The organism is Bacillus cereus group sp. MG16 (genome assembly GCF_040459875.1).
Lineage (GTDB): Bacteria > Bacillota > Bacilli > Bacillales > Bacillaceae_G > Bacillus_A > Bacillus_A paranthracis.
This window is the reverse complement of record NZ_JARVHE010000002.1, coordinates 1-115,343: the sequence shown is the minus strand read 5'-3', so window position 1 is coordinate 115,343 and position 115,343 is coordinate 1. Positions and strand designations below refer to the sequence as shown.

Genomic DNA, 115,343 nt, shown 5'->3' with positions numbered 1-115,343 from the left:
TCTAATTCAGTTTGTAGCCAAGCCCGACTTCGTCCAATCGTGGCTAGTGGTTCATCCATTATTGTACCATCCATAATAATGGTCTGAGGCTCCTTGATTGAAGCAACCTTCAAGTTTATATCCTTTGCTGTTAAAAAGGTTGATTTTCTTTCTTTAGCATCGCAGATAAATCACCTGTTGCCTCTAAAACAGCAAATTCTACATCAGAGACTTGAAAGACATCCTTCCTGCGAAGGAGATCTAACAGTTCATCTGTCGTATATCTTTCCTTTTTTAAATTATCTTCCATAATCTTCCCATCTTTGATAAATACAGTTGCTTTTCCTTCTATAAAATTGCGAAAACGTTTACTTTTTAATGAAATTAAACCAGCGAAAAAGGGAATAGCCGCAAAAATGACAATTCCAATAATTCCGTGAAAAATGTTCCGTTCAAGTCCTATAGCCACTTCTGCACCAATATTCCCAATAGAAATACCGGTGACATATTCAAAGAAAGTTAGTTCGGAAATTTGCTTTTTCCCTAACCATTTTGTAATGAAAAATAAAACAGCAACAAATAATGCTGAGCGTACAGCTATATCTAACCATTCAGGCACTGCTTACACCTCCTGTAAATATAGTTTTTCTAGAAACCTTTGTACTGAAGTTCCTCTCCTTCTAGTTCTCCTACTCTTTTTTTTAAATCTTTTGTTACTTCGTATACTACCATCATAGCCTCATGCAAAGTTCGCTTCGATTCATCATCAAGAGTCCGTAATGCTAAACTTGAGAGACTTGCTTCTACCCCTCTTAGACTGGCAAAACACTGTTTAACATCTGATCCTACTGTCATCCTAATTCTCCTTATCCTTTTGGCTTAAAAATTAAAGCTCCTATCATGCCGAAAACAATGGCAGCTGAAATACCAGAACTAGTTACTTCAAACATTCCTGTCAGTACACCAACTAACCCATGTTTTTCAGCTTCCTGCATCGCACCATGAACAAGCGAATTCCCAAAACTTGTAATCAGAACGGTAGCCCCTGCCCCAGCAAAATCAATCAAAGGCTCGTATAGTCCAAATCCATCTAAAAGCACCCCAATCACTACAAGGGGTACCGCCAGCATTTCGGAAAAAAACCACGCTAAGAGAATTTATCTAAAAAAGAGCCGAAATTTACCCCGTTAAGAGTAAATTGGCTCTTTAATATGTAGAGGGTGCATAGAAAACTTAGAGGGTTATTAATTCTGTGTTTATTCGAGTTTTCGTTGATTAATTGCTCGATAAAGAGAACCTTGTGATACACCAGTTCCTTCTACAATTTCTTTAATAGGGGTCCCGTCACATGCCCATCAACTTAAGAATTTTCACTACCCCCAAGTGACAAAAAACGTTATTCTTTCTAAAAAGCTAGCTAGAAAGGGTGACATTTTTTATGAATCTTTCGATTCAAGATGAATTACAACTATTTTCTGAAGAACTGTATCGTCATTTAACCCCTTCTCTTTTGGAAGAACTCGCAAAAGAATTAGGTTTTGTAAAAAGAAAACGAAAGTTTTCTGGAAATGAATTAGCTACCATATGTATTTGGGTAAGTCAACGTACAGCGAGTGACTCGCTTGTTCGACTATGCAGTCAATTACATGCGGCCACAGGCACTCTTATGAGTCCAGAAGGACTCAATAAACGCTTTGATAAAAAAGCGGTTGAATTTTTGAAATATATTTTTTCGGCATTATGGAAAAGTAAAATCTGTGAAACATCGGCCATTTCAAGCGCGGCGCTCATGTATTTTCAACGAATTCGTATTTTAGATGCGACGATTTTCCAAGTACCAAAACATTTAGCCCATGTATATCCTGGATCAGGTGGTTGTGCACAAACAGCGGGTATCAAGATTCAATTAGAATATGACTTACATAGCGGACAGTTTCTAAACTTTCAGATAGGTCCAGGAAAAAATAATGATAAGACCTTTGGAACAGAATGCTTAGACACATTACGTCCAAGCGATTTATGTATCCGTGATTTAGGTTATTTTTCATTAGAAGACTTAGATCAAATGGATCAACGAGGTGCTTATTATATATCCAGATTAAAATTAAACCATACCGTGTATGTAAAAAATCCGTTTCCAGAATACTTTCGAAACGGAACCGTAAAAAAGCAATCACAGTATATCCAAGTTGATTTAGAACATATTATGAACAATTTAAAACCCGGTCAAACATACGAAATAAAAGAAGCTTACATTGGAAAGAATCAAAAACTATTCACACGTGTAATTATCTATCGTTTAACAGACAAACAGATACAGGAACGTAGAAAAAAACAAAGTTACACTGAAAGTAAAAAGGGTATTACATTTTCAGAAAAGAGTAAACGATTAACGGGTATCAACATATATGTCTCAAATACGCCTGAAGGAGTTGTTCCGATGGAACAAATACATGACTTTTACTCCCTTCGCTGGCAAATAGAAATTATTTTTAAAACGTGGAAATCCTTATTTCAAATTCATCATTGGCAAACTATCAAAAAAGAGCGATTAGAATGTCATGTGTATGGAAGACTTATTGCCATCTTTATCTGTTCTTCTACGATGTTTAAGATGCGTAAACTTCTTTTGCAAAAGAACAAAAGAGAATTAAGTGAATATAAAGCCATTGGGATGATTCAAGATCATGTATCGCTGTTATATCAAGCGATACAGAGAAACACCCAAAATCTAACAAAGATTTTAATCCGTTTGTTCGACCTCCTACAGAAGAATGGACGGAAATCTCATCGATATGAGAAGAAAACTATCTTTGATATTATGGGTGTTGTCTATGAGTATAATGGGTTTGGAAAACAAAAGAAAGCTGCATAATTTTTAAAATGAAACTCGTTAGAGTTTATTTGGTGTGTGTACTTTTCAATACCAAAAGTACATTACGTGTTTTTTAGTTTGTTTGAACGAAAGTTCATTTTGTTTTCGTTCTTAAGTTGATGGGCATGTGACGGGACCCCTATAAGTTCTTTTTTAATAGTAATAATGCAATAAGGAGAAAATTAACTTTCTTCTTATTGCATTATTGCTGGCTAAGTAGTTTAGAGTTTCTTGTCCTAAGTACAAAAAGTTTAGACTTTCATGTCCCGTTATTAAGACAAGAAAGTACCTACAAAGTTTATGATAAGGACTATTTTCCAACGATTGTTCATGAGATTTTAGTTTAGAGATTCATGTCTTTGTACATTACAGAAGCAAATCCATGTGATCTTATGGGTACGTGTAGGTTTAAATGTAGGTTACTTTTCTACTCTGTAACAAGTTTAAATATATAGTATATAAAAAATAAACAAGATAGATATGCTAGTCTATAGCTACTAGTGATTGGGTGTGTAGTAGGTATATATAAAGAACCCGACATTTGTGCCAGGCTCTTTTGGGTTATATTTGAGATTAGAGTTTGTTAAATTTAGTCTTTATTTCTTCTTTTTCTTTTCGCTCATCTTTTGGTGTACGCGTGAAGCATACGGAAATATTCTTTGTACCAATAAGCTTATGAGCATCGGGTAAAAGTTTTTCCGTTTTCGCTTTATTTTCTAAACTCCGTTTTTTTCCATTTAAATCATTATTAAGGAAACTGCGAAAATATATTTTGTCTTGTTCATTATCTTTACTGGTAGGAAATGAATATGAACAAGCCAATCTATCCTTAAGCAGAATATTAGCTTTTGTTGGAATAGCGTTATGTAGAGCCTTGAAAAAATATAGTGGTTTAAAAGGACCGTTTTTATTATAATCAATTTCCAGGAACTCACAAAGTTTTTTGTATAAAATCTTATTCAGATCTGCTAATGGTAAGTGAAACGATTTGTAATTTTCTTCATTTTTGTATATTAACGGTAATTCCAAAAATTCGTTAGTGCCTCTTTTAAATAAGCCCAATGTGTATACTTTATTTGCTGTATCATCATAACTTTTTTTATCATCTATATCCCTTCCAGCGGCGTATTAGTGTTGATGGGGCATTTTCTTTTACAGGTTCATTATGACATATTTTAGTTATTGATATCATTAGAATAAAGAGATTATTTTTTAATGAATTAACAAATAAAAACCCTCCATTATCAGGAGGGTTTTGCTTTCTAAATAATTTACTTTTAAATTGTAGTCCTAATATTTTATTGTAACGGTCCTAATAACCCCATAATTTCTTTGGCTTTTTGGTTTTCAATGCTATAGTAAATTTCTAATCCTTGACGATTACCTCTTATAACCTTCCCTTTCATTTTAGATAAATGTTGGGAAACTGTTGATTGTGGAATGTTTAAAATTTCGGTCATTTGGGTTACATTTAGTGTTTTATGTTTAGAAAGCTCACTGATCAGTTTTAAGCGCATTGGGTGTGCCATAACCTTTAAAAGCTCTACATCCTCTTCTAAAATCGTATTTTCTACGTGTTGATTCGCAAAACTTGTCATAGTATCTTCTCCCCTTATTTGTTCTCTTCTCTTCTAATGTCATATAACTTCTGTAATACCTAATATCATTATATTTGAATGTTCTTTGTGAATTATAATAACTAAATTATACAATATCAATTTGTGTTAGTAGTGTAGTTAATGTGTGGTTTGTATGAAGTTTTAATTTGTAATGGTCTGAATGTAGCCTATTTATTAGACGGGACAAAATAATAAAGTATTATTAGGTAATAATATTTAAGTCATTAAGTATACAGGTAAGATTAGATTAGACTTGAATTAATACTTTACATAAACCATAACTAATTAAGTTGCCAAGCTCCTTTGCTTATTGCAAACTTTATGTTGTTTTCCGTTTATTACTAATTTTAGAATTACGTAGATATTATAAATTTCCGAATCTATATTTAACTATTTTAATGTTTATATATTAAAAAGTTTAAGGATATGTGTTATTATTTATATTGCAGGAATCATAGCTACCCTGCTTTTTTTAGTTACTAAGGAGGAGTGCAATGATGAGAGTTTTAATCGAGTTTTTGTTATTTATGTGTTGCCTTGCTTCTATTTTTCAGCTTGCATTGGTAATTAGACGTTATATGGCCATAAAAAAAGATTGGTTATTATGTAAAACAAAAGTCTTTAGTCAATCATGTGTGACTGGTTGTTATATTCTAGCTTTTTTTGTATTGAGATTCTATTAAGAACCTTTTATATAAGAATGGATACTAATGAATTTTAATTACCTTAGAACAAAAAAAGAACTTAGAAACCATAATACATAAAGGTTATAAGTTCTTTTTTGCTATTGAAACATTAAGTTACTGGCAGGTTTATTATCCATTTTACGAGAGTTTACAATTTCCGTATTACTCCCTCATTAATTCCAGTCATATAATCTCCATACATATTCCTTGCGAAAAGCTCGTTTTGTACTCCTAATTCCCATTTTTCGTTTGTAGCAGCTGCAAGATAAATAAACATATCTTTAACATGTAATTCAGTCTTCTTTTTATCATAATTGTCATAATTACTAAAGGAACTTATATACCTACAATACATCTCAAACAAGTGAGTTTCATCAAAATAAGTATCTCCTATGACACTGTAAACATGATCATTTCCAAAAAGGAACTCTGTCATTTTCGATATTAGGTCAAATTGATGCTCCTTTAGTACAAACCATTCTGCACCAAGGTGCTTAGTTTTTTCTGGTTCTGATTTATCATAACGAACTGCAGATGCAAGTTTAGAAATGTAGCTTCCTGTTATCACCACTAGCATATCTGCTAATTGTAATCCAACAAATTCTTTAGAATCCTTCTCTTCCATTATATTGCCAAACCCAATATTCTCAAATGGCTTAGAAGGTATTCCCTGATCAAGAATTAGTGTAGATTGCTCAGGTTCCCATATACCGTGTAACTTATTCTCACTTAACCATAAATCAACATCAGAGCTTACCTTTTCCCAGTCAAATGATACTTTTTCAAATACCACATCATTAGCTAATTTCTTCCCATTCCCAATGTCCTTTATCATTTTTTTGTAATATGCTATTTGGTTCCTCATTCTAGCAATATTCTTATGTTTTGCCACAAATTCTTTCAAATCTTTTTGAATAGAGTATAGTATTTCATTGATTGTTTTTTCTGGATCAAAAAGATTTCTAATAACCTCTTCAGATGCTTCTAATTCACAATATTTTGTGAGACTGTATTTAAACAAAATAGCAGAGTCGATAAATCTTTTTGCTTCCAGTTGGAGAATCCACTGTGTAAGTCTAGCATCAATAACCATCGACATTTTATTTACTGAAAATAGTAAGTTAGAGACATTTGCATCTAGTAGCATGTTAAATAAATTTAAATAAAAACTACTATTTACTTCTTTCATACTTGCAACGCCGAAATTGAAATTGCCTTTTAGAATATCAATTCCTTTTAGCTCTTTCTCAACTTTATTTTTTTGTCCGCTTCTATAGTTTTCAACCAGTTCCAGGTATTTTTTGTTAACATTTTCTAGGGAATCTTCTGGAATATAAAGTACATCGGCTACATAAGAACGCATTAAATCATCACCTAGATTTATTCTTCTATCGTCACGGTATGTATTTGGAATTCTGATTGTTTCTTGTGGTCCTTTTTCATCAATAAACACTTGTCCCATTGTTAATCATCCTCTCTTCTACTTAAGTCATTTAATTTTTACTACAATGTAAATGGATAAATAGTACACGCTAAAATTACATTTAACGTTTTTTCTTAATGTTAGTATCTACAAATATATTATATATACGATATATGTGTTTTGTATGGATTTACTGTAAATTTTTTGGTAAGTTTTCACAAAAGTAATCTATATAAAGAAAGCCTTAACTCTAATTTTTATGAATATGCGTATAGTTCAAAAAAGATAAAAGCCCTCCTGTGAATGGGAGAGCTTTTATCTTTCATATAAGTGAATCCGATTTTATGATTTTAAAAATGAATGTCGTCTGTTATACCCCTATAACGCTGACTTCATTATTATACTAATGTATATAACGGAAATCAATATTATAGTAATAGGTAGATTCCCCTGCTGCTCATCTTTTTAATAATAATAGTAACATCATAAAAATTATATTTAAATATATATAGTTTTACGGTTTTAATTATTATATACTTATACAAGTGATTTAGCTCTTTATAAGAGTTGAAATTACGTTATATATAAGGAGTGGTTTGAATGAAAAACAAATTTGTGCGTATGATCATGTTAACGCTGGTAATGATAGTATCAATTTCAGCACTTGCAGCATGTGGAAATAATCGTAACCCTGAAGAAGTTGCTACAGCGTATTTCGAAGATGCAAAAGAAGGAAATGTCAAAGATTTTGGCGAGTTATTCACTCCTGAAGCGAAGAAAATCGTTGCTTTTGTGGGCGGAAATGCAGACCTAATGAAATCAGTTAGCAAGGATCTTAAAAGCTATAAAATCCGAAAAGTTGAAGAGAAAAATGAAATTGCTACAGTAACTGTTGATGCTGTATATAAAGATAATCCTAAAAAAGTAATCGTAATTGAACTAGAGAAAACGGATGATGGTTGGAAAATTAGTAAATCATAAAAAAACGGTCTATAAGAATTCTAGACCGTTTTTTTATTCCCTCAATCTTCTTCTTCAAAATCACGTAAACTAGCAAGTAATTCTGTAAATGTTGAGCAAATAGGATATATTGCTTCCTTTATGTCTTCTTCCTCATGATCCCAGAATACGATTGATGGTGAATCACTCGTATTTCGGTAATCGAAGCATAAAAGATTACCGAATGGATCTCTAGCAAAAGGATAAATTTTATGAGGTAATCTATCTTTCGTATTATTATATGTTTCTAGAATGGAGTATTTTTTATTAGAATCTAGGGTTAAAAGATTATTGAGTGAATTTTCATCTTGATTTGGAATATTAAAGGTATCTGGCGTAGGATATCCACCATCATACTTTTGTACACACTCTATAAAATCATTAGGAAATTTAATATTAAAGTATTGTTCTAATTGTTTAATTTGGTCATTTGTTATTTTGTTCTCATTTGTATTGATCCATGTAATGTGATTCATGACTAAGTACCTCCCTATTTATCGCTATCTTTCCCCCAAATTTTATATCCACCTGTATGACCGGTATCATGATGAGTCTGATAATCTACAAGTTGCATTCTCCCAGCATCTTGATGATGATGCCATGTATAATGCTCTGGCGTTTTCCCTATTTTAAATAATTGAATTTCTTCCTCTGTGAATTTTAAGGCTAATTCAGGATTTTCCATTATTTGTTCATATAATGCTTTACTACACTTTCTAGACTGTGTTGTTCTAGACTTTTTGAAATCTGCCTCTTTTAATAGTACCTCCCCTTTTGATTCAAAAATAGGAAATCCGTCAGCATCGTATGGAATTCCTGTAACTGGGTGCTTGTCTCCTGCTAAGTCTCCTTTTCGCAAACGAATTGTTTTTGGACCATTCGCGCCTTCATAAGTATACGTAGCTGCTTTCTGTAAATATTGTTGTGTACTACCGACACCTGCATATGAGAGATGATTACCACCCTTAAATTCATAATTATTTAATATATGTAATGCATTTCTGTATGCCGGGGAATTAGTTATAAGAGATTTCCCTTTAGTCAGCCCTGTAATAGCAGCTACCTTCCCAACTTGTCCTGCTTTACTAAGACCTTTATCACCCAGAAGCCCGAGTCCTAACGTTGCTATACCATAAGCCAGATAATGCTCTCTACTTTCCAGATCCCCATTCCAAAATTTATTCATAAATGTATCTGATACAGTGTTCCATGCAGCAGGAATAGTCTCCCTATAGTTTACAATTGCGTCTCGCATATTCAACCAGGTTTCTTTATCACCTAAGGATATCAGTCCTTCCCACGCATCCACTGCACCATCTACAAACCCAGTAGAAATACCAGTCCACGCAGCATTTAAATCTTTTTCATTGAAAAATGACTCTTCTGATTTTGGAGGGAGTTTTCCACACATGGCTCCTTCTTGAATATCAGAGTCAACTAAATTTCCTCCATACAATTCATCCGCTTTTCGGAATTTAACAGCTGCACGTTCTAATTCTACTGCGATTTTATCTAATTCTTGCAAGATGTTAAACATCATTGGCTTTGCTTCATTAAACATCTGATAAAAACGTTGACTGCTTGCTCCGCTCCACTGAGAAGCTATATATTCAGTTTGAGAGTATAAATCTTTATGTATATATTCTAATGATGATCTCGTATTTCTTACTGTTTTAGCAGCTTGTTCTAATTGTTCCGGTGTTACCTTTATTTGCGTGCTCATTCCATCCCTTCTTTTCTTATATATTAAGAAAATTATACCATATCATTATTTCATTAATGGTTATCATTTGAAAATATCCATTCCTAAAAGTGAAACGATATCCCATCATAAAAACAACCCTAATTCCTAATGAGAAATTTGGGCTGTTTCTGTTATAAATATGCTTTGTTTTATATTTTGTTTAGACTTATTTCTTTCATTACTGTCAAAGAATCTTAGTTATCTCAAAATTTCTAAATAAAAAAAACGGCATAAACCCCTAAAATAATCGATTTTTCTAAACTAGCACTATATTAAAATTGTTAGTAAAATATTCCATTTATCTAATAATTTGTTATAATCGTATTTAACAAGAATCATTGTTAGTATTTTACAAATTTATGATGTATTCTCCTATCCAGAAAATGAAACATAATGCTACAAAGCCAACAAGATTTATCATTACTTCCTTTTTTGTAGGTCTGTCTCTAAATATAAAAGCAGATAAAAATAACAAAAACACCATTCCATACAACCACCAAACTGTACGAGATATGCTAAACAACCCTATAGACAGTGCAACTACAAAAATCACATAAATACGTTCATTTTTTGAAGTAATCTTACTAAACATATTGACTCCTACCTCCTATTTTTAGAAAATAATTACTTTTCAGATAATGACTGTATAATATATTGTATAAAATTTTTTATGCAAATGAAAGGGGATTATTATGAAAAAAACATTATTGGCTGGAAGTTCATTGGTTTTATTACTAAGCTCAGGGTTTGCATTTAGTTCAACAACGCAAGCAGCAGAGAACAAGGAAGGAAATTCACCTACAGTTTCTTACAACCAGGATGTATCAAAAGAAAATAGAGCAATTGATATTAGTTCATTACCTCAACAAGATTTAGACTCTTTATTCCTAAATGGACAAGCTCCATTGAATCCAATAACACCTAAAGATTCAGATCAAATTCAATATGTTCACCCAACAGCTGGTACATTCAACTGGAAATATGTAACGACAACTTATGGAAACAATGTATTTTATAATGCCTCATATCGTTTTATGGTTAACGCAGCTATAGCAGGTTTAGGTGCTGGAGTTATAGCGAAAATTGGCAATGCTTTTGCTTCTGGTGTAGCAGGGTATGTAGTAGGCGGTCTTTCTCTTCCTAAGGGTAAAAACTATTGGTGGACTGTACAAAAATGGCAGGATCAAGATGCATACAATGTTTATGTTAAATACAATATTAAGGTTTATTCTGATTCTGGACGTACTAAATTAGTTGATTCCTATAGCGAGCAATTTGCACAAAGATATCGATAAATTGTTTGCTGTAAAATATATAAAAGACTATCTATCAAGAGGGTTTGCTTGTTTTGAAAACAAGCAAACCCTTCACTATAAAACTACTTTTATTCTTTATATCATTTACATTAGGAATCACTGTATAAACCTCTAAATTTAGCCCCTCATATTTCCAAACGTTGACCAAAAAATAAAAATATGGTATGTTTACTTTAGATTAGTTATATATTGAATGCATATTCAGTATATATAAAGTATAGTACTTAACTGAATTGCATAAACTAAAAAAGACGAGATGCTGTCAACATCCCGTCTCATAACTGCTACTGTCAAGGTGGCCGTTATTATGCATTATCTTTTTCTTTTAGACCCTCGCTTGTACTTTGGTCGGTGAAGCGCGGGTTTTTTGTTGTCTTTTTTTTCGAATTGCTTTTTCAGTGCGTATGCTGAAACTTCACGCACAACTGCTCTTGCAATTTCTTTTAAAAGTTCAAACAAAAATTCCATGTTATATCACCCCCTTTCCTTCCAAATGGAAAGAAGGGATAATAACAAGCCCACCTTCACACGATATACAGTTATACTTCTATTTTACCATACTTCAACACTCTAAAATAGAAAATCTGTCCAATTTTAGTCTGTATATAATCTTTGAGTTAATGAGTTTTACAAGAAATTAGTTTACTATAATTTAAATATGTATACTGTATTTCTTTGATTTTTCATAATTGTCCTTAGTTTTATATGCTATTTTTTGAGAATATAAATTTCAAATAAAAGTTGTATATTTTTTTGATGTGTTCCGCAATGTATCTCTGCCTAATCCTCTAACTTACTCATTTGCCTACTAAGTTTCAGATGAAATCTTTATATTTATAATCCTGGTATCATTATCTCTTATATCTCACATCTTTCTTTTCACACATTTCTCATTTTAAATAAAGCGCACTTGTAATTATTCATTGTCTCTTCCTCTATTTTCTAATTTATATATATTAACCCTTTTTTTTGTAATTGTAGTGATTTTTTCAGTGATGTCCCCGAAAAACGACCTCTCAAAATCATCTGTAATCATTTTTAAAACTTCAGATAATGCAATTACACTTGAAAGATAAAAAACTTCTTAGAAACAAAAATAGATCCCTTATAACGTTTTTTCGTTTTTTAGGGATCTATTCTCTCTGGGATTTCTATTCTTCTATGTCTTCTTTTACTTCTGCAGATAAAATGTCTTCAGCAAACTTCTTGTAGCCATTATACCCTTTCTTCGCAGCCTTTTTCTTTATTGCTTCTACTACCTTTTCATCAAGATAGAGACTTAAATGCTGCTTTTTTTCTTTCGATTCCTTTTTTGATCGGTTTTCAATTTTTCCTTTGAAAACTTCCAAATCCTTTTTTAAGTACAATCGTTCAGTAGATTTCCCTTTAGCAATCTCTTTAAAGGGCAATATCCCATCTTTAGCGGCATTATGAACGTAAGTCTTAGACTTATTTAGAAATTCAGCTGCTTCTTTTAATGTTAAAGAGTCTTTGTATAATTCCTCTAACTTTTTTACATCTTTTTTCTCAAAGCGATATCCGCCATCTGCTTTCCAGGTAGCCAGATTGATAGGTTCGATCTGTTTATATTTAATTAAATAGCCTAATTGATTTTTTGTTAAACCTACCCTATCGCATACCTCTTCTAAAGATAAATAGTCCATTTCTCACCTCGTCCGAAACTTTCATTCTAGCTGTTGTTTAAATTTTCTTAGTTGATACTTTGTTAAACCTGTTTCTTTTACTACATCTGTAATTGAGTACTCCTTATACTGCAGATACTTAAATGGATTCTCCATATAACGTTCTCGTACTTTATTAAATGTACTCTTTTTCGATAAAGAATTCAATTGCTCTCCTTTCTCTCGGATGGAATCGAAAATGGGACAACCTTTACAATGTTTGTAGTTTCTCTGTTTTGCCTGTTCTTGCTCATCTGTACAATTCACTGATAGGTTGTTCAGAGGGCAAATTGAACAATGGGTATCTTCTAAATTATGGATTTCTTGTAAAATTTTCAGACGAAGACTAGTCAAAAAAAATCTCCTCCTACCGCATTTGGATTGAAATGTACAAAAAAAATCAATTAAACATTTCTATTATACATTACCTAGACAGAAACGTTAAATTTTAATTCGAAAATATTTATTTAAACATTTCATTTTATACCACAATAAATAATGCATTTATTGTGGTATAATTAGAACTATAAAATTTTATATAAAAATATTTGTTTAATATTTCATTCTATAAAAGGTTGTGTTTAAATTTGAATATTATAAATTACGAACATAATAACCAAATTGTAAAATCAAAATCAGATTTTTTTGATAGCAGTCATTTTGAAAAAATTATGGGTTTGGGTATCCGTAATATTGACTACTCCCAATTAAGTGAAGAATCATTAGTTTATTTATTTTTACACGATGAGCCTTCTTTAACGAAAAATAGAAGTGAGCGAACAAAACAACAGTATCTGCACGATCTTTCTCATTTTCTTCGCTACATAAAAGAAGCAATCGGAACCATCCAGGAGTTATCCCATAATGACATGGAAATCTACTTCTATGAATTAAGTAAGAAATATGCTGCCACTACATTACGTAAAAAGAAAACAGTAGTTCAGCAGTTTTTAAAATATGTGTATGATAATAACGGACTCTCAGACAACTTTAGTAGTCGCCTTAAAAAAGTATCCGTAAAAAAAGAAGAGCTAGTCAATCGTGACCTTTATCCAGAAGAAGTTACCCAGATATTAGATGAACTGAAAAAATCCAACTATTTTGTTTACACTGCATTTTTCCTGTTAACTACAACAGGACTACGAATCGAAGAAATCGCAACTGCTAAATGGGCAAATTTGGTCTTTCATTCATCTTTAAATGCCTATCTACTTCGTGTAGTTGGTAAAGGGAATAAAAGTAGGGAAGTTCGTATCTTTGAAGATACATTGGATGCTTTATGCCATGTTCGAAGTTTACGTAAACAAACAACAAAACTAGATGCATCGAATACCTCCGCTTTTCTCCCTAAAGCTGATGGATCAAATTATAGAGCAGACTATCTATCTTCTCTTGTGGCAAAAAAAATTGAAGAAACAAATTTAACTTTTCTGCGCTATCGACAGGATAGAATTACTCCTCACACTTGTAGGCACTTCATGGCTAATTACTTAATGGAAAAGGGTATTGAATTAAAAAAAATTAGGGACTATTTAGGACATGAGTCTATTATGACGACGGAACGTTATTTAAGAGAACGTACAAGACGTCAAAACTTGGCCACAATAGATATCGGAAATTCATTATTTTAGTAAGTATATATAATAGGAAGATTCTCGATTCGATGTGTCGATTTTAGGAGTTAAAATTTCAATTCAATTCGGTTCTCGTTTTCAGTTTGTGAATTCTTCACATACATTTCACGAATTTCAAAATCGATATTTAGGAAATATCCCTAAAAACAACAAATGCGATTGCCTCTACTGAGACAATCGCATTCGAATTATTTAAGGCTCAACCCATTCCACTTCCAGGATCAGCCATTCTAGCTAATAATTGTTCTGAATCTTTTTTCACTAATTTGTTTGGTTGCTCTTTACTACCAGCAGCGGTGTAAACAATTCCTGCCGCTAAAACGATACTTGTTAATATAAATAATATTTTCTTCATATAGCACCACCTTCGTACATTATACCATTTCCATTAAATTCTACCACTATTTTTTTAGGGAATCTACAATAGAAGCGATTCCCAGCGCACTCTAGTAGCATAATTGACTTTTCAATTAAAGAAATATCATTCTTTGCTATCCCTAAATAGCAATATTGCATCGGTGTGAGCATACCATTTTTCTTTTCTAAATCACTCAGGATTTCAACTGCTTTCTTGTGATTCCCTCTAATAATTTCTAAAAAAGATTTTTCTGCAGAATGATATATATCAATATTCTCCAATTCTTGCTTATTCACTAACTTAATAAAAGCATAGGTGTTAAGAATTGATTGCTTTCTTTGTTTTTCCCTTTCAAAATTACATGGTCCTAACTGCTTTAGTGCCTTCTTCATATACCAAGATGCACTATCATAACAATCAAAGGTATATGATTCTGCTATATAAGCAAGTGCTGATGCTCTTAAAAGGTGGAAACAATTTTTAGGATCATCTATCGCTAAAATTTCCTTACATAATTTCCTAGACATTTCAAGGTTATCTTGTACTAAATAGGCATACGCTAATCCTTCTTTAATCCTACCTAAATAAGATGACTTAATAAAACTATCGGTAATTGCATTAATATCTGGAAGCAACATCTCGGCATACTCGAACAGAGAATTCTATTTTTCTAAATCATACATAGTGTAGTAAGTTAATATACCACATAAGACCTTCATCTCGATTGTCTTAATTATCTTACTCCCCTTATGGTCTTCAAGCCTGGATAACAATTCCTGCTTTTTAATCGTCCCGTTACTTCTAAGTAATACCATTTCATATACATAAGCCCACTCTCTATTCATTGCGAGTGAAGATTTTCTCTCTCGATCTACCAATAACTTGAGAAGTGATAAGTCACCTTTTGCATTCGCATATTCCATGGCAATCCTCAAGTTTTTCTTACTTGTTGTGACAGAACAGAAAGTGTGTAACATCTTTCTCTGTTTATGAAAATCACTCGGATATAATATATTAAGTAACTTGATTAAATTCCAAAATCCAAATTGGTTTTTTCCAGTTAAATTTTTAGAAAGAGTTCCAGGAGAAATACCAACTATTTTAGCAATATCTTCTTGATTTTTTCTTTGGAAATCAATTTCATCAATAATTCTACTCAAGAATTTCTTTAATGTTTGTCCCAAAGTCTTATCTTCTTTCTTAAGCATTTCGTTCATATTATTTCCCCTTCTAAATCTAAAAAAGAATACTGCAATATCTCTTATTATATTATTTCACCCTAATGTTAGCATATGGTATTTTACCATAAGCATATCAAAAAATATGTTATTTGTAGTCGTTATAATATTATAACTGTATATGCAATTGTGCATAAGTGTATCAAACGACAAATTAAAAGGAGTCGAAGATGTTCGACTCCTTTTTTACTTATTTTTTAATTTCAGCAAACTTATAGTTAAATTCTCCACCAAAGTCATTCGTTACAATTCCGTTAATAGAAGAACGCTGTAAGTATGATCTGCCTGATTGATAAAATGGTGCGACTGCTCCATCTTCTAATAATATTTTTTCTGCTTGTTTCATTGCCTCCCAACGAGCAGTTTCATTACCAGCTAAATCTGTTTTCACTTGATGAATTATTTCATCATATGCCTGATTTGAATACTTATCAAAGTTATAGCTACTATCTGTCGTGAATATATCTAAAAATGTGATTGGATCAGGAATATCGGGAGCCCATACATCAATACCTAAATCATAATCCCTATTCAGCAGCAATTGAATTTGCTGTTTGCGTGGCTGCGGTTTAACATGCACCGTTAACCCCTCTAAGTTCTTTTCTAGTTCACCTTTTAAATACTCCGCATTTTTCTTGGCTATTGCATTATCACTTGTTAGCAACTCTAGTGTTACTTGTTCTTTCCCAAGTTCTTGTTTTGCCTTCTTCCAGTTCCCTTTTGCTGTCTTCACATCATCTTTGACCAATGCTCCATTCTCTTTTCGGAAGTCTTTTCCGTCCGGTCCTTTAGCAAAATCAGCTGGTATAAAACCAACCGCAGGAAGAGAACCATTGTTCAACACAGTATCTACAAAGGCTTTCTTGTTCATTGACTGACTGATTGCCAAGCGAGCATTTTTGTTTTTTAACACATCATTATTTTGATTCATACGTAAAAACTGTACAGTCACTTCCGAACGTTCCTTGAAATCAGGATTCTTTCTATATTTATCTACAAATTCCCCTGTTAGCCCTACACGGTCAAGCTGTCCTGATTCATATAGATTTATTTCTGTTGATTTATCTTTTACAATATCAAAGTTAATCTCATCTAATTTCACTGTTTTAGCATCCCAATAATTCGAATTCTTTTTCAGTTGAAAACCTTGTTCATGCTTCCAATTATCTAACGTAAACGCTCCGTTATAAATTAATTGCTCTGCTTCTAAACCATACTGCTTCCCTTTTGAGTTAAAATATTTCTCGTTAATAGGTAAAAATGTCGCGAACGTTGTCAAGTCTATGAAATAAGGAACAGGCTGCTCTAATTGCACCTCTAATGTTTTATCATCTATTGCTTTTACCCCTAGCTGTTCTATAGGTAGCTCTTTACTATTAATTCTCTTTGCATTCTTTATATCAAAGAATAGAAACGCATATTCTGCCGCTGTATTAGGATTCACAGCACGTTTCCAAGAAAACACGAAGTCTGCAGCTGTTACAGGCGTTCCGTTTGACCATTTCGATTCTCTCAAATGAAACGTGTACGTTTTTTTATCGTCACTTACGTCATAAGATTTTGCCACACCAGGAATTAATTTATTATCTTCTCCTAGTGTATACAGACCTTCAAACACATTACGCATTACATTCATTGATTCACTATCAGTTGCCTTTGTTACATCCATTGTTGGGATCTCCGCTATATACGGTAAATTAATGGATTGTTTTGTTTCATTCTTGTCAGTTGCCTTCGCTGTGTTTTTAGTCTCTTTCTCTCCACTACAAGCAGTTAATAGAAAACTAGTACATAAAACAGAAGCAACAACCGATGTAACCTTTTTAAACATCTTACTTTCTTCCTCTCTACATGTATGGTTTATATAATTAAATTATCTGTATATGGAATTTTATAGAATACCAGAAGAGAGTTTTTCATTCTCTAAACGTATTTCAGCTTCTATTCTCATATATGTAGCATCTAAATAATAAACCCCTTATTGCTTTAATACTAAAAACGTAGCACTCTGGAGATTATTGTGTCAATCACTAAAGTATAATTTAAATATGACATATAAAATTATATTGATAAAACAGACGGAATTATTCCCAGCAAACTCAAATACCCCAGTTATATAAAACTACACATTAAGTATTATATTTGAATGCCCGAATTTAATTCTTATTTATTGTTACTTATTTGTAGTTTCTTTAATTTAGGTGTTTCAGACCAAATTACCTTATGTGACATGAATACTACGAAGGAAAAATAAACTACATATCCAAAAGAGAAAATCATGTAATTTAAAAATGTTCCTCCAATATCATCTCGGAAAATATTTAAAAGAAATCTAAAAGGAACATTATTAGGGTTAAGTATTTCAGGGAAGAAATATAGCCATAAACCTATTGTAGTGATTACTTTTAATAACAAAACAGCTTTATTCATCTCAATTTTCCATCCTTTCTCGCCTCTTTTTATTAAATAAGATATTTAGTTTCCTCTAATTTACCTACTAAATTTCCCTTTTTTCTCTTTCTTAGCACGTAACAGGGTACTTTCACTGATCCCTGTCATTTCCGATACCTGTTTATAAAAATTATCTTTTAATAAGTTAAGTGCATGGTCTATCTATTTCTTTGTATACTTTTTTGGTCGTTCTTCTTTAAAATCAGGTTTCAATTTAGCGTCACCTACTTTCTCTCTTAAATAAAAGAGAGGATAGTAACTCGACCGCCCTCATAATATACAATTACTTATTTAAAGTTTACCATGTTTATACCCTTTATTATATAAACAGCTCTCCTATAATAAGAACCTAGTGAATTATATCTTCTACTTTACTTACTTCCCCTCCTAAGGTTGTGTTGCAAAGTTTGAAAAAAGCATAAACGAGTGGACAAATAAGGGAAACTATTTATGCAGTGGCCATTAATTGTTGTAATTCATTGTACACTGAGAAGGCGAAATCTGTTTGAAGATTTCGCCTTTGTTTATATATAGCCTGAATCGTTTCGATTCCTTTAATGGTACGAGAAGCATGACGAAGAGTTTGAAATCCAGCTGATTTTACAAACCGGCGTTTGACATGTCGATGATCTTGTTCAATGAGATTATTACGATGTTTAATGGTACAGTGTTTTGTATGTGTATAATAATCAGCTTTCTGTAATTTTTTGAATGCACAAAGTAAAAACGGGGCCTTGTCTGTCGTAAGAACCAATGGTTCTCCAAAATGTTTTACCAGTCTTTTCATAAAGGCATAAGCAGCTTGATGATTACGTGTTTTTCGAAGTTGAAAGTCCAGTGTATGTCCATCACTATCAATGGCACGATATAAGTAACACCATTCTCCTTTGATTTTGATATACGTCTCATCCAAATGCCAAGCATGGAGTGCCGATTTGTTTTTCTTCTTCCACATTTGATAGATTAGATTTCCATATTCATGAACCCAACGCATGATAGTTGTTGGATGAACTGACACACCACGTTCCTTGAGAATCTCAGATACATCACGATAGCTTAAAGAAAAACGACAGTAATAGCCAACGGCTACTAAAATAATGTCTTTTTTGAACTGTTTTCCTTTAAAATATCTCATCTATCATTCTCCTCAACACATTTTCCCTACAGTTTAGCTTCATTTAAAAAACTTTGCAACGGAACCCGATAGCGACTTCCTTTCGCATATAGCTTCATTTGACGCATTAGTTTTCCTACTCTTTTTCGATTTACTTTGATGCCTTTTTTCTCAAGTACCTTTGTAATTCTTAACGATCCATACCGTCCCTTATGTTCTTTAAATATTTGTTGTATTTCTTCGCTTAACACTTCATTCTCTAAAACTCTTTTAGAAGGTTTTCTCTGTAAATATTCATAATAACCTGACCGTGAGATATTTAGTGTTTGACAAGCCTTCTTGATGTTATATTTGTGCTTATTTTCTTTTAAATATTGAAATCTTACACATTCTTTTTCTTCAAGAAGACCTGGAACTTTTTTAGCAAATCAAGCTCTTTTCTCAGTTCTTCATTCTCACGCTTGAGTTTTTTCATTTCATACTGAGAATGATAAAGTGCGCTTCCACGACCTGGAAACGCACTTTCCCCATTCTTCATACTCACTTATCCAATGATATAAGGTGTTAGAATGAATCGATAATTCTTTAGCAACCTCTTTTACAAACGTATCCTCTTCCAGTACCAGCTGAACTGCAGCCATTTTAAATTGACGATCATAAACTCTTCTACTCATAAACCGAATCACCTTTTTCTCTTAACTTAGTGTCCTGTTTAGTGTACCATCTCCACTCCAATTATTAGATCTGTGTCTAACAATTAGGGTGCAACTCATTAATCCGTAGAGTATAATTTTTTGCATGAAATCAGATACTTGTTTTGGATTTCTTGTGAAATATAGTTATTTTGTGTTAATTTGGCTTCAATTTGATTAAATATTTTATTGGCTACATAAGAGCTTGCGTTACTCCCTGTTGATTCTATTTCTATTGAACTAAAAGAAGCTTTTTTGAAATTTTTTTCAGTAAAATCTAATTCCCCATACATTATAAGAGAATCAGTTTTTATATCACTAATATCGTAAGCAGTAACCTCATCAAATATTATATGAATCATGTCAGAGGCTTTTAAATCATATCCTTCTGTAAAAAGTCCGTTCTCTTCATAAGGAAGTGGTCTAACCACATACCGTTCTCTATTTTGAAAAACAACTAATCTAGGATTCAAATCCTTACTATTATTGGTTAAAATATAATTTTGTATAGCAATGCTTGTCTTATTATTAGTTCCCAGAATACCATTTTTTAAAAGTTCTTTATTTTTAATCATACTTCTTATTTTTGTTCTATCATAAGTAATTGGATTGTTATTTTCCAAACTTGGTGTTTTTAAACAACTAATCCACCCATCTAATTTTTGTTGTTTTCTTAATCTAAAAGATGCTCCTGTATTAAAAAGTAAGTTATTAGATGTATCGTAATAGATATCTGTAATAATTTTGTTAGGTGTTCTAATTAATTTAAAATCTTCTTTCGTAATAATATTTCTCACAATGTTCAATAATCTTTCTTTATCTACTGTATTTTTGATTTTTAATTCTTTTTCTAAGTAGCTTCCACGCTCAATTAATTCGCCACTTTTTTTTGTTTTTTTTATTGTTGAATATTTATTTTGCTCATAATTTTCTTTTACTATTCTAATTATCTTTGATAGCTCATTTTCTTTTAATTGATATTCTATAATTCCTGTGCTTTTCTCGCATTCTCTAACCTTATTATGACTTTGAAACTTGACATCAGAAGTGTATTGAATCACATGTTTGTTAAAGAAATCTGATTCAACGAAATATTGTAAAGTTGAATTAGAATTAGATTCTAATTCCAAATGACAATACGGGGTATATATACCCTTTAAATTTTTGGGATCGATTGGATAACATATATCCAATTTTAAATCAATTTTTTTCTTATCAATAAAATTTACTAATTCATATTTCAAGGTGTTTTTAAACATAATTGCACTAAGTTTTCCCGATTCCTTAACGAATTGATAAACTTCACTTTCAAATTTAGTTTTAATTTTATTTTCATAGCGTTTACCATCTTCAAATTTTTTTGTATCCAACGAATAAGAAATATTTTTATCTATATCTACTCAAATTCTTTTTCTTAGGCCATTATTGGTTCGAGTTGCTTCGAAATTGTCAGAAAATATAAAATGTAACTTGCTTTTTGACTTTACTTTATTCAAATTAAAGTCAAAATAGCCACTATTAAGATTTTCATCAAGGTTTTTTATTATTGTTGAGATGTTCTGTTCTTCTATAATGTAAGTATATTCTTTTTCTTCGACAAATTTCATGTTTTTCATTAAATAATCCTCCTGATAACTAATATTTTTCGATATTTGTCTTGATTAAGAGAAATAATATCAACAATTTTCAAATTATTCACACTTAAAATATGCCGTATTTCCTCTATTTTTAATATATTCAAAAAGTTATAGTATTCCTTCGTCTTTTTGCTATCAATTTCACAAATAAAATGTCTATGTCCGTAGAAATGATTATTTACTACTCCTTGTTCGATTATCTCCATATATCTATTCTCAGAAAATAAACCATTTTCTCTATAGAAAAAATTAATATCATAATCGCTAAATTCTGATTTTACTTTCACTTCCATTATTAAATAACCATCTTTTCCCAAAAGTGCAGATACCATTGATATTAATTCATTCATTTTTTCTAAAGAAAAGAAATTAAAAAAATCATACATCATTAAAATCAGATTGAAATTTTTACGCCTAAAATCATATTCAAATATATCATTCAATATAAAATTTGCATTGCTTATATTATATGTATTTAACGCATAGTTAATTAAGGCTGGTCCTTTGTCAATACCTATATACTCAAAATCATTATGATTAAGTTGATTTATTAAGCCTTCCAAATACAAGCCAGGTCCACAACCTATATCTAAAATAGTTAAATCATTAGGTATAGTTATTTTTTGTAAAATATAATATAATTGATTTTGTATCAATACCTTTCTTCTCGACCCTGTATCGTTTTCCTGACTTAGATGAATTTCTAAGCACTTCTCAGAAAAGTCAAACTCTATAAACGGGAATTCTTTATTCATTCCAGAATTAAATGCTTTAATTTCTGAGAAGATACAATATTTATCTTTGGTTAACATTTCTTTTCTATTCAATTTAATAGCACCTTTCTAATTTACTATAGGAGGATTCTAGTATGCAAAAAAACACTAAAGAAAAAGTATTAGGGTACATTGTAAGAAATATAAATCAAAAATGGGAGCTTTTATTGTTTAATCAAACAGGTGCACCTGAAGCAGGATACCAAATTCCTGGTGGAACTGTTGAATCTTCAGATACACAAATCACAGATGCTCTTCTAAGAGAAATTAAAGAAGAATCTGGCCTCAAAGACTTAACTATAGTAAATAAAATTATTTATGAATTATATTTTCATCCAGTAAAACAAGAATTTCAAGAAAGACACTTTTTTTTAGTGTACACTGATATCGAAACAAATTATTGGACCCATTCTGTTAAATCTTCAGGTGAAGATCAAGGCTTAGAGTTTAATTATTTTTGGGTAGACATTGAAAAAGAATTAACGTTAGCTGGAGATCAACATATAGGGATAAAACATATTAGAAATTACTTAATTCATATTTCAATGTAATTATAATAAACTAAACTATAAGCTACCTCATTTTGTAGTCCTTTGAGGTAGCTTAATAAACTTATTCATTCTTTTATAAAATAACACATTGAAAGGTCACTTTCTCCTATTAAAACTGTCGGTGATTCTGGTACATTTTTAAAGAACTGGTCACATGCTTTTTTTACACCAGGTAAGCCTTCCCAACATTTAGGAGCTCTTTCTTTATCACCATAATCATCTATTATTACAATTGCCCCTTTGGATAGTTTTGGGTAAATAGCCTCTAAGCTTATTAAAATAGGATCATAGAAATCACTATCTAAGTAAGCAAAAGATATTTTTTCAGGCAATTCATGCGGAAGTGTTTCAAAAAACCAACCTGGATGTATCTCAGGGTTCTCCAAATTCCATTTTAAAAAGTTATTGTATACTTCATCTATTGAAGCTTTACAATCACCTTCGTTTAAATATTGATCATGAATTCCCTGCTTAGGTAACCCTTGAAATGAATCATATAAATGTAACTTCTTAGATGAATTATATTTGTCTAAAAGCATCTTAAAAAAAACACTTGTTTTCCCTTGATTACATCCTAATTCAACGATGTCTCCTTCAATATTCATATAAAGTACTTGCGATAGAAGATGATACATATTAACTAATCTATCGACAGTAGACATTCCACTATTTTCTTCTGCTAATTGATAAATCACTTTGTTATCCATAAATGACCACCCTAAATAGTTTTTACTTTAAAAACCCTACAATTTTCTTAACTCGTCCATTTTTTACTGAGTTTGTTCCATGAATCATTTGTGTCCCATAAAAAATAGCGGTACCTTTTTGTTGACTAACAGTCCATTTTGTTTTTTTCATTTCTTCAAACCAGGGTGAACTATTATTAGCCTTATTTTTGACTGTGAAATCTTCAGTACTATCCCAAATATCTAAAGATCCTGTAGTTTGAACGTAAAATTCTGCTCCTTCAAATTCTGAATTTAGTAAAATATTAATTCCAGTTATTTTTGGATTTTCTGGTCTTTCTAAATTATGAGCATAATCAATATGAGGAGTAATATATTGACCTTCGCCATATTCTAGGTATATCCAACAGTCTGGACTTTTAACTGATGGATATGAAATATTTATATTATCAATATTTCGAATGAAAGCTTTATTTAATAATTCTACTACTGAATTGGGCAATTCAGTAATTTCAATTCTTCCTTTCGGCTCATAAACTGCAACTGTATCCTTAACGGAATAACCATCTATTGTATGTACAGAACGATTTCCTTTACCAGCTTCGTAATAACCATTATTATACCCTTCCAATTGATTTATTTCTTTAAGGATAATTTCCATTTCCTCTTCCGTTAAGAAGCTTTCAACACTGTGAATCATTAACGTTTCTTTACTATAACCCATTTTTCAGCACCTCTAATTTAATTAGTTACTGTTAATAAATCCTCATATATATAATCAATTATTTGAATTCTATGTTGACAATATTCTTCATAAAAAGGTGTGTCCTGGTACCTCACTCTAGTTGCTAGACAACCACCACCACATTGATTTTTATATGTACATGTATTACATTTCTCTAGAACCTTATTTAAATCATTTCTTAATAACTTATTAGACTGCATGTGAAGTAGGTCATGGATATTTTCTACAGTATTTATATGTCCTACAACACTTTCTGGCATTGATAGTTCATCACAGCTACCAATTCTTCCATCTGGGTATAGTGTTAATACATATGAACATTTCATTTCTGTAAAATGACAAAGTTTAGTATGATTACCATAATACTTGTTTATTACACTTTGGATTGGTTCTAATAAAAAATTATTATAATAACCTTTTGTTTTCCATGTATCATATAAATCATTTACAAAATTAGCGTATTCGAGTGGGGTAGTTGCCCAGGCAGGAATTCCTTGATTAGTAGGATTTAGTTCTTTAATCTTTTTATTAAATTTATTATTATCTGCCGTCACATTATAGTCTAAACAAGGAACAAATCTAATAAATTTAATAGACTTAAATTGTGAATAATAATCTAGAAGTTCTTGAGATCTTCCTAAGGAATTTCTAGTTACAACTCCAATAATACCAATTTCTATTTCGTAATCTTCTAATAACTTTAATGTTTTTTCAACTTTATCAGTTATAAAATTTTCTTGATAATCTATTCTAAAGGAATTGGCTTTCATATCTCCATCAAGGCTAATTCCAATACTAATTTCTGGCCATTCCTTAATAAAGAATTCAATCCATTGTTTATTCAAAAGAGTTCCATTCGTTTGAATATTGATATTAACTTTTTCATCATGAGTTTTCAAAACATTAAGAATTTCTAGCATCTTTTCCATACCTATTATTAATGGTTCTCCACCATGCAATTCAATATTTATAATTCTGCCTTTTGAAATTTCTAATAATCTTTTAATATAATCAGGTTTAATAATTAGAGCTTTCTCATATGGTTTTCTCTTTTCAAAACAGTATGTACAGTTAATATTACATGTATCTCCTGCAAGCTTTAATATGATGGAAATAGGTTCATTTTTATTAGGTAATCTTAACATAAAAAAACTCCTTGGATTATATAGCAATTGAAACCTAAGCAGACCCCAATTGCTATATTATTATTGAATAACTTATTTTTTTAGTGCTTCCTGTACTTCTTTCCATTCTTTAACATCTACTGCCGAAGTATGACATGTAGATTTAGCAAGATTATCTTTGCTTAATCCTGTAGCTTTCACAGCTTCTAGAAATGCTTCATAATTCATTTTCGTCACCTCCTCGTATGATAAAGTTAGGTTTTTGGGATACGGGATATACCTATAAACCCAAGAGTATTTGAATATATGAGATACTCTTATTTGTAGAATGATTGTTGCCGTCCGCCTCTTTGTATTAGGTTATAAATTTGTTACCTCTGTCTAATAAGTCTTTTACGAATGAGTTGGATGTTGATAACCTTTGGTTATTCTTCGTACCTCTTAGGAGATAGTAGCTTTTATTATTACAACAATATCTATAAATAATCGGAATAAGGGTGTAAGATATAATCTATTTAGGTATTGATGTAGCAAAGTACAAACATTATGCATTCATGACCTATCACACTGGAAAGATAATGAGCAAGCTATTTGCGTTTCAAAATTATAAACAAGGTAGACAATGCCTATTGACATAGAGATAAAAACATATTAATTCTCCTGCATAATTAATATTTGGAGTAGGTGCTACAGGTCATTACTAGCTGTCTGTTGGCGATTTGACACAAATCATGGAGGATACTAGTCATTCCTGACTTAGAAAGGAAAAAGCCATGCTAATCATGGAAATAGCGTCAAATTCATTCAGTGTCACCTTCTGTAAAGAGACATTTTTATTTCAATTAAAAATGTTAATAAAACAAATTCGATTCATTGAAGGTCAATTCACCACATGCGAAGCACAATGGCCTTAACTTTTAATCAGCTTATCCACCCTAATTATTACCATTCTAGAGATCAATCCCATTTTAGGGGCTACAAGCGTGAGTGAAATTAGGAATATCATCCTCTTTGACAAACTTCCTAATTTTGTTACTCACACTAGTATTTATTAGCTTTTTAAATGAAGAGCAATACGAATTCACTAGTATATTCATTTAAAAGTACAACTCTTCTCATCTATACAATGTATTATTTCAAGCGAAAATTACTGCTGATCCTGTTTTACGAACTTTTTATGATAAGAAACGTAATCAAGGATATTGTATAGGAGCAGCGGCAAAAAAGATGTATCCTATTATCTATGCCACTTTGAAGAGGAATACACCGTATCAAATTCCTTTACTTAACGCCTAGAGATAAATCGTTTATTTTTTTATTCACATTAAGGTGTATTGGATTTACCCATTTTAGAGAAAGTTTCACTTATTTGCACCTATGTTTCACTCTTGACTTTTCATAGTTACTCTTTAACTTAAAGCACGGTCTAATTCAAGTTTTAATAAACTTTTTAAAGTATTATTTTCAATAAGTTCTAAACATGCATTAATAGCATCTTTAGCATCAGTTAGTCTTTTTCTTTCTAAACCAATTTTAGCTTTTGCATACTGCTTTGCTCTTTCAGAAGAATAAGGTGATTCATAAATGTTCTTAAAGTATTGAAGTAATATAGTAAATGCAGCTGTTGCATGTAAGATACCAAAGGCTGGTCTCATTTCATCTTTCCACGGAGAGTAATAAAAATTTTCAGAATAAATAATTCTTTCGTTGTAGCAACTTAGGGCAGTATTTAACCAATTATGAGTAGATTCATGAAGTATCGCTTCAGCTAACCTAAATTCATCTTCAGTCCAATCCGAAAAAACAGTTCCAGGAAAACTTGTTATAGTATAACTTCTTGTTGATGCAGTAACTTCTTTTTTATCTAATATTACAAGAATTGATAAATTGTTTTCTGTATAATAAGAAAGTTTACTAATATCCAAATATTTTTTTACCTCAGAAAAATTTATTTGTTTCGATGAATTTTCTTTAGCAATTAAATCCGGTACAAATAGATACGCATCATCTAAAAATTTATTATTATTGATTTTTTTTGTACTATTCTTGTCCAATATTAATGCGTTTAAATGATCGTTATAATTTATAGCCAATATTCCATTCTTGTAATCTTTCCAAAAATTAAGATACTTATCAGCTAAATCATATTTCTTTTCACTTATTAACTCTTCTAATATATGTATCGTTTGAAATAATAATGAACTATAAATATTATTAGTATAGTCTATATTTAAATCATGCCAATCAGAAACTAAAGGTAACATAACAGATTCGATTTTATTAATATTCTCTTGTTGATATTTGTTTATAGCATCGTCAATTTCTACTCTCAATAAATCAATTTTTGATTTAACATTGTTAACCATAAATTCCTCTCCATATCCGTATTTTTATATAATATTGGGGTACGGCAACGATTCCTTCTTTTTGGAGCCACTTACAAAACTAAAATAAGAATCTGCAGCTAAAAGATTTTTTTTATGATCTTTTAGGTACAGATTCTTATGTAGAAATATTAGTTTTTATTATTAATATAAAATGAACATACAAAAATCAATATAAAAGCACCTAAAGACATTTGAGGGATCGTTAAAAATCCCATATATACGGTCTGAATCGTTGAGCAATCATTACTTGTAAAACTACAAAAAGTACTTTTTATAGCGAAATACTGTATGATACATTGATACAAAGCAATTATCATACCACAGAACGATAAAACACGAATATAATACTTGATATTATCATCCTTTTTTATCATTGCAATAATAATTAAAAATATTAATGGATACATGAATATTCTTTGATACCAACATAGGTTACAAGGAGTAAAACCCAAAATTTCACTGAAGTAAAGACTTCCACAAGTAGCAATAAGAGAAATAAACAAACATAATCTAAGTATTTGAATAACCTCCCTTATATTTTTTTGTTGATATGAGTAGTTATTGTTTTGACTGTACGTAAAAATTTATTTCTAGCCTCTGTTGATTGAAGTTCATCAAATAACGTAAATGCACCTTCCCAATCATCTATAGAACAATATAACTCTATTAACAATGCCTTAATGTGATCTTTTGATGAATCAATAAAACTATATTTGTTATTTTCGAGTTCACTCAATTTTAGCGCATCTAACAATTTTCCCGTTTTTAATCGAATATCATAAAATAAAATAAGTGACCTATAGTAATTCACATCAGAACAAAGCGGCTGTAGTTCTTCTAATAAATCAAGATATTCATTTAAATTTCGGATTTGTCTCTTTTGAAATAAAATATTACATAATAATAATATTGCTTCAGCTTGATATCTCTTATATGTACTTTGCTTATATAAATCAATTGCTTTTATTAAATTTGTTTCAATTATATGCATGTCTTCATTCGCATAGTGTAATTCTTTAGCATAAAAATATAACCATTTTGGATTAGAGGGTTCATCTTCCATCATTTGTCTTGTTAGTTTTATATTTCTATCATTTTTTTCGGACAGATTAATCACTTCAGGATCATACCCATCATGGCGAATCATGATATCCACTGTAATATTTTGTGGAATACTACCATCAGCATTTATAGGCTCTTCATGAACTTTTCCTTTGAATTGAATCCCTTTTTTTACAGAAAACATTTTTCTATTGTCAGTATATACATGGCCAATATGTTCTTTTATCATCGGACTAATTATACAATCTATAGAAAGAAATTGAATCAATTTGGCTACTCTTTTAAATTTATTCGTACTATCGACGCAATAGTTATCAGCATCTATATAATAAATCCACTCTGAACTTGTTAAACTTATAAGTTTATTTCTGTGAAAGGAAAAATCATCAATCCAAGGCTCATATACAACTTTAACCATTGGAAAATATCGGTTAATGATCTTTGTAGTATTATCTGTTGAATGAGAATCCAATACAAGAATTTCATCAAATTGATTTCCAAGGCTATCTAAACATCTTTTAATACATCTCTCTTCATTATAAGTAAGTATTCCACAAGTAATTGAAGGATACGGTGCCTTTTCATATTGAAAAACTAGTTCATTTAAATTTTGACTGTTGCTTAAACCTACCCAATTAATGTAGTTATATTGTTCATTTCCTTGTATTAAACTTAAATCTTTTAATAAAGAAGAATGTGGGTGCGAATGCTCTAATCTAGCTACTAAGTCGTTTAATGTTTCCACTATATAACCCCTTTTAAATTATTTCATATATTTTTGTACAAATGTATTCAGTTCCTCTGTGGAATGGAAGCCCTCCAAGCGATCTAGCTCTTTTCCATCTTTGTAGTATAATAAGGTAGGCGATTTATTAAGTTTATTCTGTTCAAAAAAATCTCCATCCAAATTACTTGGTTCTTCAGCATTCAAAGCAAAAATCTCTGCCTTTTCCTGTTTGATTACTTTATTCATTGATGGCTTCATTTCTTGACATACACCACAAGAAGTTTTATAAACATACATAAAATAAGAGTTTTGAGAACTTATTTTTTGTTTATATTCTTTTAAACTTACATTTTTATAGTCTGGTTTTTCTAAAGTATTTGAATTGATAACGATAAATACAACGGCAGCTGTTAAAACAAGTGTAACTAAAGTGAAAATCCATTTTTTCATCCTTCATCCTCCTTAAAATACTAATTCCTATTAATTTTTATGCATCATTACTGGACATACAATAATGTCTCACTAACAGTCCCCCCAATTCCAACTTTTAAAGGGAGACTGTAAATAAAAACTTACAGTTATCATATTAAATGAAAATGTGATTTTATTAATAATCACATTTTTACTGGATACTTTATTCAACCACCATAGCACCTTTAAGATTGCTTACTTCTGTTATTTTATTATTATCTAATTTGAATTTCCTATCATACGATATAACATTTTCGGGATTGTGTGTTATGAAGATAAGCATGCAATTTATACTCATTAAATTAGACTGAATTTGCTTAAAGTTATCTATATCTACATTACTTAAAGATTCATCTAAAATAAGTATATTGGGTCTATGTAAAATGGCCCTAGCCATTGCTAACCTTTGTTTCTGGCCTGTAGATAGCTTAGCAGCATTCTCATTCAAATGAAAATCCAATTGATTTGGTAATGAATAAATAAACTCATGAACATTAGCTACTTTACAAGCTTGCATAATTTCTACATCACTAAAATCTTCTCCCATACATAAATTTTCTCTGATTGAATCTTTAAATAAAAATGGGTGTTCATTTAAATAGACAATGTTTTTTCTAATAGTATCTTCACTGATATTATTGATATCTACTCCATTAAGAAAAATTGTATTATTTTCTACTTTGTAAAGTTTAGTTAATGTTTTTGCGAATGTGCTTTTCCCTGTACCACTTTCGCCAATAATCAATATTTTTTCATTTTCATTTAATATAAGGTTCGCTCCCTCAATAATATTTCGGAAAGTGTCAAAACTAAAATTCAGATTTTGTATTTCAATATGTTTGATTTTTGATTCCTGTTCTTGTTGTTTTTCAGGATGAACAGGATATTGTAAAATATCCAAAAAACGATTTCCTGCTACAAAAGCTTTTTGCAATTGTGATTGTAATCCAATAAGTCCTTCTAAGGAACCCATTAAAAACATTAATAAGGAATTAATGAAAAGTAATTCTCCTAAAGTCATAGCATCAGACATAATTTGTTGTGCACCAACCCACAATATTAATACGGTAGAAGAACTTTGGATCATTTTTTTAGTGCCCCATTGTTATTGGCTGCATACTGCTCTTTTAGAATTGCTTTTAATTGACTTTTAAATACGGTATTAAAGCTATTTAAAAAGTATAGTTTTTTATTTAGTGCATATATTGTAGGCATATTTTTTATAAATTGAACTAGAAATGAATTTGTATTTGCCTTTGTTTCCATTACAGTTCTATTTCGTTTACTTAAAAGGTCATAAAAAAGTACTGTTAAACATATTAGCAATAATAGTGGAATTAGAGTAGTAAGAAATAATGTAGTGTTCACTCGATATAGTACAGAACCAATTCCAATTATAATTATTAAATCTAATATTCCTGATATGACACTTGTGCTCACAATATTTCTAATATAAGATGCATCATTAAAACGAGAGATAATATCCCCTGATTCTCTATTTTCAAAAAATCGGATGGGTAACTTAACAATATGGTTAAAGTAGTCTTTAGATATATTGTTATCGATATTATTTGCCATTTTAACAATAAATAAGGACCGGAAGTAATCAAAACATATCGATATTATAAATACCCCTAACATAGATAGCCCCCAAACAAATAGGTAATATTCTAAATGTCTAGGAAGTATCTCATCAACAAGGAATTGAATACAAAAAGAACTTGCAACTGAAAGAAATACAAATAATATAGACAAAATAAATACAATACCTAGCTGGAGAATGTTTTTCTTCACAAGTTTTTTAACAAAATCTATTTTGGTATTAATTATCTGTGCAGGTTTATGAAATTCCGAACATGGTTCAATCATTAATAAAACCCCTGAAAAAGATTTTGAAAAGTGATCCATTTTAATTGCTGTAATTTGTTTATTTTTTGGGTCACTTATTATAAGCTTCCCTCGTTTCTTCTTGTAAATAACAATATAGTGCCCCTCATTATTTTCATTTACCAAAGCTATACAAGGTGTGCTTATGTTATCAAAAACTATATCTAATCTGTTCTTATCTACCTCAACAGGCTTATAAGTTAAAAACTCAAAATTTCTAAGTACAGACAAAAGATCTTTTAAGTTATACCCCTTTTTAACTACTGTGAAATCTGTTAAATAATTGATACCATAGTTATATCCATAAAATTTCAAGATTGAAGATATACAAGCCAATCCACAATCATATTCGCCGTGTTGTTTTGTATGTATATATTTCATATATTTATCGCTTCCTTAGATTGTTGATTTCGTGAAAATAAAGAAAAAATCTCGTTATACAACGAAATTTTTTCTTTATTTTCTGAAGATTATTAACAGTATTTTCTTGCTAATTCACAATTATTTTGAGTTGAACCGCATCCACCATAACCACCAAGCCATTCACTACCTCCTGAATAACACAGTGCTTTAAAGTATGCACATTGAGCAGTTCCGATACCGCTACCGCCACCAGCGCCGCCACCATCATGTTGATGCATATAATTTACTCCATCATGTCCACCTTCAAAAGTCTCTAATTCTTCCAAGTTTAATTCTTTGATTAAGTCTTTCATAATTATTCCTCCATATAAATTGATTTATTGTTGTTACATTTCGAATTATATAACGATAATGAATATTCTTTTAATTACTTTCTGTAAAAAATATACATAATATGCAAAATTGCATATTATGTATATTCGATTTAAAATTCTATGAATTTTCTGATATAATAATTGATATTAGATAATAAAGGAGTCCTACAATGCAAAATATATTAGACCAAGCCAAGACAATATTATCTTCAGATGAAAAAGTTCTAGATTTTTTACATGGATCTTTAGACGTTTTTGAATTTAGGCATCCTGTACGCCCTGGAGTATTAATTGCTACAAATAAAAGATTATTCTTTTACGGCCCTGATTTAGTTGGTGATGCATGGGTTAATGAATATTTTTATGAAAATATATCAAAGCTGAAGGAGAAAAAGAATTTATTTGGTGTACCTAGTATACTTTTTTGGAATAAAAACGAAAGAGTAGGCATCAAAAATATTCAAAGCAAAAATCTTAATGAATTTGTACAGATAATTAGAGAGAAAATAACCAATGAATAAATAGACTCTACAATTTAATCTTGTCAATAAAAATCCAATTTCTCAAAAATGTAGAAATTGGATTTTTTAATTCCTCTAAATTTTTATGTATCATAACTTTCAAGTTTTGACCCCTAATTTAAGTTCCAGTAAAATAAGGGTGTTGACTAGTATCATAACTTATAGTCATATGTGGAGTGAAAAAGAGGTGCATTTTCGTGAAATATGGTTATGCAAGAGTATCTACTTTGAATCAAGATTTAAAAAACCAAATAGTAACATTAGAAAAAGAGAATTGTGATTTTATTTATTCTGAAAAATATACTGGAACAAAAACTGATCGACCAGAATTTCAAAAGTTATTGGCCAACTTAAAAGAGGGAGATACTTTAATTGTTACGAAATTGGATCGTTTTGCACGATCGACAGTAGACGGGATTCATACAATTAAGAATCTATTTGAAAAAGGAGTAAAGGTGCATATTTTAAATATGGGCTTAGTTGAAAATACTCCAACTGGAAGACTTATTTTTAACATTATGAGTGCATTTGCAGAATTTGAACGTGATATGATTGTCGAAAGAACGCAAGAGGGAAAAGCACTTGCTAAATTACGAGCTTACTTTAGGGAAGGGCGACCTAAAAAATATCAAAAAAAACAAATCGAACACGCCTTATTTCTTCTCAACCATCATTCTTATAAAGAAGTAGAAGAAAAGACTGGTATTTCGAAAAGTACACTTACAAGAGCTAAGCGACAATTAAAAAAAGAGCAAGATACTTAAATTAAATTATATTTTTAACAGGAGAACATTACGGACTAGAGCAGCTATCCTGTCATTAAACTGATAAGATTTCATCTAGTTAATAAAGGAGATACGTTATGGTTAGTATGCAAGAAACAGCTTATCCCCGATTAAAGAGTTGCCCAAGTTTTACAGAATTAGAAAAACTTTTTTCACCCAGCTCAAGTGAAATTTCATGGGCAAAACAGAAAGCACGTAACTCGTTTTCGCAATTAGGTCTATTAACAATGCTAAAAACATTCCAATGTCTAAATTATTTTCTTCCAATCAGAGATACTCCACCAGTTATTATTGAACATATTGCGAGAAAAACAAAGCTTTATCTACCAGAGCGAGAAGAATGGAGTTCTTATCATCGTTCTGGTACAGGAATCCGTCAAATCGCTATGATTCGTGAATATCGTCGAGCTAAAATGTTTAATGACCAAGCTCGTCAAGTCATGTTTAATATTATGAAAACATCTGTATTGGAAAAGGACGAAAAGAGCGATATCATTAATATTGCAATTGATGAGCTAGTCAAACATAGCTATGAGCTTCCTGCTTTTAGCACACTTACAAAAGCTGTAGACCATGTACATGCTGAAGCATATCGTACTTTATATCAATCCATTTCAGATGCATTAACAATTGAAGAAAAACAAAAGATAGATCAATTGTTTCAGAGTAGGGAAGGTTCTACTTATTCTGATTGGAATGTAGTGAAACAAGATCCTGGACGTCCCACTTTATATCAATTAAGACGCTGGATACATCGAAAAAACTGGCTCAACGAACGGTATGTAGGTTCTGATTTTTTTCAACGTCTCCATATTCCACCTGCAAAAATTGAAAGATTAGCAGCTGAGGCTAAAACGTTAGATGCATCTCGAATGAAAGAATTGGAGGCGCATAAAAGATATACATTAGCTGTCTCACTACTCTCTGTCCAATTTGCAAGTACTATTGATGATATTGGAGAAATGTATATAAAGCGGATTGCTAGTTCGCATAAAAAGTCTGAAGGTTCCCTTCAGGAATTGAAAAAAAAGAAAGAAAAACAAACTGATAACTTAATTGCGATTCTACATAATACGGTACTTGCATTTCAGTCCGAAAGATCGATAAAGGAAAAGGTGCAAGAATTAGAAAATATAATTGGTGGAACCTCTGGTCAACGTGTATTAAATGATTGTGAAAATCATTTAGCTTATGCTGGAAACAATTACTTTTCATTTGTATGGAAGCATTTAAAAAGCAGTAGAGCAGAGTTAATGAAAATATTAGAAACGTTAGAATTTAAATCAACAAACCAAAATAAAGGGTTAGAACACATGCCCATCAACTTAAGAACGAAAACAAAATGAACTTTCGTTCAAACAAACTAAAAAACACGTAATGTACTTTTGGTATTGAAAAGTACACACACCAAATAAACTCTAACGAGTTTCATTTTAAAAATTATGCAGCTTTCTTTTGTTTTCCAAACCCATTATACTCATAGACAACACCCATAATATCAAAGATAGTTTTCTTCTCATATCGATGAGATTTCCGTCCATTCTTCTGTAGGAGGTCGAACAAACGGATTAAAATCTTTGTTAGATTTTGGGTGTTTCTCTGTATCGCTTGATATAACAGCGATACATGATCTTGAATCATCCCAATGGCTTTATATTCACTTAATTCTCTTTTGTTCTTTTGCAAAAGAAGTTTACGCATCTTAAACATCGTAGAAGAACAGATAAAGATGGCAATAAGTCTTCCATACACATGACATTCTAATCGCTCTTTTTTGATAGTTTGCCAATGATGAATTTGAAATAAGGATTTCCACGTTTTAAAAATAATTTCTATTTGCCAGCGAAGGGAGTAAAAGTCATGTATTTGTTCCATCGGAACAACTCCTTCAGGCGTATTTGAGACATATATGTTGATACCCGTTAATCGTTTACTCTTTTCTGAAAATGTAATACCCTTTTTACTTTCAGTGTAACTTTGTTTTTTTCTACGTTCCTGTATCTGTTTGTCTGTTAAACGATAGATAATTACACGTGTGAATAGTTTTTGATTCTTTCCAATGTAAGCTTCTTTTATTTCGTATGTTTGACCGGGTTTTAAATTGTTCATAATATGTTCTAAATCAACTTGGATATACTGTGATTGCTTTTTTACGGTTCCGTTTCGAAAGTATTCTGGAAACGGATTTTTTACATACACGGTATGGTTTAATTTTAATCTGGATATATAATAAGCACCTCGTTGATCCATTTGATCTAAGTCTTCTAATGAAAAATAACCTAAATCACGGATACATAAATCGCTTGGACGTAATGTGTCTAAGCATTCTGTTCCAAAGGTCTTATCATTATTTTTTCCTGGACCTATCTGAAAGTTTAGAAACTGTCCGCTATGTAAGTCATATTCTAATTGAATCTTGATACCCGCTGTTTGTGCACAACCACCTGATCCAGGATATACATGGGCTAAATGTTTTGGTACTTGGAAAATCGTCGCATCTAAAATACGAATTCGTTGAAAATACGTGAGCGCCGCGCTTGAAATGGCCGATGTTTCACAGATTTTACTTTTCCATAATGCCGAAAAAATATATTTCAAAAATTCAACCGCTTTTTTATCAAAGCGTTTATTGAGTCCTTCTGGACTCATAAGAGTGCCTGTGGCCGCATGTAATTGACTGCATAGTCGAACAAGCGAGTCACTCGCTGTACGTTGACTTACCCAAATACATATGGTAGCTAATTCATTTCCAGAAAACTTTCGTTTTCTTTTTACAAAACCTAATTCTTTTGCGAGTTCTTCCAAAAGAGAAGGGGTTAAATGACGATACAGTTCTTCAGAAAATAGTTGTAATTCATCTTGAATCGAAAGATTCATAAAAAATGTCACCCTTTCTAGCTAGCTTTTTAGAAAGAATAACGTTTTTTGTCACTTGGGGGTAGTGAAAATTCTTAAGTTGATGGGCATGGGGTTAGAACAATCCATTTTATTTTTAGTGCAAAATAAAATGAAGAAATCTGAATGGATTCCTATTATGGACTTAACTAATCAAAAAAATAATGAAGCTGATTCACATACAACGTCTGTGGTTGACCTTTCCTGGATACCTGAAAAATGGTGGCGATGGATTCGTCCACATCAGAGAAGGAACGCTCCTCCTGAAAAGATTCATCGGCGCCATTTTGAAGCCTGTGTTTTTTCTCAGATTTGGTTGGAATTAAAGTCTGGAGACTTATATATAGAAGGAAGCGATAAATATGCAGATTATCGAAAACAATTAATTTCTTGGGATGAATATCAAGAAAACGTCGCTACTTTTTGCGATCAAGCAGGACTCCCTACAACTGCTCAAGAGTTTAAAATGCAAGTTTACAACAAACTAGAAAAAAGGGCTAGAAGTGTAGATGTCTCTTTCCCGAAAAACAAAGCTGTCACACTACGTAATGGTGAGCCAGTTATCACAAAACCTAAAAAGAAAAGAGTATCTCCTTTGTTAAAAGCCGTACGAAAACGTATTGATGAAAAATTGGTTCCCATTAATGTATTAGATTTATTAGGAGATACAGAATATTGGTTAAATTGGACCCGTTTTTTCGGCCCGATTTCTGGTCATGATGCAAAGTTAGAAAAGCCACCTGAACGCTATTTGACAACTGCTTTTTGTTATGGATGTAATTTAGGTCCCACGCAAACAGCACGCTCTCTAGGAAGTGTAGATCGAAAACATATATCTTGGATAAATGAAAGACATATTACAGAAGAAAACATTCAAAAAGCCATTGAGTGGATTATTAATGCCTATAATCGATTTAAATTACCTAAATATTGGGGAAATGGAACTAGTGCTTCAGCTGATGGCACAATGTGGGATTTATATGAAAAAAATTTATTATCAGAAAATCATATTCGATATGGAGGATATGGTGGAATTGGTTATTATCATGTCTCCGACACTTATATCGCTTTATTCAGTCACTTCATTCCTTGTGGTGTCTGGGAAGGTATTTATATTTTGGATCTTCTCATGAAAAATAAATCTGATATTCAACCTGATACTCTGCATGCTGATACCCAAGGGCAAAATGCACCTGTTTTTGGATTAGCTTATTTACTAGGGATTCAACTTATGCCACGTATTCGTAATTGGAAAGACTTAAAGTTCTTGCGACCAAGTAAAGAGTCTACCTATCAACATATTGATGGTTTGTTCTCACACTCAATTGATTGGGATTTGATTGGAAATCATTATAAAGATATGCTACGTGTAGTAATGTCAATTAAAATGGGACGAATTCATCCTTCCACGATTTTAAATAAGTTAAATACATATAGTAAAAAGAACAAGTTATATCAAGCTTTTCGAGAGTTAGGTAGTGCCATTCGCACTTTATTTTTGTTAAAGTATCTATCAGATGAAAAATTGAGAAGTACAATTCAAGCAGCCACAAATAAAAGTGAATCTTTTAATGGATTTTCAAAATGGCTATTCTTTGGTGGTGAAGGAATTATTGCAGAAAATAATCGAGAGCGTCAAAGAAAAATCATTAAATACAATCATCTAATCGCTAATTGCTTAATATTTTACAATGTATTTCAGCTTACACGGATTCTTCATGAATATATACAAGAGGGAAATAAAATTGATGCGGAAGCATTGTCTGATCTGAGTCCGTATTTAACATTTCATGTAAATCGCTTTGGGAAATACCGACTAGATTCTAATCGGCGCCCTCCAGATATTGAATTTGATATACCTGTATCACCGATTCCAATTGAAGGAACTGGTTAATCTAAGCAAGAGAGGGGGCAATTCATATAACTTCCCCTCTTGCTTTACGTTTGCGAGTGGCTCCAAAAAGAAGGAATCGTTGCCGTACCCCCTTATCGGTCTTTAAACTATTAATAAGACATTTTTTTCATTATTTAATAATTTCAGCTGATCTATAAGTTCCTCTTCTTCTATTTCGTGGAATTTACCGGATATTGTAATTAACATATTATTATTAGTATAAGCAAAATTATAGACGGAATTTAGAGTGTCTGGGTTGATTTCTTTAAGGGATTCTGCGGTTCCGCAAATGTCAGATTCAAGCGCATTACAATTAAGTAAATTAGCGATTATCTCCGCTCTTGGTAACTCGTCGGTATCCTCCTCATATAATTCTATCTCATCTGCAATGAGGATTCTTTCCTTTTGAATCAGTTTTGAATCAACTTTGAAATTGGACAGTAATTCTAATGTTTGAAGAACTGCAGTAACCATACCTTTGGTTCCTTCTGCTGTATAACTCGTATGAGTAGGGCTAGTATAAGCATTTAATTCTAAACCTTGTGATGTAAAGTTTTCAAATATATTATCGCCTGTTGAAAAAATCATGTGTTCTAAAAAGTGTGCAGTTCCTAGCGGTATTTTATACTCTTTATTTTCGAAAAGATAAGAAGTATTATAAGCTCCAAAACTAAAACTAACTGAACAAAGAAAGTGATTATAATGAACTTTAGGTACAAATACTATCGTTATATTATTTGGTAAAACGACTTTTTTAAAACGCATTTTTTACTCCTTTATTCTATATATGGCATCAAGATTTAAGTGATTCAACATACTTTTTACATCCTCAATAGATATGCTCTCTATGATTTGTTTGTAATTGTAATAGTAATTTGGGTTTGTAATGAAATATTGGTCTTTTAAATTCACTTCACTTATAGGATAATCTTGCGCTTTAGAAAAATGATGAATAAGAGATTTTTTAACTAATGCTAGCTCTTCCTCTTCGATAGATTTTAAATTGTCAATTTCATCTATAAGCAATTCAGTTACTTTATCAAAGAAATTGCTGTAGATGGTTATTACAATTATCCCATGATAATTGTATATCTTAGATTTAACATAATAAGCTAAGTTCTCCTCGTTTCTAATTCTCCTTATCAACCTAGAATAAGGAAATCTCCCCATTAATCCATTGATTACCTGTAATATAATATTCTCATAGCTCCCTATTCTTATAGGTGCACTTAATAAACCGTAAATTCCACTTAAATCATCATTCCTAAAATTATTTTTATCTATTATTTTAGGAAGAGTGCTAGTTCCAGTTTTATTTCTTAACAGCTCATTAAATTCTATGGATTGAATTTTTAGATGGTAGTTCTCCAAAAATTGTTTTTTTAAATTTGTATAAACATTTATTTGAGAATCTTCAAGAAAGGCATGAATATTAAATTCCTCTCTTATGTTAAGCGTATCGCCACTTTTGCTATAGTAAAAGTTATTTATTAATTGATTAGGTATAATCGAAAGAGAATCTAAATTATCTTTCGATTTATTTTTCAGGAAAGTTATATAGTCTATTCCCATTTAATTGAACTATACGTATCTAAATTAGCAAGTGTACCTGCGTTTGAAATTACTTTATTGTAATTATTGATTGCAATTTGGAATTTTTGAAAATCTGATTTTTTCACAGTTATTGTTCTCCCCATTCCATTTAATATAAATATATTATCTTATATGTAACTTAAATTAGATACGAAATGTATCAAGTACATTATCTTTTTTCCTTTTTATTAAAAAAAGAACATGTAGAAATTACTGCATGCTCTTATTGAGTTGATGGAAATATTGCAACTTGTTTTTATTAGTTTGCTATTTTCATTTGTAAAAATCGTTTTCACTAAATGATCATTAAACATGTTTTAAAAGTTGTACCTTTTCGAATATATATCTGTACTAGAGTGATTAAGAATAGTAAATTCTATGGTAATATAAAAATTAAAATTGATACAATAATTCTAATAGCAACGAATTCAAAACCCATTTGTAGGAGGAAATCATGTACGAATTAACAATAGGACTAAAATATGACGAGCCTTTAGAATTACATCATAAATACAGATATGATTTTGTAGGGATTGATTATCAAAATAATTATATTCATGGATGCATTTTTGTTTTTCGAACAATTAAAAAAGGTAAAAGTACAGGTAACGTATTAATTGATTTAGTTCACAACTCTAATATTAACGCCCTTAAAGCCCATATTCATGGCGATTGCCATTTTCATATGTTTCAATATAGAATGTCTATAAGCAACGAACCAATTAAGATTACAGATAATATTTCTTTAGAGAAAGTAAAAAATGCAACAAACGATGAATACTATGCTCTTATAAAAGAACAAAAATACAAGTTGATTAATGGTGTTCCTGCAATTGATCCGGTGCACAAACACTTCCCAGAGGTTAAATACCTGTTATTAACAGAATATCATGAATCGATTGCAAATATGGATACCCTTGAACTAGCCCCAATATTTAAGTTACAAGAAGAGCATATTTGGCATAACAATAGGTACTCGAATTATAATGATACTTCTAAATTGGATGTTGATGATAATAACCTAAATTCTTCTATAAAGTGGATTCAAGTAAAAGAAATTATCAAAAACAAACGAAAACATTTTGAAAAACAAAGCGAAGAAAAGACCAATCAAATCTTTGAACTAAAAAATTCAGTCAGGTATCGTCCGATTGAATAATAGTTCATTTTGATACATCAAGTGCAAACACCAAATGTTTATTGTGTGATGTAGTTTCATTGGATTTTCACATTACTTTTTGATATTCCCCCTTTTCGAAGGGATGTTGAAGGTTATCTGGAATAGAAATGGGGAGTATTGAGCTCCCCTAACAACCCACAAATATAAAAGGATGTTGTCTATGAACAAAGGTGATGCAATTTTAAGATTGTTGATGGAGATTAAGCTTGAGTTAAAAGAAGTAAAAGAACAGATGGAAAGAATGGAAACAAAGATTGAAAAAATAGAACAACAAAATAGGAAAAAACAAATTACTAGCCAAAAGAAACAAAAATCAACTTCTGATACGAAAGATAAACGAGATTGGAAATATCCCGCTAAATTGAAATAAAGAAAAATTGAAAAATAAACCGATGTTGCTATATAATGAAAAAAGATACTATTACGAATCTATGCATCAAGATAGTAAAAGAAGGTGCGGTAAAAATGATTTTCTTATATCGATTTGATTTAAAAGATAACGGAATAGATTTTGTTTTAAATGAGAAAATAGCTGCGGATATGCTTCCATACTATGAAGAAATGTTGAGGCCCTTAGTGGCATCTTTGGCTGAAACTTTAAGTTTTTATCGAGCTTTTAGTAAACATCCTACCATTTTGACTAGTAAAATATTAGATAATAATGAACTGGAAATTATGTTAAGTGAAGGACTAGGGCAATATATAGACGTATATACGAAGAATCAAATTATTTTTGAAAATGGAAAGTTAATCGCAGATATTTTAATAAAAGTAATGGATCACTATACATTGCATCGCTAGCAATTACTTCAGATACACACCTGTTTTATCTGAATAATCAGACAATAAAAGGTAGACATCTCCTTTATAAGAGATGTCTACCTTTTATTGTCCTAAAATATGGCGTATGTCTGTAACATCCATATTGGTAAACTTCGCAATATCTTCTATATCCATGCCATTTTTATGCATGCCTCGGATTAACTGTTCTCTTTCAGCTAATTTACCTTTTTCCATACCCTCTTGAAGCCCTTTTTCTCTTCCTTCTTCAATACCGACTTCACGAGCATGTGCTAATTTGGCTTGCTCATCAAATAAAACCTTTTCTCTGGCTTCATACGCTAGGCGGAAAGAACTGCTCTGACTCATGTTCTCCCATTTATGGATCGCTTTTTGTAACATCGGGTCTTGTTTCATGGCGATGTCCTCCAAGGTGTGGGTTAAATGCTCATCTTCATGTGCTGGTAACAATAGTAACCAACGAGCAAATTCATTTTCCCACGGATTAATTTTTTCTTCTCTCCATTGCTGAAGCAATTTGGGAAGCTCAATAAAATGAATTTCTAGGTCATCCAATAAAACTTGTTGCTGCTGTTTACTCCAAAACTGTCCAATTGTATGCATATCTTCATAATCAGGAAAGAGATGAAAATCTAATAAGTTAATTGCAATCGTTTTTCGAAGTGACCGATAAGACATTCCTTTTTCAAGCTGGGACGTATAAAGCTTACTCCAATAGTAAAGGGAACGTTTTACAATCTCTTGTGTATTTCTTAGTTGGATTTCGATATTGACTTTTGTTCCGTCATGAAGTGTAGCAAGTATATCTAGTATGGATAATTTATCTTCTTCATATTCTTTATGCAAATGTGGATCTTCAATTTTTAACGATACAATCGGTGTAGATAAAGACTCATGCAAGATTGCATTTAAAAAGGAAATCAGTAATTCCTCTTGTCCCTGTACACCAAATAATTGCTTAAAAGCAAAATCGACTCTTAAATTGACTAAAGGCTGATTCATGGTTAGAGTCACCTTTCTTTGTGGTTATTATATATATCTATTGTATCGGAGAAGAGAGAGCAGAAGCAACCCTTGAAACGTTTATTTTGTGTAGTGTTTTTTATTATACAATCCGGTATGTGAAATTATTTTTATTATCACGTAAATACACATGTAGCACTGCATAATATACTTGTTTTTTTATATTTACGTTAAACGCTTTTATTAGCTTATATGTAGCGTTTAACGTTTTTAGCATAGAAACATATTATCTCTGTCGTCTTCTTTCGTTAAAAATCAATCTGAACGGTCGTTTTTCAAATTCTTCAAAAAAAATAGGCGTATATTTGTTTTTTAGAACAGAATGCATATGTAGTGATTTATCTGAATTAGAGATGAATCGTCAAATAAGAGGAATAATCATATACTGCTCGATGTTTCAAATCTTCATACGTGTATAACTTTTGCTTATCAAATAATTTTGGATGTTTCTTTCTATAGTATCCGAACAATTCTTCGCCATTTTTCCGTATACGATACCGACGCGCTTGTCTAATTGTACCTGGTATTTCCTCAGGAGCAAACTGTTTAAGTATTTGTAATGCTTGTGCAGATGGGATTTCTTCCCCAGTTACATAAAGATGAATACAGATGAGTTCTTTTATTGTTATATAATTGTACTGTGAATTCCCGCCCATAGAAGAATCCCCTCTCTCAGTCATTATTTTTATCTGTACATGACTACGCATATAAACGAACCTATCAGTTTAACCTATCAGTATCTTCAGCGTTTGTTTCACTTTTTCATCGTCCACTCGATAAAATACTTCTAATCCTTGCCGCTCATATGCTACGACTTTATGTAATTTTAACCTGCCAAGATGTTGCGAAACAGTGGATTGTGGCATGTCTAAATAGTGTTGTAATTCAGTAACATTTAATGAAGTTTTCTTTACTAATTGATGTACAATTTGAAGGCGAACAGGGTGTGCTAATGCCCGTAACACCTCTGAAACATGTTCTAATTCATTTGGCTCTGCAAAGGCATTTTTCATCTTCTTTTTCCTCCCCATTCCTTTTATACGGAGTATTTCCTCTGTATCATACATTTTTCTGTTATAGAATTTACATATCACAAACTATCTTGCACCATTTCATTTACACCTTTATACTGAAACAAGTATACATCATAATAAGAGGTGCCTTATGAACAAATCAGAATTAATTAAACAAGTTGCAATACAATCCGAACTAACAAAATCACAAGCAAGTCTTGCTGTAGATGCAGTATTAGAGTCCATTCAACATGCACTACAAAATGGGGAACATGTACAGCTACTTGGCTTCGGCACATTCGAAGTAAGAGAACGTGCTGCCCGTGAAGGACGCAATCCACATACTGGTGAAGCTCTTACAATCCCTGCGGGGAAAACACCTTCTTTTAAAGCGGGGAAAGCATTAAAAGAAGCTGTAAAAGCTAAATAATATTTCTGTAACAGTAGCATAAATTCTAAGGATTTCATGCTACTGTTTTATATTGGGTAACCTTGCCCAAATTATTAGTAGTTAACGTTTTAGATTACCTGGACCATTTGGTGCTGGTAAAACAACTATATGTATGATAACAACGAGTTTTCTTAGTCCAACTGAAGAATTAACCTTACTAATCGATTTTGTAGCATAAACGTTCGTTTTTGTTACAGTTTCTATTTGAAAATATGAAATGTCTTAACTGTTGAATTAGCCGTAACAAAATACTGTACCAAAAATAATTTGTCACAATATAAAAATGCTACTTTTTTGTTACGTTGATTATCTATTAATTGGTAGTTTCTGTCTTATTCCCCTTTTTCGGGGTATGGGTAAAGAAACCCATATTAGAATCGAATCGTTGAGATCGCATGTTTATATACAAACTGTTGCTTCCCTTCCGCCTCTATCAAAATTGAATATAAATCATACCCTTGTATTGTCCCTTTTATATGAAAGCCTTTCAATAAAATCAGCGTAACATTCTTTTTCTCTTGCATCGCTTCTTGGAGTAACTTTTCCTGTATGGATACCGTATTTCTATTCCTTTCCTTTTGGAACACTTTTAATTTCGTTTCCACTGAATGTTTCCTCCTATCCTCATACTGTCCCTTTGTATTGCTCTAATTATAACACTCCTGTGTAAACAAAATAAGAAAATTCAAAAAAACAAATTGAATAAATCGCTTTACTTTTTGCACTTACAGTTACTTCCTTAAGTGTAAAAAGTAAAAACATTAAAACCCTAAAGAGCTAAAAGCAAGTGTTTTCTATATCGGCTTGATCTCTATATTATACGAGCCGAACCGCTTCCCTTTCGCACTCGAATTTAGTTTTTCATCCCTAGTAATGAGACGGTTCAAAACGTGGGGTATCGCCCCCACCGACTCGCCAACCTCTACCCCAAAAGGCAAGGGAAAACCTTTTCATCCAAATCTAAAAAGAAGGTTTTATTCTTTAGAAATTCGTGGTTCTCCAAACCATACAAACATAGCATCTTTGGAAATAATCCATTCTTTTCTTGTACCATTTGGAGCTAAAAAGAACTTAATTAACCCTTCCTCAATCATTTTTTGTAACTCTTCTTTCTGTTCTTCACTTAATGTAGATGGACTAATTTTGTTCTTTAAAGTAGCTCTCTTAATTCCCCATTTATGAGATGCTTCAGCAGGCGTCATATACTTCTCTATTTCTTTCATTGTAACTACTCCTTTAATATTATAAGTAAGAAAAGGGAAAAAAAGACGATCCCTTCTCCTTTTAATTTTATTGTAGTTTAGTGTTTGAATCTATTTTCTAAAATTGCTAATTTGATAAGCTTTATCTTTATATCTTGGCTTAATGAAAGCCATTCTGGTGTATTTATTTTCATTTTTCTTCTCCCCTTCATTATATGTTATAATAAGGGGGTATAAAAGAATGTTCGAGATTCTTCTATACCCTAGTCATTCGTTTAGCGGCGGATGGCTTTTTCATTTTTATTTTCTTCGTTATAGCTAATTCCTAAAATATAATCTACTGCTCTCTGTGCTTGACTGGCTGCCTTAACAATTAATGTTTTATCATTTTTTAAATTTCGCAACCAAGACTGTATATAAGCTGTTGAGTTATCAAATGTTACATCTACAAATCCTGATAACCCAGTTAACATGCTTGCTCCAATTTCAGCAACCAATTCCTCTTTGGAATAATCTTCAGAACCGAAATGAGCTGTTGCTGAAGTGATTCCGTTCCTGTTTAATCTACTAGAATGGCCTGTTGAATGAACAAATTCATGGAATAAAGTGCAATAGTATTCTTCAACTTTCGGAAAATCCTTCATTGGAGGTACATTTACATGGTCCATAACCGGTTGATAAAATGCCCTTCCGCTATTCCAGCTAAGACTTGGAGAATTTATATACCCCTTTACAATGTTCTCCGCCTCTTCAATTGGATTATGTTCAAAAGTCTCTTCCTCTTTTCGTTTACTTTCAATTCCTTCACACTGTTTTATGTTAAAGACTCTGTAATATCTCAACATTGGAATCTTTTCAACATCCCCAGATACTTTGTCTTCTTTTTCTAACCACTTCCAGAAGACCACAATTTCTGATTTTGCCCCCTTTTTAATTTTCCCTTTTGCTTCCTTAACCTGTTTGAACGTGAGATACTCACCTGAATCTAAAAGCATTGTATTAATCCCTCTATACGGCTTTTGAGTTTTCCAGTTTACAGCTATATTTCCGTTTATCCAAGGCTTTTGCCAAGGAACTGTCCCTTGTTCTAGTTTCTCAATAATTTTGTTTGTTACGATCTCATAAACGTTATTTGTCATTTAATTTTCCCCTTTCGTTATTTTTTAACCTTACAAGTCTATTATCTCACAAATAACTTAGACCTACAAGTCTTTTCGGTTGTTTTTTTAATTACTTTTCGACAAAAAAGACCCTACTAATTAAGTAGAGTCTTTGCTTAATAATTTTCTATTTAACAAGATATTGCTGTGATTTTTTTATTGTAAATTGTTGATTTCCTTAACAATTCGTTTCGTTCTCACAACTAACCAAAATTCTAATATCATGAAAATAAAAGGAGCTATATAACATGCTATAATATATAGCCACACAGATACATTAGTATCAAACAAATTCTTAGTTAAATTGCCAAAAATAATACTGATAATTGTACCAATTAAAATAAGAAAAGAAGATAAAACATTGCTCCTAAATTCTTCTTTCAAATCTTTCATAATTTGAAATTTATTCATCTTTCATTTCCCCTTTAATTTGTTTTATCCTCTATTTCATCATTGATTTTCTTAACTAATTTCACCTTTCCAATTTCCTCATAAGGTTCAACGGAATACCCTTTACTTTAGCAACCTCTTGCATATCTCTTCAAGCTTCTGTACCTTGACCAAATTTAATAGTTACTATATTGATAATTTATTCCTCCATTTTTTAATAACATTCAACTTTATTTCAATTTGTAGATTTAAAATAAAGTTGAATGTTTCAGTAAGAATTTGAGATTGTTTTGTTCAATCTTTTTTATACAATATAACGTGTTTTTAATCTTCCTAATTCTTCAAAGGATGTTTTTGCCCAAATCCCCGAAATGGGGGAATTAGCTAAAATTATACACTATGTCAAAAAGTACACCTTTAGATATAGTATATTCTATGCAGCTTAAACTACTTCAAAAGGTATCAAAATGTACTTAAGACACACTTCATAAGTACACACACTTTTTGAGATGTGTTTGTTGAATGATTTTATGCTTATTGGATATCCCTATCAGTTGGATACAGCACAGAGAATCCCCTTGTTGTGATGTTTGTTATTTTTAAGATGTAATCTGGTACATGAAATTTTACAATTAAGTTGTTCCTTTGTTTTTCTTTTAAAATTCTTATAGCATTCTATATAAATCTTATGGTATTATATAGATAGAAAATTTGTTTCCATTGTTTATACTCTATTGTACGTAGCGTGAAGGACAAACCTTACGCCCTGTTAACTCGGGCGAGGTTTGTCCTTTTTTTTACTTTAAGGAGGAATTTACTATGAAAAAAGTCTACAAAATTGGAGCAGTTATCACAACTTTATGCGTTGCATGTATCGCGATCTTTACTTTAACTAAGAATGAATCAGTCAAAACAGAAACTATAACACCAGAAAAAACAATTGTATCTGCTGCAGATGTAAAAGGATCACCTGAGAATATAAAAGATATTTCAAAAGAAGAATTAAAGCAAAAAATACAATCCCATGAAGAGTTCATTGCGTATTACTATCAACCTACCTGTCATTTTTGTAAAAAAGCTGCACCAGATATCAATCGTATGTCAAAAAAGCATGATAGAACCATTTATCGTATTGATATCTCTACACCAGAAAATCAAAGTGCCTTTCAAGAGTTCGACATTCCAGGTACTCCAGTTGTTGTAGCTTATAACAGAGGTGAAGAAGTTGAACGTTTAGAAGGAGCTGTTTCAGCTGCTACCTATGATGGATTCTTTGCAAGACGTAATTCGAGCGCTAGCTAGTATAGTGCTCGTTTTTCTTTGTAAGAAAGGAGAATTAACATGCAACAAAACGCCCGTATTCATTCTTTAGACATAATAAGAGGTATCGCCACACTATGTATCCTATTTGCGAATCTACCCACTATGACGGGACTAGATCCCTTTAATCAGGCAGGTTACACCGGTACAGATAAAACGATTCGTTTTTTAGTAGATTTGTTTATACAAGCAAAGTTCTACACTATTTTCGCATTCTTATTTGGAGTAGGATTTTATATCTTTATGAAAAATACAGAAATAAAAGGATATCATATGTATAAGCTATTTACCCGGAGACTATGTATTTTACTAGTCTTCGGTTTACTCCACTTCACCTTTCTATGGTATGGAGATATTCTACATGCGTATGCTATAGCTGGATTTATTCTATTGTTCTTTTATAAGCGATCTACTAAGCTTATTTTTATAACTGGTTGTAGTTTCCTAACGGTTAGTTATGTATTACATATTATTGTATTTTTACGAGCAAGTTCTTCTATTACTGAAGTACCAAATTACTATCAATATATGTTTACAGGTAACACTACCAATCACACTGTAAATCTATTTATACATTATTCTCATCAAGTAAAAGCACGTCTTTTCTTTCTAATGACTCAGGAATTCCAGCAACTACTCATAGGAATTCCGGAATATATAGGCTTATTTTTAATCGGGTTATGGGCTGGTAAGAAAAATATTTTTAAAAGGGTACCGGAATTAATAAAGAAAATTAGATTTTTACAGTGGAGTTCGTTATGTATCTCATGCCTTCTCTCTTGTCCTATTATCTACTACTTTATAAAAACAGATGTCTATTACTCTCAGGATGTACAACTATGGATTCTATTTGGAGGGAAAATGCTAGCTATATTCTATATTTGTACTCTACTGAGAGTTTGTGAGAATAAAAAATATATAGAATGCCTGCACCCCTTTATGAACGTTGGCCAGTATGCTTTAACGAATTACATCACTCAAAGCATACTTACGCTTGTGATTCTTTCGTGGTGCTTTAAAGATGTCTCACACTTATATTACTGGCAACTATGTATCTTTGGGCTTTTAATTATTTTTGTACAAATACTATTCAGCAAGATTTGGAGTAAATATTTCCGCTATGGTCCTATTGAGTGGATATGGAGAAAAGGAATTTATAAGAAATAGACTATTTTTTACCAGCTACATGCAATTAACTGAAAAAAATGTTAAAATATTATATGAAAGATTAAAGATATATTTGTGGTTGTAAAATGGTGTTATTAAAATTAAAGTGGTTCAAGTCAGAGAAAGGCACCTTTTGGTGCTTTTTCTCTGACTTGAACCTATATTCCATAGAAATCCACTTAACATAATATAAGGTAATATTAATTTAATTATAAAGATAGGTGATAATATGTTTAGTATTAACAATAACCCTCGAAAAAGTAAAATACGAAAAGTTAAATTACAAGTACCTGGTGATGTGAAATATGAACTTCACACTACTTATAACTTGTTATTAAAGGAGGGATATCAGGTTTTATCTGTAATCAATATTAAAAATGGTGGTATCATTGTGTACCGTCATTTATATGAAGATACCAATTTATACGAAGAAAATTCTATTGTATTAAAAATTCGATTAATTACAAATAAAGGAACGGTTTTCCCTGAGCCATATCTGTACGCACATTATATATCGGCAAGAACCACTATAGACCTTGCTGATATATTTATTGAAGAACCAATACGTAACTTGGGGTTAGGAAGCATATTAATGAAACATTTACTACAAATAGCAGTAGAATCTCAGGTAGACAAAGTAACTGGTCTTATGGTTAGTGATGATAGTCAACATAAAGCCAAACAAATTAATTTTTATATGAAACATGGATTCGAGATATCTGGTAATCGTCTTTTATGGAAGCAAAGCGCATAAAAATCAAAAATATTAAATTCACAAAAAGAGGATGCTATACCTTTTATTGAGTATAGTATCCTCTTTTAAAACATCCTATTTCAATGTCATGTGTGCAAGCACCACATTTTTATCAAGAAATCTGAAGTATGACAACAATTAAGTTCATACTAGCATGAACAACAAATGATATTAGTAACCTATTGGTACGCACATATACTACAGCAAGTACAAGTCCAATTAAAAAATAACCAAATATAAACGGAAAATCAAAATGCATAATAGAAAAGAACAATGAGCTTATTATTATGCTCCAAGTTTGCTTAAACTTAGACATTAAAATGTTTATGGCCGCATAACGAAAAACAAACTCTTCTACTAACGGTGCAAGAAGAACAATTGAAATAAGTGCCACAGGAGATATTGCTGCTGCAGCGACTGTATTAGACGTATTTGCTGATTGCGTAGTTAGCTGAAATACACTCTTATCTAATACACTACCAACCATCTGCGCAAGAAATACGAATATGATCCCAACTAAAATCCATATGAATGATTTTCTTGATAATTTAATCGATAACTTTGGATCACTTATTAATTCTTTACTATATATAAGAAAAAAGATTATCAGCGTAAGTGAAAACCCAATTAGTTCCCAATGCACAAGAAGTTTTTGGATTGCTTGCTGTTGGTTTCCCTGAATATCATACCAACCTGTCTTTGCTAGCAATAGTACACCTATTATCCCTACAAATTGTGTCATAACAAAATAAATCAAAATGACGAAACCCGATTTATATTTAATACCACTACTCATATTCTTAATTCCATCCTCCACTTTCTTTATCTTTTCGATACCACTCATTACAGCAACAATAAGCACAAAATGCTAGATAACTAGCATTTCAGCTACTAATCGCTCCCACATAATTATTCTGCTTAGTTTTCTAACAAACTAATTCGTTGTAAAAACTTAACTGCAAAGTACCCTCTAAACTCTTCTAGAAAAACCACTTGCGTGCCACTCTCTGCTGTAAACTGATCTGTCCTACAAGTCCATACTTTTCCGTCATAACGCTTTGCCTCTAAGCAAGTGTGCATTACTACCTTGTCGCCTACCTTTAATCCGTCCATCACACCAAATACCGTTTGATATGCTTCTTTATATCTACGTTTTATGAAATCAACTTGCTTCTTTGTTCTAACATTTGCAAAACGTCCCTTCATATAATCCGAGCAAACGTGATCTATATCTTCTAGAGGACCGGTAAAGTAAGTAGAGCATTGCTTACCTCCACTTGTTGTATAAGTCATTTCCACTCCACCACGTTCATCTTTTATCATTTCAAGTGTTGGCTTCATGCTTGCACCTCTTTTAATTCCACCTTCAATTTCTCTTGAAATCTCACAAATGTTTCATTTGAAAATCGAACAGCTGCACTTGGATATTTGTACTGAAAAAAACCGTCGTCAAATTGTATCTTTGTTTTGTCGTACCAATATTGAAATGCTACTTCATTTGAGTAATCTTCCAAATCTACCTGTAATTCCTCAATAAGCTTCCATTCTGTCCTTGCATCATCTTCTGTAAAGCGCCCTTCTCTGCGATCATATAGCAAATTCTTTTTGATATAAGTAATGGTTCCTTCAATATCAACCACATCTTCTTTTGCAATTTTGCAAAGTATCTGATCCGGTCTTCGGCTAATTAAGTATTCTTCTATACTTTTGTTTCTTCCTAATGAAAACCAATGAGAAAAGTTACCGAAGTCTGTAACAGCTGTAAAAACTCCGGATTGATCGTATAAAAATACCCCCCATCCTTCTCCATCTACTGACGGAACTGTATAACGATATGCGGCTGTTTGTGTCATTCTCATTTCTCCTTTTTTGTATGTAAATAAAGACTTTGTACAGTTATTTTGTTCGCCAATTTTTGTAGGATAACGCTCCTTTGTAATACGTAAAATCAACTCTAGGCAAAAGAATCCCCAGTTCCCTTCCGCCTTGATGAATACCAAACCAAATACCTTCATTTTCCCATGTATCCCGTCCTAATCGAATTTCTTTAAAGCTACTTACATACGGGTACAAAAATCTTTCTAAATAGGATTCATACGTATTTTGAAACATTGGAAAATATGCAGATACATCGGACATAGGGTCTTTATATTTTTCCTTATAATATTCGTAAAACTTCTCTCCCTCTATATCTAAAAAGAATTGAAATTCAATGCTTTCTTTCCCTTCTGGTGGAAATAATACATATATATCTTTAAACACTAGCTTCCTCCGTCCTCTTTATAAATGTTATATATTGATTTAACAATTATAATTCCATAGATATGTATCAAACCTCATGCAACCTTCAAATGCTTTAATCCCATTTCAAGCGCACCAGTTCCACCAAATCCTTGATTAAATAAAAGGGGGACATCATACTTCTTTGCGTACTCTTTTGCTACATCAATAGATACATGGCCACATGCACCTTTTTGAATGACAATAACATCACATTTTTTTATAACACTTCGAAAGGTTTTCTTTACGCCTCCGTGATTTTTCCCATCATGAAAAATAACCTGGCAATCTCTTTTTTTGGCCAACTTCTCTAACGTTCTTCCATTTGATCCACCTAAAACTAGAATTGTACTCATTCCCATTCACTCTCCTTATCTTTCTTCTTTATGTACGTACTTGGTGATGTTAATAACACAAGTGTACAAGCTACAATATTCATTAATACGAAACAAATTAATAATAATATAACGAAAATTGGTGACAACAAGATGAGAATAAAGCCACTTACTACCAAGCATATAAAAATAAAGCCATTGCTCATGTCTTCGTAACCATCTAGTCCTTGTACAATATTCAAACTATGCATCCATACTGTGATACTATCCCAATTTTCTATTAACAGATAGCCACCACCCAACAGAAAAGCCCAGCCAAGCAACGTTCCTAATAATCCAGAATTTCGTCCTATATAATACCCCGAAACAAAATTCGCAGCAGTACCAATTAACATTCTCATTTGTATTCCTCCATATCCATTTCATTTAGCGTTATATACAAATTTCTTTTAACCATGGTTTTATTATATCAGAAAATTATGAATATTCAATAAATAATTTTAGGTACTCTTTATTTTTTTATAAAAGGGTTGTGTTTTTCTCCACAACCCTCACTTTCTTCTTAATCCACAGGTACTTCTTCTTGTCCATGTGGAATTTGTTCAATTGGTGTTACAATTTGAGCATATTTGTTTACCTGCACTTTAAATTGTCGTGGTTCTAAGAAGTTTACCTGTTGAATTAAAACTTCAATATGAAACGTATCTACTTTTTTCCCACGATCAATTTTGGTAATACGCGCATTGTAAAACTTATCTCCATTTAGAAAATACCTTTGAACAGCTTCTGTAGCCAGCATACGCTCATTACTTGTCATCTTCATTGGTTCAATACCAAATCCAGCCTTTGTAAACAAATACGGAACATCATAACTACTATTAGAAATTTTTCGTAGTAAATCCTCTACAGTTTTTGTCTTTGCGATATATTCCTCTTCCTTTGTATCAAATCCCTTTGGCTTATCTCCAAGCATCTCGATTTCATCTTGATTGACTTGCTCTTCCTCTTGTACTTGAGATTTCATCATGTAACGATGAATCGTATTATAAGTAGCAACGCCTACTACCAACACAATAATCCCCAATATAACTAAGTACTTACGAGGCAGATTCGCTAACACATTCATGACTTTCTTCATTTCTTCACATCCCATATCAGTCTATAACATTACGAATTTGCGTCATATGTTGACCTCTTGCCGTATAGTTTAGACCTGTAATTTGTACACCTTTATTATCACCAATATGAATCATTCTTTGATTCCCCATATAAATTGCAACGTGCCCTGGGTTTTCATAGAAAATAAGATCCCCTGGTTGTGCATGATTGATATCTGGTACTGGTTTACCTTGTCCGACTTGAGCACCTGTCCAATCTCCAAGTTGTACACCTATGCTTGTTCTAAAGACATACTGCGTAAATCCTGAACAATCTGAAGAGCCACCTGGTGGATTACGGTCTCCTAATACATATCTGACTTTTCCTTGCCCTAGCCATTTTTTCGCTTCTTCCAGTACCTTTTGTCGTTTAGCATTTGTCATGGTAGGAGAACCACCAGATGATAACCCTGGATCATCATTTTTCTTAAAGAACTTCATTGGATCCATCGGTTGATCGTTTATACGAATTTGGAAATCTAAATGGACAGCGTATCCAAGCATGTTCAGAACACCACCAACATAGTTAGAACCACCCATTTCCCCGATAATTTGTCCTTTTGTTACCATAGTTCCTGGAGTAACTGAAATCTTACTCAAGTGTAAATAACGGGATACAATGCCATTTCCATGGTCAATATAGACACCTAGACCACCGTAGTTTACATATCCTGTTTGAGCTGTAACTATTCCTGCTTCCATCGACCATACAGGGTCTCCTGGTTTTCCAGCGGTCATGGCTCCAATATCTACAGCATTATGCGGTTTGTTATTATGAATTTCATCAAATGTACCTGTAATACGCCCTGATTTCGTTGGCCATTTCCAACCTTTATCAGAAATCCATTCTCCATCTCCATTTGCTACACAACCTAAATCCTTGTAATATTTTAAAACTTTGGAAACATATGTAAAATCCCCGTAACACGCATTTACCTTGGTTCGAAAGTTATTCGGATCGGAGCAACCACCTGGATTTAAATGATTCTTACTTCTTGAGAACTCAATAGCTGTTTCTTCTGAATAGCCACCCTTTGCTAAAGCGTAACTAATAAAACCTTCGCCAAAGTTGTATGACTGCAAAGCGAGTGCAATGTCACCATTGGCCTTTCCTAGTACATCTTTAAATTCCCGTACACCTGCTTCTATAGAAATATTGGGATCTTTAATACACCCTACACGAGCATTTCCCTTTACACCAATACAAGATGAGCTCATATCTCCATATTGCCCCTCTGAAGCCTGCATCGGGTCATTTCCTGCTCCACCTGATTCCTGCATCATTTGGGCAGCCAAAATACCAACATATTGAGCAACACCATGTTTTTCTGCCATTTCTTTAATTTTTGGAAGATATCCTGTAACTTTTGCATTAAGATTGACAGGCTCCCCGCCAGGGCTCACATTACCTACACACATACCACCAACAAAATTACTAGAAGGTGCTAGATGTCCATACATACCTTCTAACATCCCGGCTTCTAATATCTCACGCGCACGCTCTTTTTGACTTTTACTAAACTTTGCGAGTTCCATAGCTTTCTCTAGCCCATGAGAAGATGTTGTCACTTTTTTACTTCCACTCGCATTAATCTCATCTATTTTTTTCTTAAAATCTGTATCTCCTAATATCTTTTTTACATCTGGTCCGGAGTAACTTTCAGATTTTGTTTTTTGCATCTCCTTTTTCTTTTTTTCGCAAGGACCATTCGGTCCCGCCTCGCATACCTCTTTTTCCGTATATTCTTCATATTGGATATCCAAGAAATATGATATAGCATCATGCGGATCTTTACCAGTTAAATCATTATCATATCGTGCCATGTCAAAGGCGACGACCTCTTTCCAATCCACATTCAAAGCCATTGAGACTTCCATATATTTTTTTACTTGTTCCTCTGTCTTATCTTCATCATCGGTAAAAGGTACAAAAGAGACTAAAATCACACACACAGCAATAATTACTCCCATTACCAAAGCGGCAGGTACTCCAACCGCTGCTACAACAGCACCCACAATTTTTAATATACCTGCTTTTAGCATTTTGGCAGCAGCTTTCGCTGCCGCCCTTCCTGCTTTTCCTGCCAATTTTGCCATCTTCCCGCGTGCTTGCATCCCTTTTTTCTTAATAAAGTGGGAAGCTACATCTTTTAAAGGATTACTTTTTTTCTGTTCATTTGGATCGTTAGGATTTTGACTCATAGACTTATCACACCATATTTTCCATTTTGAGAATTTCTTCCTCTTCGCTGCGCTAAGCGAGGATTTGGCGCAAATGGAATCAGATTTTGCGGGTCATGTTCTGATAAATTCAGATGCGTCTCTGTACGAACAACTTCGTCCTGTGTATGTGTGACTAAAATTTCTTCTTTTGGCTTAATACTACTGTCTTTCACTTCACAAGCTCTTTCAATCCTTTGGTTTGCTTGTAAACGCGTATCTCCTTTTCCGAATGGCGAAATACGTGACACTGTACCGTCTGTTGTTGTCGCAACCATGTAACTACGATCTCTTTCTACCACCATTTGTACATTCTTATAACCACCTTGGTCTAAATCAGACATATAGAAGTGACCATTGTCTACCTTGTGATTGACCGTAAGTGGTGGTTCATTAAATACCGGTTTCTGTTGCAACGGTCTTTGATTTTGATTTCCTACTAATTGATTTGGATTTACATTGATCGAGCGATTGATATTGATTTTTCCACCACTTGAATCTTGTATATAGGCTGGAGATGCTTTCGCACCATTACGATACTGCGTTAATTGTCCATCTGAAATATTTAAGTCCTGATATACGACTTGTCCAGATCGTATACTGCTATCTCCACTACCATAACGAGATACAACTTGCGTCATACCACTAGCGTCTTTTGCTTCAATCCAAGATTTATTATTTGTCGTCACAAGACGTACGGCACCTTTTACAACCGATTGCGCGCCTGTATGATCTGTTGTTGTCGGTACCATCTGTTGAATTTCCTGAATCTCTTTTGCTTCTGTACGAACTGCACTGTTATACGGATTATGTTTACTTACCATACGTGCAGTTGCTTGATAAGCACCCGCACCACCAATCACACCTGCGGCGTAACTTAAGCCTTTTGTCACATTATAGTGACGCTCTGCTGCATTCCCACCTAATGATGTATTAACTGCAGCAGTAGTCCCACTTATTACTCTTTGTACTGCATTCCCTCCGGATTGTTGTACAGCACTCGCGGCACTAAAGTATGCATTTGATACCGTATCAATGCGATCCGCAAGCATAAGGTGTTTCGCACCTTCCATTACACTCATGCCAAGTTTTGTACTTTGCTGTGTCATACGTCCCACTGCGGAAGTTGGGATAGACATTTTACCAGCACTTTGTGCAATATTCGCTACACTTGTTGATGCATCTGCATAAGAGCGTTCAATTTCCGCAACGGAAAGATCTCCTGCACGTGCTATACTCGCTTGCGTTTGTGTCGCTGCATATACAGCTTTATTGATTGCGCCACCTGTCGCAACGCCATGTGAACGAACACCTTGAATCGCACTAGTAATTCCAGAACCTACTTGTTGGCTCACCGTTCCAAGACTTGCATGGCTTTGTAAACCTTTCGTTAATTGCGAAGCAAAGGCATCTTTATTAATATACGATTGATTATGTAGACTCTTACCACTCATATCTTTTGCCTGTACGGGCATCGCTCCCGCTTGTACTGCCGCTTGTTGTGCGACTGCTTTAAATTCATTTCCTTTTTCATTCAGGTGAGACTGCCAAGCTTGCTCTTTTTGTGGTTGAGACATAGTTGGAGACAACTTTTTCATAAAGCTTGCCTGTTGTTCTGCTGCATAGCCCTGTTTAAAGGATTCTGTAGAGGCTTGTACTAGGTTCCCAACATTACTTACTTGTTTTGCTTGCTGACTTCCATTTCCACTTGTCAAACCGTGTGTTTTCACACCATTAACTGCCTTCTGAATACCTGCCGAACTGGATATACCCATAGCATTTAAACCAGGATCTTTTTGTAACTGTTGTGATAAATGAGAAGCGAAAGCTTCTTTATTCGCATAGTTTGTACCGTCTTTTTGCTGTACAATACCAGCTGATTCCGCCGCTTGTTGTGCATAATTTTTGAAGCCTTGTACTTTTTGATCTAAATGCTTATTCCATGCTGCTTCTTTTTCTTGTTGCGGCATATCTGCAGGGAATTGTTTCATAAATCCAGCCTTATGGTCTGCACTATACGCTTTCTTAAATGCAGCAGTAGAAGCGCCGACAAGAGCACCGACTTGTCCCATATTTTGATGGCCACTTTCTAACGTTTCTCCTTTTACATCCTCGACTGCTTTTCCGACTTTTCCTAATGCAAGTCGAGAAGCAAACGCATCTTTATTCACATAGGACTTATCAAACAGATTATTTCCTTGTTTGTCCTTCGCATCAACTGGCATAGCTCCCGCTTTTGTTGCCGCCTGTTCTGCGTGATTTCTAAATCCTTGTACCTTTGTGTTCAGATGATCGTTCCAATGTTTCTCTTTCTCTTCTGCTGACATATTTTCTGGTAACTGACTCATAAACGTGTCTTTATGGTCTGCCTCATACCCCTTTTGGAATGCATTCGTTGCAGCCTTTACTAAATCTCTAGCATTTCCATATGGTGTAGCGGCTTTCTTCATATTTTGTAAATCTTGTTTCCGCTGATTTGAGAAACGAGACATTTGATCACTATTTGTTTTCGCTACTTTTTTAGCAATCTCTGCATCAGATGCACCAGGGAATGCTTGTTTTAAACGGCTTGCAACTGCAGAATCCGGATTATCTGCTTTCCAATTTTCAAAGTCTTTTGTAGCTAAATCCTGTGCGATATCTTCATCGGTTAGTTCCGGATAAGATTCGCCATTTAGATTTGAATACGTGTCCGCACCCTTTTTTACACTGAAACCAATATGTTTTCCTAAAGCCACAGCTCCTTCGCCGACTGCAGCAACACTTCTACCAGCCACTGCACCAGGAGCACTACCTAATGCACTTCCAACTTGCGATCCTGCTACCATCGCTCCCGGTCCAAGACCAGCTCCCGCTGCCATACCTGCAAGTCCTGTCGCTGCTTTACCAATTGAACTTCCAATTTGACCAGCTTTTAACATACGAGCTGCACGAGATGTTGTACCAACATCTGTCCCTAAATTCGCTCCTAATGCATCTTTCGGGTTATCCGCATCTTCTTTATTATCTTTCTCTCCATCTTTCTTTTCTTTCCCTTTATCTTTTGCGCTGCGGTAGTCATCACGAACACCTTTAACTAGCCCGGCCACACTTGCTAAAGCACCCATACCCATCATCGTACCTGCTCTATGAATACCAGCGGATGCATTGGTGCTAAGGCCAATAAAGCTTTTCACGATTTCACCAACTGGGATAAACATCGCAAGTAATATTAATTTTATAATAGGATTTTGCGCACCCCCAATAAGTGTAATAACTAACCATAGGGTAATTGCGTGAATCGCTTGAATTAATACTGCACCCATAAGTTCACGAATCCAATATAAAGTCTGTTGTTTCTTTTGTGGGAACATCCACATTCCTACCATTACAGGGCCTAGTAACATTAATACGTATAGTGTCACAGCACGCATTAAATAATAAAAGTTTGCCCATATCATTAATCCAGCTTCAATAAATAGTCCGAATATGATAAACATATAATCATTTTTATGGTCTTTCATTGAAAGTTCTGTAATCGTCTTATTATCTGCCAGTCCATTCTTTAATAGAGGTATTTGCTGATCTGGGTTAAAATTCCCTAACGCCTCTTTAAACTCTACTATAATCCAAGAATTTAGATCAAAAATAAAATTATAAAAGAAATCTAAATGCCAGAGGCAAATCGAGATAATCATTAAGTCTTTTGCATATTCAATTAATGCCGTGCGATTATTTGGATTCAGAGTCGTTGCTGAATATTTTGCTGCTGTAATTACTACACTGACGAGAACACAAAAAGCAACAAGTTTAAACATGACAGGCATACCGGTATCTAATACATTCGTAACTGCATTCTTTTCATATAAAAAATCTAGATTAGATTTATCTCCACCAAAGACTAGAACTGGAATAGTATCCATAAATCCATAAATAGGCGCTAGTAGGGCCTTTACCATATGGATAACAAGGCCTCCGACCCAATCTATTATTTTCTCAAGCATAATTTCACCTTCCTTTACAAAGGTACGCTACTATCCTGCGTACCCTTGTACTTTCTTCATATTGTTTAAAAGCTCTTGAAGTACCGCTTCATTCGATTCAATAAACATCATTTCTTTATCTGATGGATCTGTTTGAATCCAAACCGAACTATCTCCTACACGGAAGATTCCTTCTCCTTTTCCAGGGTTGTTTAGGATAATATCTAACTCCCCAGCAGTTAAGTTAAAGTTCTCTTGAATCTTTTTCTTATCAATCTTATTTTGTTCTAAGAAGAAATAAGAGAAAGTAGATTGCAAGATACCACGAGCTTTTACATTTTCTAAAATACGAACAAAGTCCTGACTTGCCCAACACATACCGGCATTTCTTTTACGTGAACGACGTGCTACTTTTTCTAAGAAGTTAACCGTTTGTTCATAATCGATAAACTGCCACATCTCATCCACATACAGTACTTTTCGTTTGATAGCGTGTTCTGGACTCTTAATCCAGTGCTCCCAAATATAGTTCAAGATAACGTGGAAAGCGATTGGTTTTAAGAATCCTTCTTCTAAATGACTAATATTAAAGTTAACAACACGTGATTCATTTAACTGTGTTTCTACACCACGACCAAAATGACTTTGCCCATCAAATAATGGTTTTGACCCATCACGTAAGAACGGACGAATCGCAGCGATTAACTCTTCTGCCTTCACATCGTCTCCATGATGTTCTACTATGACATCGTAGATTTCTTTTAACTCCGGCTCTGGCTTTCTTACTTGAGACTGAATTAATTGTCCATCCACCTTCTTCACTTCATCTGTATATAAAGAAGAAGGATGTGAAGTAATACCATGTTTATCAAACACTTCACGGATTGCATCTTCTAGCATCGTACGTTGGAATACATTTAATCCTGGTTGATCAAAGTCTTGCCCACGAATAATAATGTCAAAGAATCCTAGTATTTCATTGATTTTCTCTAAAATTGGTACAAATCTCACATACTTTACGCCATCACGTTCTACGAGTTCTTTCTTATCATATTGTTCAAGTGCTTCTAGTTCTTCATCTTTATCCGTAATCTGAAGCTCTGTTACAGCAATTGCACAAGGGTTAATAATGATATTACTTTCAGGTGAAATGTTTAGGTTAATACCACCTAAACGTTTTGTAATTTTTACAAACTATGATGATAGGTAAGGCTTTGATGTAATCTCCACCTTTTCCCCCACCTCACACCGTACGTGCTAGTTTCCTAGCATACGGCGTTCCATCGTTTCCAACTGACTTTAAAATCAAATTATGTTACTATCGGTTCATTTCCAGCTTTAGTTCTTAGCACATTCAGTTTATCCATTTGTTTCTTGTTAAGTTTAAAAGACCGAAGGTAATGTGTAATCTTATTAAGATTCGTCATGTGAATCAGTTTGTGTATAAACCAATCTACAATTACCAAGTTGTTGTACTTGTCATCCCCACCTTGTTTAATGGGAACAATGTGATGACAATGAACACGTTCAATACCAATTTCCTCACCAGTTACATAACACTTACCATATTGAGCAACGTATTTTGATATCCTATTATCGTTGTACTCAATACTTTTATTCTTCGAATAAGTCCTCATAACTTGGTTGAGAACATCCTTAGGTATTGCCTTAAGATTACTATGTACTTTATTACGCCCCGTTTCCGTATAGTTACAGATAACCTGCGAAAAATTCCACGGGTTTTTATGATGTATTCCTGTAACTGGTAAGAGTGGAGTGTTCTGTACAACGTAAATCTTAGTGTTAGGTTGTATTCCTTTGGTCTTCCTTTTAAAATTCACAGATGTTTCACAGAACTTCATGTGCTTCATATTGTTTCTAAGTCTGGTTCTTATGACTCTTCGCAGAGAGTAATTTACCTCCGTTAAATCCATGTAAATTGTAACTGCATATTTAAAGTAATTTTGTATACCAAGAAGGGTTGAATTAAATTGAGTAACTTTCTCTGAAGTGGGCTCCTTTTGAATTCCTTTGATTCGTTCTTTTAGTTGTCTTTTAGCTTTTGTAATAGCTTTGTCGGACATACTGGTTTTTGCAATATATCCAAATTTAGCTTTACCTTGTTTAACCACTTTGATTTTGAATCCAAGGAAAACTGACGAGTTTTTCTTGAGATTAACCACTTTGGACTTTTTGGGGTTAATTTCTAATCCCAAGCGGGATTTGAGAAAATCAACTGTCGCATGATAAAAGCGTTGTGCTTCATCATAAGTCCGACACATTATTTTGAAGTCATCCGCGTATCTCACTACATAACCACATTTTAGATTCGTGTACTTCCTAGCATATTGTCGAAACCCTAAATGCCGAGTAGAGATTCTGTGAGGTTTGTAGGTTTCCCATTGGCTACTTATCCACCAATCAAGTTCATTTAGAACAATGTTGGAAAGTAAAGGAGAAATAATTCCTCCTTGCGGAGTACCCTTATTGGGAATACCCTCTCCTTCTATCTCAGATTTAAGGATTTTTGAAATAACACATAGAAGTGATTTGTCTCTTATTCCCAGAGTCCACATTTGCCTTAATAGCTTTTTGTGGCATACATTATCAAAGAACCCCTTAATGTCAATATCAACACAGTAGTGTTGGTGACCTATGTTAATAAGACTTACAACTCTACTTAGTGCATGGTGTGTACTTCTGTTCGGTCTAAATCCATAACTATGGTTATGAAACTTAGCTTCACAAATAGGTTCCAATACTTGGAGGATAGATTGTTGTACTAATCTGTCCCAAATTGTTGGAATCCCCAGGGGTCGCTTCTTATCACTGCCCTCTTTTGGGATAAGGACTCTTTTAACTGCTTGTGGTTGATAGTTATTTAATCGTTTCCTAACTTCATGAATAATCTTTGTATCGTTTAGGTGCCAAATATCTTTAATGGTTAAATTGTCAACTCCAGCCGTGTTACTCCCCTTATTAGTTTTGATGTTGCGGTATGCTAATCTAATATTTTCTTCCGAACCGATAATATCAATTAATTTATAGAAATTGTTACCATTAAGGCTATTAGAATATAACTCATCATACTTTCTTTGCATGTCGTAATATTCACTGTGCCTTAGTTTAGTTTTCTTTAACATGGGCTGTAACCTCCCCTTATTTACTGGAGGTTTACATCTCTTTAGTCTTACTCGAAACCATGTCAACCATAAGTAACAGTCAGTTTTCAATCGACTAGTGGCTATCCCTCCACGTTCATTACACGTTTCATAGGTACTGTGCCACCACTTTCACTGTCATAAACCTAGGTTATACAATTTACAATTGTTTTCCCTAGAACCACTTCATCGGAAGCAAGCCCTCAGTGTTGACAGCTTACCACGTTCCGTCATTCCTATCTGTGCATATACCGTTAGGTTTCTCCTATGAGCCTGCTACCTTGATATTGCCTGTAACAATATATGGACTTTCATAAAGGCGAGTTTTACTCATCCACAGTAGCGACACTAATTGTGTCAGTAAGCCTTTCGACTTACTTCCGATATAGACCCGTACCATCAGAGATTCGTCCGCACATACCATACTCTATTGGTTCATAGTGCATACTAACCATAGGTAATTTATAGACTTCCGGTTTATAGGTTACACCACCCACCTCTGAGTGACTTTCGTATCCTATAGGATTACGGTAACTCTCAACCGACTTCACCGAGCTTCATACAGTTCAGTTCTTGCTAACTTCACTGCATGTCGGAGTATTAAAGGAAGCCCTTCAAGGCGTTACCCTATCATTTGACTTCTTGGAATGACAGTTCACTGTTGAACTGTAAGTTCGACAATGCCTAAGCTTTTCACTTAGGAACGTGTCGCACCTCCCTCTGGATCGATAATCATTGCATGTGTATCTGCAAGTGATGTTTCACGAGCGAGCTTCATTTTTAAAAGTAAACTTTTCCCGGAACCTGAAATTCCTGTCACACCAATGTTATAGTTTGGTGGACGATAATCTGCATTCCCGAATGAATTTAAAAATTCTACTTGGCCAGTAATTTTATTCTTTCCTATTGGTATACCACCGTTAAATCTTCCGGATCCTGACACAAAGGGTGCAAATGTACATAGAGCACGTCTATCGATGTTCCGATAAGTATCTTGCAGCGTATTTGGTGCCCCTAGTGGCATAGTAGCTTTCAAACCACTTTTCACACGGTTCCAAGTACTTGCTATCTTAAAATGAGATGCTTGCATTTCATCTTCAATATACTCACATAAAACGTCCAATTCTTTCTTTGATTCTGCGTAAGCAACACCCATTGTACTCACCATATACGAGTCGTTTTCATTGAACTGGATTTCATCCATTAAATTGTTTGTATCTTGAATTTTTGCATCTAAGTCTTTTTCTTGGTCAATGTTTCCTCGTGTACGTTGGAAAGAAAGATTCGAACGTAACATTGTCAGCTGCATATCTAATGATCGCATTGCCTTAGCTTTTGGCTCTTTATGAATATCAATCATGACATCCACTTCCCCGGCTGAAGTTAACATGTTCAGCCAATTCGTTTGCATCATACGTGGATATCCATCACGTGGAATATAAAACGGACGGAAGAACGTATTACTTCCTAAAGATTGTTTAATAACCCCATAATCTTCTGCATCAATTTTCATTCCTTCTGGGGCAATAACATCAAACACTGTTGTTTGATTGTCTAATTGCGTCGGTACTTCCTCTTCTTCCAACTCTTCCTCCTCTAGCTCCAATTCGTCCCTCTCTTCTGCTTCTATTTTTTTCTTTTCCTTTTTCTTTCTTCCGAACAACTTCATGTTTACGCCACCCCGTTATTTGATTTTTCTGCCTTTTCTTCTGCTAGCACTTTCTTCATTAACTCTAGTTTTCTTTCATTTGTTTCCCCTGTTGAATAGAGGGAGAAATTCTCATTTTCAATTAAGTCCTGGAAACGAGCTTTTACAGCTTTCCGACGGTTAAATGCTACATATAAAAGTTCTATTAATTTATCTTTCGTTAACATTTCTACATTAATTTTTGCTTTCGATAGTAGATTTCGAGAAGCATTATAACGGCGATATAATTCGTTAAACGCCTTATCCACAATCTTTTCTTCCAACTCTTCCTCTGTATCAGCAGTAATCGTACTAATATCAACCTTGTATGGATAAATTAAATAACGCTTTTGTTCATATCGAGGTTGCGAACGCTGCCAGTACTCTAAGTTATCGATAACTTCTTGGCCATATAGAACCGTCTCTGGTGTAAGGTCCTTCGCACCTTTCATCGTTTCTGTCATTTTGCGTACAGGATCTGTTAAATCCACAAACTTACTTTGAATATATACTTTCGTATTAAATTCTAATGTGGTTAACCATGATTCAATTTTGATATCAATTGCTTCTTGTTCCATATTGGAGAGTAAATAATAGTTAACTGGATGTGCTTCCGCAATCAGAACAAATGTATCATCATGATATCGAATCATATGATTATCGATTTCCTTAATGTCTTCTACAAAAGCACGAAAGAAGTCAACATTATCCTCATCAATTTCCGATTCAGCAGGCGTATTTTTTTTATTTTTCTTTCCAGCTTTTTCAGTAGTGTGTTTCTCTACTCCACCTTGCTTTTTCCCTTTTTTCTTAGAACCAAACAGCGGTTTTCCATTCATTTTCCGATAAAAGAAAAATCCCACAATGGCTATTGCTGCAAAATATATCATTTCTAACATTTATAAGTTCTCCTTTGCCCATGTAGTTGGCTCGTATCCTTTTCTCCACTTACCTTTTTCGGAACGGCTACGCATTTTAATAAGTAGATACTTATCTAGATACATGTGTTGTTTTTCTTTATATATAAACGCAAACGTTATAACACCTATTACCGTCGGTAGTGCTAAAATTAAGCAAATAAAAAACGCTACTACCGCATCAATAGGTGCAAATAGTCGCCATAAAAATGGTACATATAAATAAAGGGATGCTCCGCCACCTAATAGATAAATCAATTGGCGTTTGCTCAGCACACCTAATAGTGTTTTTTGTTCCGAAGTCATATCAACAGGAACGGTTACTTTTCTCATTTTGTTTCCTCCCTTGTATAAGAGAAGCTCTCCCCAAATAGAGGAGAGCTTGTACAAACTCTTATGTTAGATTGTCGTAACCCAAGCAGCGATATCGTAAGCTTTGATCATGACAAAGCCTCCAATTGCCGCGCAAGCTAAACCAATCATAGCTTGTGTACGGTTTTCAGGGTTCTTCCCTTGTGCTCCAGATAGTTTAATAGCTGCAAATACAACGCAAGCTGCTACCCAAATTCCCCCAAAACCAATTAAGGTTTTCACCAAAGTGTTCATGCTTTTTTGAACGGTTTCAGCATTACCGCCACCACCATTACCACCAAGCCCTTTCGAAAAACTATTTTTTGCCAGTAAGAAATCTCCTACTGATGTTGTCATAAGTTTTGCAGACAACCAATTCAACATAATTCCTGCACCTCCGGGTGTTTTTGCTCGCAAAACGCAAAAAGACCCCAATACACGCACACGTCCCCTAAGGACATGGCGCATATTGAGGTCTTCTCTTATATGCGAACTGATTAAATTTATATTTTATTGTAAAATCTTATTACGTTTATATTATAGCAATACGATTTTAAAAATACAACCCCTTATTTACACCTTTATTACTTTTTGTCTACTTTGTTTGGATCGTACCATACCATTTTTATTATATCGTATTCAAATTTGTAGCAAAAAAAATGTGTAGATTCAAACCAAGGCTAACCACAAAAAAATAAGTGCAGATATAATATTTTAAATTAAACTGTATTCTAGATAACTAGCTATATATTCAATTTTGTACGACATATCGTTTTTTCTTAATGTTAAAATGAAAGAAAAAGGAGACTTGTTCATGAGTGAATTAATCAGTGATGTATTGGTTGGGATCGTTATGTCGATTCCTTCAAAAAAGTAAAAAATGATTCGTAAAAACTTTAAGTTATTGAAAAAAGAAACGTGGTTTAAAGAGATTGAACAAAGATACGGTAGATTAATGGTATTTAACTATTCCATTAGAGAACTTGTTAAAAAAGAGGATCTTGAGGCAATCTTAAAGGATGTTAAGAAGACTAATGAATTTCGTTATGAATTAGAGGAAATCCTAAAGCAAGAAAAAATATAGTTATAATCACAAAATGGGCATCAATTAAAAATCAAAAATAGGTAATTGTTTGTAATCACAATTACCTATTTTTGATCATTTATATTTACTCTTTATGTTTTAAAATTTCATTAACCTCTTCCACACTTAATTCAGTGGCTTCCGCTACTTTCTCTATAGGTACACCGACATGAATTAAATTGTGAATTATCTCTATCTTAGTTGCAATTCTAGTCTCTTCTGTGGCTTTCTTGGTAGCTTTTTCTTCTGCCGTTTCTATTTCTGATATTCTATCTTTTATTGCTTTTTCTCTAGCCTCATATAAGCGTAAAAAATCCTTATCGCTACTTAAACGCTCCCAATCCTCTATTGCTTTTTTCAAAACTGGATCTTTTTCCATTGCTATCGCCTCCAGGATTGTTGTTAATTTCTCATCCTCATGCGCAGGGAATAATAATAACCAACGCGCTAAAGAATTTTCCCATGGATTCATTCGTTCTCCTCGCCATTCTTGAATCACTTTTGGAATTTCAAGAAAATGCAACTGCATATTTTCAGTAATAATGCGCTTCGATTTCTTGTTCATCACTGTATTAACATTATGAAACTCTTGCTCTTCTGGAAACAGAATGAAATCTACTATGTTAATGCAAATGGTTGGTCTTAATTCTGTGTACTTCATCCCTTGAGTCATTTGAGAATAATACATGCCAGCCCAGTAGAACAAAGAACGCTCTATCATATCTTTTTTGTCTCGAACTTGAATCTCTATATTTAATTTTATACCATTATTCAGAGTAGCTCGCAAATCTAAAATAGATAATTTATCATCCTTCTGCTCTCTTGGAAGATGCGGATCATCTAAGTGCAAAGATGTAATTTCTTCATCAATAGATGATTGTAGTACCGCATTAAGAAACCCTATTAATATATCTTCATTTCCTTCTACTCCAAACAGACGCTTAAAAGCATAATCAACTCGTAAATTTACTAGATTCTTTTTTACATAGACACTCATGTTCTTCCTCTACCTTTCTCGTTTTAAAATTGTATTTTAGGACATAAAAAAAGATAGAATTACAATTCTATCTTTTCCCCCTCTATTCATCTCACCATATATGGATACTAGTTATTTAACATATACGAAATATCCTCTTCACACATATTTGTCGCATTTGCAATTGTCGTGATAGAAACTCCTTCACTATAAAATCGTTGAATGAGTTCCATTCTTTCTTGTTCCCTAGCTTTTTTGTCTACGTCCATTAATTGTTGCATAATATCCATATCCTTCATACACACCTTTCTTTTATATAAAATCCCCTAGTTAAACTGTTACGTGTATTGTAAAAGAAATTTTTACACTAATACTGCTACTTTGTTGTAAAATGTACAACTTTCTTTTAAGTTCACAACGATTTTTTATATTGTGCGAAAAACAGGCTTGAAAGAAGCTTGCATCGCATCATCTAAACCTTTCCCTTGTGCTGGGTTCCATGCTGCAATAATTACGTTATAGCCCTCTTTCTTTAACTCTGTCGCAAAAGCAATTAAGGCGGCTCTTACTTTTTCATTCTCTACTAAGTCAGCATCGAATGCTAAGTATACATTTTCTACGCCCATATCTTTTAATACTGGCATAACGATTCTCCATGCATTTACACCCGGAATCGCAAGAACTGTTGTCCCTACTTTAGCTATTTCTTCTTTATTTAGTCTTTGAGGAAGTAAATCGGCAATCAAATCCGCCTTCATCGGCCCTTCTGTAATCATTACTGATTTTGTTTTGTGCAGCGTACCAGACTTCCGATGTTTCAAATGTGAGCTTGGTACTGCTACATGTACAGGAAGTGGATTTTCACTACCTCCCGCACCGGTTCCTTCATTTTTATTTGCTGAAGAGATCCATAAGTATTTTTGACCTTTATGTATCTTTACAATAACTTTTTCCCCGCCGATTAATAATTCTTTATTTTTCCCTATTTCTAGTTTTCCTTCATAGATACAATCACCGTTTTTCGTTATTTTCACAATATTAGGCTGTTGTAGTAGTTCGGCTTGTATACCTGTAGGTCCAGATTTCACATGAACAGAGTTCTTTACTTCATCTACACGTACTTGCCAACCAACAATTTGATTATATTGGTTTCGGAATGGAATCATAATTCCTGGAAAACCTGCCATTAAACGAAGAGAAAGTTGTCCTTTCTTCATTTCATAAAATGTGACGCATCCCAAAGGATATTTCCCTCTGGGGTAGCGCCTACCCATTTCGGGTGCGATAGGTAAATCTTTGATGTTATCTCCAATTTTTCCCCCGCCCCACACCGTGCGTGCGACTTTCACCGCACACGGCGTTCCATCGACTGTTTAATGTCTTTGTGTTTCCTCAATCTAAAGGTTTATTACTTTTGTTAATGTTTTGTTTGTCAATTGATTTCTAACATTTCATTTTTCGCTTGTTTTCTAAGTTTATTTAGCTTAATGAGTTGTCCTTCGTTTAGCTTCAACTTCTCCATTAGACCTCCGATCACATCAGGCGATGTTGCATGGATTAATGTGTGTACATCTCTACATATTAGGATTAGGTTCTTATAACTATCATCTTGCGTATATTTCCAAGGTGTTTTATGGTGACATTGCATGTCTGATAGTATTAGTTCCTCGGAAGTAATTGCACATTTGCCATGTTGGGCTACAAATAGAGAGATTCGGTTGTCATTATATTCAACAGTTGCTCGTTGACTAATGACAGGGTGTTCTCTTAACCATTGTATTTTCCATTCAGGCACTGCAGATTGATTTTTATGTATCAATTCTCTACCTTGTGGTGTATACTTATTGATTTTTGTATCCTTATTTTTGGGGCTTTTGTGCTTGATATACGCTAGTGGTAGAATAGGAATATCATTTAGATATCGAACCATTGCTGATTTCATGTATCTTTTAATTCCTTTATCTTTCCCTTTGTACTTCCCTTTCCTATTAACATGTAATCTGTTGTAAATCCTTATATTTAGGTGTTTATGGATGCTTGCTAAATCCCTATTAACCTCGGTCGCAATCTCATAGTAATTATGTGTGCCAATTACCATAGAGTTGTAGCGAACAATAGCTTTATTCTTTAGTCCCTCATTTTTACTTCTTTGAATTACAGCGATTTGATCTTCAAATTGTTTTTGGATTTTCTTTTTGGTTTTGTTTGATATGTGTGTTCTTGCAATTAACTTACTTCCCTTTTTTACCATTTTGATTTCAAAACCAAGAAATTCACTACTTTCCTTACGGAGATTTGTGATTTTTGACTTTTCCTTCGAAATTGGTAGTTTTAGGCGTTCTTGCAACCACATCTCACATGCTTTAAAGATTTTTTGTGCATTCGATTTCGTAGCGGTGAAGATTTTGAAGTCATCTGCATATCGAACAATATACATTTCTTTCAAAGCCGTTGTTTTGCGCATTTTACTGTAATGTGGGTACTTGTCAACATGTCCGCCCTTTTTAATGGTTAATGACAATTCCTTTAACAACCTGTCTTCCCATTGATTTGTTATCCACCAATCGAATTCATTTAGATTGATATTGGCTAATAATGGACTTAATATTCCACCTTGTGGTGTACCTTTGTTTGGATATTGCATTTCACCATTGGGCAGTACTATTGGGGCTTTTAACATTTTTCGGATGATTACAAGAAGTTGTTTATCTCGTATTCCCATAGTCCATAGTTGACGCATGAGTTTTTTGTGATTAACTTCATCGAAAAATCCTTGTATGTCTACATTAACTACATATTGCATATGACTTCGATTCACCCTCAAGGTTGCATCTGCCATAGCTGTTTCAGGGCTTCGATTTGGACGGAAACCGTGACTGTGTTTGTTGAATTTTGCCTCGCATATAGGTTCAAGTACTTGTTTTATACATTGTTGCGCAATTCTATCCCACATTGATGGAATTCCGAGTGGTCTCGTTTTCCCATTAGGCTTTGGTATCTCTACGCGTCGCACTTTTCGTGGGGTATAGTTAGAAAATCTTTTTTGAACAATTTTGATGAAATCTTCTTGACTGAGTTTCTCAACATCCTTGATAGTAACTCCATCAATCCCCTCTGTGATACTTCCTGAATTGCGTTTAATATTTCTAAACGCTAAAAGAATATTACTTTCAGAGGTTATGACTTTCATTAACTGCTTGAAGTTTCCTCCATTTAGACTTTTGGCATATAACTCGTCTTGTGATTCCTGCATACCGTAGTATTCAGAATGTCTAAGCGAGTTATCCTTTAGTCCCTCTTTTCTAGACCTTTTCATGTTTTATCACGCTCCAATCTTGGCTCGTGACCTTTTAAGTCATACGAGAATTCCATGAGCGATTGAGGTTATATGACTTTTAAAGAGTCGACTTGTGGCTATTGCTCCAGTTCCATTACAGAACCTTCTTTGCTCCTACCACTACTCTCACTAATGTTAAAAGAAGTTCCCTCGGTATACCGTTTCCTCCTTACTGTTTCATAGAGTTTGCGCTCTCCACATCATTAGCTTTCGACGTTCCCTTAACTTTATCAATTTTAGACTTAGATGCTTCCTTTAAGCCGATGCCCTATCCAATGCCTGTAACATTGCATGGTGGTTTTTCCAGGCTATAACGTATCCACCACTGGACATAGAAACTTTCGTTTCCCATACCATTTCTGGTATGCGAATATTCGACCCGTACATTCGGAAGTTCGTCAGAATACCATTTTATTCATTCTCACCATATCTAATTTTTTGTGACCCCCACCCTATCAACTACGGGACTCACCTCTGAGATCCTTTTCGGTTGCCTGTTAAAATAGGTACTTCGGTAATTTTTCAGATGACTTCACCGAGCTTCAGACCCCTTCTTATGTCGCAAAACTAGAAGGCGCATGTCGGAGTATTAGGGGAAGCGTTTCAAGACGTTACTCTATCATTCCACTTCTCAAGTTAAGAGTTCTACAATCTTAATTCGTTGTGGGTGTTATTTACATTTCAACGTTTCAAGATGGTGCGTAATCTTTTCAATTACGAACGTCTCGCACAGCCAGGTATTCCCTTCCAACAATCTTTTTTGCCAATTTGTTTAAATAACTTTTCCCAAATAGTTGTGTATGTATTATCATCTTCCAACACAATTTGTTGCTTTAAAAAAGAACGATATTGACGTATCTGTACTTCTTCTTCAGTCATTTTTCTATCTTGCAGTAAATGTATATGATGCTTCTCCTCTAACGGTAAAAATCCGATTAAATTACGATTAAATACATCTAATTCCTCGTTACTACGCTTACTATGTCCCTTTACCACATCTACATCTGGTAATTGGTATTGCTTCTTACCATTTAGATAATGGATATAACTTGGATTACTTGAATTTTTACCGTATACCCACTTACTTTCCACACGGGTACATGCTACTTTCTCCTGTGAAACATGCAGCATACAGTTTCCAATACCATTACAGATTGGGCATGGAACACGATAAAATTCCCACCAACTTCCTCTTGGATGTGCAGTTGTTAAACGAAATTGTCCTTTTTGTATGTTATAATTCATCATTTCCCACTCCTTGTATACTATTTATTATATATGGAACAACTACTTCCACTAAACTCTTTATACTTCTATTTAGATGTTCTCTTTGTTCTCCTAACGGATATACAAAAGAATATGTATCACAAACTAAATAATCGTTTCTATGTTCTTGATCTAGCAAAGCTGATTCTAAATATGCTTCAAATGCTCTAGCTAACATCTCATGATTTGTAGACCAATACTTTTTGGTTCTCTTCTTATCTAACTTAATGGCTGTATCAAAGTATACAGACCCTTTCACTTGATAGGATATTTCAACAAGTTTTTCGCCTGTTTTTTTATAATGATATGCAGCTAACATTTGTGCGGTTTTCTCAAATTCTTTTTCAATTTTACGCTCCATACGCGTTTTTGTAGCTCCTGATAAAGTATCAAGCTTCCTACACAAACTAGCATGATGTGATTCTAAAATATTTGAAAGATTTCCTTTAAACACATCATAACTATCGATAACACCACCAAAGAAATACCACTTTCTACTGTAGGCATTTTCCACGTTGATTACTCTGGCCACTTTTCCTTGTTTACAAGCATCTAACACAGCTTGCATCTTTTCCTTGATAATAGCCGGCAAGATATTCCCAATACTCTTCCCACTTGATAAGAAAGCAAGACTGCCATTTTGAAAATCATGACTACAATCATATAAGAAATGATCTAATGCATGTCCCCATTCATGACACAATGCCCCGACTCCATTATCACGAGTTAAATTAATGACTTTGGTAGAAGGTTCATAATGCGCTAATGCATTGCCGCTTCCTCTCGCACCAATCGCAAGTCCTAATCGTCCTCCTAACCCTATATACTCAGGTGGAATCCCTAATATACGAGCTAAATCATGCAATGCTTCAGATACATGCCCAATATGCTCTTTTGCATATTGTTCAGTGCAATAATGACCAAATTGCATCCCCTTCAACCCAAACATAGCAACTACGTCTTCAGGTTTGGTAGCAATTTCTACTCCTGGCCCTTTTCTTTGCAGGGTATCTGGCAGTTTCCTACTCCAAGCAGCTGCGAATTTCTTACGAGTCGTAACCTTTTTCGTAAGTAAATCATTCCATGTTAGTTCATGTGATACACGAAGATACGTAGAATTAATACTTTTTGAATTTGTGCAAAGTGATATGAATTTCTTTCCTAATATCAATAATTCCATACCATCTGCATCAACAAACTCATCAAAATATTCCTCTACCATTCTTTTAAATGTGAATGTTACATTCTTATTTTTTCTAAATACAGACCAACCATTGCTCATTTCCATACCATAAGAGACAACAAGATTTACCCATTGTTCTGAGGTATGTATTGACTGTATCTCATGCCATATTCTTCTACATGCTTGAACATATAGTTTCCTTGCAGTCGGTGTATCTACAATTGGCTTCTTATTAATTCTGCCCACTAGCAGTTGCTTTAACTTTGCAACACGTGGCGGGACATCATTTTCTTTTTCATGTTCAAAAGAGAATGGAATTAATGAGTTTCGATCCAATGCATTTAGCGCCTCTACTGGAGATTCTTTTTCAATTTCAGCTAAAATTTCTAAAGAAAATGATACTAAAAATGATTCTTTTAAAGCTCGTATCTCTTTCTTTGCTCCCACTAATTTCTCACCTACATCATAACTGTATCGATTGCGAACTTGTTTATCTGTTCTCACATCTTGTACCATTACGTCTTCTCCAACCTCTAAACCAAACAGTTCAAATAAATTCATACTAAAATCCTCCTGAATAAAATAAAAGACAGAAATTCATAGTCATTTTGCACTACGGATTTCTGTCATTCCCTCTGTCTGTACACTTCCATATAGTTATGTAAATTACTCATTACGATACACTCACACCTGTTAAAGAGAATAGATCCTCTTTTGTCGGATTTAGTGCTTGTAACCAGCTATCTACCTCTAAGAAGTTTACTTTTTTTAATTGTTCGCCTTTTTCCGCACGCTTAACCACCTCTAAACCTCCATGCTGATGCACAATCATTACAAGATCATCTTTCTTGAAAATACAATCTACATCTGCAGAATTTATGTGGTGGTTATGTAGAATTGGTTTCCATTTCTTAAGTGAATAACATTCTACATCTAAAAAACCACGGATAGCAGTAAAGCGAAAACTCGTCCCTCTAAAACATCTTTCCAATAAAAAAAGGAAATCCCGTACACATCCATTAAAATGAACATGATACAAATAGATTTCCCCTGCTTGTTTTGCTGTTCGCTGTGACAAGTTTGATGGTTTAATGGAAAACTGATAACAATCTCGTTCCCAAAATGCTCCTTCTTTTGTAACTCTCATTCGTAATGCACGTAAACTTGGAATAAGTTCATCTGGATGCGCAGAACAAAATAAAGATACTTCATAACTGATGTTCATAAATAAATCCCCCTAAATAATTTTTGCCCAGTGTAGTAATGGGTTCTAACAATCAAACAGACTTGAAAACAACACAAAAAGGGCTTCTTCAAGTCGATTAAAAATGTGCATAGCAAAATAAGCTATATATACACTAATCGGCTCAAAGAAGCCCTTTCATAAATGAAACAAGACGCAACTTGCTTCTACAACTCAACCACAACACAATAAGGTGTGGGAATAAACGGAATCAATTAAACAATAAATATACTTCCATATTAATGAATTCATACAAAAATTTCAATAATTTTATGTGTCCTTAAAATATCCAGCTCATTTTTTTAAAAAATTCATACGCTTTAACGCTACCTTGGTTTCTTCATCAAATGATATAATTCCCTCCTCGATAATATTTCATTTAATATTGAAATTCTCTAAATCTCGATGTATTATATTTTTGTGTTTTTCTCAGTTCCCTAGCCGAGAATACATCATCACTTCTGAAAGAACCCGTACTCCAACGGGTTCTTTTTTATTCCTCTTCTTGTAAATCCAATTATTTGAATTTAAAATTGTAAATAAGTTCTAAAATTTTGAATCGAGGTGAACATCATGAAAAGTTTTGGTATGTTAGTACTCTCTACTGTCTTTTCAGTGCTCCTAGTATATTATAATGTCATCTCCTTTTATAATAAGTTTTCATCAGGAAATACATATTATTGGTTAAACGGTATCCTAGCTGTTGGATTCCTTATATCCTTAATTATCAACATAAAAGATATCATCAAGAAAAACTACAGGACCTCATAATAATAGGAGTTGATACATATGTGGAAAAAGATTAATAATTATAAGTTTCATCTAAAAGATTTGAAATTTATGACTTGGCTATTTCCAATTGTCGGTTTGTTATATGCCTATGAATTCTTTTCTGGGCTAATGTACCACCAGGAGGTTCGTTGGCTTAAGTTAATATGCATGGCGATAATGATTATAGGATTTATGGATATTAGAAAAAAGCTTAAAAACAAAGATTATAAAGCGGCTTAAATCACCAAATACTCTTGAACTCATTTTTGAATTATTGTATTATATTTTCGGGTCTTACTTCATAAATCATTATCAAGAGAATCTGTAGGTTTGCAGGTTCTCTTTCACAAAATTGATGCACCTTTTCGTTTGTTTTGGTAGATGTTCAATCAAATTGAAACTGTATCCTTAGGTTTAATAAGTCCTAATAAAAACATAATAAAAAAAGAGTGCGATTAAGTGAACTGCACCCCAATTGTTAGACACAGTCTAACAATTGGAGGTGAAGTTTTTCTATGGCTAAATTTACAGCTGATGAAAAAATACAAATCGTTCTACGTTATTTGAACGGAAATGAAAGTTATCGAGAAATGGGTAGATCGCTCGGTATAAGTGACACAATCATTTTGAATTGGGTAAACCAATATAAACAGAATGGTCTGGAAGCTTTTCTAAAACGATGTACAAATTACACACAACAATTTAAACTAGACGTACTAAACTTTATGATTGAAAACGGTATGTCCTTATTTGAGACGGCAGCTATCTTTAATATTCCTGCCCCTTCAACGATTTCTGTTTGGAAAAAACAGCTCGAAACACAAGGAATTGATGCCCTTCAATCTAAGAAAAAGGGGCGTCCATCCATGAAAAAAGATTCAAATAAACAATTAAAACAACCTTTAGCTGAAGGGTCAGTCGAAGCACTTGAAGCCCGCATTAAACAGCTTGAGATGGAAAATGAGTACTTAAAAAAGTTAAATGCCTTAGTTCAAAACAAGGAAAAATCACAAAACAAGACAAAGCGCAAGTAGTCTATGAATTAAGGCATAAATATTCGGTCAAGGCACTCGTGGAGCTAGCTACTATTCCTCGAAGCACGTATTATGATTTAGTAAAGAAAATGAATCGTCCAGATGTAGATGCCGATTTGAAAGCTGAGATTAAAGCGATTTATGAGGAAAATGAAGGTCGTTATGGTTACCGTCGCATTCGTGATGAATTAACGAATCGTGGCCAGAAAGTGAACCACAAGAAGGTTCAGCGCATTATGAAAGAGCTTGGGTTAAAGTGTGTTGTGCGTATGAAGAAATATAAATCCTATAAAGGAAAAGTCGGTAGAATTGCACCTAATATTTTAGAGCGTAATTTTCATACAGATGCACCGAATCAAAAGTGGGTAACAGACATCACAGAGTTTAAATTGTTTGGAGAAAAACTGTATGTATCACCTGTATTAGATTTGTATAATGGTGAAATTATTACCTATACAATTGGTTCTAGACCGACGTATTCGCTTGTTTCAGACATGTTAGAGAAAGCATTGGAACGTTTACCCGAAACCCACCAGCTACTGATGCATTCGGATCAAGGATGGCATTATCAAATGAGACAGTACGTCCGGACACTTGAATCAAGAGCTATCGTCCAGAGTATGTCTCGAAAAGGAAACTGTTACGACAACGCAGTAATAGAAAATTTCTTTGGGATTATGAAGTCGGAGTTCCTCTACATAAAAGAATTTGAAAATGTAGAGCACTTTAAAATAGAATTAGAAAAATATATAGATTATTATAATACGAAACGGATTAAGGCAAAATTAAAAATGAGCCCGGTACAATACCGGACTCACTTTTATCAAGCTGCCTAATGAAATAACCGTGTCTAACTTTTAGGGGTCACTTCACTCTTGTTTCTTTTCCTTCTCTTCTTTTTCAATTTCAAAATCCCCTTATATTCAAAGCTAGTTAACATATGCTCTTTCTAAAATAGGGTACAGAAACCAAGAGTAATTGCAAGAACTACTCTTGGTTTTTTGCTTTCTCTTCTTTTTCAATTTTAGATACCGATTTTGCTGGTTTTTTCATGTAGTTATCATATAGTTCTCCAGAACATCCAAAATGATCTTCAAAATTCTCTGTGGTACTAATACTTGCTACAAACCACAATTCTTGATCACCATTTATATATCCTTTTATAGTAGGGATTCCCATCGGATTCAACTCTTGTTTTGTAAACGTAATAGATTTCACATCTTTAATATTGTAATGAACATATTTTTCTACTCTTGTTTCTTGTGTTTTCCAAAACTTTTCTTCTTTTTCTTTTTGTTTTAAGTATTCCATTGTAAAATACCCTCCTGCTATAATACAAATAATGGATATGAAAATTACCAACTTCTTCTTCATAGGAAATCCCCTTATATTTCAATATAGTTAAAATATACCATGAAATGAGTTGAAACATATGAGTGAATTTAAAAAGAATACCATTGCAACAGATGAAGATTTTTTCAAACTATCAAGTGATGTTTATAACGATGAATTTTTACAAAAAGGAGCCTCAATAGAAGGGGTTAATGGTCAAACCTGGAGGGTCATAGAATCAATAGATGCAGATTCTCAAAAAGTAAAAAATGGATTAGAAGCTATCGCGGTAGTACCAGCAGACAAATATGATGAAAATGCAACACATTATGATGAGATAATCCTAGCATTTCGTGGGACAGAGCCTAACCAATTAGCAGATTTCGAAACAGATATCGATCAGATTACGTTTGGAATTAAAACACATTCTAAAGTAATTACTCCAAGTAACAGTCAAACTATAAAACCTGATTCTGAAACATCATTTGATACTGGATTAAAATGGACAAAAAATGACATCGTAGCAAAATATAACCCTTCTTCTCTTCATACCACTGGACATAGTAAAGGTGGTGCAGAAGCAGACCTTATCGCTGCAGAATTAGATTGTTATGCAACTACATATGCTGCACCGAATCCCTATCGTATACTAAGTCCTGAAGCAAAAAGACGAGTAGATGAAGGGAAAATGGAGAATAAAGCAACTGATTATACACATGAAAATGACCCGATTGGTAACCACACTCAATTCGGTGCACCTCTAATTGGTAAGCAATACACAGTGAGACAGAACGATACAAAACAAGGACTTTTTACACGTTTAACTATGGACGGACACGGCAGAGATACATTTAAGGGATCCTTTCATTCAAATGGAAGTCCCATATTAAAATTAGAACCTGAAGACATTATAAGACAAGCAAAAAAAATTCAAACACTCAGCAATCGATTATCAGATATCGCAAAAAATATAGAAGAGTTTCAAAGAAACGAAGCTGAAGCAGTTCAAAAGTTAAAAAATCAATTAAAACATGAAACAGGGCCAGGTGGAAGATATCATTTATTAGAAGAATACGAAGTAGATGAAGCCATCTCACAAATTGCTAAAATTAGAAAAGGTGGAAATGACTATTTTCATGACGCAAACCTAGCAGAAGAATTAATCCATCTTTTAAAAAAAGAACAAAAGAGTTTAAGCCGATTCGGAGATGATATTAGTGATGCAGCAAATTCACTAAGAGATAAAGACAACCAATTAGCATCAAATTTTCAAATTAAATAAGGGGATAATTATATGATCGATTTTATGGGAGAAATTAAAAAGATAGAAAAACAAATCGAAAATGCTGCAGGAGCTGCGGGAGATTTAGCAAATCAGGTTGTTGATGAATTACAAGCTGCTAAAAAACAAATTGAAAAAGAAATGCAGCGTATGATGTTAAAAACAGAGGTAGAGTTTAAATCAATAGATATTATAAAAGAAGATACATATGCTCTTCAAAAAAACATAGGGATATTTCACGATTTACAAACAAATACAAGAGATATAGCATCAGAACTAGAGAAAAGTTTCGAAAGTAAAACTGGTAGTAAAATAAATGAAACATTAAAAAAATATGAAAAACAAATTAACAACAAAATTTTTAATGAGCATGTTCACTTGGCAAACAGTTGCGGAAAAAAATAAGGGAAATAGAAAAAAAGTCCTCTTAGTATAGGACTCTTTTTTTGTTATTCCTGAAAGTAAACTTTTGTATATTTGTTTACTTTCAAATCATTAATTTTAATGGTTTCATTGCACTTTACTCGTTTCCTCCAAAATCACTAACGAAAGTATACATTCAAAACATGATAAATAAAGAGATTAAAATAACCGTAATCAAAAATGAAAAAGCTAGATTCATGCTAGCTTTTTTTAGTCGGGTAAGCGGGGGGCATCGCTGCCCCCAACTCCCCTCAGAACCGTACGTGACAGTTTCCCATCATACGGCTCAAGCCTTCTTTTTATCCGATTTCAGTCCCTTTAGTATAGGCAAGGTAAGTGAACTAATTTTAAGTTTAAATTAGACAATATGAGGTGTTGCGGAACAGGCATGTCTTTTACGACTACCTTTTCCCCGTTTTGTAGTGGAGTTTTGCAGATAGCGCAGCGGTAACCTTGTTTTCTAGCCAGCTTCATTCTATCCATCGTGTTTTCCGTATCAAATACCTTACGGTCTCTTTTTTCCCAGTATTCTTTCAATGTTGGGTCATCAGGACTATTTTTGAATTTCACCATGTTGTGTCTCTCAATCTTAATCCATGACATATGTAAGAGTTGGATATTTGTTTTCGGGCAGGTTGGTGTCCAAGCATTTCCACCATGATGTGGATGCCTGTAATATCTTGCATATATCCATTTCCACGACTTCTTTGGATGGAGCTGTCGAAGATGTTTGCCGATTCTCCAATAGATATAGCTATCCATTGTACCAAAGATTTTCTTAGAAACGACATGTTTCCAGTATTGCCCGTATCCTCTGATAATAGGATTAAGCACTCGGATGATTTCTCCGATGGGTTGACCCCTCATGACACGTAAAGTATCTCCAATTTTCTTCTTCGCTTTCTGTCTACTGCCCTTACTTGGTTTGATGAACAGTTTATTCCCCTGTTCAGTTTGGTACTGCCGAATCAAGAATCCTAGGAACTCAAATCCTTCCTCAATATGTGTAACCTTCGTCTTTTCAGGGCTTAATTCCAATCCCCTGTCCTTTAAGTAGGGACGAAGTCTCATATATACAGAGAGTGCTTGTTCTTTTGTCTCCGTTAAGACCACAAAATCATCTGCGTAACGGATAAGGGTAAATTTGCAAGCAGGATTCATAATATAACTATCATTAGCTTTATAGTTTTTCTTGTAAGTAATTCCCAAGGTTTCTTCCATTCCATGAAGGGCAATGTTAGCGAGAAGTGGCGAGATAATTCCTCCTTGCGGAGTACCTTCTTGCGTTTCCGCGAAAAAGCTTTGCTCCATGTATCCCATCTTGAGCCATCGCTTCAATAGTTTTCTTCCTGGGAAGTAAGAAGTTTGTTTGAGTATCCACTCATGGTTGAGATGATCAAAACAGCCCTGAAAATCTCCTTCAAATATCCATTTCTTCTTTGTGCCCCCGTTGATTCTATTGAAAATGCTTCGTATGGCATCATGGGTACTTCGCTTAGGACGAAACCCGTAAGAAATAGCTTCAAATCTGGCTTCCCACTGTGGTTCAAGGGCATTTCGCACTATATTTTGATATACCCTATCCTTTATAGTTGGGATGCCCAACGGTCGCAATTTTCCGTTTTTCTTCACAATGTATATACGTTTTGCTGGTTTTGGTCGGTGTTATAGCGTATTTAACTTTTTGAGTTGCTCATAGAGAAGATTTCTTTCTCTGCGACTCAAGGCTGTATGTTCATCAACACCTGCTGTTCGCTTTCCTTTATTCTGCTGTGTTACTCGTCTAATTGATAACAGTAAGTTTGCTTCGCTTCTCATGAGTAAGCGTTGAAGTTTTCTTACCTTTCTTTGTTGCTGTAACTGTTCGGCACGGTAAATTCTTTGTCGTAACTTCGTCACATACATCTGAACTGCTTTCCAGTTTGTATACGAGACGTGCGCCGACGCTCGTTCTGAGGTGTTCATAACTGCACGCTCCTATTCGTCAGAAGATAACTTACAAATGTATTTCCATGTTGAAGACCTATAAGAAGTGGGCTCCCTTTCAGGCTTGTCATGGGTTTGTCCGTAAGGACGACAATATCCGCTCAGTTATACATATTTCTATGCTTTCCTGTTTCCTTTCGGCTAGCGGCTTTTGCTTTCTCTTATATCCTTTACCCTCTGCCACATCGTTTGACTTTACAGTCATCCTACTGCTTGCGCAGATGACATAGGGCTTACCAAGTTTCACATTCCACAGATACGACAGGGTTAGGTGGACTCTTTACTCCGGATAAGTTGCGGGATGCAACGCGGCAGTATTATGAGAATGCCTTTCCTCTTATCAAGACCTGGGTAGAGCTGTACATTATCCCAAGCTAACGATTACGAAGCTTACGAGCCTTCACTCTCGTTCACCGTACCTGTCTTCTCCTAGCGGTATTCCGAGTCATGTACAGACTCTCTGTTTCCACATTTCCTCATGCAACCCACGAGCCCGTTACCAAGTCCGCAGTTTCGGATGGAGATAGACTTTGCATCTAATCTAGTAGCAGAAGCTACCCTGTGGGAATGCGACTTCTTGTCGCACCATAATTCCCGTTAACGGTAGTCAATGTATCTATAAGTCTACAGTTATTCTTTTCTGAAATCGTATGTATCCTCAGGAACATTTAACGTATGTCCATTAATGATTACTGTATCATTGTCTTTCCATACAATCTTTGCCGTATCTTCCCGGTAATTCCAATACACATTCTTTATCTTGAAATATTCACGATGATTAAATACTAACTCTCCCCTAACAGCAAAACTTGTTGTTGCTCCGCCATTTGTTACATAAGCTTTAAATGTATATGTTCCGTCAGGAGATTGTTTTTCAGCAATCTTTTCACCTATAGGTAGTCGATCCATACTGAAGAATGCCCAATACACTCCGTATACGAACAAACCAGCTATACAAAATAATATAATTAACACTTTTTGTTTGGTTTTCTTAATTTCTTTCTCTGCAAAATTCATGTTTTAGCTCCTATTAATGATTTTTATAGCAAATCACTTCTGTTTGGAGGTAAGGTCAATCTTTGTTTTGTTTTTCTAACAGTTGAATTACCCTATCTAACTTTTGCTCAACTGGATCTTGCTTTTTGCGATTGCTGGTATGTCGAATTATACGTATAATCCCGCCAAACAGTGCACCGATGATTACTAAAATCATAATAACTCCTATGTAATACATAGAGTTTTCTAAAGGCATTATTTAGAACCTCCTTTTCCCCTATTTTACCATTTAAAAGAACTGATATGTTGTTTGATTTTGGTTGTCTATTCTATACATGGTTGGTTAACATAACGTCCTATTATCGTTAGCGAAGAAAAAAGTGCTCCCTTAATCTCAGAAGGGATTCGCCTTTTTCTATGACTCTATGCATCTTTTTATACATTCCTATTCTAGAGCGCCTTTTGGCTTCCCTATAGTTCCCGATGTTCCCCTATTTTTTGCATAAAACTTTGTATACTCTTAGCGTATTTTTTTCCAAAATGCTGGCGGTACCCATCTTCAGGTGAAGCGCCTTAGATTATCTTTCCCTTATTTTCAAAAGGACCTGCTCATTTAATCCATAAAAACATAAAGTAATTTGAATCCATTAAAATACATGAGTGACTCCTTATTTTTCTCCTACTCTTTAAAGGAGGAATTATTATGGGCTTTGGTGGTAGCTGCGGTGGCGGCTGTGGTTTTGCAGGAGGATTTGCTTTATTAGTTGTATTATTTATTTTATTAATTATTGTTGGAGCTTCTTGCTTCTGCTAAAAACTATGGGAAAAGACACTCTTATTTAGGTGTCTTTTCTTTTTCATCAATTTAAGAGCTATAAAGATATGCTATGGTTTTAATAGAAATTCCCTTTTGTGCAATGAGATAAAAATACCCAACAAAAAACCCACCTATTTCCGTAGGTGGGCCTTATCTTTATTACACAATACCAAATTATGCTCTCATTTTTTCATAAACTTTATGCAATTATACATATTCATAAAAATTACACCAAATAAATATTACATATAGTAACATATAAATTGTGGATACATTCTATAAAGCAGATTCTTTTGAAAGGCGTAACATATCGATAATTATAAAAGGTGTGGCGTCACTGTAATACTGATCTCAAATCTCTTGTACTTTGTGAACTAACAATCTGGTGTATATTGACGATTCTGTTTTATAGGATGTGTTTACACGTATAACAAAGGGATAATACGGATGGGTTTATACTAAATGAACGTGGTTCAAGTTAGAGGAAGGCACCTTAGGGTGTCTTTTTTTATAGGAGCCCGCCAAATCACCTTCAACAAAAAAATAAGCGCCCCCAAAACGAAAAAGATGAGCTATCTTCTCAAAGTAACTACCTGTAGAGAAAGAAGATTTCCGTTTAGGGGAGACTTTAAAATCTTAGCTTGATAGCGATGTGGTGCTAATCCAATATTAACTTTATACCAAATGAGTATTAGTCCAAATTACATGTGCTATCACACTCGTATCGTTTCTTGTCACATCAATATGGAATTGATCTTTTGCTTTTATATGGCATTTTTGTTTTGCTGCAGTGCTGAAATGTATTTCGTATTTTCCATCAATGTTTACTATCTCTATATCCTTCCACATGGTGTTCTTTTGAAAACCGGTACCGAGTGCTTTTACTGATGCTTCCTTGATGCACCACATGATTGAATAGTTGATGTAACTCTCTTTTGCCCACATTACTTCTTGTTCCGTGAATAATTTTTGCAGTATCTTTTTATTTTTCCATCTTTCAATCTCTGTAATATCTATACCAATCCCTTTAATCATTAAGGGCAACTTTCTTACTTGAACTTGCTGGTTTTGAATTAGCAATGTATACCCCAATTAGTACAAATATCATACCAATTACTTCTTTCCAACTCATGACTGATCCATAGAGCACTACAGAAATTAAAGTCGTCACGATTGGTGTAAGATTTAGATACATACTCGCTTTACTTGCACCGATTTGCTCTACACCTTTGTTAAAAATAATATATCCAACAAGCGTACCGCATACAACCATATAAAACATTTCTAACCAGCTTTGTGCAGACATACTTGGTACTTTGTCCCAGCCACCTTCATATAAGGAAGAGATTGCTAAAAAAACAGAGCCCATGACAGTCATAATCGTAGTTGCAAATAAAGGCGAAACATCTTTCATAACAGCTTTACCTACTAAACCATAAATAACGCCACATGCTAAAGCAGCTAAAAATAGTAAATCTCCCACATTAAATGCTAAAGAGAGTAACATATCAAGTGACCCTTTTGTAATAACAATAATCACACCGATTAAAGATAGCGATAAACTGATTCCGACCTTACTGTTCCATTTTTCATTTAAAAAGAGAATAGAACCTAGTGTAACGAAGATTGGCATTGTTGCAATGATTAATGAACCATTGATTGCAGATGTATAGTGTACACCTAAAAAGAAAAGAGCATTATACCCGAAAATACCAGTTAACGCGACTAATAATAATCCTTTCCATCTTTTCTTAATAGATCCCATATCCCATTCTGCTTTAATTGTTAAATACACCATAAGGATGACACCCGCGATACCGAAACGAAGTGTAGCCGCAACTAGAGGTGGAATTTCTGTTACGACATGTTCAGCTGTTGAGAATGAACCTCCCCAAAACAAAGGAACTAATAAAAGTAAGAAATAAATTTTGTTTGAATGATTTTGGTTTTGCATCTTGGTACCTCCTATTTCTTAAAAGTGCACATAACATGTTCATGTGTTCAAACTTATAAACATGTTAATTAAAAAAATTAATATCCTGCTTCAATCGCAGATACTAATTCTTTCATATAAATTACAAAATTGCTGGTTGTCAAAGAGTAATATACTTCTTTTCCATGTTTCTTTGGTCTAACCAATTCTGCCTGTTTTAGTATTTTTAGATGATGAGATACTGCAGGTCTAGAAATTGACATTTGCTCTGTTATTTGAGTTACATTTAATCCATCTGTTTTAAGTAAAATCATAATAATTTGCTGCCGATTTACATCGCCCAATGCTTGGAAAATGGGAGTCGCCAAATTAAATTGTTCGAGAATGTTTTCTCTGTTTTTGCATTCGTAATTCTCCATGATTCGCATCCTTTTTAATTAATATATTTATAATGATACCATCAGTTTGAGGTAAATGAGCTAATATTACTGATGGTATCATAACTATCTGTATGTATAAGTATATCATCTTTTACAACGATAGTTAGCAAATATAGGAATTAAAATTTAAAGATTTCTTTAGCCTCTATTAATAAATCAACTACTTTTTGACATTCTTCAATCGAGTGGCTACTTGTAACACCAATACGTAATCGGCCCTTATTTACAGGAACACCTGGAGAAATGAAAGCTGCTGTGAACAATCCTTTTTCCATCAACCATGAAGTAACGCTTGCTGTCTTTTTATCATCTCCAACTAGTACAGGGACAATTTGGCTTACAGTATCTAATAAATTGAAACCATTCTCCTGTAATTTATCAATTAAGTATCGTGAATTTCTCCAAAGATCTTCTCTTAATTGTAAACCGTGTTCTTCCATATATGTTAAAGAAGCAAGGGAAGCCGCTGCAACTGCTGGTGTAGATCCTCTTGAACTCGTATATGATGGTGCATAATATCTTATACCTTTTTCAATTTCTTTATTTGTTACAATAAATCCGCCAACACTACCTACAGCTTTACTCATTGTTCCAACAACAATGTCTACCTGGTCTAAAACACCAAAATGCTCCGCAACTCCTAGTCCGTTCGGTCCAACAACACCAAATGAATGTGCTTCGTCAACCATTACAATCGCGTTATATTCTTTTGCAAGTGCACATATTTTATCTAATGGCGCATAATCTCCATCCGCACTAAATAGTCCATCTACAACGATGATTCTTTTTCCTTTGTCCATGCTTTGTTTTAAAATAGATTCTAGCTTCTTTACATTATTGTGTGGGAAGGATCGGATTTGCGCACCTGATAACTGGCTTCCCATGAAAATAGAAATATGATTTAATCTGTCATTTATAATGACATCGTCTGGCCCAGCTAATACAGTTAAAACCCCAATATTTGCAGTCATACCAGATGGGAATATAATTCCAGCTGGCTTATTGTATAGTTTAGCAAGTTTATTTTCTAGTTCATTATGAATCGTTGTATGACCACAAAAGATTTGCGCACCATATGTATTTGTACCAAAATTCTGAATCGCTTCGATGGATTTTTGTTTTAAATAATCATTCTGAGATAATCCTAGATAATCACAAGATCCGAACATCAACATTTTACCGTTTTCTTTTGTTGTAATGTAGTTGTCAGTTGTTGATTCAACTGTTGGGAAGAATGGATAAACGCCTTCTTTCTTCCAGTCTTCAAATTTTTCTACATCAAATCGAGTACGTGTATCAACTGTAGTCGTCATCTTATTAACTCCTTCTACGAATCATAATTTTCTTCCACATTAAGTTTTATTATAAAATCTGTTTATTAACTTAAATAAATTAAAACAAGTTTAAACTATTAAACTTGTAAACATGTATAAACTGCCTTTACCAGATCGTTAACAGTAGGCTTTGATTCTTTAGGATTTAAGTGCTCTTCTACTTCCAGCTCTTGATCAAATTCGTCTTGTAATACGATCATAATTTCTGCGAACAATAATGAATCCACATCTAGATCTTGTAAAGTTGCATCTAAAGCTACTTCATCTACTGAAGCTTCTTCTTTAATTACAGTGATGATCACATCCTGCACTTGTTCATAAGTAAATTTCGTTCCAGTTACGTTAGTCATAACGCACAACCTTTCCATATTTTGTATTTATTTCTTTTACAATTAGAAGTTTATTCCAAAAAATGAGAAATGTAAATATTTTTTTCTAAAAAAAATTCCCTTTTTTTAGAAAACTTAGCTTTTTCTGCTTCTAAATACAGACTAAAGTGTTGTTGCATTCGAATTGAATATACTCTTGTTTTTGTAGTAATTTCTCATGTATTTGCTTTAATTCTGACGCATACGAATTGTCTATTAGCATAAAAAGTTCTGTTAAATGAATCATAATCTCAATATCCAATAAGATTTTTTTTAGCTCTTTCTCAACCTGTTTTCTCTCTCCACAACCTTCCAATCTAATAAACTCGTATGTGCAAAATTGCAATTTTTCGTTTAAGTTTTGAATAAAACAGCTGGTTTTTGCATCCATCATCCTCACCCCGCCTTCTGATACACATGAGAACTAATAAGATTATATTCAAATATAAAGAATTGCGTTTCTAATATTAGCACAAAAAAACAAAACACGTTACATATAATAACAATTTTATCCACAAATTAACAGTTGTTTTTTTCTTCTCTGTGTAATATTTTGCTCTATTCTACTCGTTATCTCAGTCGTGGCATGAGTTTTCTTACAGTTGTAACAGGATATGTCTCCTATATTTATTTGAGTAACATATGTAGAAAATGATTAAACTTTTTTATAAAAAAACGAGTCAATCAAAAATACTAAGAGCGTATTTTCATCAATCTTTAATTTCTAAGTTTTTGACAATTGGACCCTATCTCATTTACATCTCATATGAGCAAGCACCACATTTGTATTCACTGTTATTTCAACTATTTTTCACAATCATTGTATTGTATACACTTAGTAATATATTTTAAAATTTCTTTTAATCTATCTGAGTTATTATGAATCTTAAAAAATGTTTTCACGTGCTACATTGAGCAAAGCAAAAATTTTCAAAGTTGCTTTTGTTTCCTCCAAATGACTAGCGATTCGAATTGTTTTTATTCCGGCCTTCTTCCCTGCACATATATTCGTTTCTATATAAAAAATAAAACATCATTTTTGGTAATTAAGAAATAAGAAGACCTATCCGTTGAAGATAGGAGTCCAATGCATTCTGTATACTTGTATCCATGTTTTAAGAAGTAATTGTGACAGCAGCTTTTGTTCTTTTATCCTCTATAGAATTAATATTTTTCTCTTTTCTCCTATTTGTTTTTCCAATATATGCTATTAACTACATTAAATCTATACTACAATTATAAAAACATACGTTCTTTGAAAGGGGGAATTTCCATGTTCAAAAAGTTTAAAAACGATACAAGAGATAATGAAGTAACTATTATGATGGCTGAAGATACATTCGATATTTTCTTATTCCCTACTAGCCGAGAAAACCAATATCACCTAGTTACAGAAAAATTCCACAATATAGGTTGCAATCATTTTTTATTATTCGTCGACAGTGAAAATCATACATTACACATTTATGATGAGATTTCTAACGTCACAAGCGGAACAAGTGAAATTAATAGAATTGGCAAATATCTAATAATTAAAATGTACGGATCGTTAAATTTAAAAGACTATAAAAATGCAAAAGTACTTATTTACTTCCCTGAGTCACATAAAGATTTTGGTTTAGTATCTTACGGTTATCATGCAGAAATAGATGCTTTCGATTTCGGACTTGATATTAGTGATGTAACAAAATATCATGCATTTATAGAACTCGCTAAAAATCATGTATAGTTCACGAAACTGTTAGAAGAAATAACAAGAAAAAAAGACAAAAGTATTATAACTTTTGTCTTTTTATTTTAAAGTTATCCATTCGTAACTTTCCCATTCTTTAGGCTTCTTATCATACTTTAAACGGCCAGTCGTACAGAATGAAGCAATTATCCATTGAATAAAGTTCATCTTGGCATATGGATCTATACAATCTTCTAACTTCTTTAGCTGATAGCCTGTACTATTTTTCTGCCAAATTGTATATAAACGAAAATGAGTTGTCGTAACAAGTCTAGCTTTTGTTGTAACTTGCCATTTAGAAATTTTCGTTAAATCCTCTTTTACTTTTCTCTCATACTCTTGTTTTATCACTTTATAAGTCTTATCTTTATTAATTAATCCATTAGAGATTGTAAAAGGCATTTGATGCACCTCATAAACTGTTCCTTCTTCATCTCCTAAAATATTTGATTCTACTAGAAACATATTTTTTAGTTTTAACTGTTCTGTTAATTCTTTCCCACTCCGATAAAATGGCTTCTTTATCTTCTGCAACAAGATAACCTGCACAATTAATCCTATCAGTAAAGGATATGCTAATACAAACAATATATTAATAAACATGTTTAAAATAATAACGCCTATTAGCGCAAAAATTGTAAAATAAATATAGGTTTCTCTTTGATGAATGATTCTACTGTTCAAGCCAAGATACCTCCATTTTGATAGATAGTGAACGCAATATAAACCATCGCCCCTAGTAAAATAGAACAAGCCCCTGGGAAGCTCTGTATTAACTTTATTTCTTTCTTAGGTAGTTTTACACCAAATATAGAAGATGCATGCTCCAATTGGTCTTTAATCGCTCCTACAAACCCTAAAATTTTAATTAATCGATAAACACTAGCAATCCAAAAGAATAGTAAATGGAAAGCTGTTAATGTAATTGCGGTAAGCATAGCCGATTCTTCTACTACATTGCTAACATATAAGGCTACCACCACCAGCATTTTCGTATCACCGGGTGAAGAAAATTTAAATGTCTCTAATAATAAGCCACATACTAAGGCCATAGTTAGTACAATTACAATCTCTTTTCCCGTTCGTATTCCTGCAAAATACGTAATACCTAAACCTACTATTAAAAAAATGAAATGCCATACATTTTTTGTTTTTCTATACTTTAAGTCAGTAAATACATTAAGTACCATATAACTTAGAAATAATCCCATGATATACAGGCTCATTTTCTTTACTCCCCTCTTAATTTCATATAAAAATACTGTGTAAAAAAGGGAACCACTTTTAGAGTAGCCCCCTCGTTTATTTTTATATTTATTTTTTATTCCAAGAATCTATATCTGCATTGCTTGATGCTTTTGTGAATCGAGCTAGAATTGTATCATAACCACCTTGGATTGCTTTCCATACAAATGGCCCAATTACTAGCACAATAATTACCGCTAAGGCGATTAACATTCCGTTTTCTGATGACAACTGTGAATCCTCATTTTTTAACCAATTCTTCGTTTTTGCTAACATTGAATTTTATCTCCTTTATATTTCAATTTTTAGAATTTACTAAAATAAGAACTTAACTATTTAAATCTTTTATTACTTATTCCAAGAATTTACGTCTGCATTGCTTGATGCTTTTGTGAATCGTGCCAGGATCGTATCATAACCACCTTGGATTGCTTTCCATACAAACGGTCCAATTACTAATACGATAATGACCGCCAAGGCAATTAACATACCATTTTCTGATGATAACTGTGAATCTTCATTTTTTAACCAATTTTTCATTTTTGCTAACATGACTGAATCTCCCTTATCCATTTATTTGATCTATACATAATAAACATCATTAACCTAAAACTTTTATTACTTGTTCCAAGTATTCACATCTGCATTGCTTGATGCTTTTGTGAATCGAGCTAGAATTGTATCATAGCCACCTTGGATTGCTTTCCATACAAATGGTCCAATTACTAGCACAATAATTACCGCCAAGGCGATTAACATACCATTTTCTGATGATAATTGTGAGTCTTCATTTTTTAACCAATTCTTCATTTTCGTTAACATATATTTTGCTCCTTTACCTATTCCATTTTGAATAATGTTTTTCTATATACTTGCAAATCCTTGCATTAAAGATTGAATAACAATAACCATTGGATAAATCACAATACATCCAATAACAGCTACGTTAAATTTATTCATTTCCATTGGCTTATTTTGAATGAGACGGTTATAGTTCTCATGTTTTAACTCACGCATCATTTTAATCTGTGCATCCATAATACGAAGACTCTGTACCTTGTCCGTTTTTTGTGCTTGTTGCAATGCAATGGTAAAGGTATTTACTTCTGGACTATTTAGGGTTGCTGCAAAGTTTCGAAATGGTTGATCCGAACCCGCATACATTTCTAATTCCGCTGTAAGTGTAGATACATACGGTCGAAGATGTCTCCCAGCATATATTTGCGCTTTTTTTACCGCTTCTAATGTTGTATGTGTTTTTAACAACTGCAACATAGGAATTAAATACTCCGGTAATTCGAACTTCCTTGCTTCTATCGCCTGCTTGATTCTTCTCTTTAATAGATAATCGGGATATAAATAAAGCAGTGGTGAAATCAAAACGCCCACTTTAAATAAGTAGTAATCATGAAACACCGTACATATCAAGAAAACAGAGGTGAAAATGATGGGATACGCAACCTTCATTTTCAAATATTCTTCTGGTTTCGTATCCAAACCAGCTTCTTCTAATTTTTTTTGGATCTGCTCTTTCTTTTCTTCTGTCAGATACTTATGTGATAACGACTGGAAGGGAGCAAGCATCATTTGATTTAAATTCTTTTTTTCAATTCGTTTTGCATTTTCTACATAGTTTGTAAGTAGGCTACCGCTGTCTTTTTTACTTTGTAGAAAGGTAGAGAATACCCAGTACATGACAACGAATACCACTAAAGCTAAAATCGTAGCCACTTTATTCCCCTCTTTCTGTTGGATTATAATTTGCAATCTTTTCTACACGGGTTGCTAAGAAAAATACAATGAACATATTTACCGCTAATGCAATTTTCCCCATCATAGAACCTGCTAAAAATCCATATGCTTCTTTTGACATCAACATAATCACAATCGGCATGGCAATGACGATTAAGCAGTTCTGTACAAACGCGCGTTGTGCTTGTGACAAACTAGAACGTAATCTCGCCAGATATAGCTTTTGTTTTTCGAAATCTTCTGCAATATCTAATAAGACTTGTACTGAATTCGCCCCGCCTTCTCGACTACACACTTCCAACATTTCATGGAAAAAAACCAATTCTCTAAAATTAAACGTTTCATTGAATCCTTTAAATGCACGGTTCATTGTAGTTCCACCTTCTAATAAAAGATAAACTTTTTCTATTTCTTCTTGAATGCTCTCATGCATCATTGGCTTTACTTGTACTAACACGCGTTTAGCGTTATTACTAATTTGAAGCGCATTCGCTACTGCCTTCATATAAATAGAAAGACGGTCAATGACAACCAAGTAGTAACGTTTTTTTCTTCGATAGAGAAGAAATCTCGGAACCAAAAATCCACATAAAGCAGAAATCAGTGTAAAAGGATCTCTTCCAAAGGAGAAGTAGAATATTGCCGCTATACTCATTCCGGAAAGAATCGTATATACCCAATACATGCTTTTCGTCAATTTCCACTCGTACTTTTGGGCTTCTTGGATAACAGATTGTGGCAGATACATTCGTATGCCTTTAATATTTCTTAATTCCAAGCGCCTTTCTTCTTTCTCATTTTCTTGTACAAATTGCGAAAGAGCAGAACCTTTAGATTTCGCAAAAAGTAAAACAAGCAATACTACACTAATAAAGATTAATAATATACATTCATAAGCTAACAAACTATACATACTGCACCTCCTGTTGTGAAAGGAATGGTGCATAAAGAGCTGGGTTTACAGAAGAAGAACGGAATTTCCTCTCCATTTCGGCTGACATTCTTGCTGTAATTTTATGCTGGCCATGAATTTTTCCTACTCTTTCATTCATTTCATCATGTTCCTTGTATGTCGGAATAAACTGAGAAAGTTGATTAAATTGTATATCACCTTGATAATCCAATAATTCAATCATCTCTGTAATATAACGATTCCCATCATCTTTCTTTTCGAAAAAGACAATCACATCAAATGTCTGTGAAATTAATTCATATAAATACTGAGCACCAATATTCGCACCGCTTTGTAGACACATAAGCATTAAACGTCTTACTGCTTCTTTTGCACTTCTTGCATGGACTGAGGTAGAACCAGAGTGTCCCGTTTGGAAGAAGTTAATCATTTTCAGGGCTTCTCCCCCCCTCGATTCCCCTACAAGTAATCTCTTTAGTCCTTGACGTAAAGCATTTGTTAACAATCTATCAAAATCAATTGCATTTTCTTCAACTTCGGATGCCCTACATTGCATCGGAACAAAATGATGCTCTGGAAATATGCGATGTAAATAGAGTTCAGGATTATCTTCCACTACAAGAGTACGTTCATTCTTTGGTATATGAGAAGCAAGGTACTTCATAAACTCCGTTTTCCCTGTTCCTGTTGCTCCAGCAATTAAAATATTCATTTTGGCTTTCACAGCTGCTGCCAAAAAGTCCAACATCTCTTTTGACGCTTGATTTGTAGATAACATACGTTCTTCGGAGGCACGAAGGTGATCTGCATTCTTACGAATAGTAATTGTCGTCCCAAGTCCAGCAATCTCATCTAAAGCGATATTAATACGAATATATGGAAATACGCAGTCTACAGATGGTTTTGCCGTATTAAGTGACTCCGACGTACTATTTACCATCTTATAAGCTAAAGCTTTTACATCTTCTTCAGCTTCATATCGATACTTGTACTCACCTTCTCCTTCACCAATTTTTTCGTAAATAATCTCTTTTGTACCATTAATATAAATATCTGTTACATCTTTATCATCAATAAGAGGTTGAATAATTCCAAATCCTACAATATCATCACACACCATATTTAATAGCTGTTCAGAAGGTACCCCTGAAATGACGACTTGATTACTTAATAAGAAACTTTTAATGATTTGTTCTACAGCTGCTCTCTTTTCTTTATTCATAAAGGATTCACTTAGGATATCACGATGTTCTTTTACCAAAAATGCACGAATTTCATCTGTAATATCTTTAATTTGTTGAGCTGTAGTTGTTCCTAACTTTCGAGCCGATTTGGAACGAATCATGTAACCAAAGTGATATAAATCAACTCGATTTCGCTTTAAGGCGATTTGCTTTTCTTGTAAATAGCCCCACATATTCCTTGCCTCCCTTTTAATTTCGTAAACCAAAGAGACCCTTTTTCATAGAGGATTGCTGGGATGGAATACCAAGACCAGCTGCTTCCATAATGTGATGGACCTTTGTATTAATTTGTGGAGAACCAAATTGCATCCCCCATTCATAACTCGTACGATCTCTGTCATATGGAATTGTCACCGAAATTTTTTGAGATGAAAGCTTCTCAATATCTTCTACATAATTTTCATCTGCCATGTTCAGAACATGAATCATACGGGGCATTGTTAGCTTTGCATCTTCTATTAGTTGTAATTCTCTTTTAATCGCTATTGCACCACGAGGATTGCCATTTAGCACATGAACAATAAGGTCTGATTGGTATAGGATTGGATAACTCAGCACCTCGGATAATTCAGTTGGTACCGATAGAATGATATAATCGTATTCTGTATCTACAAGTGATTCTATAAATGTCGTTACAAACAATTCTTTATTTTGAATCTCTGGGAATTGAGCTAAGCTATAACCTGATGGAAATACCAGAAAATCCATCTTATCGTGCAATTTTTGCATCAATCTTGGATTCACTTTTTTCTCTAATAAATCTTGCTTGGTACAAATATACTGCGAGAGATTGTATTCATTTTCTTTTCTTACAAGGTCTAATATGTTTTTACTATCGTGGCTAAGACCAGTTCCAATCGCAAAACTTGGTCTTACTTGGTCCGCTTCTACATAAAGCACCTTTTTCCCTAGATGAGCTAACTCATTTGCCATCGTAATACTTAATGTGCTTTTTCCTACATTTTCATTTGTGGCATAAAAAGCAATAATTCTTACCTGCCGATCCATCCTAAAAACTCCTTTCTTACTTAGATTCGTTCAGATACTGTGCTACATACTCTTTTACATTTTTAGAAATTGGATTGGTCGAATGCTTCTCTACATAGTCTAAAATGTTCTTTTGATCAGATATTTGTGAGAATCCTTCAGCCGGTTCTAATTCTTTCCCTGTTTGTTCTACCTTTTGTCCGACTGCAACAGGAATGACATCTCCAAGTGTTTTTGCACGATTTAAGTATTGAAGTTGTTCAGGTGAAACAGCCAGTGTGTATAATCGCGTTACTTTTGGCTTCTGTTTTCCTTCTTGTTCCTCTTTTGATTCTTTCTTTTCTAGTACAAATGCATCTTCTGTATTGCTATCTTTTGCAGCCGTCACACGTACACGTTGGAACAGACCACCGAAGACAACCTTCTCATTGTCGCCTTCTTTAACAACCTGTTTGAAATACAAGTCCACATAAGTGTTTGGGATAATACTATTTCCTGAACTTGTTTCCAAATCAACGAGTAACGGGAAAGCAACTTCTCCATCTTTCAAATTTAAAATAGCAGAGTCCGGTAACTCTTCTTTCTTTACTACTTTGTTTTTAAAGAGATAGCTATTTTCAGTAATGGGCTGTCCATCATTTGTCCACTTACCTACAACCTCTTTTTTATTTGCACGTAATGCATTTGGGGGAATCGCATCACCAGGTAATGTTCGTTCCACTAGCATGTCTTCTTTAATCTCTGTATGCGCAGGTATATCCTTTGCGGCTACAACAATTTTTGTTGGTTTTACTGCATTTTCGACTGCGAAATGATTGTACCCATAGATACCCGCTACTGTTGCAGCGGCTAGACCTACCGCAACAATCTGCTTCTTTTGAAACTTAGATGGCTTCAATGTTTGTATTCCTCCTTATGTAGCCTTTAAACGCAAAAAAAGGACACACCTATGGCATAATGCGCCTTAGGTGTGTCCTTTTAGCTAATCTAAAGTCTATATGAAAATGTTGGATTTAATTTCTTTAATATTACAATTTCAATATTATGATATACAGAGTTTTATGTCAATCATTTCTAAAAAAAATATTATTTTTACCATTTCAAATCTCTGATTTCAAAACTCAAAAACCCTTAAAAACACTGTCATATCAAGGTTTTTAAGCTATTAACCCACCCGTAAATAGGGTATAATTAATATAATGTAACTGAATATTTCAGGGTGGTTGGTTGCAATCCTTTCTCTTTCATTTTATGGAGAAAGGAGGTGATCGCATGGAAATACTTTTCATAATAGCAATTGAAATTTTAAAGAATTCCCCGAAAGAATTCTCCTTCCTCAAGCGTGTGAAGGGCGTAGAAAAACGGTAGGTGGGAGATGAATTTCGGTTTGGCGTAGCCGAAAGGTTTTGCATTTTATGTTGCCTCTGATATAATCAGTCTTATAAATGATAAAGGTTGGTATATCAATGAAATTAGATAGTAATAACCACTCAGTATTCTCGTTGTATTATCACCTTGTATTGGTCGTGAAATACAGAAGAAATGTATTTGATGATGATATGTCAGACTATGCAAAAGATATGTTTGTTCGACTATCTGAAAGCTATAACATCACATTAGTTGAATGGAATCATGATATAGATCATGTTCATATTTTGTTCAAGGCACACCCTAATACAGAAATGACAAAATTCATCAATGCTTATAAAAGTGCAAGCTCTCGACTCATCAAGAGAGACTTTCCACAAGTGAGAAAGAAACTATGGAAAGAGATGTTTTGGTCAAGAAGTTTTTGCTTACTAACTACTGGTGGTTCATCAATAGACGTAGTAAAACAATATATTGAAAATCAAGGTGAAAAGTGAGGTGAAATGATATGACAAAGCAGAATAAAGCATATAAATTTCGTTTGTATCCAACAGATGAACAAGCATACCTTATGCGAAAAACCTTCGGTTGTGTACGTTTCGTGTATAACAGAATGTTAGCAGAACGGAAAGAAGCGTACGAAAAGTACAAAGATGACAAGGAACAACTCAAGAAACAAAAGCTTCCCACTCCTGCGAAATATAAAGCAGAATTTGAGTGGTTAAAAGAAGTTGATTCGTTAGCTTTGGCAAATGCTCAACTAAACTTGCAAATTGCCTATAAGAATTTCTTTCGTGGTCAAAATGAATTCCCAACATTCAAAAGTAAAAAAGACAGAAAGTCTTATACAACGAATGTAGTAAACGGAAATATTATGTTGCTTAATGGTCATATCAAATTGCCAAAATTGAAAATGGTACGTATCAAACAGCATAGAGAAATACCACTAGACCATATAATCAAGTCATGTACGATTTCTATGACACCTACTGGTAAATACTATGTGTCGATTTTGACTGAATACGAAAAAGAGATTGTACAAAAAGAAGTAGAAACAGTTGTTGGATTAGACTTTGCGATGGATGGATTATACGTCAGTTCTGAGGATAAGAAAGCCAATTATCCTAAGTTCTACCGTGAAATGTTAAACCGATTAGCAAAGGCACAACGAGTATTAGCAAGACGCAATAAAGGTTCTCAGCGTTGGAATAAACAACGTATTCGTGTAGCTAAGTTACATGAGAAAGTAGCGAACCAGCGTAAGAACTTCCTTCATCATAAATCTAAAGAGTTAGCTACTTATTTTGATGTTGTAGCTATTGAAGATCTAAATATGAAAGGAATGTCGCAAGCACTTCATTTTGGAAAAAGTGTCGCTGACAATGGTTGGGGTATGTTCACTTCTTTTTTAGCTTATAAACTACACGAACAAGGCAAAAAACTTGTGAAAATAGACAAATGGTTTCCTTCCACAAAAACATGTAGCAGTTGTGGAAATATGAAAAACATGTCATTGTCTGAGCGAGTCTATTCTTGTATATGTGGTGTAAATCTCGATAGAGATTATAACGCAGCTATCAATATCAAAAATGAAGCAATACGCCTATTAGCGTTGGCATAGATAGCAATAAAATAACCCTTGGAACGAGGGAGTTAGCTCGGTTGTCTTAGGACGAATTCGTTAGCTATCAAAAGTAACGACTAACCGAGAAGCCCCCACTTCAAACAGTCCATTAGGACGTTAAGTGGCGGATAGTTCACGAAGGATTATATACTTTTATCGATTCAACTAATTATATAATACTATTTAACTAATTTTTATTCTTCATGTAGTACCAGTTTGATAAGTCTGTAATTGTGTGTTCTTTTCCAACCCAATTCCATCCAGGCGTTTGTACAGGGAATGGGAGGTCTGCAAGCACCCTTCTCTTCTTAAAGTCATCATACGCGACACCTTTAATTTCTACGTCATTAGTCAGACACAAGCTCATTTCATTCACACCGGAAGGATTTGTCTCAACATTGAAAGAATACTTTCCATCTTTCGTCTTTAATGGTGCATACCATTTTTGTCTACCATCAATAATTTTCTCTTGTCCATCCCAATATAAAGACTTAGTTGGTCTTTTACTATCAAAGACATGTCCCGTTATTTCAGACAAATACATATTTTTAGGTAAGAATTTTGATGTTAAACCATTATTAGAAACAATGTCTAATTCTTGTATAAGTTTTAATCCTTCATCAGCAAAAGGATATTGTGCCGTTGCTTTTGTAAATACACCTGGATAATTAGCATTCCAATCATTTTTGTATTTTCCGTTTACTTCATAAGAAAAACCATACCCAGCATGGAGCTTAGATGGTGCTAAATTATCAATATTTCCACTTAATGTTTCATAGAACATTTCTCCAACTGTATCATCTTTGGATACACGTTCACTTACTGTTTCTACCACACCTTTTACACTAGTTACTCCGCACATCCCTTTTTCATGAGATGGTGCATAGATAACTGTTTTAATAGGGTTATTTTTGTATGTGGTTTCTTCTATATCTAAACGATTACCAGCAGGGTTAATTTCTGCTTGAATTGTTCCTTTACCTTTATGCTGCCAGTCAAGGTTCAAGGTTTTCTTTTCTCCCTCTGTTAATCTTACCTTTTGAGATGCTACTTGTTGTCCGTTATGTTTTAGCACGACTACTGTTTCGGGATTTGCATATTTCGCTTCTAGTGCATCTAACTTTTTAATTTTGTTCTTCTCTTTTTCTAGTTTTTGTCTTGCTGTATCGAGCCTACTTGCAGCATCATCTAATCTATTTTCTTCCCAAGAGCAGTCTCTATCAATGTAGTAATCATTGCCTTTTTCATCTTTTTCATGAATGGGATTACGACGGCAATAACTAAGACTAGACTGCGCACTATCTCTATCGGATTCAGAACTATTTACTTCTTGCTGGGACTTATTAATATTGTTATTTACCTTTTCTCTATATTGGTCACGTTCTGGTTTAAAATTATCACGCGAGACATCTATTCTTGTTTTTATATTCTTTCCTTCTCTTGCTGTTTCTCCTTCAATCCTGTCACTAGAAAAATCAATTTTATATTTAAAGTCATCTTCATCGCCTGGATCTGGGTTAGGTGTTACTTCAGTACCGCAGTTACCATCTATGGTGAAATCAACAGTTTTCTCATTTGATTCCCTTTGAACAGCATCAAGGACTTTAATTTTCGCAGTATATCGGCCACACATTTGTGGCTGCCACTTTAATTCTTCTGACTTAAATTGCCCAGCATCACCTTCATTTGGTTTTTGATTATCTTTTTGCGGCGTTGAACGCAGATAATTTTCTTGATGATACACGGTTTCGCCATCTTTTGTAATATCTAACATCCATTTAACTCGGTTCCGTTCTCCAGCAGCTTTTTGATAAGGGTTTACTGTTGTTCCATTAGGATCTCGGTCATTGTATCCTTTATTTTTACTTACATATTCAAAGCCGTTAAATGTAAATTTCACGGGTATATCTTTTTTTCCACTGGTAGCTTTAAAATCTTTTATTTGAGGTTTACTTGTACGTACATACCACAAGCTATACTTATTAACACCTTCTACACCGCCAGCACCAGCATACCCCCCAGAAAGGTACGCTATATCTCGAATCCAATAAAACTGTCCATACATCTCATTTGTTTTATTATTTTTAATAACATGCTCCTTTATGTTTCCTAATACAAATTCAGGGTTTCCCCAATACTTATTAGAAACTATTGGCTCTGTTACACGTTCTATTTCTGTTATCATTCTATCACCAACTGGCACAGAACTATTAAAATACCCTTCATTCGAGATACGGATATACGGTTCAGAACTATCATTTCCCTGCACCAAGTTTTCTTTAGGATTTCCCCAGTTAAATGAACCATTATAAACCGCAGGATAATGTATGGCTCCTTTATACGCTAAATCAGTACCCGGTGGCGAATAACTACCAGGTCTAAGATATTTTCCTGGCATTTGTAATTGGGGAGATTTCAGAAAAGTATCTTCATTTCCATTATAAAATGGAACATCATTATTTTTTGCATTTACAATATTAGGTGTCGATAATAAAACTGAAGTACAAAGGATAAATATTCCCTTCTTAAATTTCATTTCTTTTCCTCCTTAAACAAAAAAGGACACACCTGTACCGTTGGAATGGTACGTAAGGTGTGTCCTTCACGTAAATTTTAAATTATATATTCATTTAAATACATCATAACAAACAACATATTTAAATTCAATGATATTATTTCTTCTTCACTTGAACGTACATCATTTTATCAGCAGTAGAATGTCCCACACGAACTTTATGGTTCTCTTTCACATAATTATTGATAACTTGTGCGTCAACTGTTTCTTGAATCTCTTTATCTAAATTCAACGCAGGATTTAATAAAGCTACCCATCTTTTTGCTAATTCTACTGTTGCCTCATTGTTATATAAGAAAACAATTTCAAAATTATTCTCATCTATTGCATCAACATAAAATTGAGATTTTAAAGAACCAGCAGGTAAATACATGTTTTTATCCACTAGACTAATAGTCCCACTTAAATCAGAATACTTTAATTCTGTGCCATATTTATTATTTACAGAGTTAAGTACATTTTGTGCTTCAAGCGAAATAGAGTTTTTTGCAATCGGAGTATTATCCATCGCCACTTTATTGTATTCGATATTTTCTGCAACTAGTTTCTTATCAATTTCCACGGGTAATTTTGACTCCGGTTTTTCCTCTGGTTTTGTTTCAGGCTTTGGATCTGGTTTTACTTCTGGTTTTTCCTCTGGTTTTTCCTCTGGTTTTTCCTCTGGTTTTGTTTCAGGTTTTGGGTCTGGTTTTACTTCTGGTTTTTCCTCTGGTTTTGTTTCAGGTTTTGGGTCTGGTTTTACTTCTGGTTTTTCCTCTGGTTTTGTTTCAGGTTTTGGGTCTGGTTTTACTTCTGGTTTTTCCTCTGGTTTTGTTTCAGGTTTTGGGTCTGGCTTCACTTCTGGTTTTGTTTCTTTTTCAACTGCATTAATAGAGTTATATAAGAACTGACTATACGCTTCACGTGTTACAAACATTTTTGGAGAATACATATTACCTCCTGTACCAATAGTAACTCCATTTTCCTCTAATGCACTAATTGCACCGTAAGACCAAGAATTTTTATCAACATCTGCAAATTTTGTTGTTTTCGTTGCCTTAAATTTAAAAGCATTTGTAAGTACTTGTGCCATTTGTTCACGAGTTAAAATATCATCTGGACCATACTTCCCATCACCAAATCCATTCACAAGTCCTGCTTTAGCAAGTGCTAAGATTTCTTTTTCAAATAAATGCCCTTTAATATCAGTAAACGGATTTTTGAAGCTAGCATCTGCATCTGCTGGTTTTACGTACATATAAATCATACGAGCAACTTGCCCACGAGTTACATTATCACCAAAGCCAAAGATATTATTTCCGTACCCTTGCACTACTTTACGGTTTGTTAAATCATAAATTGCTTTTGTAGACCAGTGATTTGCTGGAACATCATTGAATTTTAATGAGTCTGTGTTATCAGCCTTAGCAGTAAATGCTCCTGCTCCTAGTAATGATGTACCCATAATTGTTAATGCTGTTGCTGTTTTTAAAAATTTGTTAGCCATTGTTTGTTCCTCCAAGTATATTAGTTTTTTAATAGATTCCTTTATTGTACCGAATTTAAATGTAAAATCCAGATAATTTAACATATAAATTTATGAATTAGTGTTTTTTATAACCGCTGTTCCATATGGAAAACATTACCATATGGTAATAGACTTGTAAAGTATTTTTATATATTTATTTATAAATATATATTTCTAGTAAAAAAACTACACTTTTCAGTATAGTTTTTAACTCTTTTTATACATATTGATATTTTCAACGGAAATAGATTTGTCCCATTCCATCTTTGTTAGCCCATATTGGTGCTTTCACACTATCAATCCCTATCATTTTAAAAATAAAAAAGTGATGTTCAGCTTTTATCTTAAAATTTAACGGCTCATTATGATCTACGCGCCCTTTAGTATATTCATATTTCCATCCATTCATATTCTGCTCTTTCATTTTCTTCTCTATATCAGGAATTAGATTTACGTTTTTTCCTTCATATGTGTACTGAAAACCACCTGTTTGTTCTGCTAACTCTACTGTACTAGAAGCAAAGTCATGTGCTTTTACTAACTGCATTCCATACAGTACACCTTCTGGTATAAGAGTTATCAATAATAAAGAAAGCGTTAGAAAAAGCGCTGTTGTTACTGTATTTTGCATTTCTTACACACCTACTTTTTCTTATTTATTTCACGTTTCCTCCAGCTTTCTTGTTGTCAGAATCTGCTTCATAAATAAATATGTGTCTTGCGTTACTCTTAACGTTACCTTTCTTTTCATCAAATTGTTTAGTATAACTAGCAGCTTCCGCTTCTCCTTCAACCGCGATCATTGCAGGTTGCTCTTGTACAGTATGTACAGAAAACTCTCGTTTTGATGCAGGATCCTTAAATGTTGCATTTTGTTTATAAGACTTTTCAAATTCTTTCTTTGCGATACCTGGTTCAATAGCAATTTCTTCTTGTGCTCGTAAAACACCTACTTTTACGGCTTTATCCATTGCTGTACTTCCAGCACGTTCTAATGCAGACTTATTATCTGTGTGTGTTGTATCTCCAATAATCATATCTGTTATTAAGAATAAACAACCAATAAATAATAATATTGAAGCGGCCCCTATAATAAATTTTTGCATCTGCTTCACCCCTCCTTAATTTTCAGACTTCCGAAATCGAAATCCACTTAAAATGGAACTTTTCTTTTGATTCAACAATTGGTTTGGCAGCAATAAATCTGCTATTTCCTTCATTATTCCTTCAAGCTCTTTATAATAGTTCCGACTAGATAGTAACGTACTACTTTTTAATTGAGATTCAAATACATCCTCTATCTCATATGGTGATAACGCAGTTAATACCTTATCTCCAAAACATTCTTCTATTACTTCATGCTTTAAAAGTGCAGGAGAAAACTTATTCCCAATGATTCTCGTTTTCTCTAAAGCTAAGTAAGAAACGAGCTTTCTCTCCTTTTGTGTAAGAGGATGCGCTATCTTTAGCAATTGATGCAGATCTGGTTCTGCTACAAAGAAAATAAAATCTGCCATTTCACATATTTCATGGTATAAATCTTTATCCCAATCGTACCCCGCATCAATAATAGATATAGGCGCTTCTTGGTTAGCCAATAATACCTTAATAAAATGGTCAAAGTCCTGCTCTGTTTCGTTTTTCAGCTCTTGGTCCACTATAGGATTCTTTACGATATAATTTATTCTTCCTTGCTTCCATTTTGGAATTGATAATATATCAGATTCCTTCTGTAGCATCTCCTTATATCGCTGCAACATAAATTCACTACGATAGTTTTCTGGTGCTTCTGTATATCCCTTTAATAAAGGATACGTATATCCATCATCATATAGATTCTCTATATAGTTCACATCAATCTGTAGTTCATTTAAGTAAGCAGCTAAAAGATGTGAAACAAAAGTTGCACCACTTCTTTTGTTCATGCTGGCCACAACAATTGTTCTTCTCGGAATAGCAATACCTATTTGTTTTTCATATACCGGCTCAAAAGCCAATTTATATTGTTTTTTTATAATAGGTGCTTTTGGCGTCTCATCTGGAACAGACTTACGCTTTTGCTTGTTTTTAAATAGTTTGTTGGAGGTAGAGGAAGCTCCATTGTTGCCACCTGCCTCTAATTCACTTGATACTTCCTCTTCGTCCTCATCAACAGGAACTTCGGGCAACTTTGTTTGTTGGGGTGCCTGACTTGCTCCTACAATTTCCGCTACATTTTTAATATCTGACTCCTGTAGCAGCTGCGGGATAACTTTATTATCAATATCAATTTTACGAGAGTTAAAAATGTCATAGATACCTAGATAAATCAGTTTCGCCAAAAACTCATCATCATTTTCACGCTCTGTAAATACCACAATACGAATATCTCGATTAAAGCGAATATCTCTTAGTTTCTGTAAGATAATCAATTCACGTTTCTCTTCATGTCTCGCATCAATATTTAATCGTTTGTCATTAATACATAGAATATCAGGCTGTTCTGTATCTAGAATTTCATCTAGATACTTGATATGCATCACATCACTATCAGCTACTTCAAATCCCGCACCAATAAAATCCTCACGTAAATATGCCGTATATACAGTATCGCTAATAGCTAAAACGATTTTTTTCACCATAGTTAACCTCCTACAAAATCTAACGTTGGATTAAAATCATGTTTTCAATTGGAATTTGTGCCTCAAGATGAATCTTCCCAATAATCTCATTCAAAATATACTCAATTTCAACTTGTTCCATTGTACGTGGAGCTCCAAAATCAGAATTTAGCTTTACTCGTATTTCTAATCGATCTTGTATCTCATGTAAAGGTGTACCAAGATAAAGAATGCTGTAGTATAAAACACCATCTTCAATATTTTTTTGAATCATATCCTTTGTTTGATGTACAAATGTAACCTCAGCAAGCTCAATAAAAGGATTATCAATTGTTACTTTGCTATTCCAATTTAAATTCCAAATCTCGCAATGTTCTTCGGCATGCACAACAACTCCATTTACAGAAGGCGTAATCGCGAAAAGACGATCTACAGGAACTTTGGTTAACGAGGTACTATTACCTTTCTTTAATTCAAGCCCTTTTTCCAATCGCTCATGTTCAAAAGCATATTCGGCACCAGTAAATGCAACTTCGCAAAATACTTGTTCTAGCAATGGACGAATCCCCTCATATGTTCGGATAGCAAACACACTAAATTCCTGTGTTTCATCTGTACGAATGATTTCATACAATTCATATTCAGATGCATTTGCTAAGGCAAAAGGAATATCTTTTATAAAATTCGGATCAGTATATAGATTCTCAGGAATTTGTGTTTCAGGATGATTTATAAACTCAAGGCATAATTGATATCCTTTTAAAAATGCATTCTTAACAGCTGCAGGGAATAGAGTTTCAAAACGTTTCACATTATTTTTAAACGTTTTTTCTTCAATTTCGTTATTAAATTCTCTTTCCTGTAAGATATTTGCCTTATTCCCTAGTAATAAAAAGTAGTGATTAATAATACGACTAATATCCTCTTCAAATGCTGCATTCTTCTCACAATACTTTGTAAATCGTTCTTTACTCATGTTCACAATTTCGTTCATAGCTTCAAATTCTCCCTTTTTATTGTTATTTATACAAAAAAAAGACACACCGATGGCAGGTTATGTGCCTTCGGTGTGTCCGTTTAGCTAGAAATTAAATCTATTAATTTGTATATTTCTCTTAGTTAATTGCTGTTCACGTATAAGAATACCTCTATGAATTTTAAAAGTCAATAGATTAATTATCTCCTTGTAAACTTATATTTATTCCTTCTTTCTATTTTTCTATGTATTTAATCTAAAAAAATACAAGTAATTAAATATAAATAATTACAAGTATTTTATATAAAACCTACAAGAAATATATATAACTAAACTCAATTATTAATTATAAAGGGATTCAGCAAACACCTCTAAAGCCTTGTATTACATACGTTCCTGGATATTAAGCTAAATTCACTATCGTAATATCCCCATTACATACAAGTTCTACATCATAGAAACCACAAATTAAGAAGTTAAATAACATATTACTCAGAATTCACAAGTTTTGAATAATATTATTAAGATAACCACAAGTATTGAATCGAATTATAAACATACTGAATCGTAACCAAACATAACGTAAATCGATTATATGCTTCCGTAAAAATGCTAATAGGTATATTTTCCTAAATAAAAAAGCATGTCTTCAAATTAAAGAACATGCCAAATACCCCTTGCTTTTAAGTAATTTTTTAACAAGGGCTGCCGTATATTTTTTTAAAAAAATTAAATAAATTCCGGATAAACACCATTTTTCTTATGATAATTTATCATTGCATCGTGTCTTTCCCCTGTAGACAAGTTTTCTTCCTTAAAACTTCTCCAGGACTCTCTAAACTGTATACGCATAAATGCTGGAATAGAGAATATTTCTTGTTCTTTCAAACAACTTTCAACTTGATCTAATGCATAAGTCATTGCGTAAATTAATAATTCACTTTGTTTTTGTTTCGTCGGTAAATAGATTGCGATATCAACAATTTCTTGTCTAAATGCAGTCATTATATTTTCTTTATCTTTTTTACGTAACGCCTGTCCCATGTGTTTCAAACGAGACACCGCTTCTTTTCTGCACTTCGCTACTGGTCTATGTAATTCTTTTTTATCATTCTCAATTACGCAGTTTGAAGAAAATACAACGTTGAACTTCTCAATGATGATTTGTTTTACCTGTTTCCTTACACTTGTAATTCTTGTTTCATTAGATTTCTTCTCTTTAGAATCGATTGCAGTAAATTGCACGATGGGGTTAATAATTTCTATGTAGTGTCTTACTTTCTTTGCATTACGATTTAATCTCTTTTTTAAGAAAGACATCTTTCTTGTAATCTGAAACTCATCAATTTTATGTTTATAATGCTCCATACCCACTTTTCTTGAAAATGTATTGATTAAATCTAACAGGAATATAATTCCTCTATTATCACGAGCCTTTACTAGACTACTCATTATCGTTGTTTGAATTAGGTGAAATGGAATACGGAAATACGATAGCGATGTACCTGTCATATTTACAGTTTCTGCAGTAGTGTTGTTATACAACGCATAATCTACAATTTCATATACAGTACGATTTCCAACAGGTGTTTCTTTTATGAGTCTACGCTCCAAACAAACTTGAAAACCTGTATAAATTGTTGTGTAGGGAATCCCACTTTTCTTAGCAAGATCCATTACTTGAAATTCACGTGGTAGCATTCCTATATCATTGCATTCAAAGTGAAGCAAGATGTAAGTAGCTAAAGCTGAAGATGGTAACTCTTTTCTTTCATTTTCGAGTTTTACGATGTTTAATAGCCCATCAAAAAATTTAACCCCATGAATATTAAGACTTTGTTCAGAAAATTTCAAGTGCGTATTCATAGTTTCCTTTTACTCCTCTCCCAAAAATAAAAAAGACACACCATTGGCAGGTTATGTGCCTTCGGTGTGTCCGTTTAGCAAGAATTTCAATTTTATTTATTCGCATATAACTCTTTTACAATTAATATTCATGTACAAGATTATCTTTATAAAAATTAAATGTCAATACCTCTTCATGTTTAATTTTTATAAAATAATCCCATAATAATTCTAAATAACAATTGGATTTGCACCATAGATAACTTTTATAATTAATAATATGCATTTAAGTTCTTCTCTCTTTCATTTAGATACCCCCTAGGATAGACTTAATTTTCAGAAACATAATATGTCTAGAAAGTTACTTACAAAAGATCCGAAGTTTTCACATAAAAATCTTACAATCATTATATACATTCGAATTCACATAAAATTAACATATAATCCTCCATATTAATGTTATGTAAACAGCGAAAATACGTTTTATAAAGTCGACTCACATTAATATATCAACTGACATTAACATGTAATCAAAAACTTAACAGAAAATATCAATGTCATATCGATATTTTCTAAGCAGCAAGTACATACATTCACTCAATATCATTAACATCCTATAAAAAAATACAGATTCGAAATTTCCTCATCTTCATTTAAATAAGTTTTCAACATATTGCTATATATATGAAGTTACTTAAATACGATCGTGTGGTTTTCATACAAAAAACTTTAAATATATGTGTTCAATCAAACTTTTAAAACTAATCAATATCAAAAGCGATATCGATGTTATGTAGACAATTTAGGATTTTTAGAAATCAATCACATTGATATATCAATTGACATTAACATGTTACTGAATTTTATAAGAAAAATGTTAATGTCATATCAATATTTTTAGGTATTTTGTATACATGCTACCATTTGATATCATTGTTATCCTTTTAAAGTAATACTTCTTAGTAGAACATATTATAAATAACTAGAGAACCAGCAACTTAAAACTACAACGAATGAATTACTAAAAAACATAAAATTTCTAATGAAATACAAAGTTCCATCTATTAATAATTTTTTAAAACTATAATGTTAATATTTAATCCTTTCAGTTGATATGGAATGGATAATAGATATAATGGACTTTAAAAATGTCAATCTTATGTTAATGATAATGTTATAAGTCCTCTTAATAGTATCATCCAGTAGGTGGTAGATATGTTGATTTTATACCCTTTATTCATACACCATATGTATCCTTTCATATGGTGTAACAAAACAGCAAATATAAGTCAGATTAAACTAATGACTAGTTAACAAGACATTAACACCTAAATAAGTTCACTTCCTCATTATACTTTCTATGTTAATGTTAAACTTCATGTTAATGTCAATTTCGAGTTGGAATTACCTCTAAACAGGAAGCCACTACTATAATATGGAACGTGTTGTTTGAAATTAGATGAATAATGCCTTTAGGACGTTTTAAAAACACCAGTATTACCGTAACCACATAAAACCATCTCAAATATTCCATGCAGCACGGAGTGGGTATTGAATCTCATAGTTTATTTATGTTGATGACGATCCTATACTCTAAAATATTTGACCTCATAATATACTACTAATTTAGTAATATTATTATCTTTATTTCTAGCAATTATACACTATAATTTAAATTCCCTAGATTAAGTCCACTTTTTTCCTTACTATCAATGATTATCTCCTTATAACTTGTTTACAAAACAACTATATTTCCTTATCATTAGTATTAAGTAACGTATTTTGTTAATCTCATAGCAACTATCATTGATCTCACTAATGTAAAGGATCGAGATTTTCGTTGATACCACATTACCATTTATATATTCGAAGTTAATAATAACACTAATAAACCAAGCATATTCTCGCATTTATAGTTAATGTTTTGTTAACAAGAACATGCCAACATGTTAATTTCACATTTCATATGAGTCACTGGCTGTACAGAGGTTTATATGAATATCACCACAATACTGCCTAACATGTTAATTTCAGTTCACATGTTAGTTTCACATTGGGTGTTCATGCATTGATTTTTAAGGAGGTAGTTACAATGATTGAACAAAAAAGCGAATCACAAGACCATCAAATTAACGATGATGATATATTAACTGATAATGTTTTTGAAAAAGCATGGCGAATAACTGAATTCTCTAAACTAGTTGGACGTCATCATAATACCGTTTATAATTGGTTCAATATTCTAGAGGAAAAAGGACTTCACGAAACGTTAAGAACCCAAAATACCAATGAAAAACTCTATAATACATTAGATCTTGAAATCGCTCTATTTATTAAGCTAAAAAGGGATGAGAAATGGTCTTTAGATGCAATTATTGACCTTTTACCACACCAATTTGATTTAAGACCTGTATCACCAGAGAATCAATCAAATGAGGTATCTACTGAATTAAATCTTCAGGCTACTGCAGAAATCATTGAAAAAATGGTATCTAAACAGTTAGAAGAGAAAATAAAACATATTGAGTCTCGTTATGAAGAGAGAGTGGAGAGTATACTTAAACAATTGCCACAGCCGGAGGATGAAGAAACCATAAAACTGCGTCAACGTCAAGATAGACTTGATAATTTTATTATTGAGCACAGGGCACGACAAGAATTAAGAAAACAAGCAGAAAATCTGTGGAATAGTAAACCTGAAGAGGAACGTACTAGGAAAGCAGGTTGGTTTAAAAAAGAGGAAGATTTGAGTAAAAAGCACCTCTTCATTGAGCAGTACATACAAGATAATATTATTGATTATATAAAATCTCTTATGAATGCTACAAAATAATAAAAAAGTCTGGATGTTTATCCAGACTTTTTTATTATTTTGTAGTACCAAACATCTTATCTGGATCTAAAAAATCTGCTAACTCATCATCTTCATTTATCCCAGAATTTTTATCTTCTTCATCACTACCCATGTCAATAAAATCTCCAAACGCAAACCCTAAATCTTCATCCTCATCTATACTCTCTATTGTACTAATTTGGGACTTTGTATATTGAATTTGACTTTGTCTTTCCTTAAACTCATTAAATTCTTCTACTAATCCTTTAGATAACCTTGATGGTAACGCATCAGTTTTATAGAACGTATACACGCTTCCTAAGAAATCATTTTTACTTATTAGATATCCATTAAATACAGTACCATTTATAGGTAGATTATTTGAAACTTCTACTTTAGCGTCATCCATAAAGGAATCATCAATGTTTTTTTGCTCATCCAAAATAGCCAACATACCAAAATGATGTACTTTTGATGCTTCAACAGAACCATCATTATTTTTTTTCATTAAATCAATTGGATGGTGGAATGAACTTCCTCTTAATGACTCTTGGAACATATCTATAATCGCATGGCTATTTTCTATTTGGTTCATATTACGAGAAATTTTATTAATTACTAAGCAGCCCGTTTTTTCAAGTAAAATACGTTTAAAGTCTTGAGAGTCGAGTATTACAGATGTACCAGAACCATTAGCAGCAGTGTTTAACTCATGAATAATCTCACTAATCCGTTGATTTGCATAGTCTCTTGAATTAGCAATACCTTTTTTCTCATTTTCATTTAATTCCTTAAATTCATCATAAAAGTGCTGGTTATCAGCAAATACTACAAATGCTACACCTTTAGATTTGTCATTTGCTAGTTTCCAAATCTCTTGTGAAAATTTATTTACTTGTCGTAGCACATCTGGCCCATCAGCTCGGACAGGAAGTGTCACCACAATTCCCATTTTAATAAAATCTTTACGCTCAATAGCATTTTCAAAGGCTATTCTTGCAAATTTTGCTTGATTTGCTTTAATTTCAGCCATTGGATATTGTTGTGCAACCTTTTGTAATTCTTTCCTAATTATCGGCTTGTTATGAAATGCCGAAAATTCTTCAATAGCCTTAATTATTGTAGAAGTTCCTGTTCCTCCACCTAATCCAGCAAAAAATAGAACAAGTTCATCCGATGGTCTTACACGTTCAGTGATAAAGTCTTTTAATCTTTCTTTTGCTTCCTCATTTGAATCTAGAACTTTAACCGCGCGCTCGGGGTTTTTACCTAATCCACCTAATTTAAGTGAAACCTGATTGCTTTTTGGTACATTTTTTAATTCAGCTAGATCTCCGTCATTACTATTTAGTGCTAAGCAGTTATATACTGCTGTCCCATCTGTATGCTTATACTCCGCAAATTTGTCTACCATTCTAGTACCAGCTTGACCAAAACCAACCATCGTCATTTTAACTGCCACTTCATTCTTCAAGAAGTTTTTTGCCATTATTTTATCTCTCCTTATTCACTTTTTTTTCTTTTCCCTAACTCTATAAGTACTTGTTGTCCTCTATAAGTTGAGATTAAAAATTTATATGGATGCATAGTCTTTTCATAAATTAAAGACATTGATGATAATGTACTTACACTTATTTCAGCTGAACGTCTTGATATATTTGTACGTTCAACCTCTAATGAATAAGATTTCCCTTTTGTTTTCTTTACTCGCCTGTCTATAACTACATTTTCCACTATTTCATTAATGGATATGCCCCTCATGTATTTTGTCTCTTGAAATTGTTTATTTACTACGTTTCCTATGTATAGAAATACACTATATAGTATCTCGTCTTGTTCAAGAATATCAGCAAACATGTTTACTACTTCATCTGTAAACTTAATTGTTTGATATTTTTCACTTAATATTTCGTTCAAATTGTCCCCCCCTAAAACATTGGTTAATTATTCCTAGAAACATAGTACATCATTATACACTGTATATCAAGTCATTCTATATAAAACTTATATAGAATGTGTATATATAAGTTCTATATATCATCTAATAGAAACAATCTATATTTTCCATAGGTTCTTATATACGACGTATACATAAGGCGTACATGTGATATGTCAATTTGACACTTCATGTAATTTACATTTTCATAATAATTTTTTTACCATCATGATTACATGAAATAAAAACATAAAAAAAGATTTTATTTCATCATCAAGAAACTTGTATATTATCTAATTATAACCTTATACACCTTACATATACAACTTATGTATACATTGTATATGTAACACTATATGTTTCAAAAACTAATACCTCCTTAACTGTAAATTTTATATAAACAAAACACAATAAAGTGTATATATAAAGCTTATATGAAAGTTTTATATATGCGTTTTATATATAGTTGGTGAAAAATGCCTGCATTTTAATAATTTGCACTACACTCATGTATTTATGTTGATTAAAGCTTCCATTTTCTTTTACACAGTTCAATTCTTGTTAAATCAGAGATTGTTAATGTTATGTTAATTGTGTTATTAATCCGCCTAAATATATGTGTAATGAAAAAAGGGTGGTCTATATACAAAACCAATTTCTTATCAATTTCAGTAACTTTTAAAAGTTTATTAAGGCCGATTGTTAATTTCATATCCACAAAATCACTAGGTTATTTAGTTAAAAACTTTACTTCGATCTTTCTAACATTCTTACTCTATCAATTTCATATAAACAAAAAACGTTCCCTCAGGCTTGTTACCTAAGGTTACAATTTAGTGAATGAGAATTCTATGGAACTCAGATTAATATACAAAACCTATGAATGTACTTGAAATATGCCGTCGATAAGGTAGAAATAACATTGACTTTCCTCTAACCAAATCGCCGTTTCGAAACGAGAGAGGATAACTAAAAAATTAGATTTTCAAGATAATCCAGTATTAAAAATAAACATCCAATCAAATAATAAATAAAGAAAATCACCCTTGATTCCTAAAATCCTTTTATAAGTTTTGAATAATTTTAATCCATCAAAATTTTAATATCCTAATCGGCTTCGTGTTAGGACGGCATAGTATCACTTTATTAGTAATTTTTTTCCTGAATAATTGTTAGTTACCTAGTAGTACTTCGCCCTAACAATCAGGGGGATCTAGTAAACCCCACGAAGCTAATGATTTACTATAGATTTTTAAAGATCATTACCACCCCAACTTTGGGGTACAAGAGTAGGTATCTCTAGAAAAGAAATTCTCAAATTCATTTTTTCTTATTTTACAATCAATATTTAGATGTAATAGTATATAAAATACTACTGATTTTGTTTAAATTTAATTAGAAATAAGAGGTGTATATAGTGCCGCAGAAAGTGTATAAATATAAAAGGACAGGTACCCAGAAATATTTTCATCTAAAAGAAGCAGACATATTTGTTTTTACAGTTTTATATTACAAAAGAGCTCTTACAACAAGACAAATCACAACGTTATATAGTGCATTTGAGAGAAGAGAGTGTTCAGAAGCT

113 protein-coding genes and 12 pseudogenes (1 of these 125 running past the window's edge) are annotated in these 115,343 nt (G+C 33.2%); 28 read left to right on the top strand and 97 right to left on the bottom strand.

Annotation, left to right across the window (positions count from 1 at the left end; translation table 11 throughout):
- From QCI73_RS28415 to QCI73_RS28400, 4 genes and pseudogenes are all read right to left on the bottom strand, one after another.
- Positions 1 to 598 (bottom strand): annotated as a pseudogene (locus tag QCI73_RS28415) (DUF421 domain-containing protein); it reaches 265 nt to the left of the window's first position.
- 29 nt (positions 599 to 627) lie between these two features.
- Entirely contained in the window at positions 628 to 834 is a 207-nt protein-coding gene (locus QCI73_RS28410) for a DUF1657 domain-containing protein (RefSeq protein ID WP_000215801.1), read from the bottom strand.
- Between the two features lie 11 nt (positions 835 to 845).
- A complete protein-coding gene (locus QCI73_RS28405; RefSeq protein ID WP_087943165.1) occupies positions 846 to 1,109 on the bottom strand; it encodes a SpoVA/SpoVAEb family sporulation membrane protein in 264 nt (87 codons plus the stop codon).
- A 126-nt stretch (positions 1,110 to 1,235) separates the two neighbouring features.
- Positions 1,236 to 1,313, bottom strand: a pseudogene (locus QCI73_RS28400) (recombinase family protein); the annotation flags it as partial.
- A 104-nt stretch (positions 1,314 to 1,417) separates the two neighbouring features.
- Here QCI73_RS28400 and QCI73_RS28395 point away from each other — a divergent pair.
- Positions 1,418 to 2,854 (top strand): IS4 family transposase, encoded by a 1,437-nt coding sequence (locus QCI73_RS28395; RefSeq protein ID WP_061184285.1) that lies wholly within the window; start codon positions 1,418 to 1,420, stop codon positions 2,852 to 2,854.
- A 573-nt stretch (positions 2,855 to 3,427) separates the two neighbouring features.
- Here the strand turns inward: QCI73_RS28395 and QCI73_RS28390 are convergent.
- From QCI73_RS28390 to QCI73_RS28380, 3 genes and pseudogenes are all read right to left on the bottom strand, one after another.
- Positions 3,428 to 3,970: pseudogene (locus QCI73_RS28390) on the bottom strand (DUF6037 family protein); the annotation flags it as partial.
- Between the two features lie 182 nt (positions 3,971 to 4,152).
- On the bottom strand, positions 4,153 to 4,452 hold the full coding sequence (gene pagR / locus QCI73_RS28385; RefSeq protein WP_000200275.1) for a transcriptional repressor PagR: 300 nt from the start codon (positions 4,450 to 4,452) through the stop codon (positions 4,153 to 4,155).
- An 855-nt stretch (positions 4,453 to 5,307) separates the two neighbouring features.
- Positions 5,308 to 6,621, bottom strand: coding sequence for a hypothetical protein (locus QCI73_RS28380; RefSeq protein WP_000531859.1), 1,314 nt, complete (start codon positions 6,619 to 6,621; stop codon positions 5,308 to 5,310).
- Between the two features lie 561 nt (positions 6,622 to 7,182).
- Between QCI73_RS28380 and QCI73_RS28375 the strand changes: the two genes are divergently transcribed.
- Positions 7,183 to 7,563, top strand: a complete 381-nt coding sequence (locus QCI73_RS28375; protein WP_000790845.1) for a DUF4878 domain-containing protein — start codon at positions 7,183 to 7,185, stop codon at positions 7,561 to 7,563.
- A gap of 41 nt (positions 7,564 to 7,604) precedes the next feature.
- Here QCI73_RS28375 and QCI73_RS28370 read toward each other — a convergent pair whose 3' ends face one another.
- The 3 genes from QCI73_RS28370 to QCI73_RS28360 all read right to left on the bottom strand — a co-directional run bounded on the left by QCI73_RS28370 (position 7,605) and on the right by QCI73_RS28360 (position 9,917).
- Positions 7,605 to 8,057: an SMI1/KNR4 family protein gene (locus QCI73_RS28370; protein WP_001015690.1), complete on the bottom strand. Its 453-nt coding sequence runs from the start codon at positions 8,055 to 8,057 to the stop codon at positions 7,605 to 7,607.
- Positions 8,058 to 8,071: 14 nt separating this feature from the next.
- Complete coding sequence (locus QCI73_RS28365; protein WP_000107160.1) at positions 8,072 to 9,304, bottom strand: WXG100 family type VII secretion target; 1,233 nt, start codon at positions 9,302 to 9,304, stop codon at positions 8,072 to 8,074.
- A 370-nt stretch (positions 9,305 to 9,674) separates the two neighbouring features.
- Entirely contained in the window at positions 9,675 to 9,917 is a 243-nt protein-coding gene (locus tag QCI73_RS28360) for a hypothetical protein (protein ID WP_000491739.1), read from the bottom strand.
- 100 nt (positions 9,918 to 10,017) lie between these two features.
- Between QCI73_RS28360 and QCI73_RS28355 the strand changes: the two genes are divergently transcribed.
- Complete coding sequence (locus QCI73_RS28355) at positions 10,018 to 10,620, top strand: hypothetical protein (protein ID WP_000751950.1); 603 nt, start codon at positions 10,018 to 10,020, stop codon at positions 10,618 to 10,620.
- Between the two features lie 333 nt (positions 10,621 to 10,953).
- Here QCI73_RS28355 and QCI73_RS28350 read toward each other — a convergent pair whose 3' ends face one another.
- The 3 genes from QCI73_RS28350 to QCI73_RS28340 all read right to left on the bottom strand — a co-directional run bounded on the left by QCI73_RS28350 (position 10,954) and on the right by QCI73_RS28340 (position 12,677).
- Positions 10,954 to 11,109 (bottom strand): hypothetical protein, encoded by a 156-nt coding sequence (locus tag QCI73_RS28350; protein WP_000394773.1) that lies wholly within the window; start codon positions 11,107 to 11,109, stop codon positions 10,954 to 10,956.
- 683 nt (positions 11,110 to 11,792) lie between these two features.
- A complete protein-coding gene (locus tag QCI73_RS28345; protein WP_000386112.1) occupies positions 11,793 to 12,305 on the bottom strand; it encodes a helix-turn-helix domain-containing protein in 513 nt (170 codons plus the stop codon).
- Positions 12,306 to 12,326: 21 nt separating this feature from the next.
- A complete protein-coding gene (locus QCI73_RS28340) occupies positions 12,327 to 12,677 on the bottom strand; it encodes a zinc-finger domain-containing protein (RefSeq protein ID WP_000202840.1) in 351 nt (116 codons plus the stop codon).
- A gap of 233 nt (positions 12,678 to 12,910) precedes the next feature.
- On the opposite strand from QCI73_RS28340, the gene QCI73_RS28335 reads away from it, so the two are divergent.
- Positions 12,911 to 13,954 (top strand): tyrosine-type recombinase/integrase, encoded by a 1,044-nt coding sequence (locus tag QCI73_RS28335; protein WP_001021536.1) that lies wholly within the window; start codon positions 12,911 to 12,913, stop codon positions 13,952 to 13,954.
- A 202-nt stretch (positions 13,955 to 14,156) separates the two neighbouring features.
- On the opposite strand, the gene QCI73_RS28330 is transcribed toward QCI73_RS28335, so the two are convergent.
- From QCI73_RS28330 to QCI73_RS28280, 11 genes and pseudogenes are all read right to left on the bottom strand, one after another.
- Positions 14,157 to 14,312, bottom strand: a complete 156-nt coding sequence (locus QCI73_RS28330) for a hypothetical protein (protein WP_000721800.1) — start codon at positions 14,310 to 14,312, stop codon at positions 14,157 to 14,159.
- Positions 14,309 to 15,532, bottom strand: a pseudogene (locus tag QCI73_RS28325) (AimR family lysis-lysogeny pheromone receptor). The gene QCI73_RS28330 and the pseudogene QCI73_RS28325 overlap by 4 nt, the downstream one beginning before the upstream one ends.
- A 211-nt stretch (positions 15,533 to 15,743) precedes the next feature.
- A complete protein-coding gene (locus QCI73_RS28320) occupies positions 15,744 to 17,384 on the bottom strand; it encodes a peptide ABC transporter substrate-binding protein (RefSeq protein ID WP_076872739.1) in 1,641 nt (546 codons plus the stop codon).
- A gap of 332 nt (positions 17,385 to 17,716) precedes the next feature.
- Positions 17,717 to 17,983: a transporter gene (locus QCI73_RS28315; RefSeq protein WP_076872447.1), complete on the bottom strand. Its 267-nt coding sequence runs from the start codon at positions 17,981 to 17,983 to the stop codon at positions 17,717 to 17,719.
- 60 nt (positions 17,984 to 18,043) lie between these two features.
- Positions 18,044 to 18,166, bottom strand: coding sequence for a hypothetical protein (locus QCI73_RS28310; protein ID WP_309454331.1), 123 nt, complete (start codon positions 18,164 to 18,166; stop codon positions 18,044 to 18,046).
- Between the two features lie 286 nt (positions 18,167 to 18,452).
- Positions 18,453 to 19,139, bottom strand: coding sequence for an IS6 family transposase (locus tag QCI73_RS28305; protein ID WP_076872448.1), 687 nt, complete (start codon positions 19,137 to 19,139; stop codon positions 18,453 to 18,455).
- 26 nt (positions 19,140 to 19,165) lie between these two features.
- Entirely contained in the window at positions 19,166 to 19,369 is a 204-nt protein-coding gene (locus QCI73_RS28300; RefSeq protein WP_163118675.1) for an IS3 family transposase, read from the bottom strand.
- Positions 19,370 to 19,594: 225 nt separating this feature from the next.
- A complete protein-coding gene (locus QCI73_RS28295) occupies positions 19,595 to 19,792 on the bottom strand; it encodes a transposase (RefSeq protein ID WP_142243808.1) in 198 nt (65 codons plus the stop codon).
- A gap of 98 nt (positions 19,793 to 19,890) precedes the next feature.
- A complete protein-coding gene (locus tag QCI73_RS28290) occupies positions 19,891 to 21,180 on the bottom strand; it encodes a hypothetical protein (protein ID WP_270394088.1) in 1,290 nt (429 codons plus the stop codon).
- Between the two features lie 30 nt (positions 21,181 to 21,210).
- A complete protein-coding gene (locus tag QCI73_RS28285) occupies positions 21,211 to 21,426 on the bottom strand; it encodes a hypothetical protein (protein WP_270394089.1) in 216 nt (71 codons plus the stop codon).
- Positions 21,426 to 22,274 carry a methyltransferase domain-containing protein gene (locus QCI73_RS28280; RefSeq protein WP_163118672.1) on the bottom strand — a complete coding sequence of 283 codons (849 nt, stop codon included), beginning with the start codon at positions 22,272 to 22,274 and terminating at the stop codon, positions 21,426 to 21,428. The genes QCI73_RS28285 and QCI73_RS28280 overlap by 1 nt, the downstream gene beginning before the upstream one ends.
- Before the next feature lie 41 nt (positions 22,275 to 22,315).
- Here QCI73_RS28280 and QCI73_RS28275 point away from each other — a divergent pair, with 41 nt between their 5' ends.
- Positions 22,316 to 22,771 (top strand): NUDIX hydrolase, encoded by a 456-nt coding sequence (locus QCI73_RS28275; RefSeq protein ID WP_076872681.1) that lies wholly within the window; start codon positions 22,316 to 22,318, stop codon positions 22,769 to 22,771.
- Between the two features lie 65 nt (positions 22,772 to 22,836).
- On the opposite strand, the gene QCI73_RS28270 is transcribed toward QCI73_RS28275, so the two are convergent.
- The 11 genes from QCI73_RS28270 to sunA all read right to left on the bottom strand — a co-directional run bounded on the left by QCI73_RS28270 (position 22,837) and on the right by sunA (position 32,576).
- Positions 22,837 to 23,478 carry a TylF/MycF/NovP-related O-methyltransferase gene (locus tag QCI73_RS28270; protein ID WP_076872680.1) on the bottom strand — a complete coding sequence of 214 codons (642 nt, stop codon included), beginning with the start codon at positions 23,476 to 23,478 and terminating at the stop codon, positions 22,837 to 22,839.
- Positions 23,479 to 23,500: 22 nt separating this feature from the next.
- Positions 23,501 to 24,181: a 2OG-Fe(II) oxygenase family protein gene (locus tag QCI73_RS28265; protein ID WP_076872679.1), complete on the bottom strand. Its 681-nt coding sequence runs from the start codon at positions 24,179 to 24,181 to the stop codon at positions 23,501 to 23,503.
- A 17-nt stretch (positions 24,182 to 24,198) separates the two neighbouring features.
- Entirely contained in the window at positions 24,199 to 25,347 is a 1,149-nt protein-coding gene (locus tag QCI73_RS28260; RefSeq protein WP_076872678.1) for a radical SAM/SPASM domain-containing protein, read from the bottom strand.
- 72 nt (positions 25,348 to 25,419) lie between these two features.
- Positions 25,420 to 25,554, bottom strand: a complete 135-nt coding sequence (locus tag QCI73_RS28255) for a hypothetical protein (protein WP_256857891.1) — start codon at positions 25,552 to 25,554, stop codon at positions 25,420 to 25,422.
- 1,181 nt (positions 25,555 to 26,735) lie between these two features.
- The gene (locus tag QCI73_RS28245; protein ID WP_163118671.1) at positions 26,736 to 27,692 is read right to left on the bottom strand and encodes an aKG-HExxH-type peptide beta-hydroxylase; all 957 of its coding nucleotides are present in this window, start codon (positions 27,690 to 27,692) and stop codon (positions 26,736 to 26,738) included.
- A 149-nt stretch (positions 27,693 to 27,841) separates the two neighbouring features.
- Positions 27,842 to 28,216 carry a disulfide bond formation protein B gene (locus QCI73_RS28240; protein WP_227572123.1) on the bottom strand — a complete coding sequence of 125 codons (375 nt, stop codon included), beginning with the start codon at positions 28,214 to 28,216 and terminating at the stop codon, positions 27,842 to 27,844.
- 29 nt (positions 28,217 to 28,245) lie between these two features.
- Positions 28,246 to 29,520, bottom strand: coding sequence for a SunS family peptide S-glycosyltransferase (locus QCI73_RS28235; protein ID WP_163118670.1), 1,275 nt, complete (start codon positions 29,518 to 29,520; stop codon positions 28,246 to 28,248).
- 18 nt (positions 29,521 to 29,538) lie between these two features.
- A complete protein-coding gene (locus QCI73_RS28230; RefSeq protein WP_046648572.1) occupies positions 29,539 to 29,952 on the bottom strand; it encodes a thioredoxin family protein in 414 nt (137 codons plus the stop codon).
- A gap of 184 nt (positions 29,953 to 30,136) precedes the next feature.
- The gene (locus QCI73_RS28225) at positions 30,137 to 31,060 is read right to left on the bottom strand and encodes an ATP-binding cassette domain-containing protein (RefSeq protein ID WP_270394090.1); all 924 of its coding nucleotides are present in this window, start codon (positions 31,058 to 31,060) and stop codon (positions 30,137 to 30,139) included.
- Positions 31,057 to 32,241: an ABC transporter transmembrane domain-containing protein gene (locus tag QCI73_RS28220; protein WP_240461886.1), complete on the bottom strand. Its 1,185-nt coding sequence runs from the start codon at positions 32,239 to 32,241 to the stop codon at positions 31,057 to 31,059. The genes QCI73_RS28225 and QCI73_RS28220 overlap by 4 nt, the downstream gene beginning before the upstream one ends.
- Positions 32,242 to 32,333: 92 nt before the next feature.
- Complete coding sequence (gene sunA / locus QCI73_RS28215) at positions 32,334 to 32,576, bottom strand: sublancin family glycopeptide (protein ID WP_048536305.1); 243 nt, start codon at positions 32,574 to 32,576, stop codon at positions 32,334 to 32,336.
- Between the two features lie 191 nt (positions 32,577 to 32,767).
- On the opposite strand from sunA, the gene QCI73_RS28210 reads away from it, so the two are divergent.
- From QCI73_RS28210 to QCI73_RS28200, 3 genes are all read left to right on the top strand, one after another.
- A complete protein-coding gene (locus tag QCI73_RS28210) occupies positions 32,768 to 33,118 on the top strand; it encodes a PH domain-containing protein (protein WP_046648576.1) in 351 nt (116 codons plus the stop codon).
- Between the two features lie 197 nt (positions 33,119 to 33,315).
- A complete protein-coding gene (locus QCI73_RS28205; protein WP_076872730.1) occupies positions 33,316 to 33,882 on the top strand; it encodes a recombinase family protein in 567 nt (188 codons plus the stop codon).
- Positions 33,883 to 33,980: 98 nt separating this feature from the next.
- The gene (locus tag QCI73_RS28200; RefSeq protein WP_270394092.1) at positions 33,981 to 35,249 is read left to right on the top strand and encodes a DUF4158 domain-containing protein; all 1,269 of its coding nucleotides are present in this window, start codon (positions 33,981 to 33,983) and stop codon (positions 35,247 to 35,249) included.
- Positions 35,250 to 35,343: 94 nt separating this feature from the next.
- Here the strand turns inward: QCI73_RS28200 and QCI73_RS28195 are convergent, their stop codons facing one another.
- Positions 35,344 to 36,780, bottom strand: coding sequence for an IS4 family transposase (locus tag QCI73_RS28195; protein ID WP_001053964.1), 1,437 nt, complete (start codon positions 36,778 to 36,780; stop codon positions 35,344 to 35,346).
- 91 nt (positions 36,781 to 36,871) lie between these two features.
- Here QCI73_RS28195 and QCI73_RS28190 point away from each other — a divergent pair.
- Positions 36,872 to 38,692: pseudogene (locus tag QCI73_RS28190) on the top strand (transposase); the annotation flags it as partial.
- Positions 38,693 to 38,794: 102 nt separating this feature from the next.
- Here QCI73_RS28190 and QCI73_RS28185 read toward each other — a convergent pair.
- Both QCI73_RS28185 and QCI73_RS28180 read right to left on the bottom strand, forming a co-directional pair.
- Entirely contained in the window at positions 38,795 to 39,457 is a 663-nt protein-coding gene (locus QCI73_RS28185; RefSeq protein WP_076872857.1) for a M16 family metallopeptidase, read from the bottom strand.
- A gap of 3 nt (positions 39,458 to 39,460) precedes the next feature.
- Positions 39,461 to 40,264 (bottom strand): insulinase family protein, encoded by an 804-nt coding sequence (locus tag QCI73_RS28180; protein WP_076872858.1) that lies wholly within the window; start codon positions 40,262 to 40,264, stop codon positions 39,461 to 39,463.
- A gap of 475 nt (positions 40,265 to 40,739) precedes the next feature.
- On the opposite strand from QCI73_RS28180, the gene QCI73_RS28175 reads away from it, so the two are divergent.
- The 3 genes from QCI73_RS28175 (at position 40,740) to QCI73_RS28165 (ending at position 42,266) form a co-directional block, all read left to right on the top strand.
- The gene (locus QCI73_RS28175; protein ID WP_076872690.1) at positions 40,740 to 41,444 is read left to right on the top strand and encodes a hypothetical protein; all 705 of its coding nucleotides are present in this window, start codon (positions 40,740 to 40,742) and stop codon (positions 41,442 to 41,444) included.
- Between the two features lie 181 nt (positions 41,445 to 41,625).
- Positions 41,626 to 41,835: a hypothetical protein gene (locus QCI73_RS28170; RefSeq protein WP_076872689.1), complete on the top strand. Its 210-nt coding sequence runs from the start codon at positions 41,626 to 41,628 to the stop codon at positions 41,833 to 41,835.
- A gap of 95 nt (positions 41,836 to 41,930) precedes the next feature.
- Positions 41,931 to 42,266 (top strand): hypothetical protein, encoded by a 336-nt coding sequence (locus tag QCI73_RS28165; protein WP_072191999.1) that lies wholly within the window; start codon positions 41,931 to 41,933, stop codon positions 42,264 to 42,266.
- 84 nt (positions 42,267 to 42,350) lie between these two features.
- Here QCI73_RS28165 and QCI73_RS28160 read toward each other — a convergent pair whose 3' ends face one another.
- The 3 genes from QCI73_RS28160 to QCI73_RS28150 all read right to left on the bottom strand — a co-directional run bounded on the left by QCI73_RS28160 (position 42,351) and on the right by QCI73_RS28150 (position 44,302).
- Positions 42,351 to 43,268, bottom strand: coding sequence for an Rpn family recombination-promoting nuclease/putative transposase (locus QCI73_RS28160; RefSeq protein WP_076872688.1), 918 nt, complete (start codon positions 43,266 to 43,268; stop codon positions 42,351 to 42,353).
- A 368-nt stretch (positions 43,269 to 43,636) separates the two neighbouring features.
- Complete coding sequence (locus QCI73_RS28155; protein ID WP_076872687.1) at positions 43,637 to 43,945, bottom strand: 50S ribosomal protein L7ae; 309 nt, start codon at positions 43,943 to 43,945, stop codon at positions 43,637 to 43,639.
- Positions 43,946 to 44,014: 69 nt separating this feature from the next.
- Positions 44,015 to 44,302: an ArsR/SmtB family transcription factor gene (locus QCI73_RS28150; RefSeq protein ID WP_076872686.1), complete on the bottom strand. Its 288-nt coding sequence runs from the start codon at positions 44,300 to 44,302 to the stop codon at positions 44,015 to 44,017.
- Between the two features lie 151 nt (positions 44,303 to 44,453).
- On the opposite strand from QCI73_RS28150, the gene QCI73_RS28145 reads away from it, so the two are divergent.
- The gene (locus QCI73_RS28145) at positions 44,454 to 44,732 is read left to right on the top strand and encodes an HU family DNA-binding protein (RefSeq protein ID WP_076872685.1); all 279 of its coding nucleotides are present in this window, start codon (positions 44,454 to 44,456) and stop codon (positions 44,730 to 44,732) included.
- Between the two features lie 392 nt (positions 44,733 to 45,124).
- Here the strand turns inward: QCI73_RS28145 and hfq are convergent, their stop codons facing one another.
- From hfq to QCI73_RS30910, 5 genes and pseudogenes are all read right to left on the bottom strand, one after another.
- Positions 45,125 to 45,358, bottom strand: a complete 234-nt coding sequence (hfq, locus tag QCI73_RS28140; protein ID WP_076872684.1) for an RNA chaperone Hfq — start codon at positions 45,356 to 45,358, stop codon at positions 45,125 to 45,127.
- A gap of 369 nt (positions 45,359 to 45,727) precedes the next feature.
- Positions 45,728 to 45,976: a helix-turn-helix domain-containing protein gene (locus QCI73_RS28135; RefSeq protein WP_076872683.1), complete on the bottom strand. Its 249-nt coding sequence runs from the start codon at positions 45,974 to 45,976 to the stop codon at positions 45,728 to 45,730.
- A gap of 254 nt (positions 45,977 to 46,230) precedes the next feature.
- Positions 46,231 to 47,094, bottom strand: a complete 864-nt coding sequence (locus QCI73_RS28130; RefSeq protein ID WP_252650580.1) for an ArdC family protein — start codon at positions 47,092 to 47,094, stop codon at positions 46,231 to 46,233.
- 177 nt (positions 47,095 to 47,271) lie between these two features.
- Positions 47,272 to 47,526 (bottom strand): hypothetical protein, encoded by a 255-nt coding sequence (locus QCI73_RS28125; RefSeq protein ID WP_252650581.1) that lies wholly within the window; start codon positions 47,524 to 47,526, stop codon positions 47,272 to 47,274.
- A 23-nt stretch (positions 47,527 to 47,549) separates the two neighbouring features.
- A pseudogene (locus QCI73_RS30910) lies at positions 47,550 to 47,701 on the bottom strand (DUF8088 domain-containing protein); the annotation flags it as partial.
- A 623-nt stretch (positions 47,702 to 48,324) separates the two neighbouring features.
- Here QCI73_RS30910 and QCI73_RS28120 point away from each other — a divergent pair.
- The 3 genes from QCI73_RS28120 (at position 48,325) to QCI73_RS28110 (ending at position 50,746) form a co-directional block, all read left to right on the top strand.
- Positions 48,325 to 48,807 (top strand): thioredoxin family protein, encoded by a 483-nt coding sequence (locus QCI73_RS28120; RefSeq protein ID WP_000758632.1) that lies wholly within the window; start codon positions 48,325 to 48,327, stop codon positions 48,805 to 48,807.
- A 39-nt stretch (positions 48,808 to 48,846) separates the two neighbouring features.
- Positions 48,847 to 49,992: a DUF418 domain-containing protein gene (locus tag QCI73_RS28115; protein ID WP_048520091.1), complete on the top strand. Its 1,146-nt coding sequence runs from the start codon at positions 48,847 to 48,849 to the stop codon at positions 49,990 to 49,992.
- A gap of 229 nt (positions 49,993 to 50,221) precedes the next feature.
- Positions 50,222 to 50,746 (top strand): GNAT family N-acetyltransferase, encoded by a 525-nt coding sequence (locus QCI73_RS28110; protein WP_048520092.1) that lies wholly within the window; start codon positions 50,222 to 50,224, stop codon positions 50,744 to 50,746.
- A 112-nt stretch (positions 50,747 to 50,858) separates the two neighbouring features.
- On the opposite strand, the gene QCI73_RS28105 is transcribed toward QCI73_RS28110, so the two are convergent.
- From QCI73_RS28105 to QCI73_RS28035, 15 genes and pseudogenes are all read right to left on the bottom strand, one after another.
- Complete coding sequence (locus QCI73_RS28105; RefSeq protein ID WP_048520093.1) at positions 50,859 to 51,542, bottom strand: CPBP family intramembrane glutamic endopeptidase; 684 nt, start codon at positions 51,540 to 51,542, stop codon at positions 50,859 to 50,861.
- 122 nt (positions 51,543 to 51,664) lie between these two features.
- Positions 51,665 to 52,087: a hypothetical protein gene (locus QCI73_RS28100; protein ID WP_061529206.1), complete on the bottom strand. Its 423-nt coding sequence runs from the start codon at positions 52,085 to 52,087 to the stop codon at positions 51,665 to 51,667.
- Positions 52,084 to 52,599, bottom strand: a complete 516-nt coding sequence (locus QCI73_RS28095; protein ID WP_048520095.1) for a phiTE_072 family protein — start codon at positions 52,597 to 52,599, stop codon at positions 52,084 to 52,086. Before QCI73_RS28095 ends, QCI73_RS28100 begins: the two co-directional genes overlap by 4 nt.
- A gap of 43 nt (positions 52,600 to 52,642) precedes the next feature.
- Entirely contained in the window at positions 52,643 to 53,008 is a 366-nt protein-coding gene (locus tag QCI73_RS28090) for a hypothetical protein (RefSeq protein WP_048520096.1), read from the bottom strand.
- Between the two features lie 74 nt (positions 53,009 to 53,082).
- The gene (locus tag QCI73_RS28085) at positions 53,083 to 53,388 is read right to left on the bottom strand and encodes a DUF2325 domain-containing protein (protein ID WP_073541001.1); all 306 of its coding nucleotides are present in this window, start codon (positions 53,386 to 53,388) and stop codon (positions 53,083 to 53,085) included.
- Positions 53,379 to 53,762 carry a hypothetical protein gene (locus tag QCI73_RS28080; RefSeq protein WP_048520098.1) on the bottom strand — a complete coding sequence of 128 codons (384 nt, stop codon included), beginning with the start codon at positions 53,760 to 53,762 and terminating at the stop codon, positions 53,379 to 53,381. The genes QCI73_RS28085 and QCI73_RS28080 overlap by 10 nt, the downstream gene beginning before the upstream one ends.
- 161 nt (positions 53,763 to 53,923) lie before the next feature.
- A complete protein-coding gene (locus QCI73_RS28075) occupies positions 53,924 to 54,499 on the bottom strand; it encodes a hypothetical protein (RefSeq protein ID WP_000757469.1) in 576 nt (191 codons plus the stop codon).
- 16 nt (positions 54,500 to 54,515) lie between these two features.
- Positions 54,516 to 56,720, bottom strand: a complete 2,205-nt coding sequence (locus QCI73_RS28070; RefSeq protein WP_048520099.1) for a lysozyme family protein — start codon at positions 56,718 to 56,720, stop codon at positions 54,516 to 54,518.
- Positions 56,717 to 60,721 (bottom strand): TrbL/VirB6 family protein, encoded by a 4,005-nt coding sequence (locus QCI73_RS28065; RefSeq protein ID WP_048520100.1) that lies wholly within the window; start codon positions 60,719 to 60,721, stop codon positions 56,717 to 56,719. Before QCI73_RS28065 ends, QCI73_RS28070 begins: the two co-directional genes overlap by 4 nt.
- A 30-nt stretch (positions 60,722 to 60,751) precedes the next feature.
- Positions 60,752 to 61,894: pseudogene (locus tag QCI73_RS28060) on the bottom strand (VirB4 family type IV secretion system protein); the annotation flags it as partial.
- A 116-nt stretch (positions 61,895 to 62,010) separates the two neighbouring features.
- On the bottom strand, positions 62,011 to 63,843 hold the full coding sequence (gene ltrA / locus QCI73_RS28055; RefSeq protein ID WP_000914978.1) for a group II intron reverse transcriptase/maturase: 1,833 nt from the start codon (positions 63,841 to 63,843) through the stop codon (positions 62,011 to 62,013).
- Between the two features lie 733 nt (positions 63,844 to 64,576).
- Positions 64,577 to 65,530, bottom strand: a pseudogene (locus tag QCI73_RS28050) (hypothetical protein); the annotation flags it as partial.
- Between the two features lie 2 nt (positions 65,531 to 65,532).
- Positions 65,533 to 66,447: a hypothetical protein gene (locus tag QCI73_RS28045; RefSeq protein ID WP_000892008.1), complete on the bottom strand. Its 915-nt coding sequence runs from the start codon at positions 66,445 to 66,447 to the stop codon at positions 65,533 to 65,535.
- Entirely contained in the window at positions 66,448 to 66,798 is a 351-nt protein-coding gene (locus QCI73_RS28040; RefSeq protein ID WP_001233532.1) for a PrgI family protein, read from the bottom strand.
- A 66-nt stretch (positions 66,799 to 66,864) separates the two neighbouring features.
- A complete protein-coding gene (locus QCI73_RS28035; protein WP_001996082.1) occupies positions 66,865 to 67,284 on the bottom strand; it encodes a hypothetical protein in 420 nt (139 codons plus the stop codon).
- A 412-nt stretch (positions 67,285 to 67,696) separates the two neighbouring features.
- Here QCI73_RS28035 and QCI73_RS28030 point away from each other — a divergent pair, with 412 nt between their 5' ends.
- Positions 67,697 to 67,900, top strand: coding sequence for a hypothetical protein (locus QCI73_RS28030; protein WP_353824142.1), 204 nt, complete (start codon positions 67,697 to 67,699; stop codon positions 67,898 to 67,900).
- A gap of 85 nt (positions 67,901 to 67,985) precedes the next feature.
- Here the strand turns inward: QCI73_RS28030 and QCI73_RS28025 are convergent, their stop codons facing one another.
- From QCI73_RS28025 to QCI73_RS27995, 7 genes and pseudogenes are all read right to left on the bottom strand, one after another.
- Positions 67,986 to 68,897: an Rpn family recombination-promoting nuclease/putative transposase gene (locus QCI73_RS28025; RefSeq protein WP_048519935.1), complete on the bottom strand. Its 912-nt coding sequence runs from the start codon at positions 68,895 to 68,897 to the stop codon at positions 67,986 to 67,988.
- 107 nt (positions 68,898 to 69,004) lie between these two features.
- Positions 69,005 to 69,166: a hypothetical protein gene (locus QCI73_RS28020; RefSeq protein ID WP_162230662.1), complete on the bottom strand. Its 162-nt coding sequence runs from the start codon at positions 69,164 to 69,166 to the stop codon at positions 69,005 to 69,007.
- 135 nt (positions 69,167 to 69,301) lie between these two features.
- Positions 69,302 to 70,114, bottom strand: a pseudogene (locus QCI73_RS28015) (DUF3854 domain-containing protein); the annotation flags it as partial.
- 194 nt (positions 70,115 to 70,308) lie between these two features.
- Entirely contained in the window at positions 70,309 to 72,192 is a 1,884-nt protein-coding gene (gene ltrA / locus QCI73_RS28010; RefSeq protein WP_000830948.1) for a group II intron reverse transcriptase/maturase, read from the bottom strand.
- A 753-nt stretch (positions 72,193 to 72,945) separates the two neighbouring features.
- A pseudogene (locus QCI73_RS28005) lies at positions 72,946 to 73,458 on the bottom strand (hypothetical protein); the annotation flags it as partial.
- A complete protein-coding gene (locus QCI73_RS28000) occupies positions 73,448 to 75,223 on the bottom strand; it encodes an LPD1 domain-containing protein (protein WP_270394936.1) in 1,776 nt (591 codons plus the stop codon). The pseudogene QCI73_RS28005 and the gene QCI73_RS28000, both read right to left, overlap by 11 nt.
- Before the next feature lie 112 nt (positions 75,224 to 75,335).
- Entirely contained in the window at positions 75,336 to 75,887 is a 552-nt protein-coding gene (locus QCI73_RS27995) for a hypothetical protein (protein WP_270394933.1), read from the bottom strand.
- Between the two features lie 591 nt (positions 75,888 to 76,478).
- Between QCI73_RS27995 and QCI73_RS27990 the strand changes: the two genes are divergently transcribed.
- The 3 genes from QCI73_RS27990 (at position 76,479) to QCI73_RS27980 (ending at position 78,546) form a co-directional block, all read left to right on the top strand.
- A complete protein-coding gene (locus QCI73_RS27990) occupies positions 76,479 to 76,676 on the top strand; it encodes a hypothetical protein (RefSeq protein WP_071741338.1) in 198 nt (65 codons plus the stop codon).
- Positions 76,677 to 76,694: 18 nt separating this feature from the next.
- Positions 76,695 to 76,916, top strand: a complete 222-nt coding sequence (locus tag QCI73_RS27985) for a hypothetical protein (RefSeq protein WP_071741337.1) — start codon at positions 76,695 to 76,697, stop codon at positions 76,914 to 76,916.
- Positions 76,917 to 77,191: 275 nt separating this feature from the next.
- Positions 77,192 to 78,546, top strand: a protein-coding gene (locus tag QCI73_RS27980) for an IS3 family transposase (protein ID WP_085959128.1) whose coding sequence is annotated in 2 segments (ribosomal slippage) — positions 77,192 to 77,645 and positions 77,645 to 78,546 — 1,356 coding nt in all. Because the reading frame shifts where the segments join, the coding sequence is not laid out codon by codon here.
- A gap of 151 nt (positions 78,547 to 78,697) precedes the next feature.
- Here the strand turns inward: QCI73_RS27980 and QCI73_RS27975 are convergent.
- A complete protein-coding gene (locus QCI73_RS27975; protein WP_071741325.1) occupies positions 78,698 to 79,084 on the bottom strand; it encodes a DUF1433 domain-containing protein in 387 nt (128 codons plus the stop codon).
- 58 nt (positions 79,085 to 79,142) lie between these two features.
- On the opposite strand from QCI73_RS27975, the gene QCI73_RS27970 reads away from it, so the two are divergent.
- Both QCI73_RS27970 and QCI73_RS27965 read left to right on the top strand, forming a co-directional pair.
- Positions 79,143 to 80,324: an alpha/beta hydrolase family protein gene (locus QCI73_RS27970; protein ID WP_071741324.1), complete on the top strand. Its 1,182-nt coding sequence runs from the start codon at positions 79,143 to 79,145 to the stop codon at positions 80,322 to 80,324.
- Between the two features lie 12 nt (positions 80,325 to 80,336).
- Positions 80,337 to 80,729: a hypothetical protein gene (locus QCI73_RS27965; protein ID WP_000564895.1), complete on the top strand. Its 393-nt coding sequence runs from the start codon at positions 80,337 to 80,339 to the stop codon at positions 80,727 to 80,729.
- A gap of 336 nt (positions 80,730 to 81,065) precedes the next feature.
- Here QCI73_RS27965 and ltrA (QCI73_RS27960) read toward each other — a convergent pair.
- From ltrA (QCI73_RS27960) to QCI73_RS27950, 3 genes and pseudogenes are all read right to left on the bottom strand, one after another.
- Positions 81,066 to 82,712: pseudogene (ltrA, locus tag QCI73_RS27960) on the bottom strand (group II intron reverse transcriptase/maturase).
- A gap of 651 nt (positions 82,713 to 83,363) precedes the next feature.
- On the bottom strand, positions 83,364 to 83,750 hold the full coding sequence (locus QCI73_RS27955; RefSeq protein WP_270394529.1) for a DUF5412 domain-containing protein: 387 nt from the start codon (positions 83,748 to 83,750) through the stop codon (positions 83,364 to 83,366).
- A gap of 55 nt (positions 83,751 to 83,805) precedes the next feature.
- Positions 83,806 to 83,985 carry a DUF4083 family protein gene (locus tag QCI73_RS27950; protein WP_071741322.1) on the bottom strand — a complete coding sequence of 60 codons (180 nt, stop codon included), beginning with the start codon at positions 83,983 to 83,985 and terminating at the stop codon, positions 83,806 to 83,808.
- Positions 83,986 to 84,432: 447 nt separating this feature from the next.
- On the opposite strand from QCI73_RS27950, the gene QCI73_RS27945 reads away from it, so the two are divergent.
- Positions 84,433 to 84,543, top strand: coding sequence for a YjcZ family sporulation protein (locus QCI73_RS27945; RefSeq protein ID WP_000505681.1), 111 nt, complete (start codon positions 84,433 to 84,435; stop codon positions 84,541 to 84,543).
- Between the two features lie 678 nt (positions 84,544 to 85,221).
- Here QCI73_RS27945 and QCI73_RS27940 read toward each other — a convergent pair.
- From QCI73_RS27940 to QCI73_RS27915, 6 genes are all read right to left on the bottom strand, one after another.
- Complete coding sequence (locus QCI73_RS27940; RefSeq protein ID WP_044306990.1) at positions 85,222 to 85,581, bottom strand: holo-ACP synthase; 360 nt, start codon at positions 85,579 to 85,581, stop codon at positions 85,222 to 85,224.
- Positions 85,574 to 86,500, bottom strand: a complete 927-nt coding sequence (locus tag QCI73_RS27935) for a DMT family transporter (RefSeq protein ID WP_071741321.1) — start codon at positions 86,498 to 86,500, stop codon at positions 85,574 to 85,576. Before QCI73_RS27935 ends, QCI73_RS27940 begins: the two co-directional genes overlap by 8 nt.
- Before the next feature lie 77 nt (positions 86,501 to 86,577).
- The gene (locus QCI73_RS27930) at positions 86,578 to 86,898 is read right to left on the bottom strand and encodes an ArsR/SmtB family transcription factor (protein ID WP_044306992.1); all 321 of its coding nucleotides are present in this window, start codon (positions 86,896 to 86,898) and stop codon (positions 86,578 to 86,580) included.
- A gap of 140 nt (positions 86,899 to 87,038) precedes the next feature.
- Entirely contained in the window at positions 87,039 to 88,232 is a 1,194-nt protein-coding gene (locus QCI73_RS27925; RefSeq protein ID WP_044306993.1) for an aminotransferase class I/II-fold pyridoxal phosphate-dependent enzyme, read from the bottom strand.
- Positions 88,233 to 88,330: 98 nt separating this feature from the next.
- Positions 88,331 to 88,603: an acyl carrier protein gene (locus QCI73_RS27920; RefSeq protein WP_044306994.1), complete on the bottom strand. Its 273-nt coding sequence runs from the start codon at positions 88,601 to 88,603 to the stop codon at positions 88,331 to 88,333.
- Between the two features lie 130 nt (positions 88,604 to 88,733).
- On the bottom strand, positions 88,734 to 89,015 hold the full coding sequence (locus QCI73_RS27915) for a hypothetical protein (protein ID WP_080339934.1): 282 nt from the start codon (positions 89,013 to 89,015) through the stop codon (positions 88,734 to 88,736).
- An 879-nt stretch (positions 89,016 to 89,894) separates the two neighbouring features.
- Between QCI73_RS27915 and QCI73_RS27910 the strand changes: the two genes are divergently transcribed.
- Positions 89,895 to 90,350 carry a hypothetical protein gene (locus tag QCI73_RS27910; RefSeq protein WP_071741319.1) on the top strand — a complete coding sequence of 152 codons (456 nt, stop codon included), beginning with the start codon at positions 89,895 to 89,897 and terminating at the stop codon, positions 90,348 to 90,350.
- A 63-nt stretch (positions 90,351 to 90,413) separates the two neighbouring features.
- On the opposite strand, the gene QCI73_RS27905 is transcribed toward QCI73_RS27910, so the two are convergent.
- The 10 genes from QCI73_RS27905 to cpaB all read right to left on the bottom strand — a co-directional run bounded on the left by QCI73_RS27905 (position 90,414) and on the right by cpaB (position 97,392).
- Positions 90,414 to 91,037: a hypothetical protein gene (locus QCI73_RS27905; protein WP_044306996.1), complete on the bottom strand. Its 624-nt coding sequence runs from the start codon at positions 91,035 to 91,037 to the stop codon at positions 90,414 to 90,416.
- A complete protein-coding gene (locus QCI73_RS27900; protein ID WP_071741318.1) occupies positions 91,034 to 91,579 on the bottom strand; it encodes a hypothetical protein in 546 nt (181 codons plus the stop codon). Before QCI73_RS27900 ends, QCI73_RS27905 begins: the two co-directional genes overlap by 4 nt.
- Positions 91,580 to 91,667: 88 nt before the next feature.
- Positions 91,668 to 91,874: a hypothetical protein gene (locus tag QCI73_RS27895; RefSeq protein ID WP_270394535.1), complete on the bottom strand. Its 207-nt coding sequence runs from the start codon at positions 91,872 to 91,874 to the stop codon at positions 91,668 to 91,670.
- A 72-nt stretch (positions 91,875 to 91,946) separates the two neighbouring features.
- Positions 91,947 to 92,150, bottom strand: a complete 204-nt coding sequence (locus QCI73_RS27890; RefSeq protein WP_000879955.1) for a hypothetical protein — start codon at positions 92,148 to 92,150, stop codon at positions 91,947 to 91,949.
- Positions 92,151 to 92,216: 66 nt separating this feature from the next.
- Positions 92,217 to 92,420 carry a hypothetical protein gene (locus QCI73_RS27885; protein ID WP_000956355.1) on the bottom strand — a complete coding sequence of 68 codons (204 nt, stop codon included), beginning with the start codon at positions 92,418 to 92,420 and terminating at the stop codon, positions 92,217 to 92,219.
- Positions 92,421 to 92,462: 42 nt separating this feature from the next.
- Complete coding sequence (locus QCI73_RS27880; protein WP_061139891.1) at positions 92,463 to 93,329, bottom strand: hypothetical protein; 867 nt, start codon at positions 93,327 to 93,329, stop codon at positions 92,463 to 92,465.
- Between the two features lies 1 nt (position 93,330).
- Positions 93,331 to 94,263: a hypothetical protein gene (locus tag QCI73_RS27875; RefSeq protein ID WP_270394536.1), complete on the bottom strand. Its 933-nt coding sequence runs from the start codon at positions 94,261 to 94,263 to the stop codon at positions 93,331 to 93,333.
- Positions 94,256 to 95,680: a TadA family conjugal transfer-associated ATPase gene (locus QCI73_RS27870; RefSeq protein ID WP_270394537.1), complete on the bottom strand. Its 1,425-nt coding sequence runs from the start codon at positions 95,678 to 95,680 to the stop codon at positions 94,256 to 94,258. Before QCI73_RS27870 ends, QCI73_RS27875 begins: the two co-directional genes overlap by 8 nt.
- Before the next feature lie 16 nt (positions 95,681 to 95,696).
- A complete protein-coding gene (locus tag QCI73_RS27865) occupies positions 95,697 to 96,515 on the bottom strand; it encodes a CpaE/TadZ family protein (protein ID WP_270394538.1) in 819 nt (272 codons plus the stop codon).
- 16 nt (positions 96,516 to 96,531) lie between these two features.
- Entirely contained in the window at positions 96,532 to 97,392 is an 861-nt protein-coding gene (cpaB, locus tag QCI73_RS27860) for a Flp pilus assembly protein CpaB (RefSeq protein ID WP_071737107.1), read from the bottom strand.
- Between the two features lie 568 nt (positions 97,393 to 97,960).
- Here cpaB and tnpA point away from each other — a divergent pair.
- The gene (gene tnpA / locus QCI73_RS27855) at positions 97,961 to 98,359 is read left to right on the top strand and encodes an IS200/IS605 family transposase (RefSeq protein ID WP_270394541.1); all 399 of its coding nucleotides are present in this window, start codon (positions 97,961 to 97,963) and stop codon (positions 98,357 to 98,359) included.
- Between the two features lie 11 nt (positions 98,360 to 98,370).
- Entirely contained in the window at positions 98,371 to 99,483 is a 1,113-nt protein-coding gene (locus QCI73_RS27850) for an RNA-guided endonuclease TnpB family protein (protein WP_270394539.1), read from the top strand.
- A gap of 190 nt (positions 99,484 to 99,673) precedes the next feature.
- Here QCI73_RS27850 and QCI73_RS27845 read toward each other — a convergent pair whose 3' ends face one another.
- From QCI73_RS27845 to QCI73_RS27815, 7 genes are all read right to left on the bottom strand, one after another.
- Entirely contained in the window at positions 99,674 to 102,022 is a 2,349-nt protein-coding gene (locus tag QCI73_RS27845) for a hypothetical protein (protein WP_270394540.1), read from the bottom strand.
- A gap of 136 nt (positions 102,023 to 102,158) precedes the next feature.
- On the bottom strand, positions 102,159 to 103,547 hold the full coding sequence (locus tag QCI73_RS27840; protein ID WP_353824141.1) for an S-layer homology domain-containing protein: 1,389 nt from the start codon (positions 103,545 to 103,547) through the stop codon (positions 102,159 to 102,161).
- Positions 103,548 to 103,803: 256 nt separating this feature from the next.
- A complete protein-coding gene (locus QCI73_RS27835; protein ID WP_270394679.1) occupies positions 103,804 to 104,199 on the bottom strand; it encodes a DUF4320 family protein in 396 nt (131 codons plus the stop codon).
- Positions 104,200 to 104,224: 25 nt separating this feature from the next.
- A complete protein-coding gene (locus tag QCI73_RS27830; protein WP_270394678.1) occupies positions 104,225 to 104,674 on the bottom strand; it encodes a hypothetical protein in 450 nt (149 codons plus the stop codon).
- Positions 104,675 to 104,689: 15 nt separating this feature from the next.
- A complete protein-coding gene (locus tag QCI73_RS27825; RefSeq protein WP_270394676.1) occupies positions 104,690 to 106,189 on the bottom strand; it encodes a hypothetical protein in 1,500 nt (499 codons plus the stop codon).
- A 19-nt stretch (positions 106,190 to 106,208) separates the two neighbouring features.
- A complete protein-coding gene (locus QCI73_RS27820; RefSeq protein WP_270394674.1) occupies positions 106,209 to 107,162 on the bottom strand; it encodes a hypothetical protein in 954 nt (317 codons plus the stop codon).
- Between the two features lie 711 nt (positions 107,163 to 107,873).
- Positions 107,874 to 109,010 carry a hypothetical protein gene (locus tag QCI73_RS27815; RefSeq protein ID WP_270394673.1) on the bottom strand — a complete coding sequence of 379 codons (1,137 nt, stop codon included), beginning with the start codon at positions 109,008 to 109,010 and terminating at the stop codon, positions 107,874 to 107,876.
- A gap of 2,071 nt (positions 109,011 to 111,081) precedes the next feature.
- Between QCI73_RS27815 and QCI73_RS27810 the strand changes: the two genes are divergently transcribed.
- Complete coding sequence (locus QCI73_RS27810; protein WP_270394672.1) at positions 111,082 to 111,822, top strand: MerR family transcriptional regulator; 741 nt, start codon at positions 111,082 to 111,084, stop codon at positions 111,820 to 111,822.
- Between the two features lie 34 nt (positions 111,823 to 111,856).
- Here the strand turns inward: QCI73_RS27810 and QCI73_RS27805 are convergent, their stop codons facing one another.
- Both QCI73_RS27805 and QCI73_RS27800 read right to left on the bottom strand, forming a co-directional pair.
- A complete protein-coding gene (locus QCI73_RS27805) occupies positions 111,857 to 113,311 on the bottom strand; it encodes an FtsZ/tubulin family protein (protein ID WP_270394670.1) in 1,455 nt (484 codons plus the stop codon).
- Positions 113,312 to 113,325: 14 nt separating this feature from the next.
- Positions 113,326 to 113,739 carry a hypothetical protein gene (locus tag QCI73_RS27800; protein WP_001002794.1) on the bottom strand — a complete coding sequence of 138 codons (414 nt, stop codon included), beginning with the start codon at positions 113,737 to 113,739 and terminating at the stop codon, positions 113,326 to 113,328.
- Positions 113,740 to 115,175: 1,436 nt separating this feature from the next.
- Between QCI73_RS27800 and QCI73_RS30905 the strand changes: the two are divergent.
- Positions 115,176 to 115,343, top strand: a pseudogene (locus QCI73_RS30905) (replication-relaxation family protein); the annotation flags it as partial.

What these genes read in the sequence shown, in the direction of transcription:
- QCI73_RS27995 (WP_270394933.1), bottom strand. Translation starts at nt 75,887, where the DNA reads ATGAACATCAGTTATGAAGTATCTTTATTTTGTTCTGCGCATCCAGAT.
- QCI73_RS28355 (WP_000751950.1), top strand. Translation starts at nt 10,018, where the DNA reads ATGAAAAAAACATTATTGGCTGGAAGTTCATTGGTTTTATTACTAAGC.
- QCI73_RS27885 (WP_000956355.1), bottom strand. Translation starts at nt 92,420, where the DNA reads ATGTTAACGAAAATGAAGAATTGGTTAAAAAATGAAGACTCACAATTA.
- QCI73_RS28025 (WP_048519935.1), bottom strand. Translation starts at nt 68,897, where the DNA reads ATGAGTGTCTATGTAAAAAAGAATCTAGTAAATTTACGAGTTGATTAT.
- QCI73_RS27915 (WP_080339934.1), bottom strand. Translation starts at nt 89,015, where the DNA reads ATGATGGATGCAAAAACCAGCTGTTTTATTCAAAACTTAAACGAAAAA.
- QCI73_RS28195 (WP_001053964.1), bottom strand. Translation starts at nt 36,780, where the DNA reads ATGAATCTTTCGATTCAAGATGAATTACAACTATTTTCTGAAGAACTG.
- QCI73_RS27825 (WP_270394676.1), bottom strand. Translation starts at nt 106,189, where the DNA reads ATGGTGAAAAAAATCGTTTTAGCTATTAGCGATACTGTATATACGGCA.
- QCI73_RS28255 (WP_256857891.1), bottom strand. Translation starts at nt 25,554, where the DNA reads ATGAATTATGAAGCATTTCTAGAAGCTGTGAAAGCTACAGGATTAAGC.
- QCI73_RS28135 (WP_076872683.1), bottom strand. Translation starts at nt 45,976, where the DNA reads ATGAAAGAAATAGAGAAGTATATGACGCCTGCTGAAGCATCTCATAAA.
- QCI73_RS28075 (WP_000757469.1), bottom strand. Translation starts at nt 54,499, where the DNA reads ATGAAGAAAGTCATGAATGTGTTAGCGAATCTGCCTCGTAAGTACTTA.
- QCI73_RS28220 (WP_240461886.1), bottom strand. Translation starts at nt 32,241, where the DNA reads ATGAAATATATACATACAAAACAACACGGCGAATATGATTGTGGATTG.
- QCI73_RS27815 (WP_270394673.1), bottom strand. Translation starts at nt 109,010, where the DNA reads ATGAATACGCACTTGAAATTTTCTGAACAAAGTCTTAATATTCATGGG.
- QCI73_RS28150 (WP_076872686.1), bottom strand. Translation starts at nt 44,302, where the DNA reads ATGAAAAATGCCTTTGCAGAGCCAAATGAATTAGAACATGTTTCAGAG.
- sunA (WP_048536305.1), bottom strand. Translation starts at nt 32,576, where the DNA reads ATGAAAGACTTAATCAAAGAATTAAACTTGGAAGAATTAGAGACTTTT.
- QCI73_RS28085 (WP_073541001.1), bottom strand. Translation starts at nt 53,388, where the DNA reads ATGGGAATGAGTACAATTCTAGTTTTAGGTGGATCAAATGGAAGAACG.
- QCI73_RS27830 (WP_270394678.1), bottom strand. Translation starts at nt 104,674, where the DNA reads ATGCAAAAATTTATTATAGGGGCCGCTTCAATATTATTATTTATTGGT.
- QCI73_RS28105 (WP_048520093.1), bottom strand. Translation starts at nt 51,542, where the DNA reads ATGAGTAGTGGTATTAAATATAAATCGGGTTTCGTCATTTTGATTTAT.
- QCI73_RS27845 (WP_270394540.1), bottom strand. Translation starts at nt 102,022, where the DNA reads ATGAAATTTAAGAAGGGAATATTTATCCTTTGTACTTCAGTTTTATTA.
- QCI73_RS27965 (WP_000564895.1), top strand. Translation starts at nt 80,337, where the DNA reads ATGATCGATTTTATGGGAGAAATTAAAAAGATAGAAAAACAAATCGAA.
- QCI73_RS28065 (WP_048520100.1), bottom strand. Translation starts at nt 60,721, where the DNA reads ATGCTTGAGAAAATAATAGATTGGGTCGGAGGCCTTGTTATCCATATG.
- QCI73_RS27930 (WP_044306992.1), bottom strand. Translation starts at nt 86,898, where the DNA reads ATGGAGAATTACGAATGCAAAAACAGAGAAAACATTCTCGAACAATTT.
- pagR (WP_000200275.1), bottom strand. Translation starts at nt 4,452, where the DNA reads ATGACAAGTTTTGCGAATCAACACGTAGAAAATACGATTTTAGAAGAG.
- QCI73_RS28295 (WP_142243808.1), bottom strand. Translation starts at nt 19,792, where the DNA reads ATGAGTAGAAGAGTTTATGATCGTCAATTTAAAATGGCTGCAGTTCAG.
- QCI73_RS28370 (WP_001015690.1), bottom strand. Translation starts at nt 8,057, where the DNA reads ATGAATCACATTACATGGATCAATACAAATGAGAACAAAATAACAAAT.
- QCI73_RS28395 (WP_061184285.1), top strand. Translation starts at nt 1,418, where the DNA reads ATGAATCTTTCGATTCAAGATGAATTACAACTATTTTCTGAAGAACTG.
- QCI73_RS28020 (WP_162230662.1), bottom strand. Translation starts at nt 69,166, where the DNA reads ATGGATATTATGCAACAATTAATGGACGTAGACAAAAAAGCTAGGGAA.
- QCI73_RS27935 (WP_071741321.1), bottom strand. Translation starts at nt 86,500, where the DNA reads ATGCAAAACCAAAATCATTCAAACAAAATTTATTTCTTACTTTTATTA.
- QCI73_RS28130 (WP_252650580.1), bottom strand. Translation starts at nt 47,094, where the DNA reads ATGACAAATAACGTTTATGAGATCGTAACAAACAAAATTATTGAGAAA.
- QCI73_RS28210 (WP_046648576.1), top strand. Translation starts at nt 32,768, where the DNA reads ATGCAAAATATATTAGACCAAGCCAAGACAATATTATCTTCAGATGAA.
- QCI73_RS28170 (WP_076872689.1), top strand. Translation starts at nt 41,626, where the DNA reads ATGAACAAAGGTGATGCAATTTTAAGATTGTTGATGGAGATTAAGCTT.
- QCI73_RS28125 (WP_252650581.1), bottom strand. Translation starts at nt 47,526, where the DNA reads ATGAATAAATTTCAAATTATGAAAGATTTGAAAGAAGAATTTAGGAGC.
- QCI73_RS28080 (WP_048520098.1), bottom strand. Translation starts at nt 53,762, where the DNA reads ATGAGAATGTTAATTGGTACTGCTGCGAATTTTGTTTCGGGGTATTAT.
- QCI73_RS28145 (WP_076872685.1), top strand. Translation starts at nt 44,454, where the DNA reads ATGAACAAATCAGAATTAATTAAACAAGTTGCAATACAATCCGAACTA.
- QCI73_RS28380 (WP_000531859.1), bottom strand. Translation starts at nt 6,621, where the DNA reads ATGGGACAAGTGTTTATTGATGAAAAAGGACCACAAGAAACAATCAGA.
- QCI73_RS27820 (WP_270394674.1), bottom strand. Translation starts at nt 107,162, where the DNA reads ATGAACGAAATTGTGAACATGAGTAAAGAACGATTTACAAAGTATTGT.
- QCI73_RS28405 (WP_087943165.1), bottom strand. Translation starts at nt 1,109, where the DNA reads ATGCTGGCGGTACCCCTTGTAGTGATTGGGGTGCTTTTAGATGGATTT.
- QCI73_RS28175 (WP_076872690.1), top strand. Translation starts at nt 40,740, where the DNA reads ATGTACGAATTAACAATAGGACTAAAATATGACGAGCCTTTAGAATTA.
- QCI73_RS28185 (WP_076872857.1), bottom strand. Translation starts at nt 39,457, where the DNA reads ATGCGTTTTAAAAAAGTCGTTTTACCAAATAATATAACGATAGTATTT.
- QCI73_RS28115 (WP_048520091.1), top strand. Translation starts at nt 48,847, where the DNA reads ATGCAACAAAACGCCCGTATTCATTCTTTAGACATAATAAGAGGTATC.
- QCI73_RS28040 (WP_001233532.1), bottom strand. Translation starts at nt 66,798, where the DNA reads ATGAGAAAAGTAACCGTTCCTGTTGATATGACTTCGGAACAAAAAACA.
- QCI73_RS28265 (WP_076872679.1), bottom strand. Translation starts at nt 24,181, where the DNA reads ATGGGTTATAGTAAAGAAACGTTAATGATTCACAGTGTTGAAAGCTTC.
- QCI73_RS28345 (WP_000386112.1), bottom strand. Translation starts at nt 12,305, where the DNA reads ATGGACTATTTATCTTTAGAAGAGGTATGCGATAGGGTAGGTTTAACA.
- QCI73_RS27940 (WP_044306990.1), bottom strand. Translation starts at nt 85,581, where the DNA reads ATGATTAAAGGGATTGGTATAGATATTACAGAGATTGAAAGATGGAAA.
- QCI73_RS28365 (WP_000107160.1), bottom strand. Translation starts at nt 9,304, where the DNA reads ATGAGCACGCAAATAAAGGTAACACCGGAACAATTAGAACAAGCTGCT.
- QCI73_RS27810 (WP_270394672.1), top strand. Translation starts at nt 111,082, where the DNA reads ATGATTGAACAAAAAAGCGAATCACAAGACCATCAAATTAACGATGAT.
- QCI73_RS28360 (WP_000491739.1), bottom strand. Translation starts at nt 9,917, where the DNA reads ATGTTTAGTAAGATTACTTCAAAAAATGAACGTATTTATGTGATTTTT.
- QCI73_RS27865 (WP_270394538.1), bottom strand. Translation starts at nt 96,515, where the DNA reads ATGGATCGGCAGGTAAGAATTATTGCTTTTTATGCCACAAATGAAAAT.
- QCI73_RS28315 (WP_076872447.1), bottom strand. Translation starts at nt 17,983, where the DNA reads ATGAATAAAGCTGTTTTGTTATTAAAAGTAATCACTACAATAGGTTTA.
- QCI73_RS28275 (WP_076872681.1), top strand. Translation starts at nt 22,316, where the DNA reads ATGCAAAAAAACACTAAAGAAAAAGTATTAGGGTACATTGTAAGAAAT.
- QCI73_RS27890 (WP_000879955.1), bottom strand. Translation starts at nt 92,150, where the DNA reads ATGTTAGCAAAAATGAAAAATTGGTTAAAAAATGAAGATTCACAGTTA.
- QCI73_RS27925 (WP_044306993.1), bottom strand. Translation starts at nt 88,232, where the DNA reads ATGACGACTACAGTTGATACACGTACTCGATTTGATGTAGAAAAATTT.
- QCI73_RS27805 (WP_270394670.1), bottom strand. Translation starts at nt 113,311, where the DNA reads ATGGCAAAAAACTTCTTGAAGAATGAAGTGGCAGTTAAAATGACGATG.
- QCI73_RS28180 (WP_076872858.1), bottom strand. Translation starts at nt 40,264, where the DNA reads ATGGGAATAGACTATATAACTTTCCTGAAAAATAAATCGAAAGATAAT.
- QCI73_RS28285 (WP_270394089.1), bottom strand. Translation starts at nt 21,426, where the DNA reads ATGAAAAACATGAAATTTGTCGAAGAAAAAGAATATACTTACATTATA.
- QCI73_RS28045 (WP_000892008.1), bottom strand. Translation starts at nt 66,447, where the DNA reads ATGTTAGAAATGATATATTTTGCAGCAATAGCCATTGTGGGATTTTTC.
- QCI73_RS28375 (WP_000790845.1), top strand. Translation starts at nt 7,183, where the DNA reads ATGAAAAACAAATTTGTGCGTATGATCATGTTAACGCTGGTAATGATA.
- tnpA (WP_270394541.1), top strand. Translation starts at nt 97,961, where the DNA reads ATGAAATTAGATAGTAATAACCACTCAGTATTCTCGTTGTATTATCAC.
- QCI73_RS28230 (WP_046648572.1), bottom strand. Translation starts at nt 29,952, where the DNA reads ATGAAAAAATGGATTTTCACTTTAGTTACACTTGTTTTAACAGCTGCC.
- QCI73_RS28270 (WP_076872680.1), bottom strand. Translation starts at nt 23,478, where the DNA reads ATGGATAACAAAGTGATTTATCAATTAGCAGAAGAAAATAGTGGAATG.
- QCI73_RS27985 (WP_071741337.1), top strand. Translation starts at nt 76,695, where the DNA reads ATGTGGAAAAAGATTAATAATTATAAGTTTCATCTAAAAGATTTGAAA.
- QCI73_RS27835 (WP_270394679.1), bottom strand. Translation starts at nt 104,199, where the DNA reads ATGCAAAATACAGTAACAACAGCGCTTTTTCTAACGCTTTCTTTATTA.
- QCI73_RS27910 (WP_071741319.1), top strand. Translation starts at nt 89,895, where the DNA reads ATGTTCAAAAAGTTTAAAAACGATACAAGAGATAATGAAGTAACTATT.
- QCI73_RS27945 (WP_000505681.1), top strand. Translation starts at nt 84,433, where the DNA reads ATGGGCTTTGGTGGTAGCTGCGGTGGCGGCTGTGGTTTTGCAGGAGGA.
- QCI73_RS28225 (WP_270394090.1), bottom strand. Translation starts at nt 31,060, where the DNA reads ATGATCCAAAGTTCTTCTACCGTATTAATATTGTGGGTTGGTGCACAA.
- QCI73_RS28095 (WP_048520095.1), bottom strand. Translation starts at nt 52,599, where the DNA reads ATGACACAAACAGCCGCATATCGTTATACAGTTCCGTCAGTAGATGGA.
- QCI73_RS27850 (WP_270394539.1), top strand. Translation starts at nt 98,371, where the DNA reads ATGACAAAGCAGAATAAAGCATATAAATTTCGTTTGTATCCAACAGAT.
- QCI73_RS27875 (WP_270394536.1), bottom strand. Translation starts at nt 94,263, where the DNA reads ATGTATAGTTTGTTAGCTTATGAATGTATATTATTAATCTTTATTAGT.
- QCI73_RS28110 (WP_048520092.1), top strand. Translation starts at nt 50,222, where the DNA reads ATGTTTAGTATTAACAATAACCCTCGAAAAAGTAAAATACGAAAAGTT.
- QCI73_RS27895 (WP_270394535.1), bottom strand. Translation starts at nt 91,874, where the DNA reads ATGTTAGCAAAAACGAAGAATTGGTTAAAAAATGAGGATTCACAGTTG.
- QCI73_RS27870 (WP_270394537.1), bottom strand. Translation starts at nt 95,680, where the DNA reads ATGTGGGGCTATTTACAAGAAAAGCAAATCGCCTTAAAGCGAAATCGA.
- QCI73_RS28200 (WP_270394092.1), top strand. Translation starts at nt 33,981, where the DNA reads ATGGTTAGTATGCAAGAAACAGCTTATCCCCGATTAAAGAGTTGCCCA.
- QCI73_RS28160 (WP_076872688.1), bottom strand. Translation starts at nt 43,268, where the DNA reads ATGAATCAGCCTTTAGTCAATTTAAGAGTCGATTTTGCTTTTAAGCAA.
- QCI73_RS28000 (WP_270394936.1), bottom strand. Translation starts at nt 75,223, where the DNA reads ATGAATTTATTTGAACTGTTTGGTTTAGAGGTTGGAGAAGACGTAATG.
- QCI73_RS27840 (WP_353824141.1), bottom strand. Translation starts at nt 103,547, where the DNA reads ATGGCTAACAAATTTTTAAAAACAGCAACAGCATTAACAATTATGGGT.
- QCI73_RS28330 (WP_000721800.1), bottom strand. Translation starts at nt 14,312, where the DNA reads ATGAAGAAAATATTATTTATATTAACAAGTATCGTTTTAGCGGCAGGA.
- QCI73_RS27975 (WP_071741325.1), bottom strand. Translation starts at nt 79,084, where the DNA reads ATGAAGAAGAAGTTGGTAATTTTCATATCCATTATTTGTATTATAGCA.
- QCI73_RS28100 (WP_061529206.1), bottom strand. Translation starts at nt 52,087, where the DNA reads ATGAAGCCAACACTTGAAATGATAAAAGATGAACGTGGTGGAGTGGAA.
- QCI73_RS27920 (WP_044306994.1), bottom strand. Translation starts at nt 88,603, where the DNA reads ATGACTAACGTAACTGGAACGAAATTTACTTATGAACAAGTGCAGGAT.
- QCI73_RS28305 (WP_076872448.1), bottom strand. Translation starts at nt 19,139, where the DNA reads ATGAGATATTTTAAAGGAAAACAGTTCAAAAAAGACATTATTTTAGTA.
- QCI73_RS27950 (WP_071741322.1), bottom strand. Translation starts at nt 83,985, where the DNA reads ATGCCTTTAGAAAACTCTATGTATTACATAGGAGTTATTATGATTTTA.
- QCI73_RS28070 (WP_048520099.1), bottom strand. Translation starts at nt 56,720, where the DNA reads ATGAGTCAAAATCCTAACGATCCAAATGAACAGAAAAAAAGTAATCCT.
- QCI73_RS28120 (WP_000758632.1), top strand. Translation starts at nt 48,325, where the DNA reads ATGAAAAAAGTCTACAAAATTGGAGCAGTTATCACAACTTTATGCGTT.
- ltrA (WP_000830948.1), bottom strand. Translation starts at nt 72,192, where the DNA reads ATGAAAAGGTCTAGAAAAGAGGGACTAAAGGATAACTCGCTTAGACAT.
- ltrA (WP_000914978.1), bottom strand. Translation starts at nt 63,843, where the DNA reads ATGTTAAAGAAAACTAAACTAAGGCACAGTGAATATTACGACATGCAA.
- QCI73_RS28260 (WP_076872678.1), bottom strand. Translation starts at nt 25,347, where the DNA reads ATGTTAAGATTACCTAATAAAAATGAACCTATTTCCATCATATTAAAG.
- QCI73_RS28035 (WP_001996082.1), bottom strand. Translation starts at nt 67,284, where the DNA reads ATGCGCCATGTCCTTAGGGGACGTGTGCGTGTATTGGGGTCTTTTTGC.
- QCI73_RS28165 (WP_072191999.1), top strand. Translation starts at nt 41,931, where the DNA reads ATGATTTTCTTATATCGATTTGATTTAAAAGATAACGGAATAGATTTT.
- QCI73_RS28155 (WP_076872687.1), bottom strand. Translation starts at nt 43,945, where the DNA reads ATGGGCGGGAATTCACAGTACAATTATATAACAATAAAAGAACTCATC.
- QCI73_RS27990 (WP_071741338.1), top strand. Translation starts at nt 76,479, where the DNA reads ATGAAAAGTTTTGGTATGTTAGTACTCTCTACTGTCTTTTCAGTGCTC.
- QCI73_RS27955 (WP_270394529.1), bottom strand. Translation starts at nt 83,750, where the DNA reads ATGAATTTTGCAGAGAAAGAAATTAAGAAAACCAAACAAAAAGTGTTA.
- QCI73_RS28350 (WP_000394773.1), bottom strand. Translation starts at nt 11,109, where the DNA reads ATGGAATTTTTGTTTGAACTTTTAAAAGAAATTGCAAGAGCAGTTGTG.
- QCI73_RS28410 (WP_000215801.1), bottom strand. Translation starts at nt 834, where the DNA reads ATGACAGTAGGATCAGATGTTAAACAGTGTTTTGCCAGTCTAAGAGGG.
- QCI73_RS28245 (WP_163118671.1), bottom strand. Translation starts at nt 27,692, where the DNA reads ATGGTTAACAATGTTAAATCAAAAATTGATTTATTGAGAGTAGAAATT.
- QCI73_RS27970 (WP_071741324.1), top strand. Translation starts at nt 79,143, where the DNA reads ATGAGTGAATTTAAAAAGAATACCATTGCAACAGATGAAGATTTTTTC.
- QCI73_RS28030 (WP_353824142.1), top strand. Translation starts at nt 67,697, where the DNA reads ATGATTCGTAAAAACTTTAAGTTATTGAAAAAAGAAACGTGGTTTAAA.
- QCI73_RS27900 (WP_071741318.1), bottom strand. Translation starts at nt 91,579, where the DNA reads ATGAGCCTGTATATCATGGGATTATTTCTAAGTTATATGGTACTTAAT.
- QCI73_RS28320 (WP_076872739.1), bottom strand. Translation starts at nt 17,384, where the DNA reads ATGTTTAAAAAGGTTACATCGGTTGTTGCTTCTGTTTTATGTACTAGT.